Here is a 104,365-nt window from a genome sequence, read left to right as displayed (position 1 = left end):
CCGGTTAACCTTTAAAACACGGCATTGTGCACCGCGTTCATGCCGGGCTTATAGCGGGGCTCCCGGCCCCCCCCCCCCCCGGGGGGCGGCGGGGCGGGCCCCCCGGCCCGCGCGGCCCGCCGTTTGTCGCACCACCCCCAGACCCCGCAGCACTCCCCGGACCCCGCACCACCGTCCGACCCGCACCACCGCTCCGCACCCGGACCCCGCACCACCGCACCACCGCTCCGCGCGCCCCGGGGGACCGCGCCCACCGTCCCCGACTCACCTGCTCCCAGCGACATGGAGGCCATGCGGTGCACACCCTGCCGCAACAGCTGGCCAACGGGCTGTTCCTCGGCTCGATGTACGGGCTCATCGCCATCGGCTACACGATGGTGTACGGCATCGTCCAGCTCATCAACTTCGCCCACGGCGAGATCTTCATGACCGGCGCCTTCGGCGCGCTCACCGTATGGAACATCCTGCCCAGCGGCATGAACATCTGGGCCGCGCTGCCCCTGATGCTCGTCGGTGGCGCCATCGTCTCCATGCTGATCGCGGTAGGCGCCGAACGGTTCGCCTACCGGCCACTGCGCGGCGCACCCAGACTCGCGCCCCTCATCACCGCCATCGGCCTCTCCCTCGCCCTCCAGCAGGCGATCTTCGTGTGGTACCCCGGCGCCGACAACGCCAAGGACTTCCCCCAACTCGGCACGCACCCCTACCACCTGGGCTCCATCAGCATCCAGCGCAACGACATCTTCCTCGTCGTCGCCGCCGCGATCTGCATGATCGGCCTGGCCGCCTTCGTCCGCAGCAGCCGCACCGGCCGCGCCATGCAGGCCACCGCACAGGACCCGGACACCGCCCAGCTCATGGGCATCGACACCAACCGCATCATCGTGATCGCCTTCGCCATCGGCGGCCTGTTCGCCGCCGTCGCCGGCGTCGCCTACGGCCTGAAGTACGGCCAGGTCACCTACAACATGGGCTTCCAGGCCGGCCTGAAAGCCTTCACCGCGGCGGTCCTCGGCGGCATCGGCAACATCTACGGCGCCATGCTCGGCGGACTCGTCCTCGGCATCGCCGAAGCCTGCGCCACCGCCTACATCGCCAACATCCCCGGCATGCACCAACTCGGCGGCCAAGGCTGGGCCAACGTATGGGCATTCGTCCTGCTCATCGTGGTCCTGCTGGTCAGACCACAGGGCCTGCTGGGTGAACGCGTAGCGGACAGGGCGTGATCCCGATGACAGACATCCCCACCACCGCGGCCCTCCAGCCCGTCCCGCTCGGCACCACCAACCCCGACGCACCGCGCGCCGACTCCTTCGTCACCCTGCCGCCCGGCGTCGCCCGCATCGCGACCCTCGTCGGCGTCGTGGGCACTGTGGTGTCCACCTTCATGTCCTGGACCTACACCTCCGACTTCCCCGGCGACCTCACCGTCAACGGCTACCCCGGCGGGCTGCAGGTCCTCACCCTCATCGGCGCCATCCTCACCGGCCTGGTGGCCCTCGGGGCCTTCGGGGTCAAGGGCCTGACCTGGCTGGTGCCCAACCGGTCGCCCAACGCCGTCCTGCTGCTCGCCGCCGGCACCTTCGCCACCACCTGGTACGCCGTCATCGCCATCGCGCAGGAACTCGGCGGCCTGGCCAACCTCAACCCCGGCGGCTTCGTCGCCGCCGTCGCCTCGCTGGTCCTGCTCGTCGGCGCCCTGGGCCTGCCCATCGACCGCCGCCCCCTGGACGACTCCGACGCCGAGTACTACGAACTCGGCCGCCTCAGCGAGAACGGCGCGACCCGCGGCGCCTACCGCTGGCTGCGCTCGGCCCGGCTCAACCACCGCGAGCTGCCGGTCTCCGACCCCGCCAAGGCGCCCCTGTGGGTGCAGTACCTCATCGTCGTCGTGGTCGCCGCCGTCGGCGTGAAAGTCCTCACCTACGGGCTGGCCACCGGCTACACCGAACTCTTCGTCGGCTACCTGATCCTGCTCGTCTTCGCCCTCCTGGCGTTCAGCGCCGCCGGACTCACCCGGCAGTTCTCCAAGATCACCGGCGATCACCGGCCGTTCTCGATGTCGGTCGGCATCCTCGCCGCCATCGCCTACCCGTTCGTCCAGAACAACGAGCACTGGGCGAACCTCGGCGTCAACATCCTCATCTTCGGCACCGTCGCCCTGGGCCTGAACATCGTCGTCGGCCTCACCGGCCTGCTCGACCTCGGCTACGTCGCCTTCCTCGGCGTCGGCGCCTACGCCGCGGCCCTCGTCTCCGGCTCCCAGTACTCCATCTGGTCCGGCGTCCAGTTCCCCTTCTGGGCCGCCGCCCTCACCGGCATGGCCGCCTCCCTGGTCTTCGGCGTCCTCATCGGCGCCCCCACCCTGCGGCTGCGCGGCGACTACCTGGCCATCGTCACCCTCGGCTTCGGAGAGATCTTCCGCATCGCCGTCAACAACCTCGACGGCGTCTCAGGACCCAAGGTCACCAACGGGCCGAACGGCATCCCGAACATCCCCGACCTGTCGGTCTTCGGCTACAACCTCGGCAACCCGCACCAGATCGGCTCCATCACCCTCGGCCGGTTCGCCAACTACTACCTGCTGATGCTCGTCATCACGGTGATCGTGGTGCTCGTCTTCACCCGCGCCTCCGACTCCCGCATCGGCCGGTCCTGGATCGCCATCCGCGAGGACGAGACCGCCGCCACCGCCATGGGCATCAACGGCTTCCGGGTCAAGCTCATCGCGTTCGCGCTCGGCGCCTCCCTGGCCGGCCTGGCCGGCACCGTCAGCGCCCACGTCACCTACAGCGTCGTGCCCAACCCCTACCAGTTCTCCGGCGCCGCACCGCCCAACTCCGCGTTCCTGCTCGCCGCCGTCGTCCTCGGCGGCATGGGCACCGTCAGCGGACCCATCCTCGGCGCCGCGCTCCTCTACATCGTCCCCGAGAAGCTGGGCTTCCTGCAGCGCTACGAACTCTTCGCCTTCGGCGTCACGCTCATCCTGATCATGCGCCTCAGGCCCGAGGGCATCATCCCCAACCGGCGCCGCAAGCTCGAGTTCCACGAGGAAGAAGCCCTGCTACCCACGCAACGACCGCTCGGCGACGACACCATCGCCGTCGGCGAGGCAGGGGCGTGAAGGACACCATGACCACCACGACCAGCACCTCCGCCGCCCCGGCGGCCACCCCCGGCAGCACCCCGCTGCTCCAGGCCAGCGGCGTCATCATGCGGTTCGGCGGCCTCACCGCCGTCCGCGACGTCAGCCTCACCGTCAACAGCGGCGAGATCGTCGGCCTGATCGGCCCCAACGGCGCCGGCAAGACCACCTTCTTCAACTGCCTCACCGGGCTGTACGTCCCCACCGAGGGCTCCGTCAGCTACAAGGGCACCGTCCTGCCGCCCAAGCCCCACCTCGTCACCAAGGCAGGCGTCGCCCGCACCTTCCAGAACATCCGGCTGTTCGCCAACATGACCGTGCTGGAGAACGTCCTGGTCGGCCGGCACACCCGCACCCGCGAGGGCCTGCTCTCCGCCCTCATCCGCGGCCCCGGCTACCACAAGGCCGAAGCCCGCTCCCGCGAACGCGCCATGGAGCTGCTCCAGTTCACCGGCCTCGCGGAGAAGGCCGACCACCTCGCCCGCAACCTCCCCTACGGCGAGCAGCGCAAGCTGGAGATCGCCCGCGCACTCGCCAGCGAACCCGGGCTGCTGCTGCTCGACGAGCCCACCGCCGGCATGAACCCGCAGGAGACCCGCGCCACCGAGGAACTGGTCTTCGCCATCCGCGACCAGGGCATCGCCGTGCTGGTCATCGAGCACGACATGCGGTTCATCTTCAACCTCTGCGACCGCGTCGCCGTCCTGGTCCAGGGCCAGAAGCTGGTGGAGGGCAGCTCCGAGGTCGTCCAGAGCGACGAACGCGTCATCGCGGCCTATCTGGGCGAGCCGTTCGAGGCGGAGGGGACACCGCAGCCGGCGGCGCCCAAGGCCGAGGCGGAGCCGGAACCGCCGGTCGAGCCGGAACCGCCGGTCGAACCCCCGGTCGAGCCGGAACCCCCGGCTGAGCAGGAGCCGGAGCAGGAGCCGCAGCCGGAGCCCCCGACCGAGCCGGACCCCGAGCCCGGCACCGGCGCGCACGAGCAGGAGAACGACCGATGACCGCACTGCTCGAAGTAGAGGACCTCCGGGTCGCCTACGGCAAGATCGAGGCCGTCAAGGGCATCTCCTTCTCGGTCGAAGCCGGCCAGGTCGTCACCCTCATCGGCACCAACGGCGCCGGCAAGACCACCACCCTGCGCACCCTCAGCGGCCTGCTCAAGCCCATCGGCGGACGGGTGACCTTCGACGGCAAGGTGCTCAGCCGGGTACCCCCGCACAAGATCGTCGCCCTCGGCCTGGCCCACTCCCCGGAAGGCCGGCACATCTTCCCCCGGCTCAGCATCGAGCAGAACCTGCTGCTCGGCGCCTTCCTGCGCAGGGACACCGCCGGCATCACCAAGGACGTCGAGCGCGCCTACGAGCTCTTCCCGATCCTCGGCGAACGCCGCAAACAGGCCGCGGGCACCCTCTCCGGCGGCGAGCAGCAGATGCTCGCCATGGGCCGCGCCCTGATGTCGCAGCCCAAACTGCTCATGCTCGACGAACCCTCCATGGGCCTCTCGCCGATCATGATGCAGAAGATCATGTCCACCATCGTCGAGCTGAAGTCCCAGGGCACCACCATCCTGCTCGTCGAGCAGAACGCCCAGGCGGCCCTCTCCCTCGCCGACCAGGCCCACGTCATGGAGATCGGCAGCATCAAGATCTCCGGCACCGGCCAGGACCTGCTCCACGACGAGGGCGTCCGCAAGACCTACCTCGGCGAGGACTGAGCACCAGGCAACACCGATAGCACCCCACGAGTAAGGCCCGCACTCCAGGAGTGCGGGCCTTACCGGTGCGTGGCTGGTGCCTGGCCGGTGCCTTGGGCGGCGTCCGGTCAGTCCTTCTCCGTCACCTCGTCGATGACCGCCTGCGCCACCGCCTGCATCGACATCCGGCGGTCCATCGACGTCTTCTGAATCCACCGGAACGCCGCCGGTTCGCTCAGCCCGTACTTCGTCTGCAACACGCTCTTCGCCCGGTCCACCAGCTTGCGCGTCTCCAGCCGCAGCGACAGGTCGGCGATCTCCAGTTCCAGGGCGCGCAGCTCCTGGAACCGGCTCACCGCCATCTCGATCGCCGGCACCAGGTCGCTCTTGGTGAACGGCTTCACCAGGTACGCCATCGCGCCCGCGTCCCTGGCCCGCTCCACCAACTCCCGCTGCGAGAAGGCGGTCAGCATCAGCACCGGTGCCAGCTTCTCCCCGGCGATCTGCTCCGCCGCGCTGATGCCGTCCAGCACGGGCATCTTCACGTCCAGGATCACCAGGTCGGGGTGGAGTTCCTGCGCGAGCTTCACCGCCACCTCGCCGTCGCCGGCCTCCCCGACGACGGAGTACCCCTCCTCCTCCAGCATCTCCTTCAGGTCCAGCCGGATCAGCGCCTCGTCCTCGGCGATGACGACACGCGTGGTCACGGGCGGCACATGCGCGGAAGCGTCGTCCTGCGCGGGGGTGGGCTCGTCGGGGGCGCTCACGGTGCGGTGCTCCTCGGGTCATGGCGTCGAATCCTGCTACCTGAGCCTACCCAGCTCGGGTAGAGTTTGAATACGGAGGTGGTAAGCTGACCTCTGTTTTGAAGGCCCCGGTAGCCCAATTGGCAGCAGGCAATGGATTCAAAACCCATACAGTGTCGGTTCGAGTCCGACTCGGGGCACTTTACCTTCGATTCGAAGGCCAGCGCCTTTTCGGCGTAGGCCGATCGGGTGAATCTCTCCGGCGCCCCCTTCCATGATCCAACCGCGCGTCGATCATGGCTCACATGTACGATTCCGCGACTCGACGCCATGCGCTGGCGCAGGTGGCCACCGGCCGCAGCCTGAACTCGGTGAGCCGGTCCACCGGCATATCGCGCGCCGCGCTCAGGAGTTGGCGTGACCACGGCATCAAGCCGGTCAGCCGGGGAGCGACGCCGCTGCGGACGGACGGTCCCGCGTATCCGTACCTGCTCGGCCTCTACCTCGGTGACGGCTGCATCAGCGCCCACCGGCGCGGGGTGCACGCGCTGCGGATCGCCTGCGGCAACGCCTGGCCCGGACTCATCGACGCCTGCGAGGAGGCGATCCGCGCGGTCCGTCCTGGCGGTGCCGTCTTCCGAGTGGCCCAACAAGGCTGTGTGCAGGTCACGTCGATGAGCAAGCAGTGGCCCGCGGTCTTCCCCCAGCACGGTCCCGGGCGGAAACACGAGCGGAAGATCACACTGGAGCCCTGGCAGCAGACGATCGTGGCCGCGTACCCGTGGGAGTTCATCCGCGGGCTGGTCCACTCCGACGGCTGCCGGGTCACCAACTGGACCGTGCGGACGGTCGGAGGGCTGCCGAAGCGCTACGCGTACCCGCGGTACTTCTTCACCAACACCTCGGCCGACATCCGGGGACTGTTCACGGACGCGCTCGACCGCGTCGGCGTGGCGTGGACCGAGACCCGTAGACGCGGTGAGGCGCGGAACATCTCCGTCGCCCGGCGGGCCTGTGTCGCGGTGATGGACCTGCACGTGGGCCCCAAGTACTGAGGCCCGCGGGCGGGGTCAGGCGGTCGTGGGGGCCGGCGGGGAGGCGGGGCGGAGCATGCAGGTGAGGCGGGCGGTGCAGACGCGCTTGCCGGTGGCGTCGTCGGTGATGACGATCTCGTAGCTGGCCGAGGAGCGCCCGCGGTGGACCGGAGTGGCGGTCCCGGTCACCGTGCCGGTGCGCACGCTGCGGTGGTGCGTCGCGTTGAGGTCGACGCCGACCGCGATCTTGTTGGGCCCGCCGTGCAGCATCGCCCCGACCGACCCGAGGGTCTCCGCCAGGACCGCGGAGGCGCCGCCGTGCAGCAGCCCGTACGGCTGGGTGTTGCCCTCGACGGGCATGGTGCCCACCACCTTGTCGGCCGCGGCCTCGGTGATCCGGATGCCCATCCGGCTGCCGAGCGGGCCGGCCGAGAACAGCGCGGGCAGGTCGATGCCGAGTCCGGCGTACTGCGCCAGCGTCTCCGGGGAGAACTGGGTGGGGGTCTGCTCGCCCATGCGGGTCGGCTCCGTTCTGCGGTTGTGCGACCGGTTCGTGCAGGTCGAGGGTAAGGGCCGGGCGGGAGTGCGGGCCGCTCGGGGTCCGGTCGGGCCGGGTCAGGGCCGGCCGGAGTCAGGGCCGGCCGGGTTCGTGGGGTTCGAGCCGGATCACCACGGACTTCGACGCGGGGGTGTTGCTGGTGTCGGCGGTGTGGTCGAGCGGCACCAGCACGTTGGTCTCGGGGAAGTACGCGGCGGCGCAGCCGCGGGGGGTGGGGTAGTGCACGACGCGGAAGCCGTCGGCGCGGCGTTCGGTGCCGTCGGTCCATTCGCTGACGAGGTCGGCGTAGTCGCCGTCGGCGAGGCCGGCCGCGGTGGCGTCGTCGGGGTGGACGAGGACGACGCGGCGGCCGCCCTTGATGCCGCGGTAGCGGTCGTCGAGGCCGTAGATGGTGGTGTTGTACTGGTCGTGCGAGCGGAGGGTCTGGAGCAGCAGCCGTCCGGCCGGGACTTCGGGGTATTCCAGGGGCGCGGCGGTGAAGTTGGCCTTGCCGGTGGCGGTGGGGAAGGTGCGGCTGTCGCGGGGGGCGTGCGGGAGGGTGAAGCCGCCGGGGTGGCGGACGCGGGTGTTGAAGTCGTCGAAGCCGGGGACGACGCGGGCGATGCGGTCGCGGACCCGGTCGTAGTCGGCTTCGAAGTCGGCCCAGGGGATGGCGTGGCGGGGGCCGAGCACGGCGCGGGCGAGGCGGCTGACGATGGCGGGTTCGGAGAGCAGGTGGGGCGAGGCGGGGGCGAGGTTGCCGTGGGAGGCGTGCACCATGCCCATGGAGTCCTCGACGGTGACGAACTGGTCGCCGCCGGCCTGCCGGTCCTTCTCGGTGCGGCCGAGGGTGGGCAGGATCAGGGCGCGGGCGCCGGTGACGGCGTGGGAGCGGTTGAGCTTGGTGGAGACGTGGACGGTCAACCGTGCCTTGCGGACGGCGGCTTCGGTGACGTCGGTGTCGGGGGAGGCGGAGACGAAGTTGCCGCCCATGGCGAGGAAGACCTTGGCGGTGCCGTCGCGCAGGGCGCGGATGGCGCGTACGACGTCGTAGCCGTGGTGGCGGGGCGGTGCGAAGCCGAACTCCTTCTCCAGGGCGTCGAGGAAGGCGGGGGCGGGGCGTTCGAAGATGCCCATGGTGCGGTCGCCTTGGACGTTGGAGTGGCCGCGGACGGGGCAGACGCCGGCGCCGGGGCGGCCGACGTTCCCGCCGAGCAGCAGGAAGTTGACGACTTCGCGGATGGTGGGGACGGCGTGCTTGTGCTGGGTGAGGCCCATGGCCCAGCAGACGACGACGCTCTTGGCGTCGAGGACGAGGGCGTGCAGCTCGTGGATCTCGGCGCGGGTGAGGCCGGTGGCGCGTTCGACCTCGGTCCAGTCGGTGGCGCGGGCGGCGGCTTCGTACTGCTGGTAGCCGTGGGTGTGGGTGGTGAGGAAGTCGTGGTCGAGGGCGTCGGCTTCGATGAGGAGGCGGCCCAGGGCGCGGAAGAGGGCCTGGTCGCCGCCGAGCCGGATGGGCAGGTGCAGGTCGGACAGCGCGGTGCCGCGGCCGGCCAGGCCGGTGGCGGTCTGCGGGTTCTTGAACCGTTCGGTGCCGGCTTCGGCGAGCGGGTTGACGGTGACGATGCGGGCGCCGCCGCGTTTCGCCTTCTCCAGGGCGGAGAGCATCCGCGGGTGGTTGGTGCCGGGGTTCTGGCCCGCGACGATGATCAGTTCGGCGCGGTGGAGGTCTTCCAGCAGGACGCTGCCCTTGCCGACGCCGAGGGTCTCGGTGAGGGCGGAGCCGGAGGACTCGTGGCACATGTTGGAGCAGTCAGGGAGGTTGTTGGTGCCGAAGGCGCGGGCGAAGAGCTGGAGGAGGAAGGCGGCTTCGTTGCTGGTGCGGCCGGAGGTGTAGAAGACGGCTTCGTCGGGGCTGTCCAGGGCGCCCAGTTCGCCGGCGATGATCTCGAACGCCCGCTCCCAGGGCACGGCTTCGTAGTGGTCGGCGCCTTCGGGCAGGTACATCGGCTGGGTGATGCGGCCTTGCTGGCCGAGCCAGTATCCGCTGCGGCGGGCCAGGTCGGAGACGGGGTGCGCGGCGAAGAAGTCGGGGGTGACCCGGCGTAGTGTCGCTTCCTCCGCGACGGCTTTCGCGCCGTTCTCGCAGAACTCGAACGTGTGGCGGTGGTCGCCTTCGGGCCAGGCGCACCCGGGGCAGTCGAAGCCGCTCTTCTGGTTGACCTTCAGCAGGGTCAGCGCGGTCCTTCGGGCGCCCATCTGGGCTTCGGCGATCTTCATGCTCTGCGCGACCGCGGGCAGCCCCGCGGCGGCGTGCTTCGGCGGGCCGACGTGCGGCGCGTCCTGGACAGGGTCACCGGTGGGGGGCTTCTTCGCCATACGGCCACTGTATTGCCGCCGGCTCGCCTCGGGGCCCTGCGGTCCCCGAGTGGGCGCGAACGCCTGCCCGGGCCACCTGTGGCAGCCGTCGAGCCGGCGGCGAAAGAAGGGAGTGTCGGTGGGGCGTGGGAGGATCGGATCGTGGCTGAGAGAGTATCCGGATCGAAGAAGACGACCGACCGACCGCGGCTGATGCTGCTCGACGGGCATTCGCTGGCGTACCGGGCGTTCTACGCGCTGCCCGTGGAGAACTTCAACACGGTCACGGGCCAGCCGACGAACGCGGTGTACGGGTTCGCGTCGATGCTGGCGAACACGTTGCGTGACGAGCAGCCGACGCACCTGGCGGTGGCGTTCGACGTGTCGCGCAAGACGTGGCGGTTCGACGAGTTCCCGGAGTACAAGGCGACGCGGTCGAAGACGCCCGACGAGTTCAGCTCGCAGGTCGGGCTGATCGGGGAGTTGCTGGACGCGATGCTGGTGCCGCGGTTCGCGGTGGAGGGCTTCGAGGCGGACGACATCATCGCCACCTTGGCCACGCAGGCGGAGGCGCTGGGTTACGAGGTGCTGATCGTCACCGGCGACCGGGACTCGTTCCAGCTGGTGTCGGACCATGTCACGGTGCTGTACCCGACGAAGGGCGTGTCGGAGCTGACGCGGTACACCCCGGCGAAGGTCGAGGAGCGGTACGGCCTGACGCCGAGCCAGTATCCGGACTTCGCGGCGCTGCGCGGTGACCCGTCGGACAACCTGCCGGGTATCCCGGGAGTGGGGGAGAAGACCGCGGCGAAGTGGATCACCCAGTTCGGTTCGTTCGCGGAGCTGTGCGAGCGGGTCGACGAGGTGAAGGGCAAGGCGGGCGAGAACCTGCGGGCCCATCTGGACGCGGTGAAGCTGAACCGGCGGCTGACCGAGATGGTGCGGGACGTGGCGTTGCCCGCGGGCGCCGAGCAGTTGGGCCGGGAGCCGTACGACCGCGAGGCGCTGGGCCAGGTGCTGGACGCGCTGGAGTTCCGCAATCCGAACTTCCGGGAGCGGCTGTTCGCCGCCGATCCGGGTGCGGCCGCGGAGGAGGCGGAGATCGCCGAGGGGGTGGCGGTCGAGGGCGAGGTGCTGTCGGCCGGCGAGCTGCCGGGCTGGCTGGAGTCGCATGCCGGGGGCCCGGTGGGGCTGGCGAGCGTGGACACCTGGGCGCTGGGTTCGGGCGGTGTCACGCAGGTCGCGCTGGCCGCGGGCGAGGACGCGGCGTGGTTCGACCCGGCGCAGCTGGACGGGGCGGACGAGAAGGCGTTCGCGGCGTGGCTGGCCGACGCCGAGCGGCCCAAGGTGGTGCACAACGCGAAGAACGTGATGCGGGTCTTCGCCGAGCACGGCTGGCGGGTGGAGGGCGTCGGGATGGACACCGCGCTGGCGGCGTACCTGATCAAGCCGGGCCGCCGGTCGTTCGCGCTGGACGTGTTGTCGGTGGAGTACCTGGGGCGTGAGCTGGCGCCGGCGGCTTCGGACAGCGGCCAGTTGGCGTTCGGCGAGGAGGACGACGGGGAGGCGGCTGCCGCCGAGGCGCTGATGGTGCAGGCGCGGACCGTGCTGGACCTGGGCGAGGTGTTCGGGCAGCGGTTGCCGGAGGTGGGCGCGGCCGAGCTGCTGCATGACGTGGAGCTGCCGACGTCGGCGTTGCTGGCGAAGATGGAGCGGGCCGGGATCGCGGCGGACCGGGCGCATCTGGAGGGGCTGGAGGAGCAGTTCGCGGGCGCGGTGCGGCACGCGGTGGAGGAGGCGCACGCCTCGGTGGGCCACGAGTTCAACCTCGGCTCGCCCAAGCAGCTCCAGGAGGTGCTCTTCGGCGAGCTGGGCCTGCCCAAGACGAAGAAGACGAAGACCGGTTACACCACGGATGCCGACGCGTTGGCCTGGCTGGCCGGGCAGACCGACCACGAGCTGCCGGTGATCATGCTGCGCCACCGTGAGCAGGCGAAGCTGCGGGTCACCGTGGAGGGCCTGGTCAAGACGATCGCGCCCGAGGGCCGTATCCACACCACGTTCAGCCAGACCGTCGCGGCCACCGGGCGGCTGTCCTCCACCGATCCCAACCTGCAGAACGTCCCGGTGCGCACCGACGAGGGCCGGGCGATCCGCCGCGGTTTCGTCGTCGGCGAGGGGTACGAGTCGCTGCTCACCGCGGACTACAGCCAGATCGAACTGCGGGTGATGGCGCACCTGTCGGAGGACGACGGCCTGATCGCCGCGTTCACCTCCGGTGAGGACCTGCACACCACGGTCGGCTCCCAGGTGTTCTCCGTCGAGCGGGACAAGGTCGACGCGGAGATGCGCCGCAAGATCAAGGCGATGTCGTACGGCTTGGCGTACGGCCTGTCGGCGTTCGGGCTGTCGCAGCAGTTGGGGATCGAGGCGGCCGAGGCGCGTGCCTTGATGGAGACGTACTTCGAGCGGTTCGGCGGGGTGCGGGACTATCTGCACCGCGCCGTCGAGGAGGCCCGCGGCACCGGGTACACCGAGACGCTGCTCGGCCGCCGCCGCTATCTCCCCGACCTCAACAGCGACAACCGGCAGCGCCGGGAGATGGCCGAGCGGATGGCGCTCAACGCGCCGATCCAGGGGTCGGCCGCGGACATCGTGAAGATCGCGATGCTCCGGGTCGACGAGGCGCTGACCGAGCGGCAGCTCGACTCGCGGATGCTGCTCCAGGTGCACGACGAAATCGTCCTGGAGGTCGCCCCGGGCGAGCGCGAGCAGGTGGAGGCGCTGGTCCGCCACGAGATGTCCACGGCGTACCCGCTGCGTGCTCCGCTCGACGTGTCCGTGGGTGCGGGTCCCGACTGGGAGTCCGCGGCCCACTAGTCAACGGGACCCTCCGGGGTGGGTGGTTCCGTCGGTTCAGGGACCACCTGCCGGTGGGTAGGTGACGCTCTGTTCGCGCAGGAGCCGCACCGGCCAAGGGGCGCGGGGCCCTGCGTGCGCAACCGTTCACCGGCGGGTGGTCCCCGAACCGGCAGAAGGGGGCAGCCCGGCGGGTCCGGCACCGGGCGGACCACATCCGTACCCTGTGGATTCATCGGGACCCTGTAGTCGGGGGGCTGAAGTTGCCGTAGGGTCATCCGAGTTGCGGAGCCGGGACGGGCCCGTATCTCGCTTTGGGGAGGGACGCCGATATGGCAGCGCGGCGCTTCGGTAAGAGCAAGAGGGTGCGCAGGACAGCGGCGGGCACCGCGGTGGCCGCCGCGGCGATGGCCGCGTTGGGAGCCTCACAGGCCCCCGGCCTCCTCCCGGTCGCTCATGCCGCCACGCAGGAGCAGCAGTCGCAGGCCCAGGCGGGCGCGACGCCCGACGGCTCCATCGACGGCGACTCCCCGTACGTCACCCAACTTCCCCCGCTCAACACGCCGCAGGGCCCGGTCGCCTCGACCCCCGGCAGCGGCAGCGGGACGACCGTGACGGTGCCCGGCGGCGGCGCGAGCCTGCCGACGACGGTGCTCGCGGCGTACGAGCACGCACAGGAGTCGGTCGCGCAGTCCGACCCGGGCTGCCACCTGCCGTGGCAGTTGCTGGCCGCGATCGGGCAGGTCGAGTCCGGGCAGGCCCGCGGTGGCGCCGTCGACGCGAACGGCACCACGTACAAGCCGATCCTCGGCCCGGTGCTGAACGGCAAGGGCTTCGCGGACATCACCGACACCGACAACGGCCGGTACGACGGCGACCCGGTGCACGACCGGGCGGTCGGGCCGATGCAGTTCATCCCGTCCACGTGGCGCACGTGGGGCGCGGACGGCAACGGCGACGGGGTGAGCGACCCGAACAACATCTTCGACGCCGCTCTCGCGGCCGCGCACTACCTGTGCGCCGACGGCCGGAACCTGGCGGTGCCCGGCGACATGGACCGGGCGATCCTCGGCTACAACCACTCGCAGGACTACCTGAACCTGGTGATGGCCTGGTACGAGCACTTCCGGCAGGGCGGCACGGTCTCCGTGCCGGACCGTCCGGGCTCGTCCGGCCCCGCGATCAAGACGCCGGCTCCGGTGACGTCCTCTCCGAAGCCGTCGCCCTCGGGCACCGCGTCGCCGTCTCCGTCGCCGACGAAGAGTGTGGGCGGCACCGTGGCGCCGACCTCGCCGGGTTCGTCCAGCCCGACGGGCAGTCCGACCGGCGGCCAGCCCAGCACGCCGCCCACCGGGGACCCGACGGGCTCGCCCACCACGCCGCCCACCGGTGACCCGACCGGCCCGGGCTGCCCCACGGACTCCACGACGCCCACTCCCACGGACTCGGGCACCGCCACGCCGACGGCCACGCCGACGCCGACGGACTCCGGCACGGCCACGCCGACGCCGGACCCCTGCGGGAGCGACGGCGCGGGCAGCGGTGACGGCACGGGGACCCCCGACCCCACCAACACCGCCGGCGCGGCTACCGGGGCAGCGCTCAAGCCGTAACCGGGGCCGGGTGGCATGACCCTCCGGGGTGGGTGGTTCTGTCCGTTCAGGGATCACTCACCGGTGGATGGTTGCCCTGGGTAAGCGCGGCTGCTTCCGCGAGAAGACGGTCACCCGTCAGGGGCGCGGGGAACCGCGCGACCAGCCCACCACCGGCAGGCGGTCCCCCAACCGGCAGAACGGGCCCCCGGAGGGTCCCGGCTCCCTACTTCCGTGGGCGTACCGCGCGGGTGGGTTGGGCGGTCGAGGGGTCCTCGGGCCATGGGTGGCGCGGGTAGCGCCCGCGCAGCTCGGCTCGGACCGCCCGGTACCCCTCGCGCCAGAAGGACGCGAGGTCGGCCGTGACGGCGGCCGGGCGCCCGGCGGGCGAGAGCAGGTGGATGAGGACCGGCACCCCGGCCACGGTCGGGGTGTCCCGCAGCCCGAACAACTCCTGGAGTTTGACGGCGAGTACGGGCTGCTCGCCGCTGTAGTCCACCCGGACCCGGGACCCGGTCGGGACCTTGATCCGTTCGGGTACCAGCTCGGCGAAGCGGGACGCCTCGCCGGTCGACCAGGGCAGCAGGCGGTTCAACGCGGCGCCGGCGTCGGCGCGTTCGAGGTCGGCGCGGCGCCGGGCGGCGGCCAGCTCGGGCCCCAGCCACTCGGGGGCCCGCGCCAGCAGCGCCTCCTCGGCGACGTCCGGCCACGCCCCGCCCAGCACCCGGTGCGCGAACGCCATCCGCTGCCGTAGCTCGCCCGCCTCGCGCGACCAGCGCAGCAGCCCGGTGCCCTCGGCCCGCAGTCCCTCCAGGAGCGCGGCGCGCAGCGCGGACGGGTCGGGGCGGCGCAGCGGCGCGGTGCCCAACTCGACCGCGCCCAGCCGCTCCACGCGGCGCGCGACCACGTCGCCGTCCCGCCAGCGCACCTCTTCGTACGACTCCAGGGCGTCGCCGGCCGCCTGCCGGGCGATGCCCTCGTCGACGACGGCCGCCACCCGCACCCGGGCGCCGGCCCGGCCCGCGCTCCGGTCGGCGACCGCGACCGCGATCCACTCCGCCTCGCCGATGCCGCCGGCGACCTCCGCCGCGGTGCCGCCGACCATGAGGTACGCGCCCGGCCCGCGCCGCCGCGCCACCCGCTCCGGGAAGGCCAGCGCGGCGACCAGCCCGGCCACCGCGTCGTCCGTGAGTCCGCCCGCGCCGGCAGCCGTACCGCCGCCGCCCCTGCCCGTACCGGCAGCCGCGCCGCCGTCCCTGCCCGCGCCGGCACCCTTGCCGGTGCCGCGGCCCGTGCCCCTGCCGGTGCCGGCCGGGGACGAGGCGCGCAGGGCGCCCTCCAAGCGGCGGGCCTCGGAACGCCAGCGGGCGCCGTACGGGTCCCCGCCGCGCCGGGCCCGGTGCCAGGCGCCGGTCAGGTCGGAGCCGTAGGAGCCGGGAATCTCCTCCGACAGCAGGGCGGTCACTTCCGCGGCGCGGGCGGCGCCCGCCTCGGGGGCGGCGTCCAGCAGGGCGCGGGCGAGCCGGGGGTGCAGGCCGAGCAGCGCGAGCCGCTTGCCGCGGTCGGTGGCGCGACCGGCGGTGTCAGTGGCGCCGAGCCCGCGCAGCGTGGCCTGGGCGGCGGCCAGGGCGCCGGGCGGGGGAGCGTCGAGCAGCGCGAGCCCGGTGGTGTCCGGCTCGCCCCAGCAGGCGGCCTGGAGCGCGAACGCGGTGAGGTCGGCGAGGGCGATCTCGGGCGCGGGCAGCCTGGCCAGCCGGGCGTGCTCGGCCTCGGCCCAGCAGCGGTAGACGGTGCCGGGCGCCTCCCGGCCCGCGCGGCCGGCCCGCTGGTCGGCGGCGGCCCGGGAGACCCGCACCGTGGTCAGCGCGCCGAGGCCGCGTGCGTGGTCCATCCGCGGTTCACGGGCCAGCCCGCAGTCCACCACGACCCGCACTCCGGGCACGGTCAGGCTCGACTCGGCCACGGACGTCGCCAGCAGCACCCGGCGGCGCTGCCCGGCGGCGAGCGCGGCGTCCTGGACGGCGGCGGGCGCCCGCCCGTGCACTTGCAGGATGTCGACGCCGAGTCCGCCGAGCATCCCGGCCACCCGGGCGATCTCGCCGGCGCCGGGCAGGAAGCACAGCACGTCGCCGTCCCGCTCGCCCAGCGCGCGGCGCACGGTGGCCGCCACGTGGTCCAGCAGCGCCGGGTCCACCCGCATGCCGTGCGGTGGGCGTACCGGGCGGGGCGGCGGCGCCCACCGCACCGTCACCGGGTGCAGCACTCCCTCGGCCTCGACGACCGGGCCGTCCAGCAGCGCCGCCCACGCCGCGGTGTCGGTCGTCGCGGAGGCCGCCAGCAGCCGCAACTCCGGCCGCAGCACGGACCGTACGTCCAGCAGGAAGGCCGTCGCGGTGTCGGCGTCGAGGTGCCGTTCGTGGCACTCGTCGAGCATCACCGTGCCCACGCCGCCCAGTTCGGGGTCGCGCTGGAGCCGCTGGAGCAGCACCCCGGTGGTGACCACCTCCACGGCGGTGGCCGCCGACACCCGCCGCTCGCCGCGCACCGTGAAGCCGACGGTGCCGCCGACGTCCTCGCCGAGCAGCCAGGCCATCCGCCGGGCGGCGGCCCGCGCGGCCATCCGCCGGGGCTCGGCGACCAGCACCCGCCCGCCGAACTCGGCGGCCAGCAGCAGCGGTACCAGCGTGGTCTTGCCGGTCCCGGGCGGTGCGGCCAGCACCGCGCGGCCGCGTTCCCGCAGCGCGGCCAGCAGCGCGGGAACCACCGGGGCGACCGGCAGGGCCAGGCCCTCGGGCCGCGGCCGGATCACGGGGCGAGGCAGACGAAGATCGCGGTGCCCGGCAGCAGCCGTCCGCGCAGCGGGGACCAGCCGCCCCACTCCTGGTCGTTCCACGCCGGCCACTCCGGCTCGACCACGTCGACCAGCCGCAGCCCGGCCGCGGCGATCTCCCGCACCCGGTCGCCCAGGGTGCGGTGGTGCTCGACGTAGACGGCCAGTCCGCGGTCGTCCTGCTCGACGTAGGGGGTCCGGTCGAAGTAGGAGGAGACGGCGGTCAGGCCCTCGGGGCCGGGCTCGTCGGGGAAGGCCCAGCGCACCGGGTGCGTCACGGAGAACACCCACCGGCCGCCGGGTCGCAGCACCCGCGCCACCTCGCGGTGCACGCGTGCGGTGTCCGCGATGAAGGGCAGCGCGCCGTAGGCGGAGCAGGCCAGGTCGAAGGAGGCGTCGGCGAAGGGCAGGGTGCCGGCGTCGGCCTGCACCAGGGCGGGCGCGTTCCCCTTGCCCGGGCCGGCGTCGTCGTCCAGGTCGATCCGCCGGGCGTGCTGGAGCTGGCGGTGGGACAGGTCGAGGGCGACCGGGCGGGCGCCGCGCGCGGCGAGCCAGCGGGAGCACTGGGCGGCGCCGGCGCCGATCTCCAGGACGTCCAGGTCCTTGAGCCCGCCGACCGGGCCGAGCAGCCCGGCCTCCGCCTCGTCGAGCCCCTCCGGGCCCCACACGAAGCGGTCGTCGCCGAGGAAGTCGCCGTGCTCGCGCTGGTACTCGTCGGCGTTGCGGTCCCACCACCGGCGGTTCGCCCGGCTGCTCTCCGTGGTCCCCGCGGTGCGCCGGGTCGCTTCGGGTTCGGGTCCTTGGATCATCGCGGCAGTCGTCGTACTCTCTGAGAAGACCAGCGGGTGGTGGAGTTGGGCCGGTTCGGTCCGTTATGCGCCTGCTGTGCCTCTTCGCGCATTGACCGTGCCCGGCTGCCCCCGTATGCTACAAGTTGCGCTGCGAGCCTGCGCGCCTCAGACGGAGCAGGCCACGCTCGAACTGTTGCAAACCCTCGGCCTAGCGGCTTCGGGCCCCCGTGAGTAGGTGGGGGCGGCAGGTAGAAAAAGGCTCCCGGCGTAGCAGTACCTACGACTTACTGTCCGTACCGGAGTCCTTTCCCTAATGACGAGCAGCACCGAGGCCCCTCGTACCACCCCGCAGGTGGCGGTCAACGACATTGGCAACGAGGAAGCCTTCCTCGCCGCGATCGACGAGACGATCAAGTACTTCAACGACGGCGACATCGTCGACGGCGTCATCGTGAAGGTCGACCGGGACGAGGTCCTGCTCGACATCGGTTACAAGACCGAAGGCGTCATCCCCTCCCGCGAGCTGTCGATCAAGCACGACGTCGACCCCAACGAGGTCGTTGCCGTCGGCGACGAGATCGAGGCCCTGGTCCTCCAGAAGGAGGACAAGGAAGGCCGCCTGATCCTCTCGAAGAAGCGCGCGCAGTACGAACGCGCGTGGGGCACCATCGAGAAGATCAAGGAAGAGGACGGCATCGTCACCGGTACCGTCATCGAGGTCGTCAAGGGCGGCCTCATCCTCGACATCGGCCTGCGCGGCTTCCTGCCCGCGTCGCTCGTCGAGATGCGCCGGGTCCGCGACCTCCAGCCGTATGTCGGCAAGGAGCTCGAGGCGAAGATCATCGAGCTGGACAAGAACCGCAACAACGTGGTCCTGTCCCGCCGTGCCTGGCTGGAGCAGACCCAGAGCGAGGTCCGCCAGACCTTCCTCACCACCCTGCAGAAGGGCCAGGTGCGCTCCGGCGTCGTCTCCTCGATCGTCAACTTCGGTGCGTTCGTGGACCTCGGCGGGGTCGACGGCCTGGTGCACGTCTCCGAGCTGTCCTGGAAGCACATCGACCACCCCTCCGAGGTCGTCGAGGTCGGCCAGGAGGTCACGGTCGAGGTCCTGGACGTCGACATGGACCGCGAGCGCGTCTCCCTGTCGCTGAAGGCGACCCAGGAAGACCCGTGGCAGCAGTTCGCCCGGACCCACCAGATCGGGCAGGTCGTGCCCGGGAAGGTCACCAAGCTCGTTCCGTTCGGTGCGTTCGTCCGCGTGGACGAGGGCATCGAGGGCCTGGTGCACATCTCCGAGCTGGCCGAGCGCCACGTGGAGATCCCCGAGCAGGTCGTCCAGGTCAACGACGAGATCTTCGTCAAGGTCATCGACATCGACCTGGAGCGTCGCCGGATCTCGCTGAGCCTCAAGCAGGCCAACGAGTCCTTCGGCGCCGACCCGGCCTCGGTCGAGTTCGACCCGACCCTGTACGGCATGGCCGCGTCCTACGACGACCAGGGCAACTACATCTACCCCGAGGGCTTCGACCCCGAGACCAACGACTGGCTCGAGGGGTACGACAAGCAGCGCGAGGAGTGGGAGGGCCAGTACGCCACGGCCCAGGCCCGCTTCGAGCAGCACCAGGCGCAGGTCATCAAGTCCCGCGAGGCCGACGAGCAGGCGGCGGCCGAGGCCGGCTCCGCTTCCCCGGCGGCGGCCGCGGGCACCGGTGGCGGCTCGTACTCCTCGGAGTCCGACGACAGCAGCGGCGCCCTCGCCTCCGACGAGGCGCTCGCCGCACTGCGCGAGAAGCTCGCGGGCGGCCAGAGCTGACGCTCTCCGCTCCAAGGCTCCACGGTGGGCCCGCACCTCTCTTCCCGAGAGGTGCGGGCCCACCGCCGTTTCCGCCGGCCTACGGGGTGACCGCGATGTTGGTCAGGCCCTTGCCGCCGGTGACGGTGTTGGAGCCGTAGACGGTGGTGGGGCAGTCGGCCGACGCGTTGGTGACGTCGATCGCGAGCTGGTTCGCGCCGGTCGAGCCGGTGAGGTCGGAGTCGTTGGCGCGGAAGACGGTGCCGCAGCCCCAGCCGGGCTGCTGGGTGTGGGTCTGGTAGCCGTCGTTGATGGTGCGGCTGCCGTGGTTGCCGGTGATCGTGTAGTCGTTGCCCTTGACGTCGACCCACGAGTCGTCGTAGTTCGTCATGCTCAGGCCGCTGCCGTCGAAGGTGTTGCCGGAGACGACGCCGCCGGTGGTGCCCTCCTTGAGGTCGATGTTCTCGGCGCCGACGTTCGGGCCGATGACGTTGTCGAGGATCTGCACCCGGTCGCTCTTGTCGTCCAGGGTGTTGGCGGTGCCGACGTAGACGCCCTCGCCGTAACCGGGGCGCTGCAGGCCGGTGTTGTAGATCCGGGAGTTCCGGATCACGTCGTCCGTGCTGGAGGTGCGGAAGTGCACGCCCTCCATCTGCAGGTCGTGCACGGTCACCGAGTCGATCACCACGTGGTCGGCCGTGTCGGTGACGATGCCCTTCTGGCCGCCGGTGACGGTCAGCCCGTCCACGTTCCAGTAGCTCGCACCGTCCAGGTAGAGGCCGTAGCCGCCGGAGGAGCTGAGGATCGCGGCGGAGGAGCCGGTGAGCGTGATCGGGGCGTCCGCGGTGCCCGGGGTGTACGCCTTGAAGTTGCCGGTGTACGTGCCGTCGGCGAGGTGGATGGTCTGGCCGGGAGCGGCCGCGGTGAGCGCGGCCTTGAGCTCCTTGGCGGTGGTGACCTCGACGGTGGCGGCGGGTGCCGCGGTGGCCGCGGTGGTGGCCGTGGCACCCACCGTGGCGGAGGCGGGTGCCGCGGTGGCGGTGGCGGCCGGGAGCAGGCAGCCGGCGGCCAGCAGCGCGCCGGTCGCGGACAGCGTGAGGAACGGGTGGGGGAGCGCGTGGGGGAGCGCAGGGGTTCGCATCCGAACACCTTTCGGATTCAGGTACGTATCAGGTATGTGGACGGTGGCCGTCATCATGAACAACGACGGCGTGTCGCGACCGTAGGGGCGGTCCGGTGGCCGGTCAAGGGTGGGAACCGGCCCCGGCCGGAAACCGGTTGGCCCGCGTGCGCGGGAATGGCAGGCGGATACGGTTCGTTGTGGCTGACGAGGACCGAGGGAGGACGATCACCGTGGGCGATCCGCAGGGGCTGTACGCGTACGAACCGGGCGGTGCCGAAGCCGTTGACGAAGCGGTCGGCGACGCCGGGCCCGTCCTGCTCTACTACTTCGAGGGCTACATGGACGCCGGCGAGACCGGCCAGCAGATCGCGCAGCACCTGCTGGACCGGCTCGACAACCAGCTCGTCGTGCGCTTCGACGCCGACCGGCTGGTCGACTACCGCGCGCGCCGCCCGCTGATGACCTTCGAGCGCGACCACTGGTCGTCGTACGAAGCGCCCTGCATCGACCTCTACCTGGTGCGGGACACCACCGGCACGCCGTTCCTGCTGCTCACCGGCTCCGAGCCGGATGTGGAGTGGGAGCGCTTCAGTGCCGCCGTGCTCCAGGTGATCGAGCGGCTCGGCGTCCGACTGGCCATCAACTTCCACGGCATCCCGATGGGCGTGCCGCACACCCGCCCGGTCGGCCTGACCCCGCACGGCAACCGGGTGGACCTGATGCCCGGCCACCGCGCCTGGTTCGACGAGGCGCAGGTCCCCGGCAGCGCCGCCAGCCTGGTCGAGTTGCGGCTCGCCGAAGCCGGCCGCGACGTCCTCGGCGTCGCCGCCCACGTGCCGCACTACCTCGCGCGCTCGCCCTACCCCGACGCCGCGCTCGCCGTCCTGGAGACCATCACCGCCGCGACCGGCCTGGTGCTGCCCGACGTGGCGCACGCGCTGCGCCGCGAGGCCCACACCGTCCGCGTCGAGATCGACCGCCAGGTCGCCGAGGGCGACGGCGAACTCGTCTCCGTCGTCCGCGGCTTGGAGAGCCAGTACGACGCGGTGGCCGGTTCGCAGAACCGCGAGAGCCTGATCGCCGAACCCGTGGACCTGCCCTCTGCGGACGACCTGGCCGCCGAGTTCGAGCGGTTCCTCGCCGACCAGGAAGACGACGGGCGCTGAGCCGGCAGCCCGCGCGCCGGGGCCGTCCCGTTAAGCTCTGCACATGCTGAACGTGGGGCTGACCGGGGGCATCGGTGCCGGCAAGAGCGAGGTGACGCGCCTGCTCGGGTCGTACGGCGCGACCGTGGTGGACGCTGACCGCATCGCGCGGGAGGTGGTCGAGCCCGGCACGCCCGGACTGGCCGCGGTGGCCGCGGAGTTCGGCCCGGGCGTACTGCGCGAGGACGGCGCCTTGGACCGCCCGAAGCTCGGCGCGATCGTCTTCGCCGACGAGGAGCGCCGCAAGGCGCTCAACGCGATCGTGCACCCGCTGGTCGCGGAGCGCTCCGCCGAACTCCAGCAGGCCGCGGGCCCGGACGCGATCGTGGTGCACGACGTCCCCCTGCTCACCGAGAACGGCCTCGCCCCGCGCTACGACCTGGTGGTCGTCGTGGACGCCGCCCCCGCCACGCAACTCGACCGGCTGGTCCGGCAGCGCGGCATGGCCGAACCGGAGGCCCGCGCCCGGATGGCCGCGCAGGCCACCCGCGAGGAGCGACTGGCGATCGCGGACCTGGTGATCGACAACGACGGGCCGCTGGAGAACCTCGAACCGCAGGTGCGGGAGGTCTGGCGGAAGCTGCGGGAACGCGCGAGCGGGTCCGCGGGGGCGTAGGGCCGTACGGGGCGGGCGCGGGGGCGCGGCGGGACAAGGGTCATGGGGACCGGGTCATGGGGACCGGCCGGGCAGGTGGGGCGGGCAGGCGGGGCGGGCAGGCAAGGGCCGGGCCGAGCCGGGCGGGATGCCGCCGGGAATGCGGTTGCCGCCGGTTGTGTTGGGTATGTCTGACCAGACGATCACTCGTCACCCGTGCCCGATTCCAGGGAGGCGGCCTTGCAAGAGCGGTCCCCGGAAACCCTCGTCATCGACTACCGCGCCGCGGAGCAGCTGCTGTCCGCCCGCGACCCGCGCGGTGCCGTCAAGCTCCTCGACCCCGTGATCGCCGCCCACCCGGAGAACACCGCGGCCCGCCTGCTGCGCGCCCGCGCCTTCTTCGCCGCGGCCCAACTGCGCCCGGCCGAGCTGGAGTTCCAGATCGTTCTCGAACGGGAACCCGACAACGCCTTCGCGCACTTCGCGCTCGCCCGTACCCTGGAGCGCGCCAACCGCTCCGCCGAGGCCCAGCGACACTTCCGGCTCGCCGCCGCGCTCGACCCGCGCCCCGACTACCTGGCCGCTGCCCGCTTCGACGCGAACTGACCTACTGCCCTGCGAGAGGGGCCCGGGTATGGAAGCCGTCGTCGTCCTTGTGATCATCCTCGCCGTCATCGGCGTGATCGGGCTGATGAGCAGCGTCAAGGTGGTGAAGCAGTACGAACGCGGGGTGATCTACCGCTTCGGTCGGGTCAACGCGCTGCCCAAGGAACCGGGCCCGCGCATGCTGGTGCCGTTCATGGACCGCATGACGAAGGTGAACATGCAGGTCGTCACCATGCCGGTGCCCGCGCAGGACGGCATCACCCGCGACAACGTGTCGGTGCGGGTCGACGCCGTGCTGTACTTCCGGGTGATCGACCCGATCCGGGCCACGGTCGACGTGCAGAACTACCAGTTCGCGATGCTCCAGGTCGCGCAGACCTCGCTGCGTTCGATCATCGGCAAGAGCGAACTGGACGACCTGCTGTCGGGGCGGGAGCGGCTGCACGAGGGGCTGGAGTTGATGCTGTCCACCCCCGCCACCGGGTGGGGCGTGCACATCGACCGGGTCGAGATCAAGGATGTGGCGCTGCCGGAGTCCATGAAGCGGTCCATGGCCCGGCAGGCCGAGGCCGATCGGGAGCGGCGGGCGCGCATCATCACCGCCGACGGTGAGCTCCAGGCGTCCCAGAAGCTGTCCGAGGCGGCCAAGACCATGGACGCCAACCCGTCGGCCCTGCAACTGCGGCTGCTGCAGACCGTGGTGGAGGTCGCCGCGGAGAAGAACTCCACGCTGGTCATGCCGTTCCCGGTGGAGATGCTGCGCTTCTTCGACCGGGCGGCGGGCGGCACCGGGGGCACCGGCGGTACGGGCGGCGCCGAGCAGGGGGCGCCGGCCGAGGCGGAGGCCGGGTCGCCCGGCGAGCAGGCCGCCGGGGCCGGCCCGAAGGCCGATCCCCCGGCCGAGCGCGCCGCGCTCACCGAGCCCGACGCACCCGCCCCGGCCGAACTGCCCCGGGCCGCGGGCCGCCCGCAGATCCCCGACCCGCGCAGCTCCGAGGAGTGAGCGGGGGCCGGGGACGGGGACCGGGGACGTAGCCGCCCCGGGACCGCGGCGCGGCGCGGTCAGCGCGGTCAGCGCGACCAGTGGACCTTGAACACCCAGGCGTACCTCCCGGCCGCGCGGGCCGCGGCCGGGACCTGCACGGTGAGCGTGCCGCCGTCGAACTCCCAGTCCAGCGGCCGGTCATGGCCCAGCATGGTCACCTTGTCGCCCTTGCGGATCGGCACCGGCGCCCGCACCACCAGCTTGCTGCCCGGGTCGCCCAGCGAGGAGATGTAGAACGCCTCGCCCTGCTTGACGCTGAACCGCAGCTCGTCGAGCTGCGCCATCGCCGACCAGTACGTCGTGCCGTAGACCGACTCGCCGTTGACCCGCAGCCACCGGCCGGTCTCCCGCAGCCGCTGCTCCATGACCGACGGGATGGTGCCGTCGGCCTTGGGCCCGATGTCGAGCAGGAAGTTGCCGTTCTTGCTGACGATGTCGACGAGCGTCTGCACGACCTGTTCCGCGGTCATGTACTGGTCGTCGGGGGTCGCGCGGTTGTAGCCGTAGCTGTGCGGGTCCAGGCCCCGGCTGGCCTCCCATTTCGCCACCACCGTGTTGGCGTAGGTGGTGTACTCCGGCGTGGTGAAGTCGTGCGGCGCGATGCCGGAGCGGTCGTTGACCGTCACGTCCTTCGGACGCGCCCGGTTCTTGGCGTGGTTGAAGTAGTCGGCGAGCACATGGTCGCTGTCGTTGGCGCCGCCGATGTCGCACCAGATGACGTCGGGGTCGTAGCCCTCGATCAACTCCCGCATCTGCGGGGCCTGGTAGTCCGCGACGAAGTCCTTGCCCGCGGTGTAGCCGGTGTACGGCACCGGCTCCAGGGTGTACGGGTTGCGCGGGGCGTGGCCCATCCACGGGCTGTCCGGGTTGAACCACTCGGGCATCGAGAAGTACAGGCCGTTGTGCAGCCGCGGGGTGTACGTGCGCGACGCGGTGAACAGCGCGTCGACCAGGTCGCGGTGGGGTCCCATCCGGACCGCGTTGCGGTCGGAGACCTTGGTGTCCCACAGCGCGAAGCCCTCGTGGTGCTTGGAGGTCAGCACGTAGTACTCGGCGCCCGCGTCCTGGAACAGCTCCACCCAGGAACGGGGGTTGAACCGGCTCGCGGTGAACATCGGGATGAAGTCGTCGTACGCGAAGTCCTCGCCGTAGGTCTGCGCGTGGTAGGCGTTCACCGGGTCGCCGGTGGTCTGCATCGAGTTCCAGTACCACTCGGCGTACGAGCCGCCGACCGGCGACCAGGCCGGCACCGAGTAGACGCCCCAGTGGATGAAGATGCCGAACTTGGCGTCGCTGAACCAGTACGGGGCCTGGTGGGTGTCGAGCGACGCGTCGGTGGGCTGGTAGTCGGGGGTGCCGAGGATCAGCGGGGTGCTGCGGGCGGCGGCGGTCCGGCCGCGGCCGGTGACCCGCACGGTGCCCGTGGCGGCGGTGCCGGGCGCGGTCCCCGGCGCGTTGCGGATGCCGATCCGCAGCCGGGCCTGCTCGCCGGGCCCGAGGAACGGCACCGCGGCGGGGGCGATCGTACGGGCGCCGGCGGAGCCGCTGTCGACCGCGACGTCCACCGAGAGCGCGTCGGTGGGCCGGACCCACACGGTGCCGGCGTTGAGCACGGTGGCCTCGACGCTCTGGGTGCCGTGCGGGCCGGTCAGCGAGTTGGTGGAGGCGGCCGAGCGGATGGTCAGCGCGCGGCCGGTGGCGGCCGGCTGCAGGGAGAGCGCGAAGACGTGCAGCGCGGAGGTGCCGGCCTGGGCCGGCCCGGTGGAGGGCAGGGTGACACCGACGGCCTGCCGCGTCGGGTCCGTCCACAGCTCGCTGACGCTCATGGAGACCGGGTGCGGGTCGGTGCCGTCGGGGGAGTAGCGGAAGGTCGTGGTCAACGCACCGCCACCGGAGTACCAGTCGCCGCCGCCGAGCGCGGCGGTGGACGTGCTGCCGTCCGCGTAGTGCACGGTCGCGGTGCCCGAGGTCGCGCCGTAGCTGCACGAGACGAGGAACGAGGCGAACAGATACCCGCCGGGCGGGAGGTCGACGCGCTGCCCGTTCGCCACGATGTTGTTCTTGGCGCCGGCCGCGGACGAGGGAAAGCGAAAGCTCACCCCTCCGACGACTGCTGTCCCTGACGGCAGCTCCTCGCCGGGGAAGGAGTAGCCGGAGCCGTCGAAGTCCCCGCCGCGGGCGGCCGCGGTGTCGATGCCGTCGTTGTCGAACCAGGCGTCCAGCGGGACCTGTACCGCGTCCGGCACGGTCCCCCACGTATTCGAAGTGGCCTGCGATGCTGTGGTGTCGGCGGTGTCGGCCGCCGCGCTTCCTGCGGAGATCAGTGTGGTGCCCACGGCTGCGCCCGCTGCCATTCCGAGTACCTGGCGTCGTGGGAACGTGGTCATGCGCCCTCCTCAGTGCCCTGGGGATTGGCCCATCGCGAATGGGTATACATCCGATGAGTGATCCTGGGGAGGAGGCGGGGGCATGTCAATAGATCGGACCGAACGGGCCGTTCCCGGGCACGCTTCGCCCGGCGGGCGCAGCCGGGCGCACCGGCACCCGGTCCGCGGGGCCGGCCCGCCGACCCGCCGGAAGTGGGGCAGCGCGCGCACCCACCGGCCCACCGACCCGCCGGGATGCCGTCAGAACAGCGGAGCGGGCAGTACCCCTTCCAGCGCCAGCAGCGTCCGCTTGATCTCCAGGCCGCCGCCGAAGCCGCCTATGCCGCCGTCGCTCTCCACCACCCGGTGGCAGGGCACCACCACCGGCAGCGGATTCGCCCCCATCGCCGCGCCCACCGCCCGCGCCGCGCCCGGCTCGCCCACCCGGTCGGCGAGGTCCTGGTAGCCCACCACCGCGCCGTACGGCACGCCCGTCGCCAGCTCCCGCAGCACCCGCCGGTTGAAACCGGTGGTCAGCGACCAGTCCAGCGCAAGATCGAACTCCTTCAGCTCCCCCGCGAAGTACGCGTCCAGCTGCTCCGTCACCGGCGCCAGCCGCTCCGGGTCCTCCACCACAGCGCACCCCAGCCGCCGCTCCAGCGCGCCCACCTCCCGCGCCACCGTCGCCGGCCCCGCCCTGAACGCCACCAGCACCAGCCCCTGACCGCTCCACGCCGCCATCAGCGGCCCCACCGCCGTGTCCCGCACCACCCACGCCACCTCGTCCATGCCCACCACGCTAGACGCAGGGTCCGACAACGCCCCCGGCCTCACCGCCGCCACCATGGAAACCGCAGGTCAAAGCCGTTTCGTGAGGTGGGCGGGGCGAGCGGGACCGTGATTGTCACAGGGGCGCCGTACGGTGGTGTCATGCGGCCCGTTTCAGACATCGAACGCACTGTGGCGCCTTTCGAGGTCGTCAGCCCCTTCCAGCCCAGCGGCGACCAGCCGGCGGCGATCGAGGACCTCGAGCGCCGTATCCGCGCCGACGAACAGGACGTGGTGCTGCTCGGCGCCACCGGCACGGGCAAGTCGGCGACCACCGCGTGGATGATCGAGCGGCTCCAGCGCCCCACCCTGGTGATGGCCCCGAACAAGACGCTGGCCGCCCAGCTCGCCAACGAGTTCCGCGAGCTCCTGCCGAACAACGCGGTCGAGTACTTCGTGTCGTACTACGACTACTACCAGCCGGAGGCGTACGTCCCGCAGACGGACACCTACATCGAGAAGGACTCGTCGATCAACGAAGAGGTGGAGCGGCTTCGCCACTCGGCGACGAACTCGCTGCTCACCCGCAGGGACGTCGTCGTGGTCGCCTCCGTCTCGTGCATCTACGGCCTGGGCACCCCGCAGGAGTACATCGACCGGATGGTCCGGCTCAAGGTCGGCGACGTGATCGACCGCGACCGGCTGCTGCGCAAGTTCGTCGACATCCAGTACACGCGCAACGACCTGGCGTTCACCCGCGGCACCTTCCGGGTCCGCGGCGACACCGTCGAGATCTTCCCGGTCTACGAGCAGCTGGCCGTCCGCATCGAGATGTTCGGCGACGAGATCGAGGCGCTCTACACGCTGCACCCGCTCACCGGCGAGGTCATCACCGAGGACGAGCAGGTCTACGTCTTCCCCGCGACGCACTACGTCGCGGGACCCGAGCGCATGGAGCGGGCCATCGCCGGGATCGAGCAGGAGCTGGAGGGCCAGCTCGCCCTGCTGGAGAAGCAGGGCAAGCTCCTGGAGGCCCAGCGGCTGCGGATGCGCACCACGTACGACATCGAGATGATGCGGCAGATCGGCACCTGCTCCGGCATCGAGAACTACTCCCGGCACATCGACGGCCGCGGCCCCGGCTCCGCCCCGGACACCCTCATCGACTACTTCCCCGAGGACTTCCTGCTGGTCATCGACGAGTCGCACAACACGGTGCCGCAGATCGGCGCGATGTACGAAGGCGACGCGTCCCGCAAGCGCACCCTCGTCGACCACGGCTTCCGGCTGCCCTCCGCGCTGGACAACCGCCCGCTGAAGTGGGAGGAGTTCCTGACCCGGGTCGGCCAGAAGGTCTACCTGTCGGCCACCCCTGGGCCGTACGAACTCTCCCGCGGCGACGGCGTGGTGGAGCAGATCATCCGGCCGACCGGGCTGATCGACCCCGAGGTCGTGGTCAAGCCCACCGAGGGCCAGATCGACGACCTGGTGCACGAGATCCGGGTGCGCGCGGAGAAGGACGAGCGGGTGCTGGTCACCACCCTCACCAAGAAGATGGCCGAGGACCTCACCGACTACCTGCTGGAGCTGGGCGTGCAGGTGCGGTACCTGCACAGCGACATCGACACGCTGCGCCGGATGGAGCTGCTCCAGGAGCTGCGCGCCGGCGAGTTCGACGTTCTGGTCGGCATCAACCTGCTGCGTGAGGGCCTGGACCTGCCCGAGGTCTCGCTCGTGGCGATCCTCGACGCGGACAAGGAGGGCTTCCTGCGGTCGGGCACCTCCCTCATCCAGACCATCGGCCGCGCCGCCCGTAACGTCTCCGGCCAGGTGCACATGTACGCCGACCGGATCACCCCGGCGATGGCGAAGGCCATCGACGAGACCAACCGCCGCCGGGAGAAGCAGATCGCGTACAACACCGAGCGCGGCATCGACCCGCAGCCGTTGCGCAAGAAGATCGCCGGCATCCTGGACGCCTACGCGCGCGAGGAGGCCGACACGCAGGAGCTGCTGGGCTCCGGGCGGCAGCGCTCGCGCGGCAAGGCGCCGGTGCCGGCGCTGGCCGGCAAGGCCGGCGAGAAGCGGACGGGGGCGGCGATGCCCGCCGAGGAACTCGCCGATCTCATCGCCCAACTCACCGAGCAGATGCACACCGCGGCCGGCGAGCTGAAGTTCGAGGTGGCGGCCCGGCTGAGGGACGAGCTGGGCGACCTGAAGAAGGAGCTGCGGCAGATGCGCGAGGCGGGCATCGCGTAACGCCGGCCGCGCCCGCGGATGTTGCGTCGCGTCAGCCCCGGTCGGGCAAGCGCGTCAGCACCGTGAGGGGGCGGGCGGACAATCGGAATTCCGCGCTGACGAACCGGGATACCGTCCGGCGGCGTCTTGTTAGGGTGCGGGCACGGCTTTTCCGTGCCAGAGCCGCGGATGAAGCGCACGAAGCAGTCGGAACACAACGGGTGAGAGGGGACAGCGCGTGACGGTCAACATGACCAAGGGGCAGAAGATCAGCCTGAGCAAGGCCGACGGGGGGACGCTGACCGCGGTCAGGATGGGGCTGGGCTGGCAGGCTGCGCCGCGCCGGGGTCTGTTCGGCAGCCGCACGCGGGAGATCGACCTCGACGCCTCCGCGGTCCTCTTCGCCGACAAGCAGCCGGTCGACGTGGTGTTCTTCCGCCACCTCACCAGTGACGACGGCTCGGTCCGGCACACCGGCGACAACCTCGTCGGCGGCGCGGGCCAGGGCGGCGACGACGAGTCGATCATCGTCGACCTCCAGCGGGTCCCGGTGCACGTCGACCAGATCGTCTTCACGGTGAACTCCTTCACCGGCCAGACCTTCGCCGAGGTGCAGAACGCGTTCTGCCGCCTGGTGGACGAGAGCAACGGCCAGGAGCTGGCCCGCTACACCCTCACCGGCGGCGGCCCGTACACCGCGCAGATCATGGCCAAGGTGCAGCGCGGCACCACCGGTTGGTCGATGACCGCGATCGGCACCGCGGCCAACGGCCGGACGTTCCAGGACCTGATCCCGGCGATACTGCCCGCCCTGTAGCAGGGTGGGGCCGTGGTCCGGGCGACCGGGCCACGGCGCGCAGACGGACACGCACGACAACGAAAAGCAGGGGGCGGCTGGCATGACGGCCGAACTGGTCCGGGGGCAGAACCATCCGCTGCCCGGCAACCGGCTGGAGATCCGGGTGTCGGCGGGGACCCCGGTGGTGGCCGCGGTCACCCTGGGCGACGCGGAGGGCCGGGCCTTCGGGCCGGGCAGCGGCGACGGCCGGTCGGGCCCGGCGGCCGGGCGGGAGTGGCTGGCCCACCCCGGCGCTCCGCAGCTTCCGGGTGTCGAGGTGCCCCGGCAGGCCGCCGCCGAGCACCGCCTCGCCGTGGACCTGGGCGCCATGCCGCAGGACGTGCACCGCGTGCACGTCCTGCTGGCGCTGCCCGTCGGCCGCGCCGGCGCCCCCGTGGACTTCGGTGCCGCACCGGCCCCGCAGGTGGCCGTGACCGACCCCGACGGCACCGCCATCGCCGGCTACACCCTCACCGGCCTGGGCCGCGAGACCGCCCTGCTCGCCGTCGAGCTCTACCGGCGCCAGGGCACCTGGAAGGTCCGCGCGGTCGGCCAGGGGTACGACGGCGGGCTGCCCGCGCTGCTGCTCGACCAGGGCGTGCCCGACGCCCGCGCGGTCGCGCAGGAGATCCACGACGCGGTGGAGCGCGAGCAGTCCCGCTCGGTGGACGCGCCCCCAGCGCCCACCTCGCCCGCCACGCCCACGTCGCCCACCTCGCCCGCGGCACACACGACCTCCGCGGCGCCCACCGTGCCCGCCCCCGCCGAAGCGCCGCCGGCCGGCCCGGTGGACTACCGCCACCCGCGCCGCCGCACCGTACCGGCCGCGCCGCAGCCCGAGCCGGCGTCCGCGTCGAGCGCCCCGCCGATGCCGCCGCACCCGCCGCAGTACGCCCCGGCCGCCGCGGCATCCGCCGCCGCGGACGGCCCGCCCGTCCCGGTCGCCGGGGACGCCGGCGGCTGGACCTTGGAGGAGCGGCTGCACAACCAGATCTGGGGCATGTTCGAGGACCTGGCCCGCACCGTCGCCGCGTACCGCAGCGCCGAGGACTTCGCGCAGTCGCGGTACGACCAGGAGCTGGACGCGCTGCTCGCCGACCCGCGCACCCGCGGCGGAGCGCAGGCCGAGGCGGCCCGCGACCAGGCGATGACGAAGCAGGTCGCGCTGGTCGACCAGGCCAGGGCCGTGCTCGACCGCGACCTCGCCCAACTCGCCGCCGAGGCCGAGGTGGTCGAGCCCGCGCTGCCGCCCGCGTTCGCCGGCTGGGAGAACCCGGCCTGGCACGCGTACGAAGTGCCCGAGCAGCCGGCGCTCGCCGTGCGGCTCGGCGGCCTCACCGTGCCCGAGGCGCCCGAACTGCCGATCCCGCTGCTGGTCCGGCTGCCGCTGGAGCGCGGGCTGTGGATCGACAGCGCCGACGACCGCGGCGTCGCGATGGAGGTCGCCGTCGCGACCGCCGCCCGGCTGCTGGCCTGCCACCCGGCGGGCGGCTTCGCCATGCACGCGCTGGACCCGGCCGGCTCGGCCGCCACCGCGTTCGCCCCGCTGTACTCCGGTGGCGCGCTGGCGCTGCCGCCGCCGGCCGCGGGCGCCGCCGGTGTCAACGAGGTGCTGGGCCGCCTCACCGCGCGGGTCGACCTGCTCCAGATGGCCATGCGCGGCGGCGCGGCCGACTCGCTGCCGCCCGGGTTCGACCAGGCCGAGCAGTTGCTGATCGTCAACGAGTTCCCGTACGGCTTCGACGACCGCGCCGTCAACCAGCTGCGCTACCTCGCCGACGAAGGGCCCGCCGCGGGCGTCCACCTGCTGCTGGTCGCCGATCGCGACGACGCCTCGGCGTACGGCCCGGTGCTCGACCCGCTGTGGCGCTCGATGCTGCGGCTCACCCCGCTGCCCAGCGACCACCTCGCCGACCCGTGGGTGGGCCACGCGTGGACGTACGAACCCGCGCTGGTGCCGCCGGGCAGCCAGGTGGTGGCGCAGGTGCTGCGCAGGCTGGCCGCGGCCCGTCCGGCGTACGGGAGGTGAGGGCGGCCCGGCCGTACCGCGCCCGCCCCGGCCGCCGCGGCTGACGCCGCCCCAGTTCCCCACGCCGCCCCCGTTCCCCGCCCGATCTGACGCGGCGTCCGCACGGCCCGAAGCCGCCCGCTCGGCCCCGTACGGACTGCCCGCGAGCACGCACGACCTGCTCGGCGAGCCGCTGCCGCCCGGAGTGCGACACGCCGTCACCTTCGGCATCTCTTTACCATTTCTTGGGCATTCGTGTACGGTTGTTTGACCGACCGCTACAGCCGGAGATCCCGTGGATGTCTCGCTCACCCTCTGGGCGCTCACCATCGCAGGACTGTTCGCCCTCATCGGCGCCGACTTTCTGATCGGCCGCAACCCCCACGACGTGTCCGTCCGCGAGGCCGGGATCTGGACCGCGGTCTGGGTCGTCCTCGCCGGGCTGTTCGGCGTCGGCCTGCTGGTCTTCGCCGGCGGCCGCCCCGCCGGCGAGTTCTTCGCCGGATACATCACCGAGAAGTCGCTCAGCGTCGACAACCTCTTCGTCTTCGTGCTGATCATGGCGAAGTTCGCGGTGCCCACGCGGTACCAGCAGCGCGTGCTGCTGATCGGCGTGCTCATCGCGCTCCTGCTGCGCGCGGTGTTCATCGCGGCCGGCGCCACCATCGTGGCGAGCTTCTCCTGGGTCTTCTTCATCTTCGGCGCGTTCCTGATCTGGACCGCGTGGAAGCTGGTCAAGGAGGCGATGGCCGGACCCCAGCAGGACGAGGAGTTCGAGGAGAACCGGGTGCTCAAGGCGGTGCGCAAGCGCGTCCCGTCCACCCGGAGCTACCACGGCACGCTGCTCTTCGTCACCGAGAACGGCAAGCGGCTGATGACCCCGATGCTCGTGGTGATGCTCGCCATCGGCACCACCGACGTGCTCTTCGCGCTCGACTCGATCCCGGCGATCTTCGGCCTCACCCAGGACCCGTACATCGTCTTCACCGCCAACGCGTTCGCGTTGATGGGCCTGCGCCAGCTCTACTTCCTGATCGGCGGCCTGCTCAAGAGGCTGGTGCACCTGTCGTACGGGCTCTCGGTGATCCTCGGGTTCATCGGCGTCAAGCTGGTGCTGCACGCCCTGCACGAGGCCGGGGTGCACGTCCCCGAGATCTCCATCCCCGTCTCCCTGGGGGTGATCGTGGCCGTGCTCGCGGTGACGACCGCGACGAGCCTGGCCGTCAGCCGCGGGGGCGCCCCGGCCGACGGCACCACGCCCGCGCCCGCCGGGGAACACCCCGCCGGGGACACCGCGGGGAACACCGCCGAGGACCCCTCCGACCAGGGCGAACCCGCCCCGGAGTCCGGCTCCCACCGGCTCGACCGGCAGCCGGCCCAGCGCCGCCAGAGGTCCTGACGCACCCCTGACGGCCGTCCGGCGGCGCCCCGGGCGCCCCACGGCGATTGACGACACCCCGGCCCCGGGCCGCCCCCCTGCGTACGGGCGGCCCGGCCCGGGGACTAGCGTGGCTCCGTCGGCCCAGGACCCACGCGAAAGGCACAGATGTGGCGACCACGGCAGCCGCGCCCGGCTTCCAGGCACTGCCCGAGCTGACCGGGAGCCGCTTCCTCGGCACCTGGCAACTCGACGGCGTCGCCCTGGCCGCCGTGCTCCTGCTCGGCGCGGTGTACGGATACGGCGTACGGCGCAGGCTCGCCTCCGGTGGCCGCTGGCCGCTGTGGCGGGTCGCCGTCTTCTACGTCTTCGGCCTCGGCACCCTGGTCTTCGCGACCATGTCGGCGCTCGCCGTCTACAACCGGGTGCTGTTCTGGCCCGCGGCCGTGCAGAACATCCTGCTCGACCTGTTCGCCCCGCTCGGCCTCGCGCTCGGCGACCCGATCGGCCTCGCCGCCCCCGGCAGCCGCCTGCGCCGCGCGTTCTCCTCCCGCCCGGTGCGCGTGCTCACCTACCCGCTGATCAGCTCGGTCCTGGTACTCGTCTCCGAACTGACCATCTACTTCACGCCGTACTTCCCGCACGCGCTCGCCCACGACTCCGTACGGCAGCTGATGCACCTGCAACTGCTGCTCACCGGATGCCTGTTCGTGCTGCCCATGCTCAGCCGCCAGGAGCTGCTGCCGCGCTGGTGCAACCACCCGGTGCGCGCGGTCCTGGTCTTCCTCGACGGACTCTTCGACTCCGTGCCCGGCATCGTCGTGATGACCAGCGGCACCCTGGTCGCCGGCCACTGGTACCACACGCACACCCGCGACTGGGGGCCCTCCGTCAAGCGCGACCAGATGCTCGGCGGCGGCCTCATGCTGGCCCTCGCCGAACTCGTCGGGCTGCCCTTCCTCCTGCTGGTCTTCATGGAGTGGTGGCGCGCCGACCGGGACAAGACCGCCGCGCTCGACGCCGCCCTCGACCGCGAGGCCGTGCTGTCGGCCCGGGCCGAGCAGCAGGTGCCTTCCGGGGCTTCGGCGGCCTCCGACTCTCCCGCGGGCGCTTCGGGCGGCGCTTCGGGCGGCGGTGCGCCCTCCGCCGCGGTGCCCGCCCCCTCGGCCCCGGCCGCGCCCGCTCGGGCCGAGGTGCCTGTGTCCACCCGCCCCTGGTGGGAGACGGACGAGGGCGAGGTCGGCGAGCGGATGCGCCGCCGCCGCTGAGCGCCGTCGCCGCCCGGCGCCCGGAGGCGGGTCAGGGCGCGGCGGCCGTGGGCGGTTCCGCCTCCGGCGCGGGCCCGGCGTAGCGGACCGCCAGCGCGGCCGCGGTCTCGGCCAGCCGTGCGCGCAGCGCGGCCGGGGCCAGCACCTCGGCCTCGGCGCCCAGCGACAGGAAGAAGGCGTGCGCCTGGTCCACGGACTCCACGGGCAGTACCGCGCGGGTCCAGCCGTCCGTTTCCGTGCTGCCGGTGGCCGCGAGCGCCCGGGCCGCCGCCCCGGTCAGCCGTGCCCCCGCCGCGGGGGAGAGCCGTACCGTGGCCTCCTCCTGGTGCAGGCGGGCGTGGAAGTCCGCCTGGTGGCGCTGCCAGTAGTCCGCCAGGTCGAAGTCCGGCGGCGGCTGGAAGCCCTCCGCCGTGGGCGTCAGCGCGAGGATCTGGTCCACGCGGTACGTACGCGGCCCCGGGCCCGCCACGGCGTACCAGCGGCCGGCCTTGAGCACCAGGCCGTACGGTTCCAGCCGGCGGTCGACGTCGGTGGGCTCCTTCCAGCGGCGGTACCGGACCTCGATCGCCCTGCTGTGCCAGACCGCGTCCGCGACCTGCCGCAGGAACCGCAGGTCGGCGTCCTCGGTGTACCAGCCCGGCGCGTCGAGGTGGAAGCGGGCGGCGATCCTGGTCGCCTGGGCGCGCAGCTCCGCGGGAAGGGCCGCCCGCAGTTTCAGCTGGGCCGCCGCCAGGGAGGGGCCGAGCCCCAGATCCGCGGCCGGGCCCGGCGCGCCGGACAGGAGCAGCGCGTCGGCCTCGGTGGAGGTGAACCCCGTCAGCCGGGTCCGGTAGCCGTCGAGCAGCCGGTAGCCGCCGGCGTGGCCGGCGTCGCCGTAGAGCGGGACACCGGCGGCGTGCAGGGCCTCCACGTCGCGGTAGACGGTGCGGACCGAGACCTCCAGCTCCGCGGCGAGCTGGGCGGCGGTCAGCCGGCCCCTGTTCTGGAGCAGCAGCAGGATTGACAGCAGCCGGCTGGACTTCACTGACACAGGGTGTCAGTGAAGCCGTTCTAGCGTCCAGCCATGCCTTTCACCGAGAAACTGCTGACCGCGCGGCCGCCGCTGGAGGTCGGCGGTCGCCGCCTCAAGCGGTACCACGTCACCGCCGACCCCGCGGGGATCGCGCCGGAGGTCGAGGCGGCCGCGTACGCGCTCCTGCCCGACCTGCTGCCCGAACCCGACGGGACGCCCGGCGCGGGCTTCGTCGTCCTCCACAGGGGAGGGGACGACGGCGCCTACCTCAACGCCTACACCTGGGCCTGGGACAACGCCCTGCACTTCGCGGGAGCGGCGGCCGGGCAGCCGGTGCTCGGCTGCCCCGACCACGACCCGACCCGCTTCGTCCGGGTCGAGCGGTCGCTGATCGGCTGCGTCTGGGAGCTGCCGCCGCTGCTGCACGAGCGGGACGCCTGGGTGCGGCACGTCCTGGCCGCCGACCCGCCCGACCTGGACGCCTACCTCCTGGACACCCTTCCCGACGGCACCACCGGAGACCGCCCGTGACCAGCACCCCGAGCAGCACCGCGCACGACTTCGACTTCCTCGTCGGCACCTGGGACGTCGCCAACCGGCGGCGCACCGACTTCCTCGACCCGCAGTCGCCCTGGGAGGAGTTCCCCGGCGTGAGCCGCGCCTCCGGCCACTTCGGGGGGAACGCCAACTTCGACGAGGTGACCTTCCCCACCAAGGGCTCCGCCGGCCTGACCCTGCGGCTCCACGACCCTGTCCGCCAGGAGTGGTCCCTGTACTGGGCGAGCGAGCGCACCGGCACCCTGTTCCCACCGGTCGTCGGCCGCTTCACCGACGGCGTCGGCGAGTTCCACGGCAACGACCGCCACGAGGGCCGCAACGTGCGGGTCCGGTTCCTGTGGAGCGGCGTCACCGCCGACGCCGCCCGGTGGGAGCAGGCGTTCTCCACCGACGGCGGCGCCACCTGGCTGACCAACTGGACGATGCGCATGACCCGCCGCCGGGACTGAGCCGTACCGGACCGCACGGTCCGGCCGGGCCGTGCGGTCCGGAACGGCCCTGCCCCGCTCACCAGCCGCGTGCGCGCCACTCCGCGAGGTGGGGGCGCTCGGCGCCGATGGTCGTGTCGTCGCCGTGGCCCGGGTAGACCCAGGTCTCGTCCGGGAGGACGTCGAAGAGCTTGGCCGACACGCCGTCGAGGAGGCTGGTGAACGCGGCGGGGTCGTCGTGCGTGTTGCCCACGCCGCCGGGGAACAGGCAGTCGCCGGTGAACACGTGCGGGTGACCGTGCGGGTCGTCGTAGATGACGGCGACGCTGCCGGGGGTGTGGCCCACGAGGTGGCGGACGGTGAGGCGCAGCGGGCCGAGCGGGACGGTGTCGCCGTCGTCCAGCAGGGTGCCGGTGGGCACGGGGATGCCCGGGGCGTCCTCGCGCCCGGCGTAGGTGGCGGCCCCGGTGGCCGTCACCACGTCCTGGAGCGCCTGCCAGTGGTCGCCGTGCTGATGGGTGGTGACCACGGAAGTGAGACCATCGGTACCGACGACCTCCAGCAGGGTCCCCGCGTCGTTGGCCGCGTCGATCAGCAGCTGCTCGCCGGTGGCCCGGCAGCGCAGCAGGTACGCGTTGTTGTTCATGGGGCCGACCGCGACCTTCGTGATGATCAGGTCTTCCAGCTCGTGCACGTCGGGCGTGCCGCCGACCGTGACCTCTCCCGTATACGCCATGCGCCCAGCCTATGGCCTGTCACGCCGGGGACGCATGCACCACACGATCGGGTGAAAGGGGCAGTGGAAGGCCGGGAATCGAATGTGCGTGCTATAGAGTCGTGAGTGTCGCAGCGGCCGGGCCAGACGGCGGCGACAGGACCGGCAAGAGGTCCGAGAGGAAGAAATGTCGACCGTTCCCCGTTTAGGCTGACCGGGGGGTGTTGACCGTTCACCGTCCCCCTACTACGGAAAGGTGCACTGGCGTGGCCGACCGACTCACCGTCCGCGGCGCTCGCGAGCACAATCTCCGGAACGTCTCGCTGGACCTGCCCCGGGACTCGCTCATCGTGTTCACCGGGCTGTCCGGTTCCGGGAAATCCTCGCTCGCTTTCGACACGATCTTCGCGGAGGGCCAGCGCCGGTACGTCGAGTCGCTCTCGTCCTACGCCAGGCAGTTCCTCGGGCAGATGGACAAGCCCGACGTGGACTTCATCGAGGGCCTGTCACCGGCCGTCTCCATCGACCAGAAGTCCACCTCCCGCAACCCGCGCTCGACCGTCGGCACCATCACCGAGGTCTACGACTACCTGCGGCTGCTCTTCGCCCGGATCGGCAAGCCGCACTGCCCCGAGTGCGGCCGTCCGATCGCCCGGCAGTCCCCGCAGGCGATCGTGGACCGGGTGCTGGAGCTGGAGGAGGGCGTCCGCTTCCAGGTGCTCTCCCCGCTGGTGCGCGAGCGCAAGGGCGAGTTCGTCGACCTCTTCTCCGACCTCCAGACCAAGGGGTACAGCCGGGCCCGGGTGGACGGCGCCACCGTCCAGCTCACCGACCCGCCCAAGCTGAAGAAGCAGGAGAAGCACACCATCGAGGTGGTCGTCGACCGCCTCACCGTCAAGGACAGCGCCAAGCGCCGCCTCACCGACTCGGTGGAGACCGCGCTCGGCCTCTCCGGCGGCATGGTCATCCTCGACTTCGTCGACCTGCCCGAGGACGACCCGCAGCGCGAGCGGATGTTCTCCGAGCACCTCTACTGCCCTTACGACGACCTGTCGTTCGAGGAGCTGGAGCCGCGCTCCTTCTCCTTCAACTCGCCCTTCGGCGCCTGCCCGGACTGCACCGGCATCGGCTCCCGGATGGAGATCGACCCCGAGCTGATCGTGCCCGACGAGCAGAAGTCGCTCGACGAGGGCGCCCTGTCACCGTGGTCCAGCGGCATGTCCAAGGGGTACTTCGACAAGCTGGTGCAGAGCGTCGCCAAGGAGGTCGGCTTCCGCACCGACATCCCGTACGCGGGCCTGCCCGCGCGCGCCAAGAAGGCGCTGCTCTACGGGCACAAGTCCGAGGTCCGGGTGGCGTACAAGACCCGGTTCGGCCGCGAGCGCTCGTACACCACGCACTTCGAGGGCGTGATCCCCTACGTCCGCCGCCGGCACAACGAGTCGGAGAGCGACTCCAGCCGCGAGCGCTTCGAGGGGTACATGCGGGCGGTGCCCTGCCCCACCTGTGAGGGCCGGCGGCTGAAGCCGATCGTGCTGGCGGTCACCGTGCAGGACAGGTCGATCGCCGACGTCGCCGCGATGTCGATCAGCGACTGCGCCGAGTTCCTGGCCGGGATGAAGCTCGCCGCCCGCGACAAGAAGATCGCCGAGCGCGTCCTCAAGGAGGTCAACGAGCGGCTGCGCTTCCTGGTCGACGTCGGCCTGGACTACCTCTCGCTCAACCGCGCCGCGGGCACCCTGTCCGGCGGCGAGGCGCAGCGGATCAGGCTGGCCACCCAGATCGGCTCCGGCCTGGTCGGCGTGCTCTACGTCCTGGACGAGCCCTCCATCGGCCTGCACCAGCGGGACAACCACCGGCTGATCGAGACCCTGGTCCGGCTGCGTGACCTGGGCAACACCCTGATCGTCGTCGAGCACGACGAGGACACCATCAAGACCGCCGACTGGGTGGTGGACATCGGCCCCGGCGCCGGCGAGCACGGCGGCAAGGTCGTCCACTCCGGCTCCCTGAAGGAGCTGCTGGTCAACGAGGAGTCGCTGACCGGGCAGTACCTCTCCGGCAAGCGCTCCATCCCGACCCCGGCCGACCGCCGCCCGATCGACCGTGCGCGCCGGCTGACGGTGCACGGCGCCCGCGAGCACAACCTCCAGGACATCGACGTGTCCTTCCCGCTGGGCGTGCTCACCGCGGTCACCGGTGTCTCCGGCTCCGGCAAGTCCACCCTGGTCAACGACATCCTGTACACCCACCTCGCCCGCGAGCTGAACGGCGCCCGCAGCGTCCCCGGCCGCCACACCCGGGTGGACGGCGACGACCTGGTGGACAAGGTGGTGCACGTCGACCAGTCGCCGATCGGCCGCACCCCGCGCTCCAACCCGGCCACGTACACCGGCGTCTTCGACAACGTCCGCAAGCTGTTCGCCGAGACGATGGAGGCGAAGGTCCGCGGTTATCTGCCCGGCCGCTTCTCCTTCAACGTCAAGGGCGGCCGCTGCGAGAACTGCTCGGGCGACGGCACCATCAAGATCGAGATGAACTTCCTCCCGGATGTCTACGTCCCCTGCGAGGTCTGCCACGGCGCGCGGTACAACCGGGAGACCCTTGAGGTGCACTACAAGGGCAAGTCCATCGCCGAGGTGCTGGACATGCCGATCGAGGAGGCGCTGGACTTCTTCGAGGCGGTGCCCGCCATCGCCCGCCACCTGCGCACCCTCAACGAAGTCGGTCTGGGGTACGTCCGGCTCGGCCAGCCCGCCCCGACCCTCTCCGGCGGCGAGGCGCAGCGGGTGAAACTCGCCTCCGAGCTGCAGCGGCGCGCCACCGGCAGCACCGTCTACGTGCTGGACGAGCCGACCACCGGTCTGCACTTCGAGGACATCAGCAAGCTGATCAAGGTGCTCTCCGGGCTGGTCGACAAGGGGAACACCGTGATCGTCATCGAGCACAACCTCGATGTGATCAAGACCGCCGACTGGGTGGTGGACATGGGCCCCGAGGGCGGCAGCGGCGGCGGGCTGGTGGTCGCCGAGGGCACCCCCGAGCAGATCGCGGGCGTCCCGGCCAGCCACACCGGCAAGTTCCTGCGGGACATCCTCAGCCCGGACGCGGTCAGCGACGCGGCCGTGCCCGCGCCCAGGAAGCGGGCTCCGGCGAAGAAGGCGACCGCGGCGGCGAAGACAGCGAAGACGGCGAAGAAGGCCGTGGCTCCGCGCAAGCGCGCCGCCAAGGCATAGCCGGCGGGCGTCCCGGACGGCAGGTGTCCCCGGCTCCACGCGGGCCGGGGACATTGTCGCGGTATGCCGTCGCAAAGGCGTCCAGGTGCGGGACGTAAGGTACGGACCGCAAGACCGGTCACATCCCGCACCAGGAGCGCCCATGTCCACCGAACTGCCCGCCACCCGTCGGACCGTCCTTCGCGGCGCGGCCCTGGCCGGCGCCGTCGGAGCCGCCGGAGTCGGCCTCAGCGCGTGCGGCGGCAAGAAGAACGACTCCGCGGACGGCCCGACCAAGCCGGTGGACCTCGGCGCGTCCTCCGCGGTGCCGGTCGGCGGCGCCAAGCTCTTCCGCGACGACAAGGTGCTGGTGTCGCAGCCGACCCAGGGCACCTTCAAGGCGTTCAGCGCGGTCTGCACCCATGAGGGCTGCGTGCTCGACACGGTGGACGGCACCACCGCGTCCTGCCCGTGCCACGGCAGCGAGTTCAACGCCGAGACCGGCGCCGTCGTGCGCGGCCCGGCCCCGAAGGCGCTGCCGGCGGTGGACATCAAGGCGGTCGGCGGCAAGCTGACGGCGGGCCCCGCGACCTGACCGCTCCTGCCCCTGGATCGTCGTCTCCCGACAGTAGGGTGGAAGGCATGGCAGACCCCAGCAGCTATCGACCGAAGCCGGGCCAGATCCCCGACTCCCCAGGGGTCTACAAGTTCCGGGACGAGCACCGCCGGGTGATCTACGTCGGCAAGGCGAAGAGCCTGCGGCAGCGCCTGTCGTCGTACTTCCAGGACATCACCAACCTGCACCAGCGCACCGCCACGATGGTGACCACCGCCGCGTCCGTGGAGTGGACGGTGGTCTCCACTGAGGTCGAGGCGCTGCAGCTGGAGTACTCCTGGATCAAGGAGTTCGACCCGCGGTTCAACGTCAAGTACCGCGACGACAAGAGCTATCCGTCGCTCGCCGTGACGATGAACGAGGAGTTCCCGCGGGTCCAGGTGATGCGCGGGCCCAAGCGCAAGGGCGTGCGCTACTTCGGGCCGTACGCCCACGCGTGGGCGATCCGCGAGACCGTCGACCTGCTGCTGCGGGTCTTCCCGGTCCGCACCTGCTCGGCCGGGGTGTTCAAGCGTTCCGCGCAGATCGGCCGGCCCTGCCTGCTCGGCTACATCGGCAAGTGCTCCGCGCCCTGCGTAGGCCGGATCAGCCCGCAGGACCACCGTGAACTCGCCGAGGAGTTCAGTGACTTCATGGCCGGCCACACCGGCACCTACCTGCGCCGGCTGGAGCAGCGGATGAAGGACGCGGCCGCCGCCATGGAGTACGAACAGGCGGCCCGGCTGCGCGACGACATCGAGGCGCTGCGCCGCGCCATGGAGAAGAACGCGGTGGTGCTCGCCGACGCCACCGACGCCGACCTGATCGCGGTCGCCGAGGACGAACTCGAAGCGGCCGTGCAGATCTTCCACGTCCGCGGCGGCCGGGTGCGCGGGCAGCGCGGCTGGGTCACCGACAAGGTGGAGGCGGTCGACACCGCGGGCCTGGTCGAGCACGCCATCCAGCAGCTGTACGGCGACGAGCGCGGTGACGCGGAGCAGTCCGGCGGCAGCGGCGGCGTGCCCAAGGAAGTGCTGGTCCCGGCGCTGCCCGAGCCGGAGGAGCCGGTGGCGCAGTGGCTGGCCGAGCGGCGCGGTTCGCACGTCAGCCTGCGGGTGCCGCAGCGCGGCGACAAGAAGGACCTGATGGCCACCGTGCAGCGCAACGCGCAGCAGGCGCTGGCCCTGCACAAGACCAAGCGCGCCTCGGACCTGACCACCCGCTCCCGCGCGCTGGAGGAGATCGCCACCGCCCTCGACCTCGACACGGCGCCGCTGCGTATCGAGTGCTACGACATCAGCCACCTCCAGGGCGACGACGTGGTGGCGTCCATGGTGGTCTTCGAGGACGGCCTGGCCCGTAAGAGCGAGTACCGCCGCTTCCAGATCAAGTCGTTCGCCGGGCAGGACGACGTCCGGTCCATGCACGAGGTGATCACCCGCCGGTTCCGCCGCTACCTCCAGGAGAAGCAGCGCACCAGCGAGTGGGAGGAGCAGGAGGAGAACCCGCAGGACCAGCAGAGCCCGCCCGACGGCGGCCGGCAGCAGCCCGACGACCACGACCACGACCTGGCCGATCACCTGGCCGGACACGGGCACGACCTGGCCGATCACCTGACCGGGCACGGGCACGACCTGACCGGGCACGGGCACGACCTGACCGGGCACGACGACGCGGCGGAGCAGGACGAGGCGGTCGGCGGTCCGATCGACCCCGACACCGGGCGCCCCCGCAAGTTCGCCTACCCGCCGCAGCTCGTCGTGGTCGACGGCGGCCAGCCCCAGGTCGCCGCCGCGAGCCGGGCCCTGGCCGAGCTCGGCATAGACGACGTCGCGGTCTGCGGGCTGGCCAAGCGGCTGGAGGAGGTCTGGCTGCCGGGCGACGACGACCCGGTGATCCTGCCGCGCACCAGCGAGGGCCTGTACCTGCTCCAGCGGGTCCGCGACGAGGCACACCGCTTCGCCATCGCCTACCAGCGCAGCAAGCGCTCCAAGTCGATGAAGGCCGGCGCCCTGGACGCGGTGCCCGGGCTCGGCGCCACCCGCAAGCAGGCCCTGCTCAAGCACTTCGGCTCGCTGAAGCGGCTGCGCTCGGCGACCATCGCGGAGATCTGCGAGGTACCGGGGATCGGCCTTCGCACCGCGGAGACGGTCGCCGCCACCCTGGCGGCCGCGGCACCGGCCGGGCCGGCCGTGAACACCGCGACCGGAGAGATCATCGAGGACAGCGACGGGCAGTCCGCCGGGCCCGCGGCAGACCCGTCAGACCATCGGGGGAAGAGCAGATGAGCGAGCACGAAGAACCCAGGACCGCCACACCGGGCACCGGCAGCACCGGCAGCACCGGCAAGACCGGCTCCGGCGACGCGAGCGGCACCGCCGACGAGACCGGCACCACCGACGACATCCGCACCGCCGACGACATCCGCACCACCAACGGGAACAGCACCATCGACGAGAACACCGCCGACAACGGGACCAGCACCGACATGACCAGCGGCGCAGCGGGGGAGACCCCGGCACCCATCCCCGAACTCGTGATCATCTCCGGCATGTCCGGAGCCGGCCGCAGCACCGCGGCCAAGTGCCTGGAGGACCTCGGCTGGTTCGTCGTGGACAACCTGCCGCCCGCCCTCATCCCCACCATGGTCGACCTCGGCGCCCGCTCCCAGGGGAACGTGGCGCGGATCGCGGTGGTGGTCGACGTGCGCGGCCGGCAGTTCTTCGACAACCTGCGCGAGTCGCTCGCCGACCTCGCCACCAAGGGCGTCAAGCGCCGGGTGATCTTCCTGGAGGCGTCCGGCGACGCGCTGGTGCGGCGCTTCGAGTCCGTCCGCCGCCCGCACCCCCTTCAGGGCACCGGCCGGATCGTCGACGGCATCGCGGCCGAACGCGACCTGCTGCGCGAACTGCGCGGCGACGCCGACCTGGTGATCGACACCTCCAGTCTCAACGTGCACGAACTGCGGGCCAAGCTCGACGCCCAGTTCGCCGGTGACGAGGAACCGGAACTTCGGGCCACCGTCATGTCGTTCGGTTACAAGTACGGGCTTCCCGTCGACGCCGACCTGGTGGTGGACTGCCGCTTCCTGCCCAACCCGCACTGGGTGCCGGAGCTGCGTCCCTTCACCGGGCTCAACGACGAGGTGGCCACGTACGTGTTCAACCAGCCCGGCGCCAAGGAGTTCCTGGACCGGTACGCCGAGCTGCTGCACATCATCGCGTCGGGCTACCGGCGCGAGGGCAAGCGCTATGTGACCATCGCCGTCGGGTGTACCGGCGGCAAGCACCGCAGCGTGGCGATGTCGGAACGGCTCGCGGCGCGGCTGGCGGCGGACGGAGTGGAAACGGTGACCGTACACAGGGACATGGGGCGCGAGTGATCATGACGGGTAGGCGGCGGCGCCGCGGCGGCAAGGACGCCGCCTCGGGCCGCCGGTCCGGGGTACCGCCGAAGGTGGTCGCCCTGGGCGGCGGCCACGGCCTGTCCGCCTCCCTGGCCGCGCTGCGCCGGATCACCGGCGATCTGACCGCGGTGGTCACGGTCGCCGACGACGGCGGCTCCAGCGGGCGGCTGCGCGCCGAGATGGGGGTGCTGCCCCCCGGCGACCTGCGCAAGGCGCTGGCCGCGCTGTGCGGCGACGACGAGTGGGGGCAGACCTGGTCGCGGGTGCTCCAGCACCGCTTCGTCAGCGGCGGCGACCTGCACGGCCACGCGGTCGGCAACCTGCTGATCGTCGCGCTGTGGGAGCAGTTGAAGGACGAGGTCGCCGCCCTGGAGTGGGTGGGCCGGCTGCTGGGCGCGCACGGCAGGGTGCTGCCGATGTCGGCGGTGCCGCTGGAGTTGGAGGCGATCGTCCGCGGCCACGACCCGAAACTGCCCGACGCCGTGTCCACCGTACGGGGGCAGGCCACCGTCGCGTTGACGCCCGGCGAGGTGCAGGAGGTGCACCTGGTGCCCGCCGACCCGCCGGCGGTGCCCGAGGCGGTGCAGGCGGTGATGGACGCGGACTGGGTGGTGCTCGGCCCGGGTTCGTGGTTCTCCTCGGTCATCCCGCACCTGCTGGTACCGGAGTTGGCCGACGCGGTGGCCCAGACCAGGGCCCGGCGGGTGCTCACACTCAACCTCGCGCCGCAACCCGGAGAGACCGAAGGTTTTTCTCCGCAGCGTCACTTGGAGGTTTTGGGCCGACACGCCCCTAAACTCACCATCGACGTGGTTCTCGCCGACGAAGCCGCCGTACCCGACCGGGACAGCCTGGAACAGGCCGCCCAGAAGTTGGGCGCAACGGTCGAACTGGCCCGGGTCGCCGCCCCCGACGGGCCGCGGCACGACCCCGAGTCGTTGGCGGCCGCGTATGACCGGATTTTTCGTATGCGTGGAAGGATCGGCCCATGGCGATGACGGCAGCGGTGAAGGACGAGATTTCCCGGCTCCCCGTCACCCGGACCTGCTGCCGCAAGGCGGAGGTCTCGTCGATCCTGCGCTTCGCGGGCGGCCTGCACCTGGTGAGCGGGCGGATCGTGATCGAGGCGGAACTCGACACCGGGATCGCGGCGCGCAGGTTGCGCAAGGACATCCTGGAGATCTTCGGGCACGCCTCCGACCTGGTGGTGATGGCCCCGGGCGGGCTGCGCCGCGGCAGCCGGTACGTCGTGCGGGTGGTGGCCGGCGGCGACCAGCTGGCCCGGCAGACCGGCCTGGTGGACGGGCGCGGCCGCCCGATCCGCGGGCTGCCCCCGCAGGTCGTCTCCGGCGCGACCTGCGACGCGGAGGCGGCCTGGCGCGGCGCCTTCCTCGCGCACGGGTCGCTCACCGAGCCCGGCCGGTCCTCCTCCCTGGAGGTGACCTGCCCCGGGCCCGAGGCCGCCCTCGCGCTGGTCGGGGCCGCCCGCCGGTTGCAGATCCCGGCGAAGGCCCGCGAGGTGCGCAACGTGGACCGCGTCGTGGTCCGCGACGGCGACGCGATCGGCGCGCTGCTCACCCGGCTCGGCGCCCACGACTCCGTGCTCGCCTGGGAGGAGCGGCGGATGCGGCGCGAGGTGCGCGCGACCGCGAACCGGCTCGCCAACTTCGACGATGCGAATCTCCGCAGGTCCGCTCGTGCGGCGGTGGCCGCGGGGGCACGGGTGCAGCGCGCCCTGGAGATCCTCGGGGACGACGTCCCCGAGCACCTCGCCGCCGCCGGGCGGCTGCGGATGGACCACAAGCAGGCGTCCCTGGAGGAGCTCGGTTCCCTCGCGGAGCCGCCGCTGACGAAGGACGCGGTGGCCGGGCGTATCCGGCGGCTGCTCGCGATGGCGGACAAGCGTGCGTCCGATCTCGGGATGCCCGGCACCGAGGCCAACCTCACCGAGGAAATGGTCGGCTGACCCCGGGGTCCCCTCCCTGGCGGGGGTGCCCCTTCAGGGGCGCGGGGAACCGCGCGACCGGCCACCCGCCGGCCGGTGGTCCGGATACCCGCCGCGGGGGCTGGGCCGGCGGGCCCGGCGCGCCACCGCATCTGGCCGAGCACGCAGTACCTCCCCCAGAGCTTCGCCTGGGTGCTGACCCTGGGGTCCCCTCCCGGGCGGGGGTGCCCCTTCGGGGGCGCGGGGAACTGCGCGACCGGCCACCCGCCGGCCGGTGGTCCGGATACCCGCCGTGGGGGCTGGGCCGGCGGGCCCGGCGCGCCACCGCATCTGGCCGAGCGCGCAGTACCTCCCGCTGAGCTTCGCCTGGGTGGGGGCGCCCCCGGCGGAGCCAGGGGCGGAACCCCGGACCGTTGCCGCGGCGCAGCCGCTACGTGGCTTGCCGATGTCACCTCGTACACGCCGGGGAGGTAGGGTCGGGGGTGGTCGGGGACATCCCATATTTCGCAGCCGGAGAGGGACTCCGGCGACTGAGCGAGGAGATCGGTTCGTGACGATCCGGGTAGGCATCAACGGCTTTGGCCGCATCGGTCGTAACTTCTTCCGCGCCATCCTGGAGCAGGGTGCGGACATCGAGATCGTGGCTGTCAACGACCTGGGTGACACCGCGACCACGGCACATCTGCTGAAGTACGACACCATCCTGGGGCGCCTCAAGGCCGAGGTCACCCACACCGCCGACACGATCACCGTGGACGGCCACACCATCAAGGTGCTCGCCGAGCGCGACCCCGCCGCCATCAACTGGGGCGAGCTGGGCGTCGACATCGTGATCGAGTCCACCGGGATCTTCACCAAGGCGGCCGACGCGGGCAAGCACATCGCCGGCGGCGCCAAGAAGGTCATCATCTCGGCGCCCGCCACCGACGAGGACATCACCATCGTGATGGGCGTCAACCAGGACGCGTACGACCCGGCGGCGCACAACATCATCTCCAACGCCTCCTGCACCACGAACTGTGTGGCGCCGATGGCGAAGGTGCTGCTGGAGAACTTCGGCATCGTCAAGGGCCTGATGACGACGGTGCACGCGTACACCAACGACCAGCGCATCCTGGACTTCCCGCACAAGGACCTGCGTCGCGCCCGTGCCGCCGCGGAGAACATCATCCCGACCACCACGGGTGCCGCCAAGGCCACCGCGCTGGTCATCCCGGAGCTGGCCGGCAAGCTCGACGGCATGGCCATGCGCGTCCCGGTCCCGACCGGCTCGGTCACCGACCTGGTGGTCGACCTGGAGCGCGAGGTCACCAAGGACGAGGTGAACGCGGCCTTCCAGAAGGCCGCCGAGGGCCAGCTCAAGGGTCTGCTGGAGTACACCGAGGACCCGATCGTGTCCTCGGACATCGTCAACACCCCGGCGTCGTGCACCTTCGACTCGAAGCTGACCATGGTGCAGGGCAAGACCGTCAAGGTCATCGGCTGGTACGACAACGAGTGGGGCTACTCCAACCGCCTGGTGGACCTCACGGTCTTCGTCGGCGACCGGCTCTGAGGCACCGCCGGAACCGCGGCCGCGTAGCCGTTTCCGTCAGCCACCGCACCGTGATGTGAGCGACAGGGTCCGGACGAGCGCGATGACGCGCCGTCCGGGCCCTGTTCGCGTGCGTCCGGTGCCGGACCCTACTCACAGGAGACCCGACAGATGAAGACGATCGACGACCTGATCGCCGACGGACAGGTCGAGGGCAAGCGGGTGTTCGTCCGCGCCGACCTCAACGTGCCGCTGGACGGCACGACCATCACCGACGACGGCCGTATCCGGGCCGCCGTGCCGACCATCGCCAAGCTCGCCGAGGCCGGCGCCACGGTGGTCGTCGCCTCGCACCTGGGCCGCCCCAAGGGCGAGCCCGACCCGAAGTTCTCGCTCGCCCCGGTCCGCGACCGGCTGGCCGAACTGCTGGACCGCCAGGTGCTGTTCGGCACCGACACGGTCGGCGAGCAGACCCGGCAGGCGCTGGAGGGCGCCGGCGCCGGCGACGTGGTGCTGCTGGAGAACCTGCGCTTCTTCCCCGGCGAGACCAGCAAGGACGACGCCGAGCGCGGCGCGTTCGCCGACCGGCTCGCCGCCCTCGCCGACACCTACGTCGGTGACGGCTTCGGCGCGGTGCACCGCAAGCACGCCTCGGTGTACGACCTGCCGGCCCGGCTGCCGCACGCCGCCGGCGGCCTGATCGCCACCGAGGTCGGGGTACTGAAGAAGCTCACCGAGGACGTCTCCCGCCCCTACGCGGTGGTGCTCGGCGGCTCGAAGGTGTCCGACAAGCTCGGCGTCATCGACCACCTGCTGGACAAGGCCGACCGCATCCTGGTCGGCGGCGGCATGGTCTTCACCTTCCTCAAGGCCCAGGGCCACGAGGTCGGCAAGAGCCTGCTCCAGGAGGACCAGATCCCGGTCGTCACCGAGTACCTGGAGCGGGCGAAGGCCAAGGGCGTGGAGTTCGTGCTGCCGGTCGACGTGATCGGCGCCACGCAGTTCCCCGACCTGAAGACGAAGGCGCCGGCGGAGCCGGTCACCGCTCCCGTGGACGCCATCCCCGCCGACCTGATCGGCCTGGACATCGGCCCGGAGTCCCGCAAGCTGTTCGCCGCGAAGCTCGCCGACGCGGCGACCATCTTCTGGAACGGCCCGATGGGCGTCTTCGAGCACCCCGACTTCGCCGACGGCACCCGCGCCGTCGCGCAGGCGCTGGTCGACGCTCCCGCGTTCAGCGTGGTCGGCGGCGGCGACTCGGCCGCGGCTGTCCGCATCCTGGGATTCGACGAGAATGCTTTCGGCCATATTTCCACCGGCGGCGGCGCCAGCCTGGAGTACCTCGAAGGCAAGACGCTGCCCGGCCTTTCCGCTTTGGAGAACTGAAGACCGATGAGTGAGCAGAGCACCCGCACCCCGCTGATGGCGGGCAACTGGAAGATGAACCTCAACCACCTCGAGGCCATCGCGCACGTCCAGAAGCTCTCCTTCGGCCTCAACGACAGGGACCACGACGCGGTCGAGGTCGCCGTCCTGGTGCCCTTCACCGACCTGCGCTCCGTGCAGACCCTGGTGGACGGCGACCGGCTGCGGATCAAGTACGGCGCCCAGGACGTGTCGGCGCACGACCACGGTGCGTACACCGGCGAGATCTCCGGGCCGATGCTGGCGAAGCTGAAGTGCGAGTACGTGGCGATCGGCCACTCCGAGCGCCGCCAGTACCACGGCGAGGACGAGGAGATCGTCAACAGCAAGGTGAAGGCCGCGTTCCGGCACGGCCTGACCCCGATCGTGTGCGTCGGAGAGGGCCTGGACGTCCGCAAGGCCGGCAACCAGGTCGCGCACACCCTCGCCCAGCTCGACGGCGCGCTCAAGGACGTGCCCGCGGAGCAGGCGGCGGGGATCGTCATCGCCTACGAGCCGGTCTGGGCGATCGGCACCGGCGAGGTGGCCACCCCCGAGGACGCCCAGGAGGTCTGTGCGGCGATCCGCGGCCGGCTGGCGGAGCTGTACGACCAGGAGCTCGCCGACGGCGTCCGTATCCAGTACGGCGGCTCGGTCAAGGCGGGCAACGTGGCCGCGATCATGGCCCAGCCGGACGTGGACGGCGCCCTGGTGGGCGGCGCCGCGCTGGACCCGGAGGAGTTCGTCAAGATCGTCCGGTTCCGGGACCAGTGACGGACCGGTGAAGTCAGGGGGCTGGTGAAGTACCCTGTCGGGGCCGGAGTGGTGTAGCGACACCGCCTCCGGCCCCGCGCCGTAACCGTGTAGTGCCGTCATGTAGTCGAGAGAGTTGGTCCAGCCGTGGTCATCGGGTTCTCCATCGCCCTCATCATCTTCAGCCTGCTGCTCCTGCTGCTCGTGCTCATGCACAAGGGGAAGGGCGGCGGCCTTTCCGACATGTTCGGCGGCGGCATGCAGTCCTCCGTCGGCGGTTCGTCGGTGGCCGAGCGCAACCTCGACCGGATCACCGTGGTGATCGGCCTGCTGTGGTTCGCGTGCATCGTCGCTCTCGGCATCGTGATGAAGGTGAAGAACTAGCGGGCGCCGTAAGGGGCCTTGCGGCCCACCCGCGCGGGTGACGCGCGCGCTCCGTCCGACTACCGCCCATTGCGGGCGAATTGACGCCGTGTCGCGAAGACGACTTGTCCACGACTTATCATGGACGCGCGTCTTGGGATACCGTGCCCTTTCCCGCCAGGTGCGGGGGCGAACCGGTCTCCGTCAAGTGGGCGACCTCGCAGCACCATCACGCAGGGAGTTACGACCGTGGCAAGTGGCAACGCGATCCGTGGCAGTCGGGTCGGAGCGGGGCCGATGGGAGAGGCCGAGCGCGGCGAGTCCGCTCCGCGCCTGCGCATCTCCTTCTGGTGCTCCAACGGGCACGAGACCCAGCCGAGTTTCGCCAGCGACGCGCAGATCCCGGAGACCTGGGACTGCCCCCGCTGCGGCTTCCCGGCCGGGCAGGACGAGGAGAACCCGCCGGCACCGCCGCGCACCGAGCCGTACAAGACACACCTGGCGTACGTACGGGAGCGCCGCTCGGCCGCCGACGGCGAGGCGATCCTCGCCGAGGCACTGGCGAAGCTCCGGGGCGAGATCTAGTTCCGGGCTCTTCGCCCGCCCCCGACCGCCGGGTCGGCTCAGGAAGCTGAGCCGGTCCGGCGGCCGGGGGCCTTTTTCGTGGTGTGGGCCGCCGCGATGTGCGCGGTCAGCGCGATGGAGGCGGTCGCCCGCTCGTAGGTGAGCTGCGCGACGCGGGCGTAGAGGCAGTCCACGATCAGCAGCACGGAGTGGCGGGTGCCGAAGTTGCCGCGCCGGAAGCTGGTCTCGCCGGAGAACGACGTCAGGCGGACGTCGGCGGCCTGCGCGATGGGCGAGCGCGGGTCGCCGGTGACGGCCACGGTCGCCGCCCCCCGGTCCGCGGCCAGCCGCAGGGGCTCCAGGACCTCGCGGGTGGTGCCCGAGTGGGAAACCGCCACCACCGCGTCGGAGGGCGTCAGCAGGGCCGCTGAGGTCTCCGCGGCGTGCACCTCGGTCCAGGCGTGGGCGGCGCAGCCGATGCCGAAGAGCCGGGCCTGCGTCTCGTGGGCGACGATGCCGGAGCCGCCGACCCCGTAGACGTCGATCCTGCGGGCCCGGGCGAGGGCCTGCGCGGCCCGTTCCAGCGCCTCCCGGTCCAGCAGCTCCGCGGTGTGCCGCAGCGCCCGCAGATCCGCCTCCGCGACGACGCCGATCACCTGCTCCAGGTCGTCGTCCGGCCCGATCCGCGGGCCCAGCGCGGCACTTCGCGGCTCGGCCTCGGTACGGCCCTGCTCCTGCGCCAGCTCGATCAGCAGCTGCTGGTAGGACTCCAGGCCCAGCGCCCGGCAGAACCGCGTCACCGTCGCCTGCGAGGTCCCCGTGCGCCGCCCCAGCTCCGCCGCGGAGCCGTGGGTGGCCGCGACCGGATCGGCGAGCACCAACTCGCCGACCTTGCGCAGCGACCCGGACATCCGGGGAAGTTCGGTGCGGATCAGTGCGGTGATCATGACGACTCGTCCCGTCGGGGTTGTGCGGCGGTGAATTCATCAACCACGATGCGTGGTGATGAGTGAAATCTACAGCCACCCGGCGGGCGGCGGCAGCGGTATCGACCCGGACGGGGCGGCGGGCCGGCCGCCCCTGGTCGTGGGCATCGACGCGGGCGGGACGCGCAGCCGGGCCTGCCTGGCGGTGGGCGTGCCCGGCGGCCGGGTGCTCGGGCGGGGGAGCGGCGGCCCGGGCAACGCGATGAGCGTCGGCCGCGCCGACCTGACCCGCCATCTCGCCGCGGCCGTGGGCGAGGCCGTGGCACACGCGCTGCCCGCCGATCCGGAGGTACGGGGCCGGATCGGCGCGGCATACGGGGGGTTCGCGGGGGCGGCGCCGGGGATAGGGCCGGAGCGCGGGGAGGAACTGGCCGTGTCCTGCCTGCGCGACGCGCTCGCCGCGCACGGGATCACCGGGGTGCCGGTCGCCGTCGGCGGCGACACCGAGGTCGCTCTCGCCGCGGCCCCCGGCGCCCCCTCCGATGGGCTCGTGCTCATCGCGGGCACCGGCGCCATCGCCGCCCGCCTCGCCGGAGGCCGCCGCGCCGCGGTCTCCGACGGCCACGGCTGGCTGCTCGGTGACGAGGGCAGCGGGTTCTGGCTCGGCAACCGCGCGACGCGGGCGGCGCTGGAGGCGCTGGACGGCCGCGGTCCGTGGACGACGCTGGTGCCGCGGGTGGTGGCCCACTACCTGGGCGGCGCGGCGGGCGGAGCCGGGGGACCGGATGTCGGTGGGTCGGCGGCCGGTGGGTCGGCGGTCGGAGGAGGGGACCCGGGGAGCGACGACGTGCTGCGGCGGGCGCTGGAGGTCGGCCCGGCCAGCGACGCGGTGGCGCGGCACCTGCTCGGAGAGGTCGTCGTCACGCGGGCGTACGAGCAGGCGCCGGCCCGGCTGGGCGCGCTCAGCCCGACCGTGGTCGAGGAGGCGGAGGCGGGCGACGCGGTGGCGCGGGGCCTGCTGGACGCGGCGGCCGGGCTGCTCGCGGCGACGGTGCGCTCGCTGGAGCCGCGGCCGGGCGAGCCGCTGGTGGCGACCGGTGGGCTGCTGGGGCCGGGCGGGCCGCTGCTGGGCCGGGTGACCGAGCGGCTGGCGGATCGTGGGCTGCGGGTCTTCCCGGTCGCGGACGGCTCCACCGGTGCTGCCGCGCTCGCGTGCGGGCTGCTCGGCGGAGGCGGTCCGGGCGGTCGGGGCGGACCGGACGCGGCGGTGTGAACCGGGAGATTCGGGCGGTTCGCGGTGAGCGGCGGAGCATCCGGCACCCGGGTGTCTTGACGGGCGATGGTGGCTCAATGTTTCATCGACGTATTGAACGGTTGGTTCAATCAACCGGAATCGCATCCGTACATCCGCAGAGCTCCAGCAGCAGGACTTCCGCAAAGGGGACCCGGGCATGGCCGAGGGACAGATCAGCGCCGCGACGTTCGCCGACGAGGGCCGCGCGGCGGTGGAGCGGGCGATCGGCGCGAACAAGGAGACCGTGGCGGCCGCGGCCCGGCTCCTCGCGGACTGCGTGGCCGCCGACGGCGTGATCCACGGCTTCGGCACCGGCCACTCGCAGGCCACCGTCATGGAACTGGTCGGCCGGGCCGGCGGCCTGATCCCCACCAACCGGATCGGCCTGTCCGACCTGGTGCTGCGCGGCGGCGAGGACCGCGCGGTGCTCGCCGACCCGCTGCTGGAGCGCTCCCCGGGCCTGGCCCGGCGGCTGTACGAACTGGCCACGCCGCGCCCGCAGGACGTGTTCGTGATCGTCTCCAACTCCGGCGTCAACAACTCGATCGTCGACATGGCGCTGCACGTGAAGGAGGCCGGCCACCCGCTGATCGCGCTCACCTCGCTCACCCACACCCGCGCGGTGCCGGCCCTGCACTCCAGCGGCAAGCGGCTGGCCGACCTCGCGGACGCCGTACTGGACAACTGCGCCCCCGCCGGCGACGCGCTGCTGCCGCTGCCGGGTGGCGGCGCCCTGGGCGGGGTGTCCACGATCACCTCGGCACTGCTGGTGCAGATGGCTGTCGCCGAGGCCGTCGGCCTGCTGGGCGCGGAGGGCCAGGACGCGCCGATCTACATCTCCGCGAACCTCCCCGGCGGCCACGAGCGGAACAAGGTGCTGGAGGAGCGGTACGCGGGCCGTATCCACCGCGGCGGTTTCTGACCGCCCGGCCGCGAACCGGCCCGAAACGGCCCCGAAACGGCCGCGAACCGGCGGCGGCCCCAGGGCCGTTCGCCGGTGGTCCGGCGGCCGGCGGGGGACCGTTCATCCGCGGTCCGGTCCTGGTTGGGCCCCGGTTCACCGGCGGTCCGGTGACGGCGAAGCGGCCGGTGGGCGGCGCGCCCGGGTGCCGGATCTCGTTCTGGCGTGCCATCAATTAGTTTGGGTGTCGCAGCGAGGACGAGGAGAAGTGGACTGATGTCCGAAACGAACGCGCAGGGCACCCCCCGGCTCGACCAGCGCCCCGAGTGGCACGCACTCGCCAAGCACAGCGAGGAGCTGTCCGGCACCCATCTGCGGGACCTGTTCGACCGCGACCCCGACCGGGGCAGCCGCTACACCCTCCAGGTCGGCGACCTCCACCTGGACTACTCCAAGCAGCTCATCACCGACGAGACCCTCCGGCTGCTGCGGGAACTGGCCGCGGCCACCGGGGTGTTCGAGCTGCGGGACGCCATGTTCGACGGCGAGCGGATCAACGTCACCGAGGACCGCGCGGTGCTGCACACGGCCCTGCGCGCCCCGCAGTCCGCGACGATCGCGGTGGACGGGCAGAACGTCGTACCGGCCGTGCACGCCGTGCTCTACAAGATGACGGTCTTCGCCGACCGGGTCCGCTCGGGCGAGTGGACCGGCCACACCGGCAAGCGGATCAAGAACGTCGTCAACATCGGCATCGGCGGCTCCGACCTCGGCCCGGCCATGGCCTACGAGGTGCTGCGCTCCTACGCCGACCGCGACCTGACGGTCCGTTTCGTCTCCAACGTGGACGGCGCCGACCTGCACGAGGCCGTGCGCGACCTGGACGCCGCGGAGACGCTGTTCATCGTCGCCTCCAAGACCTTCACCACCATCGAGACCATCACCAACGCGACGTCCGCCCGGCAGTGGCTGCTCGGCGAACTCGGCGCCGGCGACGAGGCGGTGGCCAAGCACTTCGTGGCGCTGTCCACGAACGCGGAGAAGGTCGCGGAGTTCGGCATCGACACGCAGAACATGTTCGAGTTCTGGGACTGGGTCGGCGGCCGCTACTCGTACGACTCCGCGATCGGCCTGTCCCTGATGATCGCGATCGGCGCCGAGGCCTTCCGGAGCATGCTGGCCGGCTTCCACCTGGTCGACGAGCACTTCAGGACCGCGCCCCCCGAGCGGAACGTCCCGCTGCTGCTCGGCCTGCTCGGCATCTGGTACGGCAACTTCCACGACGCGCAGTCGCACGCGGTGCTCCCCTACAGCCACTACCTGAGCCGGTTCACCGCCTACCTCCAGCAGCTCGACATGGAGTCCAACGGCAAGTCCGTGGACCGCGCGGGCAACCCGGTGGACTGGCAGACCGGCCCGGTGGTCTGGGGCACCCCGGGCACCAACGGCCAGCACGCGTACTACCAGTTGCTGCACCAGGGCACCAAGCTCGTGCCCGCCGACTTCATCGGCTTCGCCCGGCCGCTGCCCGAACTCGGCCCGCTCGCCGGGCAGCACGACCTGCTGATGGCGAACTTCTTCGCGCAGACGCAGGCGCTGGCGTTCGGCAAGACCCCGGACGAGGTCCGCGCCGAAGGGGTGCCCGAGGAACTGGTGCCGCACAAGACCTTCCGCGGCAACCACCCCACCAGCACCATCCTCGCCACCGAGCTGACCCCGTCCGTGCTCGGCCAGCTCATCGCGCTCTACGAGCACAAGGTGTTCGTCCAGGGCGCGGTGTGGAACATCGACTCCTTCGACCAGTGGGGCGTCGAGCTCGGCAAGGTGCTGGCCAAGCGGGTCGAGCCCGCGCTCACCGAGGGCGCCGACGTGCCGGGCCTGGACCCGTCCACGAAGGCGCTCGTGGCGAAGTACCGCGAGCTGCGCGGCCGCTGAGCCCGAGGCGGCTGAGGCCGGAGGCGGCCGCACGGGAGGCGGCTGAGCTGGAGACGGCTGAGCCCGAGGTGGCCTGCGGGTCGGGGCCGCCCGGCCTGGCCGCAGCACCACGAAGGGGGCCCGGAATCACGGATTCCGGGCCCCCTTCGTCGGTCTGCCGACGGCGCCACCGCTACGACGAGGCCGCCGGATACAGCTCGGCGGGGATCTTCGCGGCCGCCGCGCGGTCCAGCAGCCACAGGGTGCGGGCCCGGCCGTAGGCGCCCGAGGCGGGTGCCTGGACCTCGCCCGGCGAGGACAGCGCGAGCGCGACCGCGCCCGCCTTGTCCTCGCCCGCGGCGAGCAGCCACACCTCCCGGGCCGAGCGGATCGCCGGGAAGGTCAGCGAGATCCGGGTCGGCGGCGGCTTGGGCGAGCCGTGCACACCGATCACGGTGCGGACGGTCTCCCGGGTGCCGGGGTGCTCCGGGAAGAGCGAGGCCACATGGGTGTCCGGGCCGACGCCCAGCATGAGGACGTCGAACGACGGCACCCGGGTGTGGTCCTCCGGCCCGGCCGCGGCGGCCAGCTCCGTCGCGTAGGCCGCCGCGGCGGCCTCCACGTCGGACTCGTAGGCGCCGTCGGACGGCGCCATCGGGTGCACCCGGGCCGGGTCGAGCGGCACCGAGTCCAGCAGCGCCTCCCGGGCCTGCGTGTGGTTGCGCTCCGGGTCCCCCTCGGGGAGGAACCGCTCGTCGCCCCACCACAGGTCCAGCCGCGCCCAGTCCACGGCGTCACGCGCCGGGGCCTCGGCGAGCGCGGCCAGCAGCCCGTTGCCGTTCCGCCCGCCGGTGAGCACCACCGAGGCGGAGCCACGGGCGGCCTGGGCGTCCACGATCTTCGTGATCAGCCTGGCCGCCGCGGCCCGCGCCATCAGCTCCTTGTCCCGGTGGACGACCACCTGCGGGGTACTCACTTCTCCGCCGCCGCCTTACCGGAGCCCGAGCCGGAAGCGGCCTTCTTCGCCGGCGTCGCCTTCGCCGCGCCCTCGGCCTTGGCTCCCGACCCGTTGGACCCGTTGGACCCGTTGGACCCGGCCGCACGCGCGATCCCGTCGGAGCTCAGCAGCTGCCGCTCGCCGAACTTCACGGTGGCGCGGTATATGTCGTCCGGGTCGAGCCTGCGCAGCTCCTCGGCGATCAGCTCCGCGGTCTCCCGGCGCTTGAGCGCCACATGGCGGTCGGGCTGCCCCGGCACCGCCAGCTCGGCCAGCCCGCCCTCGGGCCGGTCCAGGCAGATGTCGCCGTCGGAGGTGGCCAGCCGCACCGCGGTCAGCCCGGGGCCGTTGCTGACCTTGCGCTCCACCGGCACACCGAGCCGGTCCGCCAGCCACAGCACCAGCAGTTCGGCGCTCGGGTTGTACGCCTCACCCTCCACCGAGGCACTCTCGATCTTGCCGTGCCGCTGGTCGAGAGCGGCGGCCAGCATCGAGCGCCACGGGGTGATCCGGGTCCAGGCCAGGTCGGTGTCACCGGGTGAGTACGTCTTCGCCCGCAGCCCGAGCGAGCCCACCGGGTCCTCGGCGGCCGCCGAGTCGGTGATCCGGCGCGCCGCCAGCCGGCCCAGCGGGTCCTCCGCGGCGTTTTCCGGGGCCTTGTCCGGCCACCAGCACACCGCGGGGGCGTCCGGCAGCAGCAGCGGCAGGACCACCGACTCGGCGTGGTTGGCCAGCTCGCCGTGCATGCGCAGCACCACGGTCTCGCCGGTGCCCGCCTCGTCGCCGACCACGACCTCGGCGTCCAGCCGGGCCAGCGCCCGGTCCCGCGGCGAGCGCCCGGGCCGCTTGATGACGACCAGTATCCGGGAGGGGTGCTCCTTGGACGCCTCGTGCGCGGCCTTCAACGCGTCGTAGGCGCTGCCCTCGTCGGTGACGATGACCAGCGTCAGCACCATGCCGACCGCTGGGGTGCCGATCGCCCGCCGGGCCTGGATCAGCCCGGCGTTGATCTTCGAGGACGTGGTGTCCGTCAGATCGATCTTCATGGCCTGCGCCAGCTCCTGCCGTCTTGTGCGAGCATCTCGTCCGCCTCGGTCGGGCCCCAGGTGCCGGACGCGTACTGCGCCGGCTTGCCGTGCCTGTCCCAGTACTGCTCGATGGGGTCGAGGATGGTCCAGGACAGCTCGACCTCCTGGTGCCGCGGGAAGAGGTTCGCGTCACCGAGCAGCACGTCCAGGATGAGCCGTTCGTACGCCTCCGGGCTGGACTCGGTGAACGACTCGCCGTAGGCGAAGTCCATCGTGACGTCCCGCACCTCGGTGGAGGTGCCCGGCACCTTGGAGCCGAACCGCACGGTCACGCCTTCGTCCGGCTGGACCCGGATGACCAGCGCGTTCTCGCCCAGCTCCTCGGTGGCGCCGGACTCGAACGGCAGGTAGGGGGCCCGCTTGAAGACCACCGCGATCTCGGTGACGCGGCGGCCGAGCCGCTTGCCGGTGCGCAGGTAGAACGGCACACCCGCCCACCGGCGGTTGTTGATCTCCAGCTTCACCGCGGCGTAGGTGTCGGTCTTGGACTTGGGGTCGATGCCGTCCTCCTCCAGGTACCCGAGCACCTCCTCGCCGCCCTGCCAGGCGTGTGCGTACTGGCCGCGCACGGTGTACTTGCCCAGGTCGTCGGGGAGCACGACCGCGCCGAGCACCTTCAGCTTCTCCGCGGTGAGCGCCTTGGGGTGGAAGGAGCCGGGCTCCTCCATCGCGGTCAGCGCCAGCAGTTGCAGCAGGTGGTTCTGGATGACGTCGCGCGCGGCGCCGATGCCGTCGTAGTACCCGGCGCGGCCGCCGATCCCGATGTCCTCGGCCATGGTGATCTGCACGTGGTCGACGTAGGACCGGTTCCAGATCGGCTCGTACATGGTGTTGGCGAAGCGCAGCGCCAGGATGTTCTGGACGGTCTCCTTGCCCAGGTAGTGGTCGATCCGGAAGACCTCGTTGGGCGGGAAGACGTCGTGCACGATCTGGTTGAGCTGCTGGGCGCTGGCCAGGTCGTGGCCGAACGGCTTCTCGATCACCGCGCGCCGCCACGAGTCGCCGGTGCCCTGCGACAGGCCGTGCTTCTTCAGCTGCTGCACCACGTTCGGGAAGAACTTCGGCGGCACGGACAGGTAGAAGGCGAAGTTGCCGCCGGTGCCGCGGGCCTTGTCCAGGTCCTCGATGGTCGACTTGAGCTGCTCGAAGGCCTTGTCGTCGTCGAAGTTGCCCTGGACGAAGCGGCAGCCCTCGGCGAGCTGCTGCCAGACCTCCTCGCGGAAGGGGGTGCGGGCGTGTTCCTTGACCGCGTCGTGCACCTCCTGGGCGAAGTCCTCGTTCTCCCACTGGCGGCGGGCGAACCCGACCAGCGCGAAGCCCGGCGGCAGCAGGCCGCGGTTGGCCAGGTCGTACACCGCCGGCATCAGCTTCTTGCGGGACAGGTCGCCGGTGACCCCGAAGATCACCAGGCCGGACGGCCCGGCGATCCGCGGCAGCCGCCGGTCGAGCGGGTCACGCAGCGGATTGCCCACCGTCAGCTTCTCGTCCTCGGATGTCACCTCACGCCTCCGAAGGGGCGAGCCGCTCGAGTTCGGCCTTGGTGGAGTCCAGGAGTTCGTTCCAGGCCGCCTCGAACTTCTCGACGCCCTCGTCCTCCAGCACCTGCACCACGTCGTCGTACGACACGCCGACCGTGGCGAGCGCGTCGATGTCGGCCTGCGCCTGCGCGTAACCGCCTCGGACGGTGTCGCCGGTGACCTCGCCGTGGTCCGCGGTCGCCTCCAGTGTGGCCTCGGGCATGGTGTTCACCGTGTTCGGCGCGACCAGCTCCGTGACGTACAGCGTGTCGGAGTAGGCGGGGTCCTTCACACCGGTGGAGGCCCACAGCGGACGCTGCTTGTTGGCGCCGGCCCGCTCCAGGGCGGCCCAGCGGTCGGTGCCGAAGACCTCTTCGTACGCCTGGTAGGCCAGCCGCGCGTTGGCCACGGCGGCCTTGCCCTTGAGCGCCTTGGCCTGGTCGGAGCCGATCTTCTCCAGCCGCTTGTCGATCTCGGTGTCCACGCGGGAGACGAAGAACGACGCGACGGAGTGGATCTCGGCGAGGTCCAGGCCGGCGGCCTTGGCCTTCTCCAGACCGGACAGGTAGGCGTCCATCACCGCGCGGTACCGCTCCAGCGAGAAGATCAGCGTGACGTTGACGCTGATGCCCTTGCCGATCACCTCGGTGATCGCCGGCAGCCCGGCCTTGGTCGCGGGGATCTTGATCAGGGTGTTCGGGCGGTCGACCAGCCAGGCCAGCTGCTTGGCCTCGGCGACCGTGGCCACCGTGTTGTGCGCCAGCCGCGGGTCCACCTCGATGGACACCCGGCCGTCCTGGTGGTTGCTGGCGTCGTAGACCGGACGCAGGACGTCGGCGGCGTCGCGGACGTCCGCGGTGGTGATCATCCGCAGCGCCTCCTCGACGGTCAGCTTCCGCGCCGCGAGGTCCTTGAGCTGTCCGTCGTAACCGTCGCCCTGGGAGATGGCCTTCTGGAAGATCGACGGGTTGGTGGTGACACCCACCACGTGCTGCTGGTCGATGAGTTCGGCCAGGTTGCCGGACGTGATGCGCTTGCGCGACAGGTCGTCCAACCAGATCGCGACGCCTTCGTCGGAGAGGCGCTTGAGTGCGTCTGTCATGGGAATTGCATCTCCTGAAATGTCGTGTACCAGCGTCAGCGGTCTGCGGCGGCGAGAGATTCCCGGGCGGCGGCGGCCACCGCCTCCGCGGTGAAACCGAACTCGCGGAAGAGCAGCTTGCCGTCGGCCGAGGCACCGTAGTGCTCGATGCTGACGATCCGGCCGGCGTCTCCCACGTAGCGGTACCAGGTGAGGCCGATGCCGGCCTCGACGGCGACCCGCGCCTTCACCGAGGACGGCAGCACGCTCTCGCGGTACGCCGCGTCCTGCTCCTCGAACCACTCCACGCACGGCATCGAGACCACCCGGGTCGGGATGCCCGCGGCCTGCAGCTCCTCGCGCGCGCCCACCGCGAGCTGCACCTCGGAGCCGGTGCCGATCAGGATCACCTGCGCGGGGCCGCCCTCGGCCTCGAACATGACGTACCCACCGCGGGCGGTGTCCTCGTGGACCGGGTAGGTCGGCACGCCCTGCCGGGTCAGCGCCAGGCCGTGCGGGGCGCCCTTGCCGATCTCCTTGGTCCAGCGCTTCTGGATCTCGCGCCAGGCGATCGCCGTCTCGTTGGCATCCGCGGGGCGCACCACGTTCAGCCCCGGGATGGCGCGCAGCGAGGCCAGGTGCTCCACCGGCTGGTGGGTCGGGCCGTCCTCGCCGACGCCGATCGAGTCGTGCGTCCACACGTACGTCACCGGCACGTGCATCAGCGCGGACAGCCGGACGGCGTTGCGCATGTAGTCGGAGAAGACGAGGAACGTGCCGCCGTAGACACGGGTGTTGCCGTGCAGCGTGATGCCGTTCATCTCCGCGGCCATGGAGTGCTCGCGGATGCCGAAGTGCACGGTCCGGCCGTACGGGTCAGCGCCGGGCAGCGGGTTGCCGGCCGGGAGGAACGACGAGTTCTTGTCGATGGTGGTGTTGTTCGACCCGGCGAGGTCCGCGGAGCCGCCCCACAGCTCGGGGATCACCGAGCCCAGCGCCTCCAGGACCTTGCCCGAGGCGGCGCGGGTGGCCAGCGAGGCGCCGACCTCGAACTCCGGCAGCTGCTCCTGCCAGCCCTCCGGCAGCTCGGCCGCGTCGATCCGGTCGAACAGCTCGGCGCGCCGCGGGTTCGCGGTGCGCCAGGCGGCGAAGGACTTCTCCCACTGCGCGCGCGTGTCGCGGCCGCGGTCGCCGACCGCCCGGGTGTGGGTGATCACGTCGTCGGCCACGTCGAAGTGTTTGTCCGGGTCGAAGCCCAGCACCTGCTTGGTGGCCCGCACTTCGTCCTCGCCGAGGGCCGAGCCGTGCGCGGCGCCGGTGTTCTGCTTGTTGGGCGCGGGCCAGCCGATGATCGAGCGGACCGCGACGAACGACGGCCGCTCCGTCTCGGCCTTGGCGGCCAGCAGCGCGGCGTGCAGCGCGTGCACGTCGAGGTCGCCGTTCTCCTTCGGGGCCACCCGCTGGACGTGCCAGCCGTATGCCTCGTACCGCTTGACGGTGTCCTCGGAGACGGCCGTCTCGGTGTCGCCCTCGATGGAGATGTGGTTGTCGTCCCACAGCAGCACCAGGTTGCCGAGCTTCTGGTGGCCGGCCATCGAGGACGCCTCGGCGGAGATGCCCTCCTGGAGGCATCCGTCACCGGCGATCGCCCAGATGGTGTGGTCGAAGGGAGAGGTGCCGGCCGGCGCGTCCGGGTCGAACAGCCCGCGCTCGTAACGCGAGGCCATGGCCATGCCCACCGCGTTGGCCACGCCCTGGCCGAGCGGGCCGGTGGTGGTCTCCACGCCCGTGGTGTGGCCGTACTCCGGGTGGCCGGGGGTCTTGGAGCCCCAGGTGCGCAGGGCCTCCAGGTCGGCCAGCTCCAGGCCGTAACCGGCGAGGTAGAGCTGCGTGTAGAGGGTCATGCTGGAGTGCCCGGCGGACAGCACGAAGCGGTCGCGGCCGGTCCAGTCGGCGTTCGCCGGGTCGTGCCGCATGATCTTCTGGAACAGCAGGTAGGCCGCCGGGGCCAGGCTCATCGCCGTGCCAGGATGGCCGTTGCCGACCTTCTGCACGGAATCCATCGCGAGGACGCGGGCGGTGTCCACGGCCCGCTGGTCCAGATCGCTCCACTCAAGGTCTGTGGTCGTCGGCTGCTTGCTCACCCTGGGTCAGGGCTCCTCTCCACATAAGTTGAAAAGCGCCGGTGACTGGTGCCTACCCGACGTTCTTGAGCCTACCGCCGCAGGCGCGCGGGCCTTTGCCCACGCTGCCGCATCTGTGGATAACTCCTGCGCGGGCCGCGGATGACACGCCCCGCCCATGGACACCCCCCGCAGAAAGCCGGGTATTCCCTACGTCTAGAGTGGCGTGGTACGCGCAGGGACCGTGGTCCGCCGCCGCATCCGCGGCCGGCAGGCAGCCGGGACCTGCTGGACTCATCTCTCGTGGGGTGTTCGTGACAGCCGTCGAATCCCGACCCGCAGGGGTCATCGGGACGGGCTCGGGACAGACGAACTCCGGGCACCGGCCGCCGCGTGCCCGTGTCATGGCGTTCGTCGCGCTGACCAAGCCGCGCATCATCGAACTGCTGCTCATCACGACCGTTCCGGTGATGTTCCTGGCGGCCGATGGCGTGCCCAACCTCTGGCTGGTGCTGGCGACCGTGGTCGGCGGCTACCTGTCCGCGGGGGGCGCCAACGCGCTGAACATGTACATCGACCGCGACATCGACGCGCTGATGCACCGCACCGAGCAGCGTCCGCTGGTCACCGGGATGGTCTCGCCGGGCGAGGCCCTGGTCTTCGGCATCGTGCTGTCGGTGGTGTCCACCGTGTGGTTCGCGGTGCTGGTCAACCCGCTGTCCGCCGCGCTGTCGCTGACCGCGATCCTCTACTACGTGTTCGTCTACACGCTGTGGCTGAAGCGGCGCACCGCGCAGAACATCGTGTGGGGCGGTGTCGCGGGCTGCCTCCAGGTGTTCATCGGATGGTCGGCCGTGCGCAACGAACTCGGCTGGGCGCCTTTCGTGCTCTTCCTCGTCCTGTTCTTCTGGACCCCGCCGCACTACTGGCCGCTGTCCATGAAGGTCAAGGACGACTACGCCCGGGTCGGCGTGCCCATGCTCCCGGTCGTCGCCGGCAACCAGGTCGTCGCCCGGCAGATCGTGCTCTACAGCTGGGTCATGGTCCTCACCTCGCTCACCTTGTGGTGGCCGCTGGGGGACACCTCCTGGTTCTACCCGGTGGTCGCGGGCGCCCTCGGCGCGTTCTGGCTGAAGGAGGCGCACGGGCTGCACGCCCGCGCCAAGGCCGGGGTGATGGGGGCGAAGCTCAAGGAGATGCGGCTGTTCCACTGGTCGATCACCTACGCCACGCTCCTGTTCGTCGCCGTGGCGATCGACCCCTTCCTGCACTAGGGACTTCTACACCGGGGACTCCCGCTTCCCGCAGTGGCGACTCCCGCGCCCCAGGCGCGAAAGGGCCGTGCCGACCCACATCGGGACAACCGGCACGGCCCCCATCAGCCCACCCCCGTACGACCGTTGATTTGAGCGCGGCCAGCCCCCAGGATGTGCTGGTCCTATCGACGAGTTCCTCGGGAGGTACGTGTGAGAAGGCGGCGCATGCTGCATGGCGCGCTCGTGACAGTGCTCGGTGCGGTGGCGACCCTGGTGGCCGCGGGTACGGCTTCGGCCGATATGACAACGTTGTCCGACAAACAGACAACGTTGTCATACTCCGCCACCTCCTCCGGTTCCGCGCTGGTGTCCGACCCGGCTGGCTATGTGGACCCGCTCATCGGCACCGGACGCGGCGGCTCGACCGTCGGCGAGATCAACAACTTCCCGGGCCCGTCCGCGCCGTTCGGGATGATGCAGTTCTCCCCGGACACGTCCGGCTCCTACGCCGGCTACCAGTACCACGACGACCAGATCCGCGGCTTCAGCCTCGACCACGCCTCCGTCGGCTGCCGCGCCTTCGGCGACGTGCCGATCCTGCCGGTGACGGGCGATGTGGGCAGCACCCCCTGGAACCTCACGGAGCACTTCACGCACACCGGCGAGAAGGCCGAGCCCGGCTACTACGCGGTGACCCTCGACGCGTCGGGCGTCCGCGCCGAGCTGACCGCATCCACCCGGACCGGTCTGGCCGCCTTCACCTTCCCCCAGGGGGCCGCGGCGGCGCAGTTGCTGGTCAAGGCCGGCGGCAGCCTCAACGGCGACAAGAGCGCCGACGTCCAGGTGGTGGGCGACCGGGAGGTCACCGGCTCGGCCACCACCGGTGACTTCTGCGGCAAGGGCAACGAGTACACCGTCCACTACGCGATCACCTTCGACCAGCCCTTCACCGCGCACGGCACCTGGGACGGCAGGACCGTGACCAAGGGCGGCGACTCCGCGAGCGCGGCGGGCGCCGGGGCGTACCTCACCTTCGGCGACGGCGGCAGCCGCACCGTGCGGGCCAAGGTCGCGATGTCGTACGTGTCCGTGGCGGGCGCCCAGGCCAACATGGCCGCGGAGGTGCCCGGCTGGGACCTCGACGCGCTGCACCGGCAGACCCGCGACCAGTGGACGCGGACCCTGCGCAAGGTGCGGGTCGCGGGGAAGGACACCGACGAGCTCACGACGTTCTACACCGCGCTCTACCACTCGCTGATGCACCCGAACACCTTCAACGACGCCGACGGCCGCTACATCGGCTTCGACGGCAAGGTCCGCACCCTGCCCGAGGGCCATGCGCAGTACACCAACTTCTCGGACTGGGACACCTACCGCTCGCTCGCGCCGCTGCAGGCGATGCTCTTCCCGCAGCAGGCGAGCGACATGGCCCAGTCCCTGGTCAACGACGCGGAGCAGGGCGGCTGGTGGCCGCGCTGGCCGCTGGCCAACGCGTACACCGGACAGATGACCGGCGACAACTCGGTGCCGCTCATCGCGAACCTGTACGCCTACGGGGCCCGCGACTTCGATCTGAAGACGGCGCTGAAGTACCTCGTCAAGGGCGCCACCACGGTGGACACGACCGCGGGCGCCTACCAGGAGCGGCCCGGCATCGCGGAGTACGTCGAGCGCGGCTACGCGCCGAACGACGACGCCGCCAAGGGCGACCACGGGCACGTCGGGGCCTCGGAGACCCTGGAGTGGGCCATCGACGACTTCTCGATCGCCCAGCTCGCCGACGCCGCCGGGCAGACCTCGGTGGCCCGCACCTTCGGCAGGCGCGGCCAGAACTGGCAGAACATCCTCGACCCCGCCACCGGCTACCTCGAACCGCGCGGCGAGGACGGCCGGTTCCCCGACAAGCCGGGCTTCCAGGCCCCGGGCGACGGGCAGTTCGGCCAGGAGGGTTACGACGAGGGCAACGCCGCCCAGTACAACTGGCTCGTCCCGCAGGACATGGCGGGGCTGATCACCTCGATGGGTGGGGCGAGCGCCGCCACCGAGCGCCTCGACGGGTTCTTCTCCCAGCTCAACGCGGGCCCCAACGCCCCCTACATGTGGGCCGGCAACGAGATCGACTTCGGCGTGCCGTGGGTCTACAACCAGCTCGGCCAGCCGTGGAAGACGCAAGCGACGGTCCGGGAGATCGCCACCACCCTGTTCAGCCCCACCCCCGACGGCGAGCCCGGCAACGACGACCTGGGGGCGCAGTCCTCCTGGTACGTGTGGGCCGCGCTCGGCATGTACCCCGCGACGCCTGGCACGGCCGACCTCACCGTGCACAGCCCGATGTTCCAGCGGGTGGTGCTGGACCTGCCGGGCAAGGCCGCGGACCTGGACATCCGCGCCCCGCAGGCGGCGGACGACGCTCCTTACGTCCACCGGCTCACCCTCGACGGGCGCACCTGGGCGCGCACCTACCTGCCGCAGTCCGTCGTCTCGCACGGCGGGCGCCTGGACTTCACCCTGTCCACCACCCCCGACACGCACTGGGCCGCGTCCGCGAGCGTCGCGTCGCCCTCCTACCGCGCCGGTGAGCACGACTTCCTGGCCACGGCGACCCCGAACCAGTCGACGGTGGCGCCCGGCGGGTCGGCGGCCGACCTCGCGGTCCACGCCCAGCGGCTGGCCGGGCACGGCCACGCGCTGACGGTCAGTGCCTCCCCGCCCCAGGGCATCAGCGTGACACCCGCCGGCACGTCCCTCGCGCTGGACCGGGCGACCGGCTCGGGCACCGTACGGCTGGCTGTCAAGGCGGCGGCGGGCACCGCGGACGGCTACTACGAGGTACCGCTCACCGTGCGCGGCACGGGAAGCGGCGGCGGCTCGCCGGTGCGCCTCACGGCCATCGTCCTGGTCGCCGCCGAGCACAGCCTGGCCGCGGAGTACGACAACGTGGGCACCACGCAGGACGGCGACCACGCGAGCGGCGACCTCGACGGCACCGGCAGCACCTACTCCCGTGAGGCGCTGGCCGCGGCGGGCCTGGACGGCGGCGCGCGCACCGAGGTGTCCGGGACGTCGTTCGTCTGGCCGGACGCCCCCGTCGGACGCCCCGACAACGTGGTCGCCGACGGGCAGACCCTCGCGCTCGGGGACAGCGCGAAGACCGCCACCCGCCTGCTGTTCGTGGGCTCGGCGACCAACGGCGACCAGCGGGCCACCGCCCAGGTGACGTTCACCGACGGCAGCACGGCGCAGGCCGACCTGTCCTTCGGCGACTGGACGAAGCCCGGCGGCGGTTCGGCGCCGGTGCTGGGGAACACGCTGGTGGCCGCGACCGGTCACCGCAACGAGTCCGGTGGTGCGGGCCCGGCGGCGTACGTCTTCGCCACCACGCCGTTCGCCGTGCCGCAGGGCAAGGAGGTCGCGAGCGTGACGCTGCCGGACAACGGGAACCTGCACGTGTTCGCCGTCGGCCTCGGCTGAGGCGCCCGCGCCCTCCGATACCTTCCGTACCGCCCGTACCGCCCGGCGGGGATCGAGCCCCCTTCCCGATCCCCGTCGGGCTGATCCCCGTCGGGCTGATCCCCGCCGGGCGCCGTCTTCCGCCGGGGGATTACCGGTGAGTAGGGTGGGGGCATGGCTGAGAGCAAGGTGGACAACGACCCCCGGGCCGAGCGGCGCGTACGGCGGCTGACCAGGGAGATCCACGCGTTCGGGCGGGCGCACGGCGGCGCGGACGCGCAGATCGCGTACCTGGGGGAGCGCGGCGCCCGGATCGTGTTGGTGGGGGAGGACGGCGCCTGGGGCGACCTGGTCGCGCCGACGTACGAACTGGCGCAGCGGGCCGTGGGCGCGGCCGGTGTGACCGCGCACGAGGCGTTCGACGGGGAGATGGCCGCGAAGGTGCGGACAGGGCCGTACGAGTGGTCCCGGATGGCAGGCATCCAGCTCGGCGGCCGGGTCGGCGGCTGACCGCGCTCCCTATTACCGCCCAGGTCGTTAGGACCAGTGCGGGCTGCCCCCGGCGGCCGTCCGCGCAGCGACCGAGGACCTGGGCAGGTCCGTGACCGACGGACGGGACGGGGTGCGGCCGATGGCCGGCACGGCACAGGCACACCTGGTGGACGCGCACTGCCACGGGGTGTACCCGGGCGAGCTGGGACTGGGCTCCTTCGAGGCGCGGCTGCCGGGCACCGCCGCCCCCGGCACCACCCTCTTCGACAGCCCCACCGGGTTCGCGCTGCGCCGCTGGTGCCCGCCGCTGCTCGGCCTGGAACCCCACTGCCCGCCGGCCCGCTACCTCGCCAGGCGCCGCGAGTTGGGCGCCTACGAGTCCGCCCGGCTGCTGCTGCGCGGCACGGGCGTGACGGCGTACGTCCTGGACACCGGCGAGCCCGGTGACCTCACCTCGCCGAAGGACCTCGCGGCGACCACGGGCGCGCCCGTCCTGGAGACGGTCCGGCTCGAACCGCTCGCCCAGCAGGTCGCCGACACCTCCGGCACGGTCGGTTCCTTCCTCGCGAACCTCGCGGAGGCCGTGCACGGTGCCGCGCTCGGTGCGGCCGGGTTCTCCTGCGGTGACGGGGCCGCCGGCCGGGCCGGTGCGGAGGAGAGCGGCGAGGACGCGCGCCCGCCCGGGCCGGTGGAGGTACGGCAGGCTGCCGCGGCCTGGCTCTCCGCTCGTGCGGTGGGGGCGCGGCCGGCCGATCCCGTCCTGCTGCGGCACATCCGGTGGCATGCCGTCGCCACCGGGTTGCCGCTGCTGCTGCGGTACGGCGCGGGTGGGGGCGGGCCGCGCGCCGCCTTGGGTTTCCTGCGGGCCACCACGGGGCTCGGCACCGAGGTCGTGCTGCTGCCCGACGCGCCCCACGAAGCGGCGGCCGCCGATCTCGCGACCGAACTCCCGCATGTCTACGTGGGTGTCGGGCGGAACCCCTCCGGGGTGCTCGGGCGGACGCCTTTCGGCAAGGTGCTCTACGCGAGCGGCGTGGGCGGACTGCCCGAGCTCGCCGTGACCGCGGCACGAGGGTTCCTGTCGGAGCTGGGGCGGGCCGTGGCCGAGCGCGTCCGCGCGGGTGAGTGGTCCGCGGCGGACGGACGGCGCGTGACGTCCTTGGTGACAGCGGACAACGCCCGGCGCCTCTTCACTCTCCCGCGGGGAGGCGCGGCTTGAGAGGCGCGGAACCCCGGGCGGACGACCTTCCCGCAGTGGGGGTCAGGCCCAACTCACCCGAGACGGTGCCCTCTACTTGCGGCCCGAGGGCTCGGCCAGGCGGGGAGCGCCCAGCGCGGCGGACGGCACCGACTCGCCGGGCTCGGTGAAGGGGCGTTCGCGGAAGGAGAGCAGCACGCGCAGGACCGCGATCCAGACCAGGCAGGCGCCGAACATGTGCAGGTCGACCAGGGCCGCCGGCAGGTGCGTGAAGTACTGGACGTAGCCGATGACGCCCTGCCCCATGAGGACGAGGAAGAGCTCGCGGACGCGGTGCTGCGGGCCGATCGGCGCGTCGACGGCGCGCAGCACGAACCAGAGGGCGACCGTCAGGCCGACCACGACCCACGCGAAGTCCGCGTGGAGCTGGGCGATGGTCTTCCAGTCCACGTCGATCCGCCGGACCTTGAAGGACCCGCTGGAGTCGCCCGGGTGCGGCCCGGCACCGCTGACGAGGGTGCCGACGACGATGAGGAGCGCGGAGGCGGTGGCGAGCAGCTGCCCGAGCTGCCGTACCGGCTTGCCGACCAGCGGGCGGGGCGACGCGTCGCCCTCCCGGAGGCGCTGCCAGGTGAGAGTGGCGACGGTGATCAGGGCCGCCGACAGCAGGAAGTGGAACGACACGACGTACGGGTTGAGCTTGGTGAGCACCGTCAGCCCGCCCCACACCGCGTTGAAGACGACCACCCAGAACTGCGCCCACGCCAGCCGGTACAGGCCGCGGCGCGGCCACTCCGGCTGTGAGCGGATCGCGATGATCGCCCACCCGACCGTGGCGCACAGCACATACGTCAGCATGCGGTTGCTGATCTCGATGGTGTGGTGGATGCCCATCTCACGGGTGCCGAGCAGGCTGTCACCGCTGCACGTCGGCCAGGTCGGGCAGCCCAGGCCCGAGGCGGTCAGCCGGACCGCGCCCCCGGTGATCACGATCACCACGGACATCACCAGCGCCGCGAGCGCCGCCCGGCGCACCGCCACTGAGCTGGGGGTCCACCGTGCGGCGATGAAGGCGAGCGGGTTTCGCGCGATTTCGGGCAGCTTCGGCACGGGCCCATCGTAGGCGCACCCCTTGTGCACGGATTCACGAGGGGTGCCGGCTGCGCGGCCGGACGTACATCTCGGGAAAACGCCCTCAACCCGGGCCCGGCGGCCCTAGCATCGTCGGTCACAGCCATACGGGAGGGGCCCCGGATGACCGGCGAGCACCGTGACAGCGTCAACCGCCGACGCCTGCTGTACGGGGGCGCGGCGGCGGCACTGGCCGGGACCGGCGCGGCGGCCTGGGCGAGCGGCGCCTGGGACGCGCCCGCGGCCGGCTCCGGGTCCCAGGACCACCCCGGGTACGCCGACGTGGTGGCCGACTTCGGTGCCAAGGGCGACGGCACCACCGACGACAGCGCCGCGTTCCAGGCCGCCTACGCGTACGCCGAGAAGCGGGCCGCCGGCGGCACCGGCCGTACCGTGATCATGGTGCCGCCCGGCCGGTACCGGGTGACGAGGCCCGGCGCGCTGCTCGACGCCGACTCGCCCTCCCACCGGGTCAACGGGCTGCGCTTCGTGGGCGCGGGCCTGCGGATCAGCGACATCGTCTTCGCGCCCGACGGCACCGACGGCCCCGACGGCGGCAGTTACCTGTGCCGCAACAACGACACGTGGCAGAACATCTCGTTCGAGGGGCTGCGCTTCACCTCCGGCACTCCCGGTGCCTCGTTCTTCTACTCCTACTCCACCGGCGGCGCGGCCGGCTACCGCTTCTCGGAGTGCGAGTGGATGGGGGAGTGGGAGTACGGCATCGCGCTCGACGGCAGCAACACCAACTCCGAGATGCGCTGGGAGGCGTGCCGGGTGGGCGGCGCCTACCGCAAGGCGTTCCTCTACGCGGGGCTGTCGCTGCACTCGACCGATGTCGAGCAGCAGGACCAGTTCCTCAACTACTGGTTCACCGACATGAACGTCACCTACGAGTGGGGCAACTTCCTGGAGTTCCCCTACGGCGGTTCCGTGACCTGCCGCGCCGGCAGCTACATCGTCACCGGGCGGCGCCCCACTCCGCACCCCGAGTACGGCTTCGAGAGCGCCTTCTTCCGCTTCCCGCGCCCCGCCCACTTCGACGGGGTGCAGCGCTTCCACGCCGAGGACATCCGCTTCGAGCTGCGCGACGACGCGGTCGTGGTGATCGACTGCGCCTGGAACCGCGGCACCGTGCACTTCAACGACTGCGACGACACCGCGCACGCGTACCGGGCCTTCTCCGACGGCCTGCGCGCCCACCGCTACACCCTCGCCGAGGGCGGTCCCCTGGTCCGCTACGACTCCTGCCAGCTCGTCGGCACCCACCAGTTCCGCACCGCCCCCGGCGCCACCCCGCCGCCGTGCGTCCGCTACGACATGTGCCGCCTCGCCTCCCACCCGAGCGGGTCCTTCCTCGCTCTGGACGCGGGCCAGGACCGCGGCTTCGCCACCTTCGTGGGCTGCCTCCCGGCGACCTGAGCGCGGCGGGGCGCCCCGGGCGCACCCGGGCGTGCCCGTGCATGCCCGGGCGGATCAGTGCGAGGCTCCCTCCCACCCGTCTCCGCACGGGCCGCCCCCTACCGCCTCGCCGATGGTGACCTCCGCGCCGTCCGCGCCGATCAGCGGCAGGTAGGGGCGGGCGATCTCGACACTCGACCGGGGGACGTAGTGGAAGATGAGCGAGCGGCGGAAGCGGTCCGCGGTGGAGTTGGGCGGCGAACCGTGCACGGCACTGCCGTGGAAGAACAGGACGTCGCCCGGGCGCATGTCGGTCCGGACGGCGGACAGGCCCTCGCGCGGCCGGACCAGCCCGGTGGTGAAGGACTGCGCCGGGTCCGCCTCCTCGGGGCAGACCACCTCCATGGTGTGGCTGCCGGGAACGACGCCGAGCGCGCCGTTCGCCGCGTCGCAGTGGTCGACGGCGATCCACGCGGCGACGCAGGTCTCGGGATGCGCGCGAAGGAAGTAGTTGTCCTGGTGCATCGCCTGGCCGCGCGCGCCCGGGGGCTTGAAGTAGAACATCGACTGCGCGCCGTACACCGGGCCGACCGCCGCCGTGACCACGTCGAGGATGCGGGCGTCGGTCATCAGCCTGCGCGCGATGCGACCGACCTCAAGGTCCGTCCTGCGGTGCGGGTTCATGAAGCGGGGGTAGCGGGCGAGGATGTCGTCGGCCGGTACCTCGTCCACGGCGCCCACCGCGCCGCGGTCGGTCTCGACCTGGGTCATGAACGCGGCCTTGACCGCGTCGATCTCGTCGGCGCCGAGCAGCCCGTCGACCTGGATCACGCCGTCACGTGCGTACCGTTCGCGCACCGCGGCGCCGTCGCCGGGGGCGAGGGAGAGTGTGCTGGTCGTCATGGACTCATCGTCGGACCCCCGCGGCGGGAAGGGCATGGCGGAACCGGTCGCGGCCATGGATGATCCTGTCATGAGCGTACGCCGGACCGCCGTGACCATCGCGTCGCCGCACCACCGCGTGCTGTGCGGACGGCTCGACGAGGACAGCAGGTACCGCACGGTCCGAAGCGGGGGCACGACCGACTGGGTCATGTGCGTCACGGTGGCCGGACGCGGGCGGTTCCGGTCTCCCGGGCACCCCGACCTGCTCGCGGGACCGGACCGGATCACGCTCGTCGAGCCCGGCACCGCGCACGACTACGGCACCGACCGCGAAACGGGCACCTGGTCCCTGCGATGGGCGCACCTGGACCCGCCGGCCGGCTGGCTCCCGCTGCTCGACTGGCCCGTGGCGGCGCCCGGTATCCGCCAGGTCGACGTCGACGCCACGGTCCGAGCCCGCGTCGTCCAGGCGCTCGACCGCGCCGTCTCCGCCCGGCGGGCCGGCCTGCGCCGCAACACCCTCTTCGCGATGAACGCCGTCGAGGAGGCGCTGCTGTGGTGTGACACCCGCAACCCGCGCGAGACCGTGCTCGATCCCCGGCTCCTCGCGGTGCTGGAGCACGTCGGCGAGACCGTCGAGCAGCCGCACACCGTCGCCTCGCTGGCCCGGATCGGCGGGCTGTCCCCCTCCCGCCTGGCCCACCTCGCCTCCGCGCAGCTCGGCACCAGCCTCATGTCCCACGTGGACCGCCAGCGGATGGACCTGGCCCGCCAACTCCTCACGGTCACCGATCTGCCCGTGGCCACGATCGCCGCCCGCGCCGGCTTCACCGACCCCCTCTACTTCTCCCGCCGCTTCCGCGCGGCCACCTCCCTCTCACCCACCGCCTTCCGCACCCGCGAGCGCGGCAGGGGAGCAGCCGGCTAGGCGTCGAAGTCGTACTCCAGCACGTAGGACGCCGCGTCCAGCGCCATCTCGTTGATCTCGACGGCGTGCCCGTCATCCGTGAAAGCCGTTCGGCAGACCAGGACCACCGGCGTCCCCGCGGCGAGCTCCAGCCGCTCGGACTCCTCGGCGGAGGGCATGCGCGAGCGGACCTCCTCGCGGAAGTGCACCGGCTTGTGGCCGAGTTCGGCGAGCCGTGCGTAGATCCCGCCGGGCCCGGTGTCGGTCCGCGTGACGGCCGACCCCGCCACGAGGGACGCGGCCAGATACGACGTCGCCAGCAGCACCGGCTTGCCGTCGAGCACGAAGCGGCGGTTGCGCACGCAGACCGCGTCGCCGGCCTTGAGCCCCAGGACGGCTGCGATGTCCTCGCGCGCCTTCTCCTCGGTGACCTCGACCTGGTCGACGACGAGTTCCCGGCCCTCGGTGTCGGCCGCCCAGATCGACTGTCCGTTGCCCCACCGGCTGCCGGCCACCCGCTGAATCCCACGCCGCCGCAGCGGTCGGAACGAGCGGACGAAGACGCCCGCGCCCTTGCGGGACTCGGCGATCCCCTCACTCTGGAGCACCCCGAGCGCCTGCCGAGCGGTCATCCGCGCCACCTCGTAGGTGGCCATCAGGTCGTTCTCCCCAGGAAGCCGATCGCCGGGGCCGTACTCCCCGCGCTGGATCGCCTCGCGCAGTGCGCCGGCGATCCGCTGGTACTTGGGCTGGTGATGTCCGCCCGCGTTGCTCATACGGCTTCGTCCTCTCCTCTCTAGACAGCATAGGGGCCGGTTGTTGGAGCGCCTGTTCGGGCTGCTCGCTTCCGATGGGCATGCCGAGTGGACGCGGCTCACCCACAGGTGGCCTCTGTCCGCGGTGTCCGCGCGGAGGGAAGAGATCGTGCACAAGTCACGTGGTCGGCGGGTCGCACGGACTTCGGCCCCCGACCGCCGCCCGATCGGCACCCTGCCCGTTGCCGGGCTCGTGCCGTTCATCGCGTCCTGGTCCTCGGAGTCGGCGGCGCAGCCCGAAGTCACCATGCGTCGCGGACGGTTGGCGTATCTCAAGGAGCGCCCGTACGACCGGGACAGCAACGGAATCCTGTGGCGTCGAGTGCCGAGCACTCCCGGCAAGGGCAAGCCGCAGTACGGCAAGGTGCACTTCGTGCGCCAGCGGCAGGCAATGGACGGGCTGCTCTGCCAGGTCTGCGGCAGGCCCGCCGATGACGGGTCCTGCGCCGACGGACTGCTGTGGCTGCTCGGAGAGGACCCCTGCGACCGGAACGCCTGGCCGGAGGGGGTGGTGACCGGCCATCCCCCGGTGTGCCTCCCCTGCGCGTGGCAGTCGGTGCACAGTTGCCCGCACCTGCGTCAGCGATACACGGCGGTGCGCGTCCGCCGCTACGCGCTCAGTGGCGTGCACGGCGTGCTGTACCGGCCCGGATTTCCACGGCCCGTGCCGCACGACGTGGGCGGCATGGACTTCGGTGACGACCGCATGCCGTGGATGCAGGCCGCCCAGCTCATGATGCGCTTGGACGACTTCCGGCCGGTGGACCTCGAGACGGAGTACCGGGCCTGCGGGGTTGGGCGTTGGACGCCCACCGATCAGGACGGCGTCCCCTCGGAGACCTGACCGCCGGCCCTCACCCGGCGGGCGCGCTCGGGTGAAGGGGGCCGGGGCGCGTCGGTCGGGAGACGTCACTCCCAGCGGAAGAAGCGGGCCGCCGCCGCGAGGCCGACGACGGACCACACCGCGAGGATGCCGAGATCGGACCAGGGGATGCCGGCGCCGTTCTGGAGGACGTCGCGCAGGCCGTCGGAGAGTGCCGAGATCGGCAGGAGCTTGAGGACGTCCTGGACGCCGCCGGAGAACTTGGACATCGGGACGATCACGCCGCCGCCGACCAGCAGCAGGAGGAAGACGAGGTTCGCGGCGGCGAGGGTGGCCTCGGCCTTGAGGGTGCCGGCCATGAGCAGGCCGAGCCCGGAGAACGCGGCGGTGCCCAGTAGGAGGAGGAGCAGGACGGCGGCGGGGTCGCCGTGCGGCGACCAGCCGAGGGCGAAGGCGATCACCACCAGCAGGGCGACCTGGAGCGCCTCGGTGACCAGCACCGAGCAGGTCTTCGCGGTCATCAGCGCCCAGCGCGGCAGCGGCGAGGCGCCGAGGCGCTTGAGCACGCCGTAGCGGCGCTCGAAGCCCGTCGCGATCGCCTGGCCGGTGAACGCCGTGGACAGCACGGCGAGCGCGAGGATGCCGGGGGCGAGGAAGTCCACGGACTTGCCGGGGCCGGTGTCCACGATGTCCACCGCGCTGAAGAGCACCAGCAGCAGGGCCGGGATCACCACGGTGAGCAGGAGCTGCTCGCCGTTGCGCAGCAGCATCTTCGTCTCCAGCAGCGCCTGCGCCCGGATCATCCGGGGCAGCGGTGCCGCGCCGGGCGCGGGGGCGAAGACGCCGGCGCCTTCGCCCTCGCCGGTGACGTGCGCGGTGTCGGTGGTGACGCTCATACCCGCAGCTCCCTGCCGGTCAGTTCCAAGAAGACGTCCTCCAGGGTGCGCCGCTCCACCGCGAGGTGGTCGGGCATGACGCCGTGCTGGGCGCACCAGGAGGCGACCGTGGCCAGCAGTTGCGGGTCCACCGTGCCCTCGATGCGGTACGAGCCGGGGGAGAGCTCGCCTGCGCGGGTGTCGGGGGGCAGGGCGTTGAGCAGTGAGGCGAGGTCCAGGGCGGGGCGGCCGGTGAAGCGCAGGGTGTTCTCGGCGCCGCCGCGGCACAGCTCCTCGGGGCTGCCGGCGGCGATCGAGCGGCCGGCGTCGATGATCACCACCTGGTCGGCGAGTTGCTCGGCCTCGTCCATGAAGTGGGTGGTGAGCACCACGGTGACGCCGTCGGCGCGCAGCTCGCGGACCAGGTCCCAGGTGGCGTGCCGGGCCTGCGGGTCCAGGCCGGCGGTGGGCTCGTCGAGGAAGACCAGTTCGGGGCGGCCGACCACCGCCATGGCCAGCGCCAGGCGCTGCTGCTGGCCGCCGGACAGCCGCCGGTAGGTGGTGCGGCCGCAGCCGTCCAGGCCGAGCCGCTCGATGAGCAGCGCCGGGTCGACGGGGTGGGCGTGGAGGGTCGCCGCGTGCCGCAGCATCTCCTCGGCGTGGGCGCCCGGGTAGACGCCGCCGGACTGGAGCATCACGCCGATCCGCGGCCGCAGTTCACCGCCCTGGGTGACCGGGTCGAGGCCGAGGACGCGGGCGGTGCCGCCGTCGGGCCGCCGGTAGCCCTCGCAGACCTCGACGGTGGTGGTCTTGCCCGCGCCGTTGGGGCCGAGCACGGCGGTGACGGAGCCGCGCGGCACGGTCAGGTCGAGGCCGTCGACCGCGGTCCTGGTGCCGTACCGCTTGACCAGACCGGTCACCTCGACCGCGGACTCGTTTCGCATGGCGACGAGTCTAGGGAGCGCGGAGGGGCGCCACGGCGGCAGGGCGGAACCCGGACGGTCCGGGGCCGTGCCGGGCCCGGAAGTGAGGTGACCCTAAGTGATGTAGCCCACCGTGCAGGTGAAGGGCCGAGCTTGCCCCTGCCCGCCGAATTAAGCAACAATGGCGTTGTGAAATACGTAGGCGGTGCTGCCCGCGCGGCGGCGGAGGAGCAGACGACCGGTGAGCGGCGTACCCGCAACCGCGTCGCCAGCTCCATCCTGGGCCACGGGCCCTCCACCGCCGCGGACCTCGCCGAGCGGCTGGGCCTCACCCAGGCGGCGGTGCGCCGTCACCTGGACGCGCTCGTCGCGGAGAACATCGTGGAAGCCCGCGATCAGCGGGTCTACGGCAGCCGCGGCCGCGGCCGCCCCGCGAAGGTCTTCGCGCTCACCGACTGCGGCCGGGACGCCTTCGACCAGGCATACGACCAGCTCGCCGCGGACGCGCTGGGCTGGATCGCCCAGTCCGCCGGCGGCGGAGAGCAGGGCGAGGCCGCGGTCACCGCGTTCGCGCGGGCCCGGGTCGCCGCCCAGGCCGAGCGGTACCGCGAGCTGATCGACGCCGCCGCGCCCGACGAGCGGGCCCAGGCGCTGGCCCGCGCCCTGACCGCGGACGGGTACGCTGCAACAGCGCGGAGCGCCCCCGGCCCGGCCGGGGAGCAGCTGTGCCAACACCACTGCCCGGTGGCTCACGCCGCCGAGCAGTACCCGCAGCTCTGCGAGGCGGAGGCCGAGGTCTTCTCCCGCCTGCTCGGGACCCACGTCCAGCGGCTTGCCACCATCGCGCACGGCGACGGGGTGTGCACCACGTTCATCCCGCAGGCCCACCAGGGCCGGCCCGCCGCGGCACCCGAGGAACCGGCAGCACCCGCACCACCCGTACGACCACCCGCAGCACCACCCGATCCGGCCGCGAAGTCCGCGTCCCCCGCAGGACCCGCGGCCCCGGTATCGGCAGCAGAACCCGCAGGACCCGCAGAACCCGCAGAACCCACACGCACAGACCACGCACCAGTCAGCACGTCCGGGAGGAACCCCGCATGACTGCTCCCACGGAGACCACTCACCCGGAGCTCGAAGGCATCGGCACCTACGAGTACGGCTGGGCCGACTCCGACACCGCCGGCGCCGCCGCCAAGCGCGGTCTGTCGGAGGAGGTCGTCCGCGACATCTCCGGCAAGAAGTCCGAGCCGGAGTGGATGCTGAAGATGCGGCTGAAGGGGCTGCGGCTGTTCGGCAAGAAGCCGATGCCGACCTGGGGCTCCGACCTCACCGGCATCGACTTCGACAACATCAAGTACTTCGTGCGGTCCACGGAGAAGCAGGCGGAGTCCTGGGAGGACCTGCCCGAGGACATCAAGAACACCTACGACAAGCTCGGCATCCCGGAGGCGGAGAAGCAGCGCCTGGTCGCCGGCGTCGCCGCCCAGTACGAGTCCGAGGTCGTCTACCACCAGATCCGCGAGGACCTGGAGGAGCAGGGCGTCATCTTCCAGGACACCGACACCGCGCTGCGCGAGCACCCGGAGCTGTTCCAGGAGTACTTCGGCACCGTCATCCCAGCCGGCGACAACAAGTTCGCCTCGCTGAACACCGCAGTGTGGTCCGGCGGCTCGTTCATCTACGTGCCGAAGGGCGTGCACGTGGAGATCCCGCTGCAGGCGTACTTCCGGATCAACACCGAGAACATGGGCCAGTTCGAGCGGACCCTGATCATCGTCGACGAGGACGCGTACGTCCACTACGTCGAGGGCTGCACCGCGCCGATCTACAAGTCGGACTCGCTGCACTCCGCGGTGGTCGAGATCATCGTGAAGAAGGGCGGCCGCTGCCGCTACACGACCATCCAGAACTGGTCGAACAACGTCTACAACCTGGTCACCAAGCGCGCCGTCGCCTACGAGGGCGCGACCATGGAGTGGGTCGACGGCAACATCGGCTCCAAGGTGACCATGAAGTACCCGGCGGTCTACCTGATGGGCGAGCACGCCAAGGGCGAGACGCTCTCCATCGCCTTCGCCGGCGAGGGCCAGCACCAGGACGCGGGCGCCAAGATGGTGCACATGGCGCCGAACACCTCGTCCAACATCGTCTCCAAGTCGGTGGCGCGCGGCGGCGGCCGGACCTCCTACCGCGGCCTGATCGAGATCGGCGAGGGCTCCTCCGGCGCGAAGTCCAACGTGCTGTGCGACGCCCTGCTGGTCGACACGATCTCCCGCTCCGACACGTACCCGTACGTGGACGTGCGCGAGGACGACGTGTCGATGGGCCACGAGGCGACCGTCTCCAAGGTCTCCGACGACCAGCTCTTCTACCTGATGAGCCGCGGGATGACCGAGTTCGAGGCCATGGCGATGATCGTGCGCGGCTTCGTCGAGCCGATCGCCAAGGAGCTGCCGATGGAGTACGCCCTCGAACTGAACCGGCTGATCGAGCTGCAGATGGAAGGCGCGGTCGGCTGACCCGGTTCACTCCGGCGCCCCGCCTTCCCGCACCGATCGAAGCAATCCAAGAGGAGCAGCAGTACACCCATGGCCGAGAACACCCCTGCGGGCAGCACCACGGACGGTGCCATCACGGTGGGGCAGCCGACCGAGCAGCCCGCCGACGCCCGGGTCAGCGCCGCCCCGTCCTACGACGTGGCCGACTTCCCCGTGCCGAACGGGCGCGAGGAGGAATGGCGCTTCACGCCGCTGGCGCGGCTGCGCGGGCTGCATGACGGCACCGCGGAGGCGACCGGCTCGCTGCGGGTCGAGGTGACCGCGCCCGACGGCGTCGTCGTGCAGACCGTGGACCGCACCGACCCGCGGGTCGGCAAGGCCGGCAAGCCGGTGGACCGGGTCGCCGCCCAGGCGTTCAGCGCCTTCGAGAAGGCGTCGGTGGTCAGTGTCCCCAAGGACACCGTGCTCACCGAGCCGATCCGGATCTCCGTGCACGGCGAGGGCGGCGTCGCCTACGGCCACCAGGTCGTGGAGGTCGGCGCGTTCGCCGAGGCCGTGGTGGTGCTGGACCACACCGGTGACACCACCCTCGGCGCCAACGTCGAGTTCCTGATCGGCGACGGCGCCAAGCTCACCGTGGTGTCCGTCCAGGACTGGGCCGACACCGCCGTGCACGCCGCCCAGCACACCGCGCTGGTCGGCCGTGACGCGAGCTTCAAGTCCGTCGTCGTCACCTTCGGCGGCGACCTGGTCCGGCTGCACCCCCGGGTCGTCTACGGAGCCCCCGGCGGCGAGGCCGACCTGTTCGGGCTGTACTTCACCGACCGCGGCCAGCACCAGGAGCACCGCCTGTTCATCGACCACGACACGCCGCACTGCCGGTCCAACGTGGCGTACAAGGGCGCGCTCCAGGGCCAGGACGCGCACGCGGTGTGGATCGGCGACGTGCTGATCCGGGCCGCGGCCGAGGGCACCGACACCTACGAGCTGAACCGGAACCTCGTCCTCACCGACGGCGCCCGGGTCGACTCGGTGCCGAACCTGGAGATCGAGACCGGCGAGATCGTCGGCGCCGGACACGCCTCCGCGACCGGCCGGTTCGACGACGAGCAGCTCTTCTACCTGATGAGCCGCGGTATCCGCACCGAGGACGCCCGCCGCCTGGTGGTACGCGGCTTCTTCGGCGAGCTCGTCCAGCAGATCGGACTGCCCGACCTGGAGGAGCGGCTGATGGCGAAGATCGACGCGGAACTGGAGGCGGCGGTCGGATGACCAGCACCGTGCCCTTCGTCCGCGCCTGCGCGCTCAGCGAGTTGGAGGACGACACCCCGCGCCGGGTCGAGATCGACGGCGTGCCGATCTCGGTGGTCCGCACCGAGGGCGAGGTGTTCGCGATCAACGACATCTGCTCGCACGCCAACGTCTCGCTCTCCGAGGGCGAGGTGGAGGACTGCCAGATCGAGTGCTGGCTGCACGGCTCCAGCTTCGACCTGCGCACCGGCAAGCCCTCCGGACTGCCCGCCACGCGGCCCGTCCCCGTATACCCCGTCAAGATCGTTGGGGACGACGTGCTCGTCTCCGTCACCCAGGAGTCCTGAGTCACCCATGGCCACGCTTGAAATCCACGACCTGCACGTCACCGTCGAAGCCGACAACGCCACCAAGGAAATCCTCAAGGGCGTCGACCTCACCGTGAAACAGGGCGAGACCCACGCCATCATGGGCCCCAACGGCTCCGGCAAGTCCACCCTGGCCTACTCCCTGGCCGGGCACCCCAAGTACACCGTCACCGGCGGCACCGTCACCCTCGACGGCGAGGACGTGCTGGCGATGACCGTCGACGAGCGGGCCCGGGCCGGCGTCTTCCTCGCCATGCAGTACCCGGTCGAGATCCCCGGGGTGTCGGTCTCCAACTTCCTGCGCACCTCCGCCACCGCCATCCGCGGCGAGGCCCCCAAGCTGCGGACCTGGGTGAAGGAGGTCCGGGAGACCATGGAGCACCTGCACATGGACCCCGCCTTCGCCGAGCGCAACGTCAACGAGGGCTTCTCCGGCGGCGAGAAGAAGCGCCACGAGATCCTCCAGCTCGAACTGCTCAAGCCGAAGATCGCGATCCTCGACGAGACCGACTCCGGCCTCGACGTCGACGCCCTGCGGATCGTCTCCGAAGGCGTCAACCGGGTCCGCGAGCGGGGCGAGGTCGGCACCCTGCTGATCACGCACTACACGCGCATCCTGCGCTACATCAAGCCCGACTTCGTGCATGTCTTCTCGGCGGGCCGGATCGTCGAGTCCGGCGGCGCCGAGCTCGCCGACAAGCTGGAGGAAGAGGGCTACGAGTCCTACGTGAAGGGTGGCGCTGCCGCGTGACATCGACCTCGCCGATCGGCAGGGTGCCGGCCGGCCTCCTCGACACCGAGGCGATCCGCAAGGACTTCCCGATCCTGGACCGCCTGGTCCACGACGACCGCCGCCTGGTCTACCTCGACAACGCGGCCACCTCGCAGAAGCCGCGCCAGGTGCTGGACACCCTCAGCGCCTACTACGAGCAGTCCAACGCCAACGTGCACCGCGGCGTCCACGTGCTCGCCGAGGAGGCCACCGCGCTGTACGAAGGAGCCCGCGACAAGGTCGCCGCCTTCATCAACGCGCCCAGCCGCGACGAGGTGATCTTCACCAAGAACGCGTCGGAGTCGCTGAACCTGGTGGCGAACATGCTGGGATGGGCCGACGAGCCCTACCGGGTGGACGGCGACACCGAGATCGTCATCACGGAGATGGAGCACCACTCCAACATCGTGCCGTGGCAGCTGCTCTCGCAGCGCACCGGCGCCAAGCTGAAGTGGTTCGGCCTCACCGACGACGGCCGGCTCGACCTGTCCGACATCGAGCAGGTGATCACCGAGAAGACGAAGATCGTCTCCTTCGTGCTGGTCTCCAACATCCTCGGCACCGTCAACCCGGTCGAGGCGATCGTGCGCCGCGCCCAGCAGGTCGGCGCGCTCGTCCTGATCGACGCCTCCCAGGCCGCCCCGCACATGCCGCTGGACGTCCAGGCGCTCGGCGCGGACTTCGTCGCCTTCACCGGCCACAAGATGCTCGGCCCGACCGGCATCGGCGTGCTGTGGGGCCGCCAGGAGCTGCTGGAGGACCTGCCGCCCTTCCTCGGCGGCGGCGAGATGATCGAGACCGTCTCGATGCACTCCTCCACCTACGCGCCCGCGCCGCACAAGTTCGAGGCCGGCACCCCGCCGATCGCCCAGGCGGTCGGCCTCGGCGCGGCCGTGGACTACCTCAGCGCGCTCGGCATGGAGAACGTCGCCGCGCACGAGCACGCGATCACCGAGTACGCCCTGACCCGGCTGCTGGACGTGCCCGATCTGCGGATCATCGGCCCTACCACCGGCGAGGACCGCGGCGCGGCGATCTCCTTCACGCTCGGCGACATCCACCCGCACGACGTCGGTCAGGTGCTGGACGAACAGGGCATCGCGGTCCGGGTCGGCCACCACTGCGCCCGCCCGGTGTGCCTGCGGTACGGAATTCCCGCGACCACCCGAGCGTCGTTCTATCTGTACTCCACTCCGGCCGAGGTCGACGCCCTGGTCGAGGGGTTGGAGCAGGTCCGGAACTTCTTCGGCTGATGGTGGTGCTGCTGTGAAACTCGACTCGATGTACCAGGACGTGATCCTGGACCACTACAAGCACCCGCACGGCCGCGGTCTGCGCGACGGCCAGGCCGAGGTGCACCACGTCAACCCCACCTGCGGCGACGAGATCACGCTGCGGGTGCGGCTGGACGGCAGTGTCATCGGCGATGTCTCCTACGAGGGCCAGGGCTGCTCGATCAGCCAGGCCAGCGCCTCGGTGCTCAACGAGCTGCTGGTCGGCAAGGAGCTGGCCGAGGCGCAGAAGATCCAGGAGACCTTCCTGGAGCTGATGCAGTCCCGCGGCCGGATCGAGCCCGACGACGCGATGGAGGAGGTGCTGGAGGACGCGGTCGCGTTCGCCGGCGTCTCCAAGTACCCGGCGCGCGTGAAGTGCGCCCTGCTGAGCTGGATGGCCTGGAAGGACGCCACCGCCCAGGCGCTGGCCGAAGGGAAGCCCGTATGACGAACAACACCGTGCCCAACGGCCTGAGCACCACCCCGGCCTCCGAGGAGGAGGTGCGCGAGGCGCTCTACGACGTCGTCGACCCCGAACTGGGCATCGACGTGGTCAACCTCGGCCTGATCTACGGCATCCACATCGACGACACCAACACCGCCACCCTCGACATGACCCTCACCTCGGCGGCCTGTCCGCTGACCGACGTCATCGAGGAGCAGGCGCAGACCGCCACCGAGGGCATCGTGCGCGAGCTGAAGATCAACTGGGTCTGGATGCCGCCGTGGGGCCCGGACAAGATCACCGACGACGGCCGCGAGCAGTTGCGCGCCCTGGGCTTCAACGTCTGAGCCGAGGGACCGCCGTTCCGGATCTCCGCCGCCGACGGGCGGCCACCGCGTGAGCACGCGGTGGCCGCCCGTCGGCGTTGCGGCGGGGCACCGGAGCAGCCATGGAGCGGACGCCGGACCAGCCACTTCCGTGATGATTGTCGGGTGAATGTCGCGGCGGATGACCCGTTGTGTCCCCGGGGAGTAACGGCTCGCCGACGACCGCTGACATCGCCGGTTCTGTGGGTACACGATCATCGAAGGCGCATCACCCGCCTCAGTGATCGCACAGGAAAGGCAAGGACTATGCGTACCAGGACCGTCCGGACCGGAACACTCGTCGTCATGCTCGCCACCGCCGGCCTCGCGCTCGCGGCGTGCGGACCGGACGACAGCAACGCGTCCGACTCCTCCTCGGCCTCGTCGTCCTCCGCCACCTCGGCGCCGTCCGGGACGTCGTCCGGGACGTCGTCCGCGCCCGGCGACGACTCGGCGGGCGGCGAGACGGCGAACCCGGCCACCGTCGGCGGCACGTCATCGGGGTCCGGCGGGTCGGGCGGGTCCGGCAGCACCGCGTCGGCCGGCACCTCCGTGCCCGACTGCACCACCAACCAGCTGTCGGCCACCGCCGGCGACTTCTCGGCCGGCGCCGGGACCGCCGGCTTCCAGATCGTCTTCCAGAACACCGGCTCCTCGCCGTGCACCCTCTCCGGCTACCCCGGTGTCTCCTTCGTGAAGATCCACAACATCCAGCTCGGCAAGGCGGCCGCGCGCACGAGCGACACCCCCGCCACCAGGGTCACGCTGATCCCCGGCGCCCACGCGTACGCCGACGCGCTGAGTGTCAACGGCCAGAGCGGCTACTCCGCCGCGCAGTGCGACCTGACCACGGTGCCGACCCTGCGGGTCTACCCGCCGAACCAGAAGGAGTCCCTCAACATCCCCTGGAACCGGCAGGAGTGCGTCGGCTCCTCGATCCAGAACCTGCGGGTCGGCGCGGTGCACGGCAACAAGTAGCCGCCGTGGCGGCTCCATCCGCCGGGCGAGGAGGTGTGGTCGGACCCCTTGGCGGTGTCAACGCGGGCTGCTAGCTTCCACGTTGACACTTTGACAACGTTGCCATCATGCGTCACGGCACCGTCGGTGCGTCGATCCGGCGTGCCCGGGATGCCGGACGGCGGTGGGCGGCAGCGTTCCGTGCAGCGTGCCGCGCGGTGGTGGCGCGCGGGCGTGAAGGGAGTGGACGCCATGGACTCGGGTGCGGCCGCGGAAGAGCCGGGACGGGAAGCGGGGCGGCAGGCGCGGCGCCTCACCAGACGCGGCGTCCTGGGGACCGCCGGCACCGGCATCGTGGCGGGCACGCTCGCCGCCGCCGGCCTGGGCGGTCTGGGGACGGTCGAGGCACACGCCGACTCCCCTGCGCAGGGCGGCGGTTGGGGGTCCCCGGCTTCGGGGACGGGCGGCGCGCGGATCGGCTACACCCTGCCGACCCTGACCTTCGGCGACTCCTCGACCCAGCAACTGGTCGGCACCGCCTACGAGTCGGCGCTGACCGACCTGTTCGGCATCAACACCGCCTACGCGGACCCCGGGACGTATGACGCGGCCGGGCTGGTGACGTATCCCAGCGGTTCGTTCATCCGGGCCGGCGGCGGGTATCCGCTGCCGCAGCGGTGGACGCGCGACGCGGCGGTCAACGCGTGGAACGCGGCGAGCCTGCTCGGTCCGGTGATCGGCCGCAACACCCTGTGGTCCGTGGTGGAGCGGGCGGACGCCGGCCTCATCGTGCAGCAGGACAACCAGTGGTGGGACCAGGTGGTCTGGGTGCTCGGCGCCTGGAACCACTACCTGATCACCGGCGACCGGGAGTTCCTGGCCGACGCGTACGCCACGGCCGCACACACCCTGGCCGCCCGCAAGGCGAAGAACCTCAACGCCGACTTCGGCCTCTACCAGGGCCCGTCGTTCATGAACGACGGCATCGCCGGCTATCCGGCGCCGCCGTGGACCACCGGGGTCGACTCGTCGTTCGTGCTGGACTACCCGCACACCGACGAGTTGATGTGCCTGTCCACCAACTGCCTCTACTACGGGGCCTACCGGGCGGCCGGGGAGATGGCGCAGACGCTGGGCCAGCCGGCGGACGCCGCCGCCCACCGCGCCGCCGCCCGGGCCGTGCGGGAGGCGATCGACACGCACCTGTGGCGCGAGGACGCCGGGACGTACGGCTACTTCGTGCACGGCCAGGACGCTTCGGCGGGCCGGCTGGACACCTCCCAGGAGGGCGCGGGCCTGGCGTTCGCGGTGCTGCTCGGGGTGGCCGACGCCGACCGTGCGCGCCGGGTGGTGGGGGCCGCGCACTGGCAGCCGCACGGCATCGTGAACGTGTGGCCGCACTTCGAGCGGTTCAGCGACGACAAGCCCGGACGGCACAACGTCCTCGTGTGGCCCATGGTCCACTCGATGTTCGGCCACGCCGCGGCCGCCGTGGGGCGGGCGGACCTGTTCGCCCGGGCGGTGGGGGAGCTGGCCGCGCTGGTGCGGGGCAGCGACAACAGCTTCTACGAGCTGTACGACTCGCTGTCGGGCGCGGTGGACGGCGGCTGGCAGACCGGTGGCGACGGCACCGCCTCCCACTTCACCTCGCAACCCGACCAGGCGTGGTCGGCGACGGGATACCTGCGGATGATCCTCGCCGGGCTGTTCGGGGTGGACTGCACCGAGCAGGGCCTGCGGCTGTCCCCGACCCTGCCGGACGGCTGGGGGCCGGTGACGCTCGGCGGGCTGCCGTACCGCGGTGCGACCGTCGACATCACGCTCAAGGGGGCCGGTACCCGCGTGCGCGCGTGCACCGTGGACGGCCGCCGCGCGGCGCCGCTCGTGCCGGCCGGCGCCACCGGCCACCACACGGTGGAGATCACCCTCGGCGGTTGACGGCCGCCCACCCGTTCTCCCGCGCACCGGGTGCGTCAGGCCCCGGTGCGCGGCGAGTCAGCCCAACAGAGCACAGCGCGCAGGGTCCTTGGAGCCGCGGTGCGGCTCCCTACGGTGGGAGGTGGCGTGGGAATGTCGCGCAGGATCAGCGAAAGCGAAAGCGAAAGCGGGAGCGGGATCGGGAGCGGGAGGCCGGCGGTCGGGCGGCGGCGGGCGCTGCTGCCCGTCGGGATCGCGGCGGCGGTCGCGGCGGTGGCGGTGTTCCTGGCCCCCGCGGCGGTCGCCGCAGCGCCGGCGACGCCCTCGGGCACAACGGCGGCGGGCACGACGGCGGCGGCCACAAAGGCGGCGGGCACGACGGCCGCCGCCGCGGCGGACGACGCCGGGCTGAACTACGTGGCCATGGGCAGCTCCTTCGCCGCCGGGCCGGGCATCCCGCCGGCCCAGACCGGCACGGGAGCGGCCGCCTGCGCCCGGTCGCAGAACAACTACGCGAGCGTGCTGGCCCGGGACATCGGCGCGAACCTCACCGACGCCTCGTGCAGCGGCGCGACGACCGCGAACGTGCTGACCACCGGCCAGGCCGGGCAGCCGCCGCAGATCGACGCGGTCACCAGCGCCACCCAGCTCGTCACCGTCACCATCGGCGGCAATGACGTGGACTACCTGGGCAGCATCGACGCGTACTCCTGCCAGACCAGCGGCGGGTCGAACTGCGGGAGCGTGGACCAGGGTTCGATCGACCAGACCTTCGGGGTGCTGGCCGGGCGGATCGAGAACGTGGTCGACGCGGTGCACGCCACCGCCCCCCAGGCGAAGGTGCTGCTGGTCGACTACTTCACCATCCTGCCGGACTCCGGTGTCTGCACCGGGGTGCCGCTCACCGCCGACCAGGCCGCGTACGAGCGCAGCATCGCCTCCCGGCTGGTCGACGCGACGAGCACCGCGGCGACCGCGACGGGCGCGACGCTGGTGGACCTGGCCGCCGCGAGTCACGGCCACGACGCGTGTGCGGCCGTCCCGTGGGTGGAGACGTACACGCCCGCGGCGGGCCGCTCGCAGTACCACCCGAACGAGGCCGGGATGAGCGGCGCGGCCGCGCTGGTGGAGTCCGTGCTGGCGTCCGGCGGGCAGACCCGTACCGGCCCCGTCACCTCCGGCATCCCGGGCAAGTGCGTGGACGTCGCCAACTCCGGGACCACCGACGGCACGCACGTGCAGCTGTGGGGCTGCAACGGCACCGGCGCGCAGAACTGGACGGTCGTGCCGGGCGAGGGCGGCACGTTGCGCGCGCTGGGCGGCTGCCTGGACGTGAGCGGGAGCGGTACCGCCGACGGCACGCTGGTGCAGTGGTGGCAGTGCAACGGCAGCGGTGCGCAGCGCTGGCTGGCCGGGGCGAACGGCTCGCTGGTCAACCCGGAGTCCGGGCGCTGCCTGGACGACCCGAACAGTTCGACGGCCGACGGGACGCAGTTGCGGATCTGGGACTGCAACGGAACCGCCGCGCAGAGCTGGACCCTGCCGAGCTGACGGCCCCGGCCCGGCCCGCCGCCGCTGCCCGCCGCCCGTCCGTACGACGTACGACGTGCGCCCGGCGCGGTCCGGCGGGCCGGCCCGTCACGGCGGCCGGTGGAGCACCTTCAGGTAGTCCGCGGCGAACCGTCGCATCGTGTAGCGCTCCAGCGCGCCGGTCCTGGCGCGCCTGCCGAGCTCCCGGCACAGCGCCGGGTCGTCGAGCAGCCGGATGAGCGCGGTACGCACGCCCGCGAGGTCGGCCGGATCGACGAGCAGGCCGTTGTGCCCGTGCGTGACCTGCAACCGCAGCCCGCCCACGTCGGACGCGACCACCGGGCGGCCCTTGACCATCGCCTCGGTCACGGTGAGCCCGGAAGCCCTCCTCCAGGCTCTTCTGCAGGACCACGTCGGCCCTGCGCTGCAAGGCGTTCACCACGAGCGCGTTGCGCTCCGGGTCCCTGAGCGAGATGTTCACCAGGTGCACTCGTGCGCGGTCCTCGTCCGGCAGCCCGTTCAGCACGGAGGTCACCTCGGCGAGGACGGCGAGGCCCTCGGGGTCGTCGGGGATCTCCGCCGGCTCGGTGCCCGCGAGCACGACGTGCACGTCCTTCGGGAGGCCCACGACGCAGCGCACCACCCCGGGCATGTCCTTGAGCGGGTCCCAGCGCGACACCTGCAGCACGACCCGCGCGCCGGCCGGCAGCGGCCGGTCCTGCCGGACCGTCACGCCGGCCCCGGCCCGGCCGGTGGTGAGGCCGATCCCGGCGAGCACCGCGGCGACCTCGTCCCCGGTGAGTTCGCGGTTCTTCGTCGCCGCCGGGTCGACCGCGGGCGGGACCACGAACAGCGCGCGCGTGCGCGGCGGGGCGAACCCGGGCATCGTGGTCACGACGGCGTCCACCGCGGCGAGTTCGGCCGCGAACGCCCGCCACACCGCGCCGGGGCCGCGCTCGCGCGCGACCTCGGCCCCGATGTGGCAGTGCCAGACCACCCGCGCGCCCGCGGCTTTGACCGCCGGGGCCAGCCCGAGCGTCTGCGGGTCGTGCAGGACCACCACGTCGCCCGTGGTCACCCGCCGGGGAGGAGCCGCCCGCGGGACGAATGCCGTTGACGGCCCTCGAAAGAGTTGCGAAAATTATCGCAACTTCACTGTGGAGGCGGTATCCATGACCAGCGGGATCGGCCACGGCGCGCAGGCACGCGCGGACCTTCAGGCGTACGTCGGGGCACTGGCCGCGGCGCTGGTGCCGCACGCGAGCCCGGGAGGCGCGCGGATCGTGCCCGGGGTGAACGTCGCGGCCTACGGCGACGAGGCCGCCGGCCTGGAGGGGTTCGCCCGGCCGCTGTGGGGGCTGGCGCCGCTGGCCGCGGGCGGCGGCGACTTCGCGCACTGGGAGCTGTGGGCCCGCGGGCTGGCCGCCGGCACCGACCCCGAACACCCCGAGTACTGGGGCGACATCGGCGGCTTCGACCAGCGCCAGGTGGAGACCGCCGCGCTCGGCTTCGCGCTCGCGCTCGCCCCCGAGCGCCTGTGGGACCCGCTCGACGGCAAGGCGCGCGACCGGGTCGGCCGCTGGCTGGCCGGGTCGCTGGACCGCGCCACCCCGCCGAACAACTGGAACTTCTTCCCGGTCATGGTGAGCCTCGGCCTGGACCGGGTCGGTTACGCCCACGACCGCGACGCCCGGCACGCCCGACTGGACGCCCTGGAGACGTACGCCCTCGGCGAGGGTTGGTACAGCGACGGCCCCACCCCGCAGCGCGACTACTACATCCCGTGGGCGATGCACTTCTACGGCCTGATCTACGCGGCGCTCGGCGGTCAGCAGGACCCGGCCAGGGCGGAGCGCTTCCGGCAGCGCGCGGCCTCCTTCGCCGCGGACTTCCGGCACTGGTTCGCCGACGACGGCGCCGCGGTGCCCTTCGGCCGCAGCCTCACCTACCGCTTCGCGCAGGGCTCCTTCTGGGGCGCGCTGCCGTACGCGGGGGTGGACGCGCTGCCGTACGGCGAGGTGAAGGGCCTGCTGCTGCGGCACCTGCGCTGGTGGCGGGCCCGGCAGGCGGACATCGCGCCCGGCGGGGTGCTCTCGGTCGGCTACGCCTACCCGCAGCCGCTGATGGCCGAGCAGTACAACGCGCCCGGGTCGCCGTACTGGGCGATGAAGGCGTTCCTGCCGCTCGCGCTGCCGGCCGAGCACGACTTCTGGACGGCGGGGGAGGAGCCGCACGCGGCCGCGGTGTCCACCGGGCCGGCCGAGCCGAGCGGGCAGGCCGCCGCGCCGGAGGCGTCCACGCAGCCGCACGCCGGCGCGGTCCTGCTGCGCTCGGGCGGCGACGTGACCCTGCTCAGCGGGCTCCAGCAGGGCACCTGGGCGCGCGCCGGCTCGGCGAAGTACGCCAAGTTCGCCTACTCCACCCGCTTCGGCTTCAGCGTCCCGTCCGGCGAACTCGGCCTGATCCACGGGGCGTACGACTCGGTGCTCGCGGTCAGCGACGACGACCCGGACGCCGAGCCGACGCACTTCCGGGTCCGCGAGGGGAACGCGGAGCCGCGGACCGCGGCCGACGGCACCGTGTCCAGCACCTGGAACCCCTGGCCCGACGTCGAGATCACCACCTGGCTGAGCGCCGCCGCGCCCTGGCATCTGCGCACTCACCGCATCCGCACCGCCCGGCCGCTGCACACCGCGGAAGGCGGGTTCGCCGTCGACCGCGACGCCGGGCTGGTGCGGTCCGAGGGCGCGGCGGGCAGCGCGGTGGCGGTGTCCACCGCGGGCGACCTCAGCGGGCTGCGCGACCTCGGCGACGGGGAGGCCCGCACCGGGCAGGTCATCCACACGCTGCCCGGCACCAACCTGCTGGCCCGCCGCACCGCGTTGCCCACGCTCACCGGCCGGTTGGAGCCGGGCGAGCACTGGTTGCGCTGCGCGGTGCTGGGCGCCGGGGCCCAGGGCGCGGCGGCATGGGAGGGGCCGGTGCCGCCGGCCGTCGTCTGACGCCGAGCGGCGAGGCGTACGAACCCCCTTGCCCGCGGCGTGTGTCGGGGCCCGTCGAGCATTCCGGCTCGACGGGCCCCGCGCTGTCCGGTCGGCGGTTCGGCCGGTCGGCGGTTCGCGTTCGGGCGGTTTGGCGTTCGGGTGGTTGGGCGGTTCGGCGTTCGGCGGTTTCGGCCCCGCTCAGCCGCGCCGGACCGTGATCGTCCTGGTGCCCGCCGGCACGCCGGTCAGCAGGACGTAACTCCCCTCCCTGCGGGCGGAGTAGAGGCGCGGTGCGCGGTCCCACGCGGTCTTGCCGTCCACCTTCACGACGTAGGACCCGTCGGCCGGCACCGGCACCGCGATCTCGCCGACGGCGCCGCTCGCGGCGGTGACGGTCAGGTCGAACTCGCCGCGGCCGCGGTCCCGCCAGGACACCCCGATCACGCCGGCCGGTGTGGTCAACTGCCCCTCCGCGCGGCCGACTCCGCCCGGGTGCGGGGCGACGCGGTAGCCGGCGGCGGCGCCGTCGTCGGCGGGCGCGATGCCCAGCAGCCGGAAGGTCAGCGCCGAGGTCGGCCCGGTGGACCAGCCGTGGGCGGCGCTCATGTAGGAGCCGGAGTAGTCCGAGCTGCCGTCGGTGCGGTAGCCCTCCCAGAACGTACTGGCCGTGCCCTGGGGCGCGTTGAGCATGTAGCCCCATTCGCGGCGGATCAGGTCGAGCGCGGTGCTGTCGCGGCCGGCCGCGAAGTGCGCGTGCACCTCCATGCCGCCGGGGAAGGGGTGCACCGCCTCGGCGCTCTTCTCCGGGGTGAGCGCGCCGACCGGCGTCCAGCGCGCGCCGAGCGCCTTGCTGACCGCGCTCGCCCGGTCCGCGTCCGGCACCAGCTCGAACCACACGGCCAGCGCGTTGCCGTCCTGCGGGTAGAGCGTGGAGCCGGGCTTGTCGCGGTAGAGACCCGCGCCACCGTCCCAGTAACCGGCCGCCTCCACCGCGGACTTGAGCTTCGCGGCGGTCGCGGCGCTGCCGGCCGCGGTCGCGGTGTCGCCGGCCGCCCGGGCGAACGGTCCCGCGGTGACCAGCGCGCGGTACATGATGGCGTTGGCCTCGATGTTCTTGCCGTCGGAGTCGGTCCGCGCCCAGTCGGCGGTCGCCGTGACGTCGAGCAGCCCGTCGCTGTCGATCTTGGCGGTGATGTAGTCCAGCGCGGCCTTGTACTTGGGGTAGATCCCGGTCGCCCAACCGGTGTCACCGGTGAACTGCAGGTAGGAGGCGGTGCCGATGAGCGTCCACAGGTGGTACGCGTCGGAGTTGCCGATGAAGTCGACGGCCGGGCCCGCGTAGGGGAGGGCGCCGTTCGCGGCCTGGTGGTTGTAGAGCGTCTGGAGGGAGTCGCGCACGGTCCGCATGTCGCCGAGCGAGACGTAGTCGGTCAGCACGGAGATGCCGAGGTCGCCGGGCCACACGGTGCGGTCGCGCTTGGCGCCGTCGACGAGCACGGTGTCGCCGGACTCCCCGATCCGGGCGCCGTTGTTCCAGCCGACCGCGGGCGGGCCCCACACCCGGCCCTGGTTGTTCGCCACGATGTTGGTCTGCACGGTGTAGGCGCCCGCGTACCAGATGCGGGTGAGCAGGTCGTCGTCGCAGGAGAAGTAGTTGGGGTAGGCGCGCAGGTCGGCCGCGTTGGGGGCGAAGGCGATCTCCACGCTGACCCCGGTCAGCTCCACGGCGCCGGCGGTCTGGTTGACGACCGTCAGGTAGCGGAAGCCGCCGCGCAGCTGGCCGGCCGGGTTGTCGGCGGCGTCGGTGCCGGAGACGGGCACGGAGGTCTGGGTGCTGATCCGGCCGGCGGGCTGCGCGGTGTAGCCCACCGGGGGCTCGTTGTTGGAGCCGCCGTTGGAGCCGTCGCTCGACGTGGTGCTGACGTAGGTGGACAGCTCGCTGTAGGTCAGGCCCACCTTCTGGTCGGCGTCGGAGCCGGCGCCGAGGGTGAGGGTGACGTAGCCGCCGACCTCCTTGCCGAAGTCGAGGGTGACCGAGGAGCCCGCGCCGCTGAGCCTTGTGGCGGCCGAACCGGCCTTGCGCACCAGGTCCTTGGCGTTGCCGACGGTTCCGGTGGTGGCGTGCACCGCGACCGGGGAGACGGTGCGGGTCGCGGGGGAGAGCTTGAAGGCGTCCCACCGGCCGCTCGGAGCGGCGTGCACGCCGGACGCCTTGCCGCCGGCCGCGGACGCGGTGGCCGACGACGCGCTGGCCGGCACAACGCCGTTGCCGCCCGAGGGGGTTGTGCCGGCCGCGGCTTCGGGCGCCGCCGCCTCGGCCGGCACGCCGCGCATCGCCGCGGCGGCGACCACCGAGGCGGCGCCCGCGCGGAGGAGCATCCTCCGCTTCGGCCCGGCGCCCGGTTCCGTGCTGTTCGACATGGTTCGCTCCTGTCGGGGCGCTGAGGTGGCCCGAGGGGGTCCCGGATGCGGTCGCGGTCCGCGATCGACGCACCGGATTGAAATGATTCAGCTCTGATCGGTGGACACGCTATCCACGGTGCACCGGCACGGCAACAGTCGTGCGGCGACCAGTTTTCGGACAACTCGCGAGATCGGCAGGGAACTTACTGCCGTAATGCCACCTAAATCCGATCGCCGGGTTTCCTCGCCCCGTACCGATCCGTGTCCGCACCCTTGTCCCTGGGGCGGGATTACCGGTAGGACGTGGCCTCGCGCATGAAACGTTATGGTTCCCAGAGTGGTCCCAGTGGGGAGACACCGCATGACCGTGTTCGGACGTCGAAGAGGCCACAGGAGACGGGCGGCGGTGCTCGCCGCACTCGTCGCGACCGCGCTGGCCGTACCCACCGCCGCGTCGGCGCGAGCGCCGGGCGGGCAGTCGGACGGACCCTCGTCCGGGCACGGCTCCGGCGGGCCGCTCGCTCCGGTCGGGCTGCGCGCCGACGGCCAGGCGTCGGACGCGCTGACCGACGCCGCCCACCCGTCGTTCGCCTGGACGGTGCGTGACACCGGCCGGGCCGAGGCCCAGACCGGCTACGAACTCCGGGTCGCGCCCGCCCGGAACGGCGGAAAGCCCGCGGCGGGAGCGAGTTGGGACTCCGGCCGGGTCAGGTCCGCCGACTCCACCGCCGTCTCCTACGCCGGTCCCGCGCTCGCCGCCGACCGGACGTACACCTGGACGGTCAGGACCTGGAACAAGGAGGGCGCCGCGTCCCCCTGGTCGGCCCCCGCCTCCTTCGACACCGGGCTGCTGAACGCCACCGACTGGTCGGCCTGGTGGCTGCGCACCGACGACGGCGCGCTGACCCGCGGCGACTTCACGGTGGCCAAGCCGGTCGCCCGGGCCCGGCTGTACTTCGGCGCGCAGGGCATCGTGGAACCGCACCTCAACGGCGCCCGCGTGCAACCCTCCGAGGTCCTCGACTCCTCGGTCACCGACTACAGCTCGCGCGTGCTCTACCGCGACCTCGACGTCACCAGGCAACTGCGCCAGGGCGCCAACACCCTCGGATTCATGGCGGGCAAGGGCCAGTTCAGCGGCCGGCCGGTCTTCGTCGCCCAACTCGACCTCACCTACACCGACGGCTCCACCGCCACCTTCGGCACCAGCCCGTCATGGCAGAGCACCGCGGGCCCGGTGACCGGTGACGACTTCTGGTACGGCGAGACCTACGACGCCCGCAAGGCCGCGCCCGGTTGGGACGCGCCCGGCCACGACGACAGCGGCTGGACGGCCGCGCACGCGCTCTTCCCGGTCGCGCACCCGGTGAGCCTGGCCCAGGGCAAGCCGGTCACCGCGCTGGACACCACGACCACCGCCGGCTGGTCACCGGCCGCCCTCACCGACGGGATCGACAACTCCGTCGACGCCTCCGAGGGCTACCACTCGAAGATCGAGACAACCGCCGACACCACCAAGTGGGTGCAGACCGACCTCGGTTCCGAGCAGCGGCTGCGCACCCTCACCCTCTTCCCGGCCCGCCCCACCAACGACACGGCCGGCGACCTGGTCGGCGCGGGCTTCCCGGTCCGCTACAAGGTCGAGGTCAGCGACGACCCGACCTTCGCCACGGCGACCACCGTCACCGACCGCACCGGCGCCGACCAGGCCAACCCCGGCACCTCGCCGGTCACCCTCAGTACCGGCACCACCGCCCGCTACGTCCGGGTCACCGCCACCAAGTTGCCCTGCAACGCGGCCGGTTGCACCTTCCGGCTGGCCGAACTCGGCGTCTACGGCGCCCACCCCGCGACCGGCTACGACGCCATGACCGCGCTCCGGGCCGACGTGACACCCCCGACCCGCGTCGTACAGACCGTCACCCCGGTCAAGGAGACCCGCCCCGCGGCGGGCGAGCGCGTCTACGACTTCGGCCAGAACCGCACCGGTTGGGTCACCATCAAGGCCGCCCAGCCCGCGGGCACCACCGCGACCCTCACCCAGGGCGAGATCCTGGACGCGAGCGGCCAGGTGACGACCTCCAACATCAGCTTCTCCGCCTCCGACCCGCCCCGGCAGACCAACCGCTACACCTTCGCCGGCACCGGCACCGAGACGTACGCCCCGCACTTCACCTACGCCGGCTTCCGCTACGCGGAGCTGACCGGCCTGCCCGACGACGCCCAGGTCACCGTGACCGCGCAGGTCGTCCACTCCGACGTCCCCACCACCGGGCAGTTCAGCACGTCGAACCCGCTGCTCGACAAGATCCAGGACGCGGTCGCCCAGACCCAGCTCAACGACCTGGAGTCCATCCCGATGGACTGCCCGACCCGCGAGCGGCACGGCTGGCTCGGCGACGCGGGCGACACCGACCAGGAGGCGATGAGCAACTACGACATGCAGGCGTTCTACGCCAAGTGGCTCGGTGACATCGCCACCAGCGCCAACGCCGACGGCAGCATCCCGTCCGTGGCACCCGCCAACGGCGGTCAGGGCTCCTGGGCCACCGACCCGGCCTGGGGCACCGCCTACCCGCAGATCATCTGGGACACCTACACGCAGTACGGCGACAAGCAGCCCATCACCGCCAACTACCCGCAGGTCAAGGCGTGGGTCGACTACCTCGGCACGATCAGCGACGCCGACCACGTGGTGGTGGACTCCCCGACCTCGTGGGGAGACGACTGGCTGGCCACCGTCAGCACCCCGCACGACTACTTCCAGACCGCCTTCTCCTACCTCGACGCGACCCTGCTCGCGAAGATGGCGACCGTGCTCGGCAAGGCCGCCGACGCGACCCACTACAGCGCCGTCGCCGACCAGGTGAAGGCGGGCTTCCTCAAGCGCTACTTCGACGCCGCCACCGGCGTCTTCGGCAACGGCTCGCAGCTGTCCTACGCGATGCCGCTCGCGCTCGGCCTGGTCCCGGCCGGCCACGAGCAGACCAGCCTCGACCGGCTGGTGCAGGACATCGCCGCCCACGGCGACCACGTCACCACCGGATTCGTCGGCACCACCTACGTCTACCAGGCGCTCGGTGCCTACGGCCGCAACGACGTCGCCCTCGCCCTCGCCGAACGCGAGGACTACCCGAGCTTCGGCTACATGGTCGACCAGGGCCCCGGCACCATCTGGGAGAAGTGGCCGAACTCCTCGGCCCCCGACGGCACGTCGTCCAAGGACCACATCGGTCTCGGCGGCTCCATCGGCCAGTGGTTCTACCAGCAGCTCGCCGGCATCCAGCCCGGCGACTCGGCCGCCGGCGCCGGATACGGCCGGATCACGCTCGCACCCAGCGTCGTCGGGGACCTCACCCACGTCTCGGCCACCCAGCACACCGTCCGCGGCACCGTCGAGAGCTCCTGGCAGCGCGACGGCAGCAAGCTCACCTACCACGCGGTCGTCCCGGTCGGCGCCACCGCCACCATCCGGCTGCCGCTGCTGGGAGGTACCGCCTCCACGGTCCGTGAGAGCGGCCGCACCCTCTTCACCGCGGGCCGCGCCGGACAGTCCGACCCCGGGCTGACCGTCGGCAAGGCCACCGGACAGACCCTGACGCTGACCGCCGGCTCCGGCGACTACACCTTCACCGTCACCCCGCCGAGCACCTCGGTCACCCACCTGTCCGTCACCGCGACCGCCGCCGCGCCCGTCAAGGCCGGCGCGAGCGGCGACATCAGCGTGGTCGTCTCCGCGGCCGGCACGAAGTCCGGCTCCGCCGTGGTCGGCGCCCAGGTGCCCGCCGGGTGGACCGCGACCGCGACCCCGGCCGCCATCCCGATCACCCCCGCCGCCACGGTCACGCTCGCCACCGTCAAGCTCACCGTGCCCGCCGACGCGGCCAGCGGGGTGCACGCGGTGCCGATCCAGGTACGCGCGCCCGACGGCACGCTCGCCACCAGCACCGTGCAGGTCTCCGTCTTCGGCAGCTGGCCGGCCGGCACCACCGCGGCCGCCTCCAGCTTCCACGCGCCCAACGTCGTCGACGGCGCCACCCGCACCTACGTGCCCGGGAACGCCATCGACGGTGACCCCGCCACCTTCTGGAACGACGACACGCAGGACGTCTATCCCGACACCCTCACCGTCACCACGCCCTCCGCCGTGACCCTCGACGGCGTCTCCTTCGTCTCCCATCCCGACGGCGTCCCCACCGACTTCACCGTCCAGACCTGGGACGGCTCCCAATGGGCCACCCGGGCCACCGTCTCGGGGAACTCCGCGGTCAGCCGCTGGATACCCTTCGACACCCCCGTCACCACCACGCAGCTCCGCATCGTCATCACCTCCGCGCAGAACAGCTTCTCCCGCGTGGTGGAACTGGCTCCCTGACGGTGCCGGACCCGCCCGGCCGCCCCGTCCCCTGGTTCGAAGGACCTCGCGCTCGGTGGGTGGCCTGTCGCGCGGTTCCCCGCGCCCCTGCTGTGCTTGCCGTTCGCGGAAAACCTCACGCCCCCGCCAGGGGCATGGGCGAGCCATGAACGAGCCGCACCAGCCCAGGGGCGCGGGGAACCGCGCCGGCAGCCCCCACCGGTCCCGGGGCCGACGGCGCCACGTACCCGGGCGGTCCGGCACTGCCCGGGCGGGTTCGCTCAGCTCGCGGCGAGCGACTAGCGTGCTGACCATGACTGATACCCGTCCCGGCGCCGTAGCCGTCGGCCTTGCCACCGTCGCTGACGACGGCACCGTCCTCGACACCTGGTACCCCGCCCCGGAGCTGGCCGAGCAGCCCGGCCCGGCAGGGACCGAGCACCTGACCGCCGAGCGCGCGGCGGAACTGCTGGGCGCGGCCGCGCCGAAAGCCCTCGGCCCCGACCCGCGCCGGGGGGTGCGGGTCGTCGCGGTCCGTACGGTGATCGGCTCGCTGGACGACAAGCCGCTCGACGCGCACGACGCGTACCTCCGGCTGCACCTGCTCAGCCACCGCCTGGTCCGGCCGAACGAGCAGAACCTGGACGGCATCTTCGGCCTGCTCGCGAACGTAGCGTGGACCTCGCTCGGCCCGGTGCCGGTGGCGGGCCTGGAGGACGCCCGGCTCGCCGCGCGGGCCGAGGGCACCCACCTGACGGTCTTCGGCGTGGACAAGTTCCCGCGGATGACGGACTACGTGGCGCCCGCCGGCGTACGGATCGCGGACGCCGGGCGGGTCCGGCTCGGCGCGCACCTCGCGGCCGGCACCACCGTCATGCACGAGGGCTTCTGCAACTTCAACGCCGGGACGCTCGGCACCTCCATGGTCGAGGGCCGCATCTCGCAGGGCGTGGTGATCGGCGACGGCTCCGACGTCGGCGGCGGCGCGTCGATCATGGGCACCCTCTCCGGCGGCGGCACCCAGCGCGTCTCGGTCGGCGAACGCTGCCTGCTCGGCGCCGAGTCCGGGCTCGGCATCGCGCTCGGCGACGACTGCGTGGTCGAGGCGGGCCTCTACGTCACCGCGGGCACCCGCGTCACCCTTCCCGACGGCCAGATCGTCAAGGCCGTCGAGCTGTCCGGCGCCGACAACGTCCTCTTCCGCCGCAACTCCACCACCGGCAAGGTCGAGGTCCTCCAGCGCACCGGCTCCTGGGGCGGCCTCAACGCGGCCCTGCACAGCCACAACTGACGGACCGTCAACCGGCCCTCCCGGACAAGCCGTTCATGAGCGGCTGCCACGCAGGGACGACAGGACCAGGCGGCCGTAGCGGGTGGTGAGCGCGGCCGCCGTCGCGGCGAGCGAGGCGGCCAGCGCCACCACCAGATCGGTGGCGCTGGTGTCGCCGAGCACCTGGAGGATGGCCAGCGCGGTGGACACCGGGAGGCCCAGCACCGTCAGGACGCCGAGCGCCCCGGCGATCTGCTGGCTCTCCTGGTTCTGCGCGAGCCGCGCGTAGTCCGCGGCTTCGGCGAGGATCTGCGCGAAGCGCTCCGGCAGCCGGTACCTGGCGTGGAACGCGAGCAGCAGGTGGTTGGCGGGGCCGTGCGCGCTGAGGTGCTGGCGCCAGTAGGTGCTCCGGAAGACCGCGATACGGCGTTCCAGGTCGGTGACGCGGCGGGCCAGGCCCGCATCGCCGAACACCGCGGAGAGGTCGTCGGTCAACTCGTCGATGTGGTTGCGCTGGGCGGTGCCCAGCAGCAGCGCGTCGAGGTAGGTGCCGCGGGCGTTGCCGAGCGCGTACTCGTAGAAGTCACCCGGGCCGGTGTCCGGGCGGTGCCCCAGGAACGCGGCGCCCTGGCGCAGCACCAGCGCGCTCCAGTCCGCGGAGATCCGGTTCACCTCCGCCCGCATGGCGGGCAGCGACTCCGGTGCCGGCGGCAGATCCGTCGGGGTGGCGCGTGACGCGAGCGCGTGCAGCAACAGGTCCGCCGCGAGGGGCAGTTCGGCGGTGCCTGGGTCCCGCATCACCCGGCTGAGGTCGGCGGGCGGCGTCAGGAACGCGACGGTGTACGGGCGGGCCAGTGCGAACGGTCCGGCCGGGACCTCCGGGTCGGCGACGCCCGCGAGGAGCGTCGCCGGGGCGAACGGTCCTTGCAGCGGGTCCGGGGCGGTCTCCCCGCGCCTCCTGCCGAGGGCGCGCAGCAGCGGCAGCAGGGGCGCGCCGGTCACCGTGAAGTGCAGTACGGCCAGGGCCTGTTCGGGGGAGCGGGAGCTGGGGGTGCGGAGCAGCTCCATCCCGTCCAGGCGCATCGGGCCCTGGACGGGGGCCGGGTCCGTACGGGTGTGCCACCGGCGGTCGTACAGCGCGCGGCCGGCCGAGGCCGTGAACAGCCGTCGGCGCGCGGCTTCTTCGGCGGCCGCGCCGTGGTCCGCGATCGGAAGGGGGCCCTTCGGCCACGGCGGGTCCGCCGTCAACCGCACCGGCAGCAGCACCGCCAGCGTCTGCCGGGTGCCCTCCGCCGCCACGAACGCACGCGTCAACTCTTCGTTCCAGCCCCCCGACTCGCTCACCCCCACAGCGTCGCCCCCCGCTCCCCGCTCACGCAACCGGCCCGCGGGCCCTTCCCCTGCGCCGAGTTCGCCGGACCACCGGCCGGTGGGTGGCTTGTCGCGCCCCTGGATGGTGAACGTGGTCCGTGGTGGTGGGGCGTGCGGGCTCAGGCAGGCGGTAGCGGCCAGGTGGGGACGTTGAGGGTGATCAGGGACGCGCCGGGAGGGGTGAGGCGGAGTTCGGTGAGGGCGCAGTTGTGGAGGCCGGGGAAGACCCGGCGGTAGGTGCTTTCGGGGAGGCCGAGGAGGCGGCAGAGGACCAGGCGGAAGAGGGTGTTGTGGGCGACGACGAGGACACGCTGCCCCGGGTGGTCACGGGGGATGCGCAGAAGCGCGGCGGCGCCGCGGGCCGCGGCGGAGCGGGGGTCCTCGCCGGAAGGGAAGGGGTGGGCGGCGGGATCGTCGAGGAAGGCGTCGACCTCGCGGGGGTGGGAGGCGCGGAGCTCGCCCAGGGTACGGCCCTCGGCGACGCCGAAGTCGACCTCCAGCAGGTCCGGTTCGACGACGGGAGCGATCCCGGTGGCCCGCGCCGCGGGCTCGGCGGTGCGCCGGGCACGGGACAGCGGGGACGTGACGATGGCGTCGAGCCCGGCGCCCGCCGCCCAGGCCCCGAGCGCCTCGGCCTGTTCGAGCCCGCGCGGGGTGAGCGCGATGTCGCTGACCCCGGTGTAGCGGTTCTCCTCGTGCCAGACGGTCTCACCGTGCCGGGTGAGGAAAAGGGTCGTGGCGGCGGTGGTCATCCGTGCTCCCGTGCGTAGGCGGCCGTCTCCGTGGGGAGCCAGCCGCGGCGTTCCCATTCGTCCACGAGCGCCACGAAGGGCTCGTCGAACCGCCGGCTCACCTCGGGCCGCGGTTCAAGTGTCGTACGCAGCCGCACCATCGGCCGCAGGTCCGACCACGCCGCCGGCTCGGAGCCGCCTGCGGATCGGACGCCGTGCGCGGCGAGCACGGCCATCCCGAGGGCCGAGTCGGCCTGTTCGGGGATGGTGGCCGGCCGGCCGAGCACATCGGCGCGCAACTGGTTCCAGTACGCGCTGCCGGTGGCGCCCCCGGTGAAGGCGACCGGCCCCTCGATCCGGGCGCCCAACTGCCGTACGTAGGAGAGGCACAGGCGTTCCACGAACGCCACGCCCTGGAGGAGGGAGGCGTGCAGGTCGCCGTCGTCGGCGGGGGTGCCCAGGGTGAAGGGCTCGGCGTCGGGCGCCAGGAACGGGAAGCGCTCGCCGTGCGAGACGAGGGGGTAGGAGAGCACGCTCGCCGGCTCGTGCGCGGTGGCGGCCCGGTCCAGCCGGGCCAGGTCGGCCCCGGGGAACGCCCGGGCCAGCGCGCCGGCGCCGACGCTGGAGGCGCCGCCCGGGAGCCAGTTGCCGTCCGCCGAGCGGTGGTTGTAGAGGACGCCGGCCGGGTCGGCGAGCGGGCGCGCCGTGACGCCCTTGATGACGAGGGTGGTGCCGAGAACGGTGTTCCACTGCCCGATGTCCCAGGCGCCCGAGCCGAGTTGGGCCGCGCAGCCGTCCGTCATGCCGGCCACGACCGGGGTGCCCTCGGCGAGTCCGGTCAGGTCGGCCGCCTCGGCGCAGACGGTGCCGAGCACGGTGCCGGGCGCCACCACCGGCGGGAAGTCCAGCCCGGACAGGCCCAGTTGCTCGTGGACCGCGCGGGGCCAGCGGCGGCCGTGCAGGTCGTATCCGGTCTTGAGGGCGTGGCTGGAGTCGGTCGGCACCGGGTGCCCGACCAGCCGGGTGGTGACGAAGTCCGCCTGGTGGCAGACCCGGGCGCCCCGGAGCGCCGCCGGGTCGCCGCCGTCCTGGCGGACGAGCCAGAGCAGCTTCGCCAGCGCCCAGCTCGGCTGGATGCGGTAGCCGAGGGTGTCCCACACGTCGGCGGCGGTCTCCTGGGCGTGGCGCGCCTCGGCGGCGGCCCGGCTGTCGTCGTACATCAGCGCGGCGGTCACCGGGGTGCCGCGGGAGTCCGTGAGCAGCACGGTGCCGGAGGTGCCGCACACCGCCAGGCCCCGTACCCGCGCGGGCTCCAGCGGGCGCAGCGTCGCGCGGACCGCCGCGCCGACGCCGTCCCACCAGTCGGAGGGGAGCTGTTCGTGGCGGTCGCCGTCCCGGGTGCCGGTGAGCGGGGCGGAGCCCCGGCCGAGCACCCGGCCGTCGCCCGTCACGGCGAGGGCCCGTACGCCCTGCGTCCCGAGGTCGATCCCCAGCCACAGGTCCTGGTCGGGTGTGTCCGTCACGGGCTCCGGTCCTCTCGTTCGTCGTGCGGTGGCGGGGGGCGCTTTTTCACACCGTGACCACAGCCCCGGTCGGGTGTCTGCCCGCGGGGTGCCGGCGGGTTCCCATCTCGGCTCTCACCTGGTGAGAGACCGCCGGGTGGGTCACTCGACGGGTTGACCTGACGGCCGCTGGTAGTGAACACTGCCGAACGTTACATCAGCATTGAATGTTATATCCACAGTGCAGACTGTTATTGTCGGGTCGACGGATCGGAACAGGGCCGAGGGATGTCACAGGACAAGAACCGCCGGGGGCCGACGCAGCGGCGCCGCGAGCTGTCGGACCATGTGCTGGCCGAGGGCTCGGTCTCCGCGTCCGATCTGGCCGAGCGGTTCGGGGTGAGTCTGATGACCATCTACCGCGACATCGACGAGCTGGAGCGGGAAGGCATCCTGCGCAAGTTCCGCGGCGGGGTCACGGTCCAGCCGTCCGGCGTCTTCGAGAGCAACGTGGCGTTCCGCAAGAAGACGATGCGGGCCGAGAAGGCGGCGGTCGCAGCGAAGGCGGCGACGCTGATCGAGCCCGGCATGTCCGTCATGATCGACGACTCCACCACCGCGCTGGAACTCGCCCGGCTGCTGCCCGGCATAGAGCCGCTGACCGTGGTCACCAACTTCCTCGAAGCGCTCAACCTGCTCGCCGACGAACGCGGGCTGCACCTGATGGCGCTCGGCGGCGACTACGACCGGCTGCACGACTCGTTCCTCGGCGTGCCCTGCGTGGAGGCGGTCGAGGCACTGCGGGTGGACCTGTGCTTCGTCTCCACCTCGTCGGTGTACGGCGACTACGCCTTCCACCAGGAGCAGCGGATCGTGGCGGTCAAGCGCGCGATGCTCAAGGCGGCCAACCGCAGCGTGCTGATGATCGACCACTCCAAGCTGGGGCGCACCGCGCTGCACCGGCTGGCCCCGCTGACCACCTTCGACCTCATCCTGATCGACGACCGCACCCCGCCCGACGTCCTGCGTTCCCTCGACGACAGCGGCGTCCCCTACGAGACCGCT

General features: G+C 72.2%; 80 protein-coding genes, 1 tRNA gene and 2 pseudogenes (1 of these 83 running past the window's edge). 56 read left to right on the top strand and 27 right to left on the bottom strand.

Annotated features, from left to right (window positions below):
- The first annotated feature begins 296 nt into the window (after nt 1-296).
- The 4 genes from ACIPAE_RS31900 to ACIPAE_RS31885 are packed head-to-tail and all read left to right on the top strand — an operon-like array spanning nt 297 to nt 4,859.
- Nucleotides 297-1,226: a branched-chain amino acid ABC transporter permease gene (locus tag ACIPAE_RS31900; RefSeq protein ID WP_328462851.1), complete on the top strand. Its 930-nt coding sequence runs from the start codon at nt 297-299 to the stop codon at nt 1,224-1,226.
- A gap of 5 nt (nt 1,227-1,231) precedes the next feature.
- The gene (locus tag ACIPAE_RS31895) at nt 1,232-3,124 is read left to right on the top strand and encodes a branched-chain amino acid ABC transporter permease (protein ID WP_402449963.1); all 1,893 of its coding nucleotides are present in this window, start codon (nt 1,232-1,234) and stop codon (nt 3,122-3,124) included.
- Between the two features lie 8 nt (nt 3,125-3,132).
- Nucleotides 3,133-4,146 (top strand): ABC transporter ATP-binding protein, encoded by a 1,014-nt coding sequence (locus tag ACIPAE_RS31890; protein ID WP_402449961.1) that lies wholly within the window; start codon nt 3,133-3,135, stop codon nt 4,144-4,146.
- Entirely contained in the window at nt 4,143-4,859 is a 717-nt protein-coding gene (locus tag ACIPAE_RS31885; protein ID WP_328462845.1) for an ABC transporter ATP-binding protein, read from the top strand. The genes ACIPAE_RS31890 and ACIPAE_RS31885 overlap by 4 nt, the downstream gene beginning before the upstream one ends.
- Nucleotides 4,860-4,966: 107 nt before the next feature.
- Here the strand turns inward: ACIPAE_RS31885 and ACIPAE_RS31880 are convergent, their stop codons facing one another.
- Complete coding sequence (locus tag ACIPAE_RS31880; RefSeq protein WP_328462843.1) at nt 4,967-5,605, bottom strand: response regulator; 639 nt, start codon at nt 5,603-5,605, stop codon at nt 4,967-4,969.
- A 104-nt stretch (nt 5,606-5,709) separates the two neighbouring features.
- On the opposite strand from ACIPAE_RS31880, the gene ACIPAE_RS31875 reads away from it, so the two are divergent.
- A tRNA-Leu gene (locus ACIPAE_RS31875) sits at nt 5,710-5,784 on the top strand.
- 105 nt (nt 5,785-5,889) lie between these two features.
- A complete protein-coding gene (locus ACIPAE_RS31870; RefSeq protein WP_402449958.1) occupies nt 5,890-6,639 on the top strand; it encodes a transcriptional regulator in 750 nt (249 codons plus the stop codon).
- 15 nt (nt 6,640-6,654) lie between these two features.
- Here the strand turns inward: ACIPAE_RS31870 and ACIPAE_RS31865 are convergent, their stop codons facing one another.
- On the bottom strand, nt 6,655-7,134 hold the full coding sequence (locus tag ACIPAE_RS31865) for a hotdog fold thioesterase (RefSeq protein ID WP_329370539.1): 480 nt from the start codon (nt 7,132-7,134) through the stop codon (nt 6,655-6,657).
- Between the two features lie 115 nt (nt 7,135-7,249).
- Nucleotides 7,250-9,535, bottom strand: a complete 2,286-nt coding sequence (locus ACIPAE_RS31860) for an FdhF/YdeP family oxidoreductase (RefSeq protein WP_402449955.1) — start codon at nt 9,533-9,535, stop codon at nt 7,250-7,252.
- A 192-nt stretch (nt 9,536-9,727) separates the two neighbouring features.
- Here ACIPAE_RS31860 and polA point away from each other — a divergent pair, with 192 nt between their 5' ends.
- A complete protein-coding gene (polA, locus tag ACIPAE_RS31855; protein WP_329374383.1) occupies nt 9,728-12,394 on the top strand; it encodes a DNA polymerase I in 2,667 nt (888 codons plus the stop codon).
- Between the two features lie 311 nt (nt 12,395-12,705).
- Nucleotides 12,706-13,986, top strand: a complete 1,281-nt coding sequence (locus ACIPAE_RS31850) for a lytic transglycosylase domain-containing protein (protein ID WP_402449953.1) — start codon at nt 12,706-12,708, stop codon at nt 13,984-13,986.
- Nucleotides 13,987-14,191: 205 nt separating this feature from the next.
- On the opposite strand, the gene ACIPAE_RS31845 is transcribed toward ACIPAE_RS31850, so the two are convergent.
- On the bottom strand, nt 14,192-16,774 hold the full coding sequence (locus ACIPAE_RS31845; protein WP_402449950.1) for an ATP-dependent RNA helicase: 2,583 nt from the start codon (nt 16,772-16,774) through the stop codon (nt 14,192-14,194).
- Entirely contained in the window at nt 16,771-17,604 is an 834-nt protein-coding gene (locus ACIPAE_RS31840; protein WP_329370546.1) for a class I SAM-dependent methyltransferase, read from the bottom strand. Before ACIPAE_RS31840 ends, ACIPAE_RS31845 begins: the two co-directional genes overlap by 4 nt.
- 295 nt (nt 17,605-17,899) lie before the next feature.
- Here ACIPAE_RS31840 and rpsA point away from each other — a divergent pair, with 295 nt between their 5' ends.
- Nucleotides 17,900-19,399, top strand: coding sequence for a 30S ribosomal protein S1 (gene rpsA / locus ACIPAE_RS31835; protein WP_328462829.1), 1,500 nt, complete (start codon nt 17,900-17,902; stop codon nt 19,397-19,399).
- Between the two features lie 79 nt (nt 19,400-19,478).
- Here the strand turns inward: rpsA and ACIPAE_RS31830 are convergent, their stop codons facing one another.
- The gene (locus ACIPAE_RS31830) at nt 19,479-20,519 is read right to left on the bottom strand and encodes a right-handed parallel beta-helix repeat-containing protein (RefSeq protein WP_402449947.1); all 1,041 of its coding nucleotides are present in this window, start codon (nt 20,517-20,519) and stop codon (nt 19,479-19,481) included.
- Nucleotides 20,520-20,731: 212 nt separating this feature from the next.
- Here ACIPAE_RS31830 and ACIPAE_RS31825 point away from each other — a divergent pair, with 212 nt between their 5' ends.
- From ACIPAE_RS31825 to ACIPAE_RS31810, 4 genes are all read left to right on the top strand, one after another.
- Nucleotides 20,732-21,667, top strand: coding sequence for a PAC2 family protein (locus tag ACIPAE_RS31825; RefSeq protein ID WP_328462825.1), 936 nt, complete (start codon nt 20,732-20,734; stop codon nt 21,665-21,667).
- A gap of 43 nt (nt 21,668-21,710) precedes the next feature.
- Nucleotides 21,711-22,322: a dephospho-CoA kinase gene (gene coaE, locus ACIPAE_RS31820; RefSeq protein ID WP_366414532.1), complete on the top strand. Its 612-nt coding sequence runs from the start codon at nt 21,711-21,713 to the stop codon at nt 22,320-22,322.
- 219 nt (nt 22,323-22,541) lie between these two features.
- On the top strand, nt 22,542-22,907 hold the full coding sequence (locus ACIPAE_RS31815) for a tetratricopeptide repeat protein (RefSeq protein ID WP_328462821.1): 366 nt from the start codon (nt 22,542-22,544) through the stop codon (nt 22,905-22,907).
- Between the two features lie 28 nt (nt 22,908-22,935).
- Nucleotides 22,936-23,910, top strand: coding sequence for a slipin family protein (locus ACIPAE_RS31810; RefSeq protein ID WP_402449944.1), 975 nt, complete (start codon nt 22,936-22,938; stop codon nt 23,908-23,910).
- Nucleotides 23,911-23,978: 68 nt separating this feature from the next.
- Here the strand turns inward: ACIPAE_RS31810 and ACIPAE_RS31805 are convergent, their stop codons facing one another.
- On the bottom strand, nt 23,979-26,306 hold the full coding sequence (locus ACIPAE_RS31805) for an alpha-L-fucosidase (protein WP_366414534.1): 2,328 nt from the start codon (nt 26,304-26,306) through the stop codon (nt 23,979-23,981).
- Between the two features lie 273 nt (nt 26,307-26,579).
- Entirely contained in the window at nt 26,580-27,107 is a 528-nt protein-coding gene (locus tag ACIPAE_RS31800) for a methylated-DNA--[protein]-cysteine S-methyltransferase (RefSeq protein ID WP_328462815.1), read from the bottom strand.
- 141 nt (nt 27,108-27,248) lie between these two features.
- Here ACIPAE_RS31800 and uvrB point away from each other — a divergent pair, with 141 nt between their 5' ends.
- The 5 genes from uvrB (at nt 27,249) to ACIPAE_RS31775 (ending at nt 34,816) form a co-directional block, all read left to right on the top strand.
- Complete coding sequence (gene uvrB / locus ACIPAE_RS31795; protein WP_366414536.1) at nt 27,249-29,345, top strand: excinuclease ABC subunit UvrB; 2,097 nt, start codon at nt 27,249-27,251, stop codon at nt 29,343-29,345.
- Nucleotides 29,346-29,562: 217 nt separating this feature from the next.
- Entirely contained in the window at nt 29,563-30,141 is a 579-nt protein-coding gene (locus ACIPAE_RS31790) for a TerD family protein (RefSeq protein WP_328462811.1), read from the top strand.
- Nucleotides 30,142-30,223: 82 nt separating this feature from the next.
- Nucleotides 30,224-32,191, top strand: coding sequence for a TerD family protein (locus ACIPAE_RS31785; protein ID WP_402449939.1), 1,968 nt, complete (start codon nt 30,224-30,226; stop codon nt 32,189-32,191).
- 274 nt (nt 32,192-32,465) lie between these two features.
- On the top strand, nt 32,466-33,569 hold the full coding sequence (locus tag ACIPAE_RS31780) for a TerC family protein (protein WP_402449936.1): 1,104 nt from the start codon (nt 32,466-32,468) through the stop codon (nt 33,567-33,569).
- A gap of 149 nt (nt 33,570-33,718) precedes the next feature.
- On the top strand, nt 33,719-34,816 hold the full coding sequence (locus tag ACIPAE_RS31775; protein ID WP_402449934.1) for a cytochrome c oxidase assembly protein: 1,098 nt from the start codon (nt 33,719-33,721) through the stop codon (nt 34,814-34,816).
- 31 nt (nt 34,817-34,847) lie between these two features.
- Here the strand turns inward: ACIPAE_RS31775 and ACIPAE_RS31770 are convergent, their stop codons facing one another.
- Nucleotides 34,848-35,840, bottom strand: coding sequence for a helix-turn-helix transcriptional regulator (locus ACIPAE_RS31770; RefSeq protein WP_402449933.1), 993 nt, complete (start codon nt 35,838-35,840; stop codon nt 34,848-34,850).
- A 39-nt stretch (nt 35,841-35,879) separates the two neighbouring features.
- Between ACIPAE_RS31770 and ACIPAE_RS31765 the strand changes: the two genes are divergently transcribed.
- The gene (locus ACIPAE_RS31765; RefSeq protein ID WP_329370566.1) at nt 35,880-36,359 is read left to right on the top strand and encodes a hypothetical protein; all 480 of its coding nucleotides are present in this window, start codon (nt 35,880-35,882) and stop codon (nt 36,357-36,359) included.
- The gene (locus ACIPAE_RS31760) at nt 36,356-36,835 is read left to right on the top strand and encodes a hypothetical protein (RefSeq protein WP_366414372.1); all 480 of its coding nucleotides are present in this window, start codon (nt 36,356-36,358) and stop codon (nt 36,833-36,835) included. Before ACIPAE_RS31765 ends, ACIPAE_RS31760 begins: the two co-directional genes overlap by 4 nt.
- A gap of 58 nt (nt 36,836-36,893) precedes the next feature.
- Here ACIPAE_RS31760 and ACIPAE_RS31755 read toward each other — a convergent pair whose 3' ends face one another.
- Nucleotides 36,894-37,550 (bottom strand): MBL fold metallo-hydrolase, encoded by a 657-nt coding sequence (locus tag ACIPAE_RS31755; RefSeq protein WP_329370570.1) that lies wholly within the window; start codon nt 37,548-37,550, stop codon nt 36,894-36,896.
- Nucleotides 37,551-37,795: 245 nt separating this feature from the next.
- Between ACIPAE_RS31755 and uvrA the strand changes: the two genes are divergently transcribed.
- The 11 genes from uvrA to ACIPAE_RS31700 all read left to right on the top strand — a co-directional run bounded on the left by uvrA (nt 37,796) and on the right by ACIPAE_RS31700 (nt 51,329).
- A complete protein-coding gene (gene uvrA / locus ACIPAE_RS31750) occupies nt 37,796-40,765 on the top strand; it encodes an excinuclease ABC subunit UvrA (RefSeq protein ID WP_329370572.1) in 2,970 nt (989 codons plus the stop codon).
- A gap of 142 nt (nt 40,766-40,907) precedes the next feature.
- A complete protein-coding gene (locus ACIPAE_RS31745) occupies nt 40,908-41,339 on the top strand; it encodes a Rieske (2Fe-2S) protein (RefSeq protein WP_329370574.1) in 432 nt (143 codons plus the stop codon).
- A 47-nt stretch (nt 41,340-41,386) separates the two neighbouring features.
- Nucleotides 41,387-43,627 (top strand): excinuclease ABC subunit UvrC, encoded by a 2,241-nt coding sequence (uvrC, locus tag ACIPAE_RS31740; RefSeq protein WP_402449929.1) that lies wholly within the window; start codon nt 41,387-41,389, stop codon nt 43,625-43,627.
- 200 nt (nt 43,628-43,827) lie between these two features.
- Nucleotides 43,828-44,721 carry an RNase adapter RapZ gene (rapZ, locus tag ACIPAE_RS31735; RefSeq protein ID WP_329374384.1) on the top strand — a complete coding sequence of 298 codons (894 nt, stop codon included), beginning with the start codon at nt 43,828-43,830 and terminating at the stop codon, nt 44,719-44,721.
- 2 nt (nt 44,722-44,723) lie between these two features.
- Entirely contained in the window at nt 44,724-45,743 is a 1,020-nt protein-coding gene (gene yvcK / locus ACIPAE_RS31730; RefSeq protein ID WP_328462789.1) for a uridine diphosphate-N-acetylglucosamine-binding protein YvcK, read from the top strand.
- On the top strand, nt 45,734-46,711 hold the full coding sequence (gene whiA / locus ACIPAE_RS31725) for a DNA-binding protein WhiA (RefSeq protein ID WP_103884000.1): 978 nt from the start codon (nt 45,734-45,736) through the stop codon (nt 46,709-46,711). The genes yvcK and whiA overlap by 10 nt, the downstream gene beginning before the upstream one ends.
- Before the next feature lie 529 nt (nt 46,712-47,240).
- A complete protein-coding gene (gene gap / locus ACIPAE_RS31720; RefSeq protein WP_328462784.1) occupies nt 47,241-48,245 on the top strand; it encodes a type I glyceraldehyde-3-phosphate dehydrogenase in 1,005 nt (334 codons plus the stop codon).
- A gap of 150 nt (nt 48,246-48,395) precedes the next feature.
- Nucleotides 48,396-49,610 (top strand): phosphoglycerate kinase, encoded by a 1,215-nt coding sequence (locus tag ACIPAE_RS31715; RefSeq protein WP_402449926.1) that lies wholly within the window; start codon nt 48,396-48,398, stop codon nt 49,608-49,610.
- 6 nt (nt 49,611-49,616) lie between these two features.
- Nucleotides 49,617-50,402, top strand: a complete 786-nt coding sequence (gene tpiA, locus ACIPAE_RS31710; protein WP_329370581.1) for a triose-phosphate isomerase — start codon at nt 49,617-49,619, stop codon at nt 50,400-50,402.
- Nucleotides 50,403-50,528: 126 nt separating this feature from the next.
- Entirely contained in the window at nt 50,529-50,765 is a 237-nt protein-coding gene (secG, locus tag ACIPAE_RS31705) for a preprotein translocase subunit SecG (protein ID WP_329370583.1), read from the top strand.
- 228 nt (nt 50,766-50,993) lie between these two features.
- The gene (locus ACIPAE_RS31700; RefSeq protein WP_073497103.1) at nt 50,994-51,329 is read left to right on the top strand and encodes an RNA polymerase-binding protein RbpA; all 336 of its coding nucleotides are present in this window, start codon (nt 50,994-50,996) and stop codon (nt 51,327-51,329) included.
- A 38-nt stretch (nt 51,330-51,367) separates the two neighbouring features.
- On the opposite strand, the gene ACIPAE_RS31695 is transcribed toward ACIPAE_RS31700, so the two are convergent.
- Entirely contained in the window at nt 51,368-52,255 is an 888-nt protein-coding gene (locus tag ACIPAE_RS31695; RefSeq protein ID WP_328462775.1) for a MurR/RpiR family transcriptional regulator, read from the bottom strand.
- Nucleotides 52,256-52,313: 58 nt separating this feature from the next.
- Here ACIPAE_RS31695 and ACIPAE_RS31690 point away from each other — a divergent pair, with 58 nt between their 5' ends.
- The 3 genes from ACIPAE_RS31690 (at nt 52,314) to pgi (ending at nt 56,364) form a co-directional block, all read left to right on the top strand.
- Nucleotides 52,314-53,507, top strand: a complete 1,194-nt coding sequence (locus ACIPAE_RS31690; protein WP_402449923.1) for an N-acetylglucosamine kinase — start codon at nt 52,314-52,316, stop codon at nt 53,505-53,507.
- Between the two features lie 178 nt (nt 53,508-53,685).
- Complete coding sequence (locus ACIPAE_RS31685; protein ID WP_402449921.1) at nt 53,686-54,450, top strand: sugar isomerase domain-containing protein; 765 nt, start codon at nt 53,686-53,688, stop codon at nt 54,448-54,450.
- A gap of 255 nt (nt 54,451-54,705) precedes the next feature.
- On the top strand, nt 54,706-56,364 hold the full coding sequence (pgi, locus tag ACIPAE_RS31680) for a glucose-6-phosphate isomerase (protein ID WP_366414576.1): 1,659 nt from the start codon (nt 54,706-54,708) through the stop codon (nt 56,362-56,364).
- Between the two features lie 172 nt (nt 56,365-56,536).
- On the opposite strand, the gene pgl is transcribed toward pgi, so the two are convergent.
- From pgl to tkt, 5 genes are read right to left on the bottom strand one after another with little or no spacing between them, the layout of a single operon-like run.
- Nucleotides 56,537-57,277 carry a 6-phosphogluconolactonase gene (gene pgl / locus ACIPAE_RS31675; RefSeq protein ID WP_402449981.1) on the bottom strand — a complete coding sequence of 247 codons (741 nt, stop codon included), beginning with the start codon at nt 57,275-57,277 and terminating at the stop codon, nt 56,537-56,539.
- A 38-nt stretch (nt 57,278-57,315) separates the two neighbouring features.
- Nucleotides 57,316-58,386, bottom strand: a complete 1,071-nt coding sequence (opcA, locus tag ACIPAE_RS31670) for a glucose-6-phosphate dehydrogenase assembly protein OpcA (protein ID WP_402449919.1) — start codon at nt 58,384-58,386, stop codon at nt 57,316-57,318.
- Nucleotides 58,383-59,906, bottom strand: coding sequence for a glucose-6-phosphate dehydrogenase (zwf, locus tag ACIPAE_RS31665; protein WP_402449978.1), 1,524 nt, complete (start codon nt 59,904-59,906; stop codon nt 58,383-58,385). The genes opcA and zwf overlap by 4 nt, the downstream gene beginning before the upstream one ends.
- A 22-nt stretch (nt 59,907-59,928) precedes the next feature.
- Nucleotides 59,929-61,047, bottom strand: coding sequence for a transaldolase (gene tal / locus ACIPAE_RS31660; protein WP_366414340.1), 1,119 nt, complete (start codon nt 61,045-61,047; stop codon nt 59,929-59,931).
- Nucleotides 61,048-61,082: 35 nt separating this feature from the next.
- On the bottom strand, nt 61,083-63,170 hold the full coding sequence (gene tkt / locus ACIPAE_RS31655; protein WP_329370593.1) for a transketolase: 2,088 nt from the start codon (nt 63,168-63,170) through the stop codon (nt 61,083-61,085).
- Between the two features lie 293 nt (nt 63,171-63,463).
- Here tkt and ACIPAE_RS31650 point away from each other — a divergent pair, with 293 nt between their 5' ends.
- The 4 genes from ACIPAE_RS31650 to ACIPAE_RS31635 all read left to right on the top strand — a co-directional run bounded on the left by ACIPAE_RS31650 (nt 63,464) and on the right by ACIPAE_RS31635 (nt 69,566).
- Nucleotides 63,464-64,423: a heme o synthase gene (locus tag ACIPAE_RS31650; protein WP_366414342.1), complete on the top strand. Its 960-nt coding sequence runs from the start codon at nt 63,464-63,466 to the stop codon at nt 64,421-64,423.
- A gap of 312 nt (nt 64,424-64,735) precedes the next feature.
- Nucleotides 64,736-67,876 (top strand): GH92 family glycosyl hydrolase, encoded by a 3,141-nt coding sequence (locus tag ACIPAE_RS31645; RefSeq protein ID WP_402449915.1) that lies wholly within the window; start codon nt 64,736-64,738, stop codon nt 67,874-67,876.
- 153 nt (nt 67,877-68,029) lie between these two features.
- Complete coding sequence (locus tag ACIPAE_RS31640; protein WP_402449912.1) at nt 68,030-68,365, top strand: hypothetical protein; 336 nt, start codon at nt 68,030-68,032, stop codon at nt 68,363-68,365.
- Nucleotides 68,366-68,486: 121 nt separating this feature from the next.
- A complete protein-coding gene (locus ACIPAE_RS31635) occupies nt 68,487-69,566 on the top strand; it encodes an amidohydrolase (RefSeq protein ID WP_402449976.1) in 1,080 nt (359 codons plus the stop codon).
- A gap of 72 nt (nt 69,567-69,638) precedes the next feature.
- Here ACIPAE_RS31635 and ACIPAE_RS31630 read toward each other — a convergent pair whose 3' ends face one another.
- On the bottom strand, nt 69,639-70,655 hold the full coding sequence (locus ACIPAE_RS31630) for a heme A synthase (RefSeq protein ID WP_402449910.1): 1,017 nt from the start codon (nt 70,653-70,655) through the stop codon (nt 69,639-69,641).
- A 144-nt stretch (nt 70,656-70,799) separates the two neighbouring features.
- Here ACIPAE_RS31630 and ACIPAE_RS31625 point away from each other — a divergent pair, with 144 nt between their 5' ends.
- On the top strand, nt 70,800-72,098 hold the full coding sequence (locus ACIPAE_RS31625; protein ID WP_329370603.1) for a glycosyl hydrolase family 28-related protein: 1,299 nt from the start codon (nt 70,800-70,802) through the stop codon (nt 72,096-72,098).
- Nucleotides 72,099-72,152: 54 nt separating this feature from the next.
- Here the strand turns inward: ACIPAE_RS31625 and ACIPAE_RS31620 are convergent, their stop codons facing one another.
- The gene (locus ACIPAE_RS31620) at nt 72,153-72,980 is read right to left on the bottom strand and encodes a phytanoyl-CoA dioxygenase family protein (protein WP_402449908.1); all 828 of its coding nucleotides are present in this window, start codon (nt 72,978-72,980) and stop codon (nt 72,153-72,155) included.
- A gap of 70 nt (nt 72,981-73,050) precedes the next feature.
- Here ACIPAE_RS31620 and ACIPAE_RS31615 point away from each other — a divergent pair, with 70 nt between their 5' ends.
- Nucleotides 73,051-73,890, top strand: a complete 840-nt coding sequence (locus tag ACIPAE_RS31615; protein WP_366414347.1) for a helix-turn-helix domain-containing protein — start codon at nt 73,051-73,053, stop codon at nt 73,888-73,890.
- Here the strand turns inward: ACIPAE_RS31615 and ACIPAE_RS31610 are convergent.
- Nucleotides 73,887-74,645 carry a GntR family transcriptional regulator gene (locus ACIPAE_RS31610; RefSeq protein ID WP_402449905.1) on the bottom strand — a complete coding sequence of 253 codons (759 nt, stop codon included), beginning with the start codon at nt 74,643-74,645 and terminating at the stop codon, nt 73,887-73,889. The genes ACIPAE_RS31615 and ACIPAE_RS31610 overlap by 4 nt on opposite strands.
- Nucleotides 74,646-74,793: 148 nt before the next feature.
- Here ACIPAE_RS31610 and ACIPAE_RS31605 point away from each other — a divergent pair, with 148 nt between their 5' ends.
- The gene (locus tag ACIPAE_RS31605; protein ID WP_402449903.1) at nt 74,794-75,528 is read left to right on the top strand and encodes a hypothetical protein; all 735 of its coding nucleotides are present in this window, start codon (nt 74,794-74,796) and stop codon (nt 75,526-75,528) included.
- Nucleotides 75,529-75,593: 65 nt separating this feature from the next.
- Here the strand turns inward: ACIPAE_RS31605 and ACIPAE_RS31600 are convergent, their stop codons facing one another.
- Nucleotides 75,594-76,403, bottom strand: a complete 810-nt coding sequence (locus ACIPAE_RS31600; protein WP_366413194.1) for an ABC transporter permease — start codon at nt 76,401-76,403, stop codon at nt 75,594-75,596.
- Nucleotides 76,400-77,326, bottom strand: coding sequence for an ABC transporter ATP-binding protein (locus tag ACIPAE_RS31595; RefSeq protein ID WP_328462742.1), 927 nt, complete (start codon nt 77,324-77,326; stop codon nt 76,400-76,402). The genes ACIPAE_RS31600 and ACIPAE_RS31595 overlap by 4 nt, the downstream gene beginning before the upstream one ends.
- 168 nt (nt 77,327-77,494) lie before the next feature.
- On the opposite strand from ACIPAE_RS31595, the gene ACIPAE_RS31590 reads away from it, so the two are divergent.
- The 11 genes from ACIPAE_RS31590 (at nt 77,495) to ACIPAE_RS31540 (ending at nt 88,706) form a co-directional block, all read left to right on the top strand.
- Nucleotides 77,495-78,409 carry a helix-turn-helix transcriptional regulator gene (locus tag ACIPAE_RS31590; protein ID WP_402449899.1) on the top strand — a complete coding sequence of 305 codons (915 nt, stop codon included), beginning with the start codon at nt 77,495-77,497 and terminating at the stop codon, nt 78,407-78,409.
- On the top strand, nt 78,406-79,827 hold the full coding sequence (gene sufB / locus ACIPAE_RS31585; protein WP_328462738.1) for a Fe-S cluster assembly protein SufB: 1,422 nt from the start codon (nt 78,406-78,408) through the stop codon (nt 79,825-79,827). The genes ACIPAE_RS31590 and sufB overlap by 4 nt, the downstream gene beginning before the upstream one ends.
- A gap of 69 nt (nt 79,828-79,896) precedes the next feature.
- Nucleotides 79,897-81,078 carry a Fe-S cluster assembly protein SufD gene (gene sufD, locus ACIPAE_RS31580; RefSeq protein WP_329370614.1) on the top strand — a complete coding sequence of 394 codons (1,182 nt, stop codon included), beginning with the start codon at nt 79,897-79,899 and terminating at the stop codon, nt 81,076-81,078.
- A gap of 8 nt (nt 81,079-81,086) precedes the next feature.
- Entirely contained in the window at nt 81,087-81,404 is a 318-nt protein-coding gene (locus tag ACIPAE_RS31575) for a bifunctional 3-phenylpropionate/cinnamic acid dioxygenase ferredoxin subunit (protein WP_328473958.1), read from the top strand.
- Nucleotides 81,405-81,411: 7 nt separating this feature from the next.
- A complete protein-coding gene (gene sufC / locus ACIPAE_RS31570) occupies nt 81,412-82,176 on the top strand; it encodes a Fe-S cluster assembly ATPase SufC (RefSeq protein WP_329370616.1) in 765 nt (254 codons plus the stop codon).
- A gap of 23 nt (nt 82,177-82,199) precedes the next feature.
- Nucleotides 82,200-83,450: a cysteine desulfurase gene (locus ACIPAE_RS31565; protein WP_402449972.1), complete on the top strand. Its 1,251-nt coding sequence runs from the start codon at nt 82,200-82,202 to the stop codon at nt 83,448-83,450.
- A 13-nt stretch (nt 83,451-83,463) separates the two neighbouring features.
- Nucleotides 83,464-83,919 (top strand): Fe-S cluster assembly sulfur transfer protein SufU, encoded by a 456-nt coding sequence (sufU, locus tag ACIPAE_RS31560; RefSeq protein WP_328462732.1) that lies wholly within the window; start codon nt 83,464-83,466, stop codon nt 83,917-83,919.
- Complete coding sequence (locus ACIPAE_RS31555; RefSeq protein ID WP_328462730.1) at nt 83,916-84,263, top strand: metal-sulfur cluster assembly factor; 348 nt, start codon at nt 83,916-83,918, stop codon at nt 84,261-84,263. Before sufU ends, ACIPAE_RS31555 begins: the two co-directional genes overlap by 4 nt.
- A gap of 285 nt (nt 84,264-84,548) precedes the next feature.
- Nucleotides 84,549-85,259: a DUF4232 domain-containing protein gene (locus ACIPAE_RS31550; RefSeq protein WP_329370619.1), complete on the top strand. Its 711-nt coding sequence runs from the start codon at nt 84,549-84,551 to the stop codon at nt 85,257-85,259.
- A gap of 231 nt (nt 85,260-85,490) precedes the next feature.
- Nucleotides 85,491-87,176, top strand: a complete 1,686-nt coding sequence (locus tag ACIPAE_RS31545; protein WP_402449895.1) for an MGH1-like glycoside hydrolase domain-containing protein — start codon at nt 85,491-85,493, stop codon at nt 87,174-87,176.
- Between the two features lie 132 nt (nt 87,177-87,308).
- Nucleotides 87,309-88,706 carry a ricin-type beta-trefoil lectin domain protein gene (locus ACIPAE_RS31540; protein ID WP_402449893.1) on the top strand — a complete coding sequence of 466 codons (1,398 nt, stop codon included), beginning with the start codon at nt 87,309-87,311 and terminating at the stop codon, nt 88,704-88,706.
- An 87-nt stretch (nt 88,707-88,793) separates the two neighbouring features.
- On the opposite strand, the pseudogene ACIPAE_RS31535 reads toward ACIPAE_RS31540, so the two are convergent.
- A pseudogene (locus ACIPAE_RS31535) lies at nt 88,794-89,060 on the bottom strand (glycosyltransferase); the annotation flags it as partial.
- A 508-nt stretch (nt 89,061-89,568) separates the two neighbouring features.
- Nucleotides 89,569-89,763: pseudogene (locus tag ACIPAE_RS31530) on the bottom strand (hypothetical protein); the annotation flags it as partial.
- A gap of 94 nt (nt 89,764-89,857) precedes the next feature.
- On the opposite strand from ACIPAE_RS31530, the gene ACIPAE_RS31525 reads away from it, so the two are divergent.
- Nucleotides 89,858-91,687, top strand: coding sequence for a DUF2264 domain-containing protein (locus ACIPAE_RS31525; RefSeq protein WP_402449890.1), 1,830 nt, complete (start codon nt 89,858-89,860; stop codon nt 91,685-91,687).
- A gap of 180 nt (nt 91,688-91,867) precedes the next feature.
- Here the strand turns inward: ACIPAE_RS31525 and ACIPAE_RS31520 are convergent, their stop codons facing one another.
- Nucleotides 91,868-94,090 (bottom strand): alpha-L-rhamnosidase, encoded by a 2,223-nt coding sequence (locus ACIPAE_RS31520; protein ID WP_402449888.1) that lies wholly within the window; start codon nt 94,088-94,090, stop codon nt 91,868-91,870.
- Between the two features lie 388 nt (nt 94,091-94,478).
- On the opposite strand from ACIPAE_RS31520, the gene ACIPAE_RS31515 reads away from it, so the two are divergent.
- Nucleotides 94,479-98,447 (top strand): family 78 glycoside hydrolase catalytic domain, encoded by a 3,969-nt coding sequence (locus ACIPAE_RS31515; protein WP_402449887.1) that lies wholly within the window; start codon nt 94,479-94,481, stop codon nt 98,445-98,447.
- A gap of 292 nt (nt 98,448-98,739) precedes the next feature.
- Nucleotides 98,740-99,717: a 2,3,4,5-tetrahydropyridine-2,6-dicarboxylate N-succinyltransferase gene (gene dapD / locus ACIPAE_RS31510; RefSeq protein ID WP_329370630.1), complete on the top strand. Its 978-nt coding sequence runs from the start codon at nt 98,740-98,742 to the stop codon at nt 99,715-99,717.
- Between the two features lie 33 nt (nt 99,718-99,750).
- Here dapD and ACIPAE_RS31505 read toward each other — a convergent pair whose 3' ends face one another.
- From ACIPAE_RS31505 to ACIPAE_RS31495, 3 genes are all read right to left on the bottom strand, one after another.
- Complete coding sequence (locus tag ACIPAE_RS31505) at nt 99,751-101,040, bottom strand: hypothetical protein (protein ID WP_402449883.1); 1,290 nt, start codon at nt 101,038-101,040, stop codon at nt 99,751-99,753.
- 146 nt (nt 101,041-101,186) lie between these two features.
- Nucleotides 101,187-101,819 carry a histidine phosphatase family protein gene (locus tag ACIPAE_RS31500; RefSeq protein WP_402449881.1) on the bottom strand — a complete coding sequence of 211 codons (633 nt, stop codon included), beginning with the start codon at nt 101,817-101,819 and terminating at the stop codon, nt 101,187-101,189.
- Complete coding sequence (locus ACIPAE_RS31495) at nt 101,816-103,321, bottom strand: FGGY-family carbohydrate kinase (RefSeq protein WP_402449879.1); 1,506 nt, start codon at nt 103,319-103,321, stop codon at nt 101,816-101,818. The genes ACIPAE_RS31500 and ACIPAE_RS31495 overlap by 4 nt, the downstream gene beginning before the upstream one ends.
- 267 nt (nt 103,322-103,588) lie before the next feature.
- Here ACIPAE_RS31495 and ACIPAE_RS31490 point away from each other — a divergent pair, with 267 nt between their 5' ends.
- Nucleotides 103,589-104,365 carry the 5' portion of a DeoR/GlpR family DNA-binding transcription regulator gene (locus ACIPAE_RS31490; protein ID WP_402449877.1) on the top strand. 15 nt of this gene lie beyond the right edge of the window, so 777 of the gene's 792 nt are visible here — the first part of the coding sequence; its start codon is at nt 103,589-103,591; the stop codon falls past the right edge of the window.

Origin of the sequence: Streptomyces sp. NPDC087270, from assembly GCF_044744625.1 — a bacterium.
GTDB lineage: Bacteria > Actinomycetota > Actinomycetes > Streptomycetales > Streptomycetaceae > Actinacidiphila.
Note: the sequence above shows the minus strand (reverse complement) of the source record. Positions and strands in the feature narration are given on the sequence as shown.

Coding starts and splice junctions, on each gene's coding strand:
- ACIPAE_RS31785 (WP_402449939.1), top strand. CDS start 30,224: ATGACGGCCGAACTGGTCCGGGGGCAGAACCATCCGCTGCCCGGCAAC.
- rpsA (WP_328462829.1), top strand. CDS start 17,900: ATGACGAGCAGCACCGAGGCCCCTCGTACCACCCCGCAGGTGGCGGTC.
- uvrB (WP_366414536.1), top strand. CDS start 27,249: ATGCGGCCCGTTTCAGACATCGAACGCACTGTGGCGCCTTTCGAGGTC.
- ACIPAE_RS31850 (WP_402449953.1), top strand. CDS start 12,706: ATGGCAGCGCGGCGCTTCGGTAAGAGCAAGAGGGTGCGCAGGACAGCG.
- ACIPAE_RS31715 (WP_402449926.1), top strand. CDS start 48,396: ATGAAGACGATCGACGACCTGATCGCCGACGGACAGGTCGAGGGCAAG.
- ACIPAE_RS31885 (WP_328462845.1), top strand. CDS start 4,143: ATGACCGCACTGCTCGAAGTAGAGGACCTCCGGGTCGCCTACGGCAAG.
- ACIPAE_RS31625 (WP_329370603.1), top strand. CDS start 70,800: ATGACCGGCGAGCACCGTGACAGCGTCAACCGCCGACGCCTGCTGTAC.
- ACIPAE_RS31690 (WP_402449923.1), top strand. CDS start 52,314: ATGAGTGAAATCTACAGCCACCCGGCGGGCGGCGGCAGCGGTATCGAC.
- dapD (WP_329370630.1), top strand. CDS start 98,740: ATGACTGATACCCGTCCCGGCGCCGTAGCCGTCGGCCTTGCCACCGTC.
- ACIPAE_RS31755 (WP_329370570.1), bottom strand. CDS start 37,550: ATGGCGTATACGGGAGAGGTCACGGTCGGCGGCACGCCCGACGTGCAC.
- sufD (WP_329370614.1), top strand. CDS start 79,897: ATGGCCGAGAACACCCCTGCGGGCAGCACCACGGACGGTGCCATCACG.
- rapZ (WP_329374384.1), top strand. CDS start 43,828: ATGACCAGCGGCGCAGCGGGGGAGACCCCGGCACCCATCCCCGAACTC.
- ACIPAE_RS31800 (WP_328462815.1), bottom strand. CDS start 27,107: ATGGACGAGGTGGCGTGGGTGGTGCGGGACACGGCGGTGGGGCCGCTG.
- ACIPAE_RS31525 (WP_402449890.1), top strand. CDS start 89,858: ATGACCAGCGGGATCGGCCACGGCGCGCAGGCACGCGCGGACCTTCAG.
- ACIPAE_RS31870 (WP_402449958.1), top strand. CDS start 5,890: ATGTACGATTCCGCGACTCGACGCCATGCGCTGGCGCAGGTGGCCACC.
- ACIPAE_RS31500 (WP_402449881.1), bottom strand. CDS start 101,819: ATGACCACCGCCGCCACGACCCTTTTCCTCACCCGGCACGGTGAGACC.
- ACIPAE_RS31865 (WP_329370539.1), bottom strand. CDS start 7,134: ATGGGCGAGCAGACCCCCACCCAGTTCTCCCCGGAGACGCTGGCGCAG.
- ACIPAE_RS31640 (WP_402449912.1), top strand. CDS start 68,030: ATGGCTGAGAGCAAGGTGGACAACGACCCCCGGGCCGAGCGGCGCGTA.
- ACIPAE_RS31810 (WP_402449944.1), top strand. CDS start 22,936: ATGGAAGCCGTCGTCGTCCTTGTGATCATCCTCGCCGTCATCGGCGTG.
- ACIPAE_RS31540 (WP_402449893.1), top strand. CDS start 87,309: ATGTCGCGCAGGATCAGCGAAAGCGAAAGCGAAAGCGGGAGCGGGATC.
- ACIPAE_RS31765 (WP_329370566.1), top strand. CDS start 35,880: ATGCCTTTCACCGAGAAACTGCTGACCGCGCGGCCGCCGCTGGAGGTC.
- pgl (WP_402449981.1), bottom strand. CDS start 57,277: ATGGCGCGGGCCGCGGCGGCCAGGCTGATCACGAAGATCGTGGACGCC.
- polA (WP_329374383.1), top strand. CDS start 9,728: ATGCTGCTCGACGGGCATTCGCTGGCGTACCGGGCGTTCTACGCGCTG.
- ACIPAE_RS31860 (WP_402449955.1), bottom strand. CDS start 9,535: ATGGCGAAGAAGCCCCCCACCGGTGACCCTGTCCAGGACGCGCCGCAC.
- whiA (WP_103884000.1), top strand. CDS start 45,734: ATGGCGATGACGGCAGCGGTGAAGGACGAGATTTCCCGGCTCCCCGTC.
- tpiA (WP_329370581.1), top strand. CDS start 49,617: ATGAGTGAGCAGAGCACCCGCACCCCGCTGATGGCGGGCAACTGGAAG.
- ACIPAE_RS31555 (WP_328462730.1), top strand. CDS start 83,916: ATGACGAACAACACCGTGCCCAACGGCCTGAGCACCACCCCGGCCTCC.
- ACIPAE_RS31745 (WP_329370574.1), top strand. CDS start 40,908: ATGTCCACCGAACTGCCCGCCACCCGTCGGACCGTCCTTCGCGGCGCG.
- ACIPAE_RS31695 (WP_328462775.1), bottom strand. CDS start 52,255: ATGATCACCGCACTGATCCGCACCGAACTTCCCCGGATGTCCGGGTCG.
- uvrC (WP_402449929.1), top strand. CDS start 41,387: ATGGCAGACCCCAGCAGCTATCGACCGAAGCCGGGCCAGATCCCCGAC.
- tal (WP_366414340.1), bottom strand. CDS start 61,047: ATGACAGACGCACTCAAGCGCCTCTCCGACGAAGGCGTCGCGATCTGG.
- ACIPAE_RS31545 (WP_402449895.1), top strand. CDS start 85,491: ATGGACTCGGGTGCGGCCGCGGAAGAGCCGGGACGGGAAGCGGGGCGG.
- ACIPAE_RS31520 (WP_402449888.1), bottom strand. CDS start 94,090: ATGTCGAACAGCACGGAACCGGGCGCCGGGCCGAAGCGGAGGATGCTC.
- ACIPAE_RS31635 (WP_402449976.1), top strand. CDS start 68,487: ATGGCCGGCACGGCACAGGCACACCTGGTGGACGCGCACTGCCACGGG.
- ACIPAE_RS31600 (WP_366413194.1), bottom strand. CDS start 76,403: ATGAGCGTCACCACCGACACCGCGCACGTCACCGGCGAGGGCGAAGGC.
- pgi (WP_366414576.1), top strand. CDS start 54,706: ATGTCCGAAACGAACGCGCAGGGCACCCCCCGGCTCGACCAGCGCCCC.
- ACIPAE_RS31620 (WP_402449908.1), bottom strand. CDS start 72,980: ATGACGACCAGCACACTCTCCCTCGCCCCCGGCGACGGCGCCGCGGTG.
- opcA (WP_402449919.1), bottom strand. CDS start 58,386: ATGAAGATCGATCTGACGGACACCACGTCCTCGAAGATCAACGCCGGG.
- ACIPAE_RS31550 (WP_329370619.1), top strand. CDS start 84,549: ATGCGTACCAGGACCGTCCGGACCGGAACACTCGTCGTCATGCTCGCC.
- ACIPAE_RS31615 (WP_366414347.1), top strand. CDS start 73,051: ATGAGCGTACGCCGGACCGCCGTGACCATCGCGTCGCCGCACCACCGC.
- ACIPAE_RS31595 (WP_328462742.1), bottom strand. CDS start 77,326: ATGCGAAACGAGTCCGCGGTCGAGGTGACCGGTCTGGTCAAGCGGTAC.
- ACIPAE_RS31830 (WP_402449947.1), bottom strand. CDS start 20,519: ATGCGAACCCCTGCGCTCCCCCACGCGCTCCCCCACCCGTTCCTCACG.
- ACIPAE_RS31610 (WP_402449905.1), bottom strand. CDS start 74,645: ATGAGCAACGCGGGCGGACATCACCAGCCCAAGTACCAGCGGATCGCC.
- sufB (WP_328462738.1), top strand. CDS start 78,406: ATGACTGCTCCCACGGAGACCACTCACCCGGAGCTCGAAGGCATCGGC.
- ACIPAE_RS31890 (WP_402449961.1), top strand. CDS start 3,133: ATGACCACCACGACCAGCACCTCCGCCGCCCCGGCGGCCACCCCCGGC.
- ACIPAE_RS31685 (WP_402449921.1), top strand. CDS start 53,686: ATGGCCGAGGGACAGATCAGCGCCGCGACGTTCGCCGACGAGGGCCGC.
- yvcK (WP_328462789.1), top strand. CDS start 44,724: ATGACGGGTAGGCGGCGGCGCCGCGGCGGCAAGGACGCCGCCTCGGGC.
- ACIPAE_RS31805 (WP_366414534.1), bottom strand. CDS start 26,306: ATGGCAGCGGGCGCAGCCGTGGGCACCACACTGATCTCCGCAGGAAGC.
- coaE (WP_366414532.1), top strand. CDS start 21,711: ATGCTGAACGTGGGGCTGACCGGGGGCATCGGTGCCGGCAAGAGCGAG.
- sufC (WP_329370616.1), top strand. CDS start 81,412: ATGGCCACGCTTGAAATCCACGACCTGCACGTCACCGTCGAAGCCGAC.
- ACIPAE_RS31840 (WP_329370546.1), bottom strand. CDS start 17,604: ATGATCCAAGGACCCGAACCCGAAGCGACCCGGCGCACCGCGGGGACC.
- ACIPAE_RS31895 (WP_402449963.1), top strand. CDS start 1,232: ATGACAGACATCCCCACCACCGCGGCCCTCCAGCCCGTCCCGCTCGGC.